Origin of the sequence: Mycobacterium sp. SMC-13 (assembly GCF_045311035.1) — a bacterium.
GTDB lineage: Bacteria > Actinomycetota > Actinomycetes > Mycobacteriales > Mycobacteriaceae > Mycobacterium.
Map to the genome: position 1 here is coordinate 1 of NZ_JBJIAI010000008.1, position 109,879 is coordinate 109,879.

A 109,879-nucleotide genomic window follows, 5' to 3' on the forward strand; every position below is an offset into this window, starting at 1 on the left:
TCAGATCATCCTCGGGAAGGTGCGCCCTTTCCTACGCCGCCTCGCCGAGGCTCATCCACAGGTTCTGATCATTGCTCCCCGAAAGGCCCCATCCATCGATTCCGAAGCGATTGCTGCTTCCCTGACCGGTGACACATTCGATGCCGAGGCCGTCCGCCACTACACGGAGGTGTGCGAGAAGCTCGGCTTCGTGGGATATGCGTTTCGGCGGCGTGGTAACCGGTGGCACATCGCCGGACATCATCGGCGGCAACTGTCGACTACGAGGAAAATAACCTTTAGCCAGACAGCGGTGATGTTCATAGACATTCACCCACATGGACCAGGAAGCAGTCCGGACACCTCTGCTCTGGTTTGTCGGTTTGTTGCGCATTCTTGGGGCCGAGATATCCCTCAGCCAGGGGTGTGAGTTTGACCTTGGGGTCCAGTTTCTGGAGCTGACTCAGTCGGGTCTTGATGTGCTGATCGAGGTTCTGAGATCGCTTGTGGTTGAGCAATTCCCGGTAGAGGCCGGCTTGATCCTCGGCATCGGACGGCGCTGGGACGAGTTTGTCGTCAAGCGTGAGACGCACGATCCTACGCACGTTTGCGACACTCTCAGCGTTGCAAGGCTGTCCGGCAGCGTCAAACTCCGCTGACATTTCGTTGTCGGTAAGTCCGCGCTTCATCCCGCTGAGAACTTTGGCATTGCGGGTGCGTTGGTGGGCAAGCAGAATCTGCTCGATCTCCGACCGTAACGAGTCATTCATGTCTAACCCCTCGCTAGCTCGCTAGTTGGAGAACGACACCTGTACTAAGGCATCGAGCTTTGCTGCGGTCAAATTCAGGAATAACCGTAGTAGTTGACGCCGACAACGCAGTTTGGTTTCGGGCGGGACAGTTTTGAAAATTGACACCTGCACTCAACGAAGGTCAGTGCGGGACCGCAACAGCCGCGCTGCCTCGGGGACGATTCACTCGATGAGCACAGCCGCGGGCTCGATCGAGTGGATGAGCCCAGCGACTTCGCTGAACACGAACCCGGCGTTGTCGGGATCGCCGTCGGCGAATGCGGCGCCGTGGCGCGGACCCCCGATATCGGCGTTGGTCGCCAGCGTCTTCTCGTCGTCGTGCCAGCGGTCGGTAAAAGCGTTGCGCCGCATGCGCATCGTGAATCCAGTCGGCCAGTCGATTCCGCGGACGGCGTCGCCCGCCGTCGTCCGATTTGTGCTGTCCCCGTTGGATTCGGCGACCTCTGGGACGAGGCTCAGCGTCACGCGCAAGGAACCGCGGCCAATGCCATGGGCGCCGAGACGATCGGATGCTGAATCCCGAGGCGCTCGGTCAGGCGGGTGGTGATCATTCTACCGATTATCGGCATCGCAGGTGCCATCGAGCGTGGGGGTTTACGCGGAAAATCGCCGAGAATCCCACGTCAACCCCCACGCTCGATGCGGGGGTGGTGACTGATCTGACATTGCCACCCGGGTTGCTCTGTGAGAACTTGGTAACAGAGCCTTAACGCAGGCTTCCGGACGATGGGTGCCGTACCCGGTGTGCGACAAGACGGCCCGGGAGAAACATCATGTCGTGGCTCGTTCTGGTCCTGTCCGGCGTCCTCGAAGCGGTGTGGGCCACCGCGATGGGCAAGTCCGAGGGGTTCAGCAAGCTCTCGCCCAGCATCGTGTTCGCGGTCGCGCTCATTGCCAGCATGGGCGGGCTGGCCTACGCCATGCGTGACCTGCCGGTCGGCACCGCGTACGCCGTCTGGGTCGGTATCGGCGCGGTCCTCACCGTGGTCTATGCGATGGCCACCGGGGATGAGCCGACGTCGGTTCTCAAGGTGGTGTTCTTGACGCTGATCATCGGCGGCGTGGTCGGGCTCAAGCTCGTGCACTGACGAAAGGCGTTGGAGTCGCTCGAGTCTCCACAGCATCGTCGATCTGAAGCTGTCGCACATGGCGACATTGTCAAAAAACCGGACATTGTCAGCCGATGCTGACAGCTTCAGATCGCAAGTGCCGCAGGGAGAGCCGACACGCCGAAGGGGCCGCTCGACGGTTCACAGCGGCCGCAGCGACTTGATCGTCTTCATCGGGAACCGCGACGAGACGCGGTGGATGCCCGGGATCGCGAGGACCTTGCTCGTCAGGAACTGCTCGTACGCGGGCAGGTCCGCGACGGCGACGCGGACGAGATAGTCCGGGGAACCGAACAGGCGATGGAGTTCGAGCACCTGCGGGTAGCCGGCCATCGTGGCCTCGAAGGTCTCGATGCTCTTCATGTCGAAGTCGGTGATCTCGACGTCGAGCAGCACCTCGAAACTCTGGTTCGCGGCGGCGGGTGAGATCAGGGCCTGGTAGCCGACGATGACGCCGTCGGCCTCGAGCCGCTGCACCCGCCGCAGGCACGGCCCCGGCGTGAGCCCGACTCTTTCGGCGAGGGCGACGTTCGCGATCCGGCCGTCTTCACGCAAGACGTCGATTATTGCTGTGTCGAGACTATCCATGACCAATTATTGCTCGCCGCAGCCGCGGAGCGCAGTAAGTGGCAACCAAATTCCACTGCTGACCTGGGATCATTGTTGTCATGGACGCTGCGGTGGTGACTTCTCGGAAAGCGGAGGTCGCCGCAGGCGTGCGGGCCTCCCTGGCCGCGGGTCTCGGCATGTACCCGATCGGCGTCGCCTTCGGGCTGCTGGTCGTCCAGGCGGGCCTGCCCTGGTGGGTCGCCCCCGCGCTGTCCATCGCCTGCTTCGCCGGCTCGTTGGAGCTGTTGCTGATCGGCATGATCGTCGCGGTCACTCCGCTGGCGACCATCGCGCTGACGGCGTTCCTGGTGAACTTCCGCCACATCTTCTACGCGTTCACCTTCCCGCTGCACGTCGTGCGGAACCGGTTCGCCCGGGCCTATTCCGTCTACACCCTTGTGGACGAGGCGTACGCCGTGACCGCCGCCGACCCGCGCGGCTGGACGTCATGGCGACTGGTCACGATGCAGGCCGCATTCCAGTGCTACTGGGTGGGCGGCGGTCTGACGGGCGTCCTGCTCGGTTCGATGTTGCCGGCGCGCATCGAAGGGCTCGAATTCGCTTTGTGCGCACTGTTCGTCACGTTGACGCTCGACGCCTGCCGCTCTCGCGACGGTGTGCCGTCGCTGCTGCTTGCCGCTCTCAGCTTCTCGATAGCAGTGATGGTCGCCCCGCATGCGGCATTGTTCGTCGGGCTCCTGCTGTTCATTGCCACGCTCGTGGCGCGCTATCTGCTGGTGCGGCGGCAGGTGGCCGTCGATGCTTGACCTGAAGTACCTCGCGGCCGTACTGGCCACCGTCTTCGTCATCAATCTGGCCCTGCGCGCCGTGCCCTTCGCGATCCTGCAGCCGCTGCGCAAGTCCCGCTTCGTCAACACGATGGCCACCTGGATGCCGGTCGGCATCGTCATGATTCTCGCTGCCAGCACTTTCCGTTCGGTCTCCGGCGACGAAAAACACCTGGCGTATGCGGCGATCGGCGTGGCCATCACCGTCGCGGCACACCTGCTCGGTGGCAGGCGGACACTGCTCAGCGTCGGCGCCGGAACCCTCGCCTATGTGCTGCTCGTGAACACGCTGTAAGACTGCGCGGGGTTAGAGTTGAGCCGTGGTCGGTGACGGACGGACCGGTGCTGCGGGCGACTTGGATCGGCGCTCCGCCGATTTGTCCCGCCGCGAGAACGCGATGGCCTTGCGGGAAGCCGAACAGTCGAGACGCGAATGGGTCGCCGATGAACGCGACCGCATCGCCGACCAGCGGGACCGCATCGCCGACGAGCGGGATGAGATGGCGGACGAGCGGGAGCGGCGCGCCGACATCCGCGAAGGCGCCACCGAACAGCGCGAGCGTGAACGCCAGCAGCGCATCAGCGAACGGGTGGAACGGCAGAACGCCGAAGTTCGGCGCGACGACGCGGAAATCAGGCGCGCCGTGGCAGAGACCCGGCGGCGCCTCGACGACCAATCTGATCTGCATGACGGGCACGGGCCCTAACGGCCGATTCAGGTTGTCGCGCTTGGTGTTTCGAAGTACTGGACAAGGCAGAACTCGTGACCTTCGGGGTCGAACATGACGAGAACGACGCCCTCGTCGTAGTTGTGCCGAGTACCTGACCACCGCCCGCCGAGATCCTCGACATGCCGGCGACCCTCATCGATGTCCGCAACTTCCACGTCCAGATGGATGCGTACCTTCGTCGCCTTGGCCTCCGGTACCCGCTGAAAAGTGAGCCGCGGCATCGGACCTTCCCGGGAACCGAGAGTCGCCCAACCCGGGATCGTCGCCGTGCTCGTATGAGGGCTCGATGCCGAGAAGGTGTCCCCAGAACGTCGACATCCGGACCGGGTCGACACAGTCGATCGTCACACCCGACCATTGGTTCGGCACCGCGGCACGCCCCTCCCTCTTTGGATCAATCATGCGCCTGGCGGGCGACCGCGGGAAGCGCTCGACGAGGCGAGCTTGTCGGTGGTCGCCGATATCGTGCGCGTCATGAAGCTTGTTTCCACCCGCATCATCACCGCCGACGTCCCGAGCCTGGTCGGCTTCTATGAATTGGTGACAGGGGCCGAGGCCGTCTGGGCCAATGAGCTGTTCGCGGAAATCCCCACGCCGGTGGGCACTTTGGCGATCGGTAGCGACAAGACCGTGCCCTTGTTCGGGGCGGGCTCCGCCGAGCCGGCGGCCAACCGGAGCGCCATCATCGAGTTCATCGTGGCTGACGTCGACGCGGAGTACGAACGGCTGCGAAGCCGGTTGGATGAGGTCGTCACCGAGCCCACCACGATGCCGTGGGGTAACCGGTCGCTGTTGTTCCGCGATCCCGACGGCAACCTCGTCAACCTCTTCACGCCGGTGAGAGACGATGCCAAGGCCAAATTCGGGGCGTAGCCGCTGGTACGCGGCATAGCATCTGCTGGTGAGCTTCGTCGTCTCGCCGGACGCGTACGGCCGCTACATGGGCCGATACGCCGAGCCGCTCGCGGAGGTCTTCGCCGCCTTCGCCGGGATCACCGCCGGAGCCAAGGTGCTCGACGTCGGCTGCGGACCCGGCGCGCTGACCGCACGGCTGCTGGCGATGGGCGCCGAGGTCGCGGCCATCGATCCGTCACCGCCGTTCGTCGATGCGATCCAGAAGCGGTTTCCGGCGCTCGACGCCCGCCTCGGAACAGCAGAGGAATTGCCCTACGCCACCGCGACTTTCGATGCGGCGCTCGCCCAACTGGTGGTGCATTTCATGTCCGATCCCGTTGCCGGCGTCGGGCAGATGGCGCGGGTGACCCGGCCCGGCGGTGTCGTCGCGGCATGCGTGTGGGACGGGCCGACGGGTGCGCTGGCGCCGTTCTGGGATGCCGTCCACGTGATCGACCCAGACGCGCAGGACGAGGCGCTGCTGTCCGGCGCGCACAAGGGGCACCTGACCGAGATTTTCGACGCCGCCGGGCTACGCGATGTGGCGGAGGACGCCATCACCATCGACGTGTTGCACCCGAGCTTCGAGGAATGGTGGGAGCCGTACACGTTCGGCGTCGGCCCGGCCGGGGACTACGTGCAGCGCCTCGATGATGCGGGGCGCGGCAGGCTGGAAACCGTTGCGCGCGAACGCCTTGGCGACGGCCCGTTAACCGTGACGGCCACGGCGTGGGCGGCGCGCGGAACCGTCTGATCCGGTCACGAAATCCCGAGTGCCGCGGCGACCAGATGCCAGAGCCGTTCGGCGGCCAGATCGGGATCGGCACGCGGCGTGGCTCTGAGCTGTTGCGCGATGCTGTGCCGCAGGCCGCCGATGACAAACGCGCCGGCGCTGTCCGCGTCGATGTCGCCGGGCAAGTCACCGTCCTGCTGGCCGCGGCGGATGTTGTCGGCTGCTGCCTCGCTCATCGTCTGCAGATGAACCGCTTCGAGTTCGGCGAGTTCGGGGTCCAGCGTCGCGCGGCCGAGCAGGATCGGCGCCAGCTCGTCGTCGAAGTGGTAGACGACGAAACGGCGGGTTCGCTCCCGCTCCCGGACTCCCCAGTCGGCGTCCACGGGTAGGTGCGCGTCGGCGATGGCATGGCGCAGTCCGTGGTAGAAGTCGTCGTAAACCGCTGCGAGAAGCCCACTTTTGGAACCGAAGTGGTGATAGAGGGCGCCGGTGCTGAGCTGCGCCCGGCGGGTCAGCGCGCTCAGTTCGAGCACGCCGTTGCCGCGCACCAGTTCGTCGCGCGCGGCGGTCAGAAGTTGTTGACGTCCGATCGGGGCACGTGCCATAGTCCAAAACATAACAGAACTCGGTTATGTTTCGGCGGGAGTGGAGCAATGAGCACTGAAGTGTCTTCGCTGGCGGACTTGAGCGGCGACCTGGCCGGCACCTATCGCCGAACCGAGAGCGGCGGCGCGGCCGTCGACCCCGCGATCGTCGATGCCGATCTCGCCACGATGGCGCGCGACGGCTACGTGATCCTGCCCGATCTGCTCAGTGCGGCCCAGCTGGACGAGATTCGCGCGGCCGTGACGCCGATGCTGGATCGGCACGGCCGCAACGGTTTTGAGGGACGGTCCACCCAGCGCATCTACAGCGTGCTCAACAAGACCGCGGCGTGCGACGTCATCGCCGACCACCCGCGCGTGCTCGCGCTGCTGGACCGGATGTTCCTGCCGAACTATCTGCTGTCGATGCTCCAGGTGATCAACATCCTGCCGGGGGAGCAGGCACAGATGCTGCACACCGACGACGGTTTCTACCCGCTGCCGCGGCCCCGCGCCGCGCTGGGTGCGGCGACCATCTGGGCCATCGACGATTTCACCGCCGACAACGGCGCCACCGATGTGGTGCTCGGCAGCCAATTGTGGGGTGACCGGCTTCCCGGCGACGACGTCGAGCGCAAGCCCGTCGTGATGAGCGCCGGGTCGTGCGTGTTCTTTCCCGGCACGCTGTGGCACGGCGGCGGCGCCAACCGCACCGACCGTCCGCGGCTGGCCGTCACTGCCCAATACTGCGAGCCATGGCTGCGGCCGCAGGAGGCCTTCACGCTGTCGATGACCCGCGACACCGTCCGCCGGGTGTCAGAAGACATTCGCCGCATGCTCGGCTACAGCATCCACCCGCCGTTCATCGGTCAGGTCGACGGCATGCACCCGAAGCGGCTGCTGGAGATCGCCGGCGATCAGTCCGTCTGATCGTCGACGATCAGGCGGATCAGTACGGCACGTCAGTGGCGCCGGCGGACGTGTCCTTTTCGTCGTGATTCGACTCGTGAAACCCGAAGTCGTACGGGTTCGGGCCCTGCTGCGGCAGGTCGAATTCGTCGCCGCCGTAAGGCACATCGGGGTCCGGGTCGGCGCCGGCTGTCGGGGCAAGGCTTATCGCGCCGCCGATCGCGGCAGCGGCAATCCACGGTGCTACGAGCGCAATTTTCATTCGCATGACGTCTCCTGCCGGCCTGCCGGTTACTGGGAATTTGCGCACAAATGCTAGTCCGGCCTTGACTGCGCTGACGGCGATTGAAATTATTCGCGGTTTTCTGGCCGCAGGTCAGGCGAGGATTTCGATCTCGGCGCCCAGGTGATATCCCGGCGTCAATGACAACGAATCGCCGCTCCAGAACGAGCCCGGGTCGAAATAGTTCTCGCGTTTCTCGGTGACCAGCAGCCCCATTTCCTCGTAGGTGATCGCCACCGTCTCGGCGCAGTACGCGGTCTCGAGCCCGGCTGTTCGCCGGCGGTTCTTGTCCCGCTCGGCGGATTCGCGAACCTTGCGATGTACCAACGGAATTCCGCGCGTGTAGTCGCTGATCACCGGCGCCCGCCCGCGGAACCACCGGCCCGTCAACCGCGCCGTGGTGGGGAACGCGGTGCCGTCCATGCGGGCCACCACCTTCAGCGCCAGGTCCTCCTGCTCGCGGGTGGCGAACGGCGTCAGTTGCCGCAGCCAGCACCGCTGCCCGTACACGTACACCCACCGTTCGACGGCGGCGCGAAGATCGTTGAGCTGCACGCCGCGGTGATGGCTGCCGCTCCACAGACATTCGAGTTTGTCGCCGAGTTCGGCGTGCCAGATCAGCGGCGGCAGGTCGTCGATGGCGACCGTCATGCCGACGTGGTTCACAGGGGCGTTGGTGAGCGTCTGGATGGCGCGGTCGGGCTTGGAAGCCCCACGGAACAACCAGATGTCGCCGGTCCGGGTTTCGGCCAGCGCCCGCTCCAAAGTCACCGCGTTACCAGTCATCTGGGCAGCTTAGACATTCCCCGGCGCTTCGCCCGGTCATAATCACTGCATGCGTGGCGTGTGGAAGTGGGTTGGCCTGGCCGGTGTCGCGGGCGTGGTCGCCGGTGGCGTGTTGGTCGCGCGTGATCAGCGCAAGCGCGAGTCATACACGGCCGACGATATTCGCGCCCGGCTGCATCAGCGGCTGGCCGAATCCGGCGGGAGCCAGCCCACGGCATAGAGCCGGTGGTCGCCGGCGAAGCCCTTCAGCTCCGCCACCCGGCCGCCGTCGAACGTGATGTCGGCGCAGGAAGCCGAGGCGGACAAGGCATCTCGCACGGCCTTGCTCACGAGCACCTCGCCGCCGTCGGCCTGACTCGCCACCCGCGCGGCCATGGCGACGTTGCGGCCGAACAGATCGTCGCCGCGTCGCACCGACTTTCCGGTGTGAATCCCGATGCGGACCCGGACGCCGCCCGGCGCCTTCGCCAATTGCTGCTGCATGTCGATGCTGCAGCGCACGGCCTGCTCGGGCTCGGCGAAGGCGATCATGAAACCGTCGCCCTGACTCTTCACGACGAGCCCCGACTGCTTCTTGACGCACCGGCCGACCAACTTGTCGTGGTGGTCGATCAGCCGCACCCAGGCCCGGTCACCCATGCGCTCGTTGAGGGCCGTGGATCCTTCGATGTCCGAGAACATGATCGCGACGCGGCCGGTCGGCGCCAACTTGGCCAGGTCCGGCCGCTCCACCTCGGCCCAGCCGGCGAGCTCCTCGATGGACGACCACATCGCACCGCCGAAGCCCTCTTTGTTGATGAGGTTGGCGGTCTGCCACATCGTCTTCACCGCGGCGCGGCCGCCGGCCAGCAGCAGATTGGTGCGGGGTTCGGACGGCGCGCGCAGTTCCTCGATCTCCCGCCGCGCGGCCCGCAGCCGGGACCGCGTCACCCGCAACACGATGGTCTCGACGACAACCACCACGGCGAGCACACAGATGGCGACCAGCGAGATCGTCGAAACCGTCACCGCTCAAGTATCGAGGCGGCGAGCCGCGATCGGGTCATTGACGGACGAACTGCACCACCGCGTCGGTGAACGCGTCGTTGTCGTCGCCGGCAGCGGTGTGCCCGGCGTCGGACAGCTCGACGAACTGCGCACCCGGCACCTTCTGCAGGAAGTCCTGTACGCCTTCGGTGCTCACCACGTCGGACAGCTTGCCGCGGATCAGCAGGATCGGGATCTCGAGGCTGATCGCCGCATGCTCGAGCATCTCGGCGCGCTCGAACGGGTCGTCGCCGGGCGCGGTGAGGAAGGCCGGGTCCCAGTGCCAGAACCACTTGCCGTCGCGCAGGCGCAGGTTCTTCTTGAGGCCTTCCACGCTGCGTGGCCGCGTGCGGTGCGGCAGGTAGGTGGCGACGGCGTCGGCGGCCTCTTCGAGTGAGGCGAACCCGTCGATGCCGCTGAACATGAAGTCGCGGATTCGGGCGCTGCCGCTCTTCTCGAAGCGCGGCACGACGTCCACCAGGACCAGTTTGGTGACCAGCTCCGGTCCGGCTTCATGCGCGACCGGCAGGCTGGTCAGCCCGCCCATGCTGGCGCCGATCAGCGCCACCGGCCGGCCGATCTGATAGATCACCTGCAGGGTGTCGCCGGTCAGGGTCTCGAGTGAGTAGTTCGCAGTGGGCGAGCGGTCGCTGTCGCCGTGCCCGCGGCTGTCGAGCGCGATGACGTGGAAGCCGGCGTTCGCGAGGATCTGGCCGGTGTTCTTCCAGGAGTGCCGGTTCTGCCCGCCACCGTGCAGCATCAGGATCGTGGGCTTGTCCGCGGCGGCTTCCGCGTCGCGGTTCCACTCGTCGGCGACCAGGGTCAGTTCGTCGATACCGCGGAATCGCACCGTTTGTGGATTGCTGCCGCCATCGGCCGGGGAAGTGCGTTCGTCGGTGCTCACTGGAATCCTCTCGTCACTTCTCCTGCACGTTACCGAGCTGTGCTAACTGAACCGAACATGACCCTGGTCACCCGGCGGTCTCTAGACTCGGCCGAGGTGTCGCCGTCCGGCCGGGCGTGCGGCGAGAGGAAGGCATATGGCTGACGAGCACGGGCGGCACAGGAATCCCGACGAGGTCGACGACGACGATGCGAGCGCCCCGGACGAGACCCCGGATGCCGACGACGACAAACCGGCCATCTCCGACGAGGAAGCCCTCGCGTTCCTGAAACACCCTGCGCCCCAACGGGGTAAGCAGGTGATTGCGGCTCTGGTCGTGGGCGTGCTGGTGGTGGGTGCACTGGGCGCGCTGGTGGCCTGGCTCGGTCAGCGTGAGCTGCAGCTGCGTCGCGACGACGCCCTGCACGAGATATACCTGACCGCCGGCAAGCAGGTCGCGGTGAACCTCACGACCATCGACTACCGGCACGTCGACGACGACATCAAGCGGGCGCTGGACACCTCGACCGGCGCCTATTTCGACGACTTCAAGCAACGTTCGACGGCGGTCGTGGACTCGGTGAAACAGCAGCAGTCGGCATCGGTCGGCACCGTCACCGAGGCCGGCGTGGAGTCGGCGAACGACACCAGTGGCGTGGTCCTCGTCGCGGTGAAGGTGCACACCGAGGTCGGCAACGGGCCGCCGCAACGCGACCGCTACTGGCGCGTGCGGCTGACGATGCAGAAGGTGGGCGACAGTGCCAAGGTCTCGAAGGTGGAGCCGATCCAATGAGCAAGCACGGGGTGGATGAACCCGACGAGCCGGACGCGGCTGAACTCGAGGCGACCGAGCCGGAGCAGGATGCGGCCGAGTCGGTCGAGGCTGAGCCGGCGCCCAATGATGTTGTGCCACACGAGAAGCCGCGCAAGACCGGCGGCATCGAGTGGGCACGGGTGACGGCGTATCGGGTCCTGCCGGCGCTGGCACTGTTGCTCGCGGCCGCCGCGGGCGGGCTGTGGTACCTGACGGCGCGGCACGGCAATGAGGCTGACCAGGCGGCCGTGATCAAGGTGGCCACCGATGGCACCGTCGCCCTGCTGTCGTACGAGCCGGACACGGTCCGTCAACAACTGGCCGACGCGCGCAAGCTGCTCACCACACCGTTCCTCGATGAGTACACGACGCTGACCAAGTCGGTGATCCCCGGCGCCGAGCAGCGGCGCATCTCGGCGGCGACGTCGGTGCCGGCCGCGGCCGCGGTATCGGTCGAGGAGAACCACGCCGTGGTGCTGGTGTTCGTCAATCAGGTAGTCCGGGTCGGTGACCAGCCGCCGACCAGCACCCCGACCAGCGCGCGGGTGACCCTGGAACGACTGGGGGGCCAGTGGCTGATCGCCAAGTTCGAACCGGTGTGACCGCCGTGATTTGTGCACGATTTTCCGCGGCCGGCGCGGATTTTCGTGCACAAATCCCGGGGTGGCGGACGTGAAGCGGATGGCGGCCGCCGACGCCCAGAGTTTCTGGATGTCGGCGAAAATCCCGAACGACATGTTTCTGGTGTGCGGGTTCGACGGCGTGCCCGCCGAGCTGGACGCCGCGCTGACGGCGGTGCGGCGCAACGTGTCGGCGTGCCCAGAGTTGTTGGTGCGCATCGACGATTCGCATTCCTGGCGCTATCCGTCCTGGGTGCGGTGTGATGCCATGCCGATCGTCGTGCACGAACCCGGGGACCCCACCTGGTCCGGGTGCCTGAACGCCGTGTGTGCCCTGGCCGCGAGTGACCAGCTCGACGCGACCGTGCAGGCGTGGCGACTGCACGTCTTCGCCGGCGTCACCGGGATACCGGAGACGACGGGACCGGGCACCGTCGTCGTGGTGCAGATGTCGCACGCCCTCGCCGACGGGCAGCGCGCGACGGCTCTCATGGGGCGGATCTTCGGCCGGGACCAGCCGGTGCCGGCGGTGGTCGAGTCGCGGCTGGGGACGTGGGCGCTGCCGTACCTGGCGTGGCGCGCCAGTGCCGCCCACCGGCAACTCGTGCGGGACACCGAGTCGGGTGCTGTTGCGCCACCGGCGGATTCGTGGCCGGTGCAGCCGACCAACAACGCGCCGGCGGGCCCCGACACATTGCGGACGGTGGTGCGTCACCGTACGCATCTGCCCGGGCCGACGGTGACGGTCGGCGTGCTGGCGGCCATCTCGGAGGCGCTGGCGGCCGAGCTGGGCGGTGTCACCGCGCTCGGGGCCGAGGTGCCCATGGCCAAGACCGGCACCCGCCGGGCCTACAACCACTACGGCAACGTCGGCGTGGCATTGCACCCGGAATTGCCCTTTCACGAGCGGGCGGCCCGCATCGAGTCGGAACTCGCCATGCGGCGGCAGCGGTTCGAGCATCCCGCGGCCGCGGCGAGCGGTGCCGCCACCGCGGCGGTGCCGGCCCGGCTGCTGCGTTGGGGCACTGAGCAATTCGATCCGCACGCGCGGTCGACGACGGCCACCGGCAACACCGTGGTCTCGAGCGTCAACCGCGGCGCGGCCGATCTGACGTTCGGCGAGTGCCCGGTGGTGTTGACCACCGCGTGCCCGGCGTTGTCGCCGATGATGGGCTTGACGCACGGCGTGCACGGCATCGGGGACACCGTCACGATCAGCGTGCACGCGTCCCCGTCGGCCTTACCGGATGTCGATTCGTATGTGGAACGGTTGTCTGCGGTGCTGGACGCCGGGGGCTAAATTCATCGCGTGACTGCTTACGCGTTCTCGATCCTGCTGCTGCGGGTGGTGCTCGGTCTGACGATGGCTGCGCACGGGTACAACAAGTTCTTCGGTGGCGGCCGCATCCCCGGTACTGCCGCCTGGTTCGACAGCATCGGTATGAAGCCCGGCATGCTGCACGCCCGGCTGGCTGCCGGCACCGAAATCCTGGCCGGCCTGGGCCTGGCTGCCGGCTTCCTGACGCCGATCCCCGCCGCGGGGTTCGTGGCGCTGATGGTGGTGGCCGCATGGACCGTGCACCGCGAAAACGGCTTCTTCATCGTGAAATCCGGCTGGGAGTACAACCTGGTGCTGGGCGTCGCGGCCGTGGCGATCGCGGGCACGGGTGCGGGCCACTACAGCCTGGACTGCCTGCTGTTCCACAACAGCGGCTTCTACCACCTGCTGCACGGCTGGTGTGGGTTGCTGATCGCCGTCGGGCTCGGCCTCGCCGGTGGTATCGGGCAGCTGCTGATCTTCTTCCGGCCGCCCGCGAAGGCCTGAACCCGTCGGTGTCCGGGGCGCTGGTTCTCGAACGTCTGCGCCCTGGCCACGGGATCAACTATGGGGATCTGATTCCGTCAGACTAGAACACGTTCTAGTCTGACGGGTATGGGCTTTCTCACGCAGGACACTCCTGTCATCGACTTCGAGGAGTGGAACAAGGGCACCCGCGCGCAGAAGATCGTCCCCATGGCCCGGCACTGGGCCGAGACGGGCTTCGGCACCCCGGTGGCACTGCACCTGTTCTACGTCGTCAAGATCTGCCTGTACATCCTGGGCGGCTGGCTGATCGCGTTGTCCACCAAGGGGATCGACGGATTCACGAACGTCGCGGCGTGGTGGACCGAGCCGATCGTGTTCGAGAAGGTCGTGCTCTACACGATGCTGTTCGAGGTGATCGGCCTCGGCTGCGGGTTCGGCCCACTGAACAACCGCTTCTTCCCGCCGATGGGCTCGATCCTGTACTGGCTGCGGCCGAAGACCATTCGTCTGCCACCGTGGCCCGGCCGCATCCCGCTGACGCGTGGCGATGCCCGGACCTCCGTTGATGTGCTGCTCTACGGCGCGCTGCTGGCCCTGCTCGTCGTCGCGCTGTGCTCTGACGGCACCGGCCCGGTCTTGCCCGGCGCGACTGTCGGCGTACTCCCGATGTGGCAGATCTGGGCGATCCTGGGCGTCCTCGCCCTGGCCGGTCTGCGCGACAAGGTGATCTTCCTGGCCGCCCGCGGCGAGGTCTACGGCTCGTTCACCGTCGCCTTCCTGTTCGCCGGCTACGGCGTCGACCTGATCATCGCCGCCAAGCTCGTGTGCATGGTCATCTGGCTGGGCGCCGCGACGTCGAAGCTCAACCATCACTTCCCGTTCGTCATCTCCACGATGATGAGCAACAACCCGGTGCTGCGGCCGAAGTTCATCAAGCGCGCGTTCTTCGAACACTTCCCGGACGACCTGCGCCCCGGCCGCCCATCGCGCTTCATGGCGCACTTCAGCACCTTCATCGAGGGCGCGGTACCGCTGGTGCTCTTCTTCAGTCACGGCGGCTGGCCGACGTACATCGCCGCGTTCGTCATGCTGTGCTTCCACTTCGGGATCCTGTCGGCGATCCCGATGGGCGTGCCGCTGGAGTGGAACGTCTTCATGATGTTCTGTGTCGTGACGCTTTTCGTCGGGCACGCGGACATCGGCATCGCCGATCTGACGTCGCCGTGGCCGCTGGTGCTGTTCGCGGTCGTCGCGGGCACCGTCGTCATCGGAAACCTGTTCCCGCGCAAGGTGTCTTTCCTGCCCGGCATGCGCTACTACGCCGGCAACTGGGACACGTCGCTGTGGTGCATCAAGCCGTCGGCTTCGGAGAAGATCGAGAAGAACATCGTCGCGATCGCCAGCATGCCCGCGACCCAGATGGAGCGGTACTACGGCAGCCCGGAGAACGCGCAGATGTACCTGTACATGGGCTACGCGTTCCGCGCCTTCAACACGCACGGCCGCGCGCTGTTCACGCTCGCGCACCGCGCGATGGCCGGGCACAACGAGGCCGACTACACGCTGACCGACGGTGAGCGGATCGTCTCGACCGCCATCGGCTGGAACTTCGGCGACGGCCACATGTCGAACGAACAACTCGTCGCGGCGCTGCAGAAGCGCTGCCACTTCGAGCCCGGTGAGGTGCGGATCGTCATGCTCGACGCGCAGCCCATCCACCGGCAGACACAGCAGTACCGCCTGGTCGACGCCGCCACCGGTGAGTTCGAGCGCGGTTACGTGAAGGTGCGCGACATGGTGACCCGCCAGCCGTGGGCCGACGATGTCCCCGTGTACGGCGTCACTAACGCATGACGTCGCGGACCTTGACGTCCTCCATGCCCGCGAACAGCAGGCCGTTGGCGACGTCGAGGTGCTTGCGCCAATGCGCTTCGGCCGCAGCGGCGTTGCCGGAGCGCATGAGCGTCATCAGCCGCCGGTAGGACCGCATCAGGATGTCGTAGTCCGACTTCGACATCGGCCGGTTCTCCCGCATCGCGAAAGCGATGTGGCGAACCGTGATCTCGTGCAGCATGCCGGCGACGATGGCCAGCGTCGCGTTGCCGGACAACTCGACCATGCGCTGGTGGAAGTCACCGGTGGTCTCGGCCATGCGGCCGGTCTCGTAGCCGGACGGGACGTACTCGGCCAGCATGGTGTCGAGCTCGTCGAACGCCTCGGTGTTGCCCTGCTCGGTCAGCAGCCGTACGACGGTGGGTTCGATGCCGGCGCGGGCGGTGGTCACGTCGGAGATGGTCGCGCCAGAGAGCTCCAGCAGCAGGCCCGCCGGGCGCGCGACGATCTCGGGTCCGGGCACGCGAACGCGGGCGCCGGTGCGCGACCCGCGTCGCACCTCCACCAGGCGCTCGGACTCCAGAACGCGCACGGCCTCGCGCAGGGTCGGGCGGCTGACCCCGAAGTGGGCCATCAGCTCGGCCTCGTTGGGGAGGAAGTCGCCTTCCTTGAGCTGGCCGTCGACAACCATGCGGCGCAGGGTGCCGGCCACCAGTTCCGCGGTTTTGGGGGAGCGGATGGGGCCGCTGGCCGAGGATGGCACAGTACGTGGGTCGATCATCGGCGACAACGGCGGAGTCTGCGCCATCTGGGCCCTCCTTGAACCGATTGTCTTGGCCTCCTGTTAGGCAACTCAGTAAACCATGTGAACGGGCGGCGGCCTGGTATTCAGCCGGCATTCGCGGAAATGGCGTTTGCCTACCAACTAGTAGGTTGACCTAGTAAACCTTCTGTTCTATGTTCGCAGATGTGGGCGCCTTTACAGGTGTCAATCCCGGGTCGATATTCAACGTTGAAGGAGAAGTCCGTGGCTGAAGCAGTCATCGTCGAGGCGGTCCGCTCGCCCATCGGGAAGCGCAACGGCGCCCTGTCGGGTGTCCATCCGGCGGAGCTCTCGGCTCAGGTGCTGAACGCCCTGGTGCAGCGCGCCGGCGTCGACCCGGCGCTGGTCGACGACGTGATCTGGGGCTGCGTCATGCAGGCCGGAGAGCAGGCGCTCGACATCGCCCGCACCGCGGTCCTGACCGCCGGCTGGCCCGAGACCGTTCCCGGTGTCACCGTCGACCGCCAGTGCGGCTCCAGCCAGCAGTCGGTGCACTTCGCCGCCGCCGGTGTGGTCGCCGGCCACTACGACGTCGTCGTCGCCGGCGGTGTCGAATCGATGTCGCGCACGCCGATGGGCTCGTCGCTCGCCAACGGCGGACACCCGTACCCGGAGGCGTTCCGCGCCCGCTACGACGGCCAGTCACCCAACCAGGGCACGGGCGCCGAGATGATGGCCGCGAAGTGGGGCCTGTCGCGCACCCAGCTCGACGAGTTCTCGCTGCGGTCGCACGAAAAGGCCGCTGCCGCACAGGATGCCGGCGCCTTCAAGGACCAGATCGTGGCGATCAAGGACCAGGATGGCAACATCGTCACCGAAGACGGCGGCATCCGCCGCGGCGGCACCGTCGAGTCCATGGCCGCCATCAAGCCGGCGTTCAAGGAAGACGGCGTCATCCACGCCGGCAACTCCTCTCAGATCTCCGACGGCTCGGCCGCGCTGCTGATCATGTCGGCCGAGAAGGCAAAAGAGCTGGGGCTCAAGCCTCTTGCCCGTCTGCACACCGGTGTCCTGGCTGGCGCCGACCCGGTGATGATGCTGAGCGCCCCGATCCCCGCCACGCAGAAGGCGCTGGCGAAGTCCGGCCTGAGCGTCAACGACATCGGGGTGTTCGAGGTCAACGAGGCCTTCGCCCCCGTTCCGATGGCCTGGCTCAAGGACATCGGCGCCGACGAGAACCGCCTGAACCCGAACGGTGGCGCCATCGCCCTCGGCCACCCGCTCGGCGGCTCCGGCGCCCGCATCATGACGACCCTGCTGCACCACATGCGGGACAACGGAATTCAGTATGGTTTCCAGACCATGTGTGAAGGTGGCGGCCAGGCCAACGCGACCATCCTGGAACTGCTGTGACCGCGGTGTCCGCCGAACCCGGAGCCCTCTCCGAACGGCGGGGCAACGTTCTGCTGATCACCATCAACCGGCCCGACGCCCGCAACGCGGTGAACCAGGCCGTGAGCATCGGTGTCGGCGACGCCCTGCAGGCCGCGCAGGACGATCCCGAGATCCGGGCTGTCGTCATCACCGGCTCCGGCGACAAATCCTTCTGTGCCGGTGCGGATCTCAAGGCGCTCTCGCGCGGCGAGAACCTCTTCCACCCCGACCACACGGACTGGGGCTTCGCCGGCTACGTCAGCCACTTCATCGACAAACCCACCATCGCGGCCGTCAACGGCACCGCGCTGGGCGGCGGCTCGGAACTGGCGCTGGCGAGCGACCTCGTGGTCGCCGAGGAGAGCGCGAAATTCGGCCTGCCGGAAGTGAAGCGGGGACTGATCGCCGGTGCCGGCGGCGTGTTCCGGATCGTCGATCAGCTGCCGCGCAAGGTGGCACTGGAGCTGCTGTTCACCGGTGAGCCCATGACATCGGCCGATGCCCTGCGCTGGGGCCTGATCAACCAGGTGGTCCCGGACGGCACCGTCGTCGACGCGGCTTTGGCTCTGGCGGAACGGATCACGTCCAATGCACCATTGGCGGTGCAGGCGAGCAAGCGCGTGGCGTACGGCGCCGACGACGGCGTGGTGACCGCCGAGAAGGACGGCTGGCGGCGCACCAACCGGGAGTTCGTGACCCTGCTGCAGTCCGAGGACGCGAAGGAAGGCCCGCTGGCGTTCGCGCAGAAACGTCAGCCTGTATGGAAAGCCAAGTGACGGAGAAGAAATCGTGAAGCGGACAGTATTCGAAGAGGAGCACGAGGCGCTCCGGGAATCCACCAGGCAGTACATCGAGCGTGAGCTCGTCCCCAATGCCGAGAAGTGGGAACAGGAACGCATGGTCGACCGGTCGGCGTACGTCGCCGCCGGAAAGTACGGCCTGATCGGGTTCAACATGCCCGAGGAGTTCGGCGGCGGCGGGTCGGACGACTTCCGGTTCAACGCCGTCATCGACGAGGAGATCGCCCGCTACGGCGGCCCCGCGCCGGCGCTGAGCCTCCAGAACGACGTCGTCGCACCGTATTTCAAGCACCTCGCCAATGACGAACAGAAGGCGCGGTGGATGCCGGGCATCGCCAGCGGTGAGCTGATCCTCGCCGTCGCGATGACCGAGCCCGGTGCCGGCAGTGACCTGGCGGGCATTCGCACGTCCGCCGTCCGCGACGGCGACGACTGGATCATCAACGGCTCCAAGACCTTCATCTCGGCGGGCATCAACAGCGATCTCGTCGTGACGGTCTGTCGTACCGATCCCGAGGCCGGCCACAAGGGCTTCACGTTGTTCGTCGTCGAACGCGGGATGGAGGGCTTCACCCGCGGCCGCAAACTGGACAAGATGGGCCTGCACTCGCAGGACACCTCGGAACTGCATTTCGAGAACGTGCGGGTCCCCTCGGCCAACATCCTCGGTCAGGAAGGCCGCGGCTTCTACCACCTGATGCAGAACCTGCCGTCGGAGCGGCTCGGCATCGCGATCTCCGCGATCGCCGGTGCGCGCGAATCCTGGCGCCAGACACTGCAATACGCCAAGGACCGCAAGGCCTTCGGCCAGCCGATCGGCAGCTTCCAGCACAACCGTTTCCTGCTGGCGGAGATGGACACCGAACTCGACGTCTGCGAGCGCTACATCGACCGGTGCCTGGAGGGCGTGCTCGACGGCGACCTGTCCGCGGTCGAGGCGGCCAAGGCAAAGTGGTTCTGCACCGAGACCGCCAAGAAGGTCATCGACGGCTGCGTGCAGCTGCACGGTGGCTACGGCTACATGATGGAGTACCGCGTCGCCCGCGACTACTGCGATGCGCGCATCCAGACGATCTTCGGTGGCACCACCGAGATCATGAAGGACATCATCGGCCGCGACCTGGGTCTGTAGTCGGCTCGGCCGACGCGGCCTGTAAGTCCCACAAAGCCAATCGGCGCCCCTGCACAACGTGGTGCAGGGGCGCCGATTTCGTTTGAATCTGTTGGCTACCGCGCGGCCGACGTGGTGGTCGGGGTCGCCGAGGTCGACTCGGCGGCGCTCGGCGCTGCGGAGGTCGACGTCGTGGTGGTGGCCGAGGTCGAGGTGGAGGTCTCGCTACCCGCGGCGGTCACCGGGGCCGGGGCCTCAGCCAGGTCCAGCACGGTGTCGATCACGTAGATGCGGGCGTTGCTCGCCTCGATCGCGCCACACACCAGCTTGGCGGTGTCGTTGACCTTGATGTCGCCACCGTCGCCGGTCACCTTGATCTGGGTGCCCTGCTGCGTCGGACGCTGGCCCTTGACGGTGTCATTGCCCAGCACGCCCAGGAACACGTGGTAGTAGTCCAGGCTCGTCAGCGCGGCCGGGTCGGCCTTCAGGGCCTCCAGCTTGGCCGGGTCCAGCGCCGCGAAGGCTTCGTTGGTCGGCGCGAACACGACGTACGGGCCGTTGTCCAGCACGCTCGTGATGTTCACGGCGGGGTTCAGGCCGCCGGAGATCGCCGAGTTGAAGGTGCTGATCGCCGGAATGGCGGCCAGCGCCTGGCTCACCGGCTTGTTGACCAACGTCTTCAGGTCGGGCATGCCGGCCTTGACCTTGTCGCAGCCGGGGCCCTGGGGGTCCACCGTCTTGTTGGTCGGCGGCGGCAGCGGCGGCGGGTCCGCGTAGGCGGACACTGCCAGCGGCAGCGATGCGGTCAGGGCGGCGACGGCCGCGGTTACGCCCAGAAATCTGCTGGTGCGAGTCTTCATGGTTCGGCTCCTCAGCTGTTCATGACGCGCACCCCGCCCGACCGGGGAGACCCCATCCGGGGCGTGGCGCCCGTCGAATGGTAATGGCTGGCGCTGGGAAACAGCAAAATCAGCTACCGGCGGTCCGGTTTCGTCAGGCGGGGCTGACCTGCACTTTTCGGACGCTGAAGCACAGCAGCGCGGCGACCGCGCACAAGCCTGCCGCGAGTTGAAAGGCCAGGTCATAGTTACCTTGCAGATCGCGGAGCCAGCCGGCGGCGGCCGCGGCGATCGCGGCGCCGACCTGATGCGCGGCAAACACCCAGCCGAACACCACCGGGGACCGATCACCGAAGTAGTCGCGGCACAGCGCGATCGTGGGCGGCACCGTGGCAACCCAGTCCAGGCCGTAGAAGACGATGAACACCCAGGTGCCCGGGTCGGCGTGCGCGGAAAGCAGCGAAGGCAGCAGCATCAGCGAAATCCCGCGTCCGACGTAATACACAGTGAGCAGGAGCCGCGGATCGACCCGGTCGGTGAGCCAGCCCGAACAGACCGTGCCCGCCACGTCGAGAACGCCGATCGTGGCCAGCAGCCCCGCGGCGACCGTCGTCGGCATGCCGTGGTCGCCTGCGGCAGGGATGAAGTGGGTGCCGATCAATCCGTTGGTGGTCATACCGCAGATCGCGAAGCTGCCCGCGAGGAGCCAGAACACGGGCACCCGCGCGCCGACGACGAGCCCGTCGAGCGCGGACCGGAAGCCGTTGGTCGGCGCCGCCGTCGGCGCAGGAGGATGGTGGCGCATGACGATGAGGACGGGTGCGACGACCGCGAACGCGGCCGCGGCGACGATGAGGCAGGCCCAGCGCCAGCCGTGACGGGTCGCGACCTCGGCGACCAGGGGCAGGAAGATGAGTTGCCCGGTGGCGCTGGCTGCGGTCAGCACGCCGGTCACCAGGCCGCGGCGTTCGTCGAACCAGCGGGTGGCGAGGGTCGCCACGAAGCCCATCGAGATGCAGCCGGTACCGATACCGACCAATACGCCCCAGCACGCCACCAGCTGCCAACCGGACGTCACCCGCACCGACAGCGCCGAACCTGCGGTGATCAGCCCCAGAGCCACCGACAGCACCGGCCGGACGCCGAATCGGTCCATCAGCGCAGCCGCGAACGGAGCGGTGACCCCGAACAGCGTCATGTTGACCGACATCGCGAGGCCGACCGTGGCGTGCGACCAACCGAACTCATGGTGCAGCGGGGTCATCAGCACGCCGGGGACCGCCCGGAAGCCGGCGGCGGCCAGGATCGCCAGGAAACTGACGGCGGCCACCGCCCATGCGGCGCGAGTCGGCGCAGTCGTCGAGGTGAGCGTCACCGCCCCACTCTGGCCGGTGCGCCACGGCCAGGCCAGTGGCAGAACCGACACGAATCGCACAGATTGCGCCACGCTCCGGGCCGCGGTGGCGCGCGACCTAAACTCTGCCGCATGTCAGGACCGTTGATTCTTCCCATCCAGGGCCACGCCCCGCAGCTGCACGACGAGTCGTGGGTCGCGCCGACCGCATCGGTGCTCGGCCAGGTGACGCTCGCCGCGCGGGCCAGCATCTGGTACGGCACCACGCTGCGCGCCGAGTTCGAGCCCATCGAGATCGGTGAGGGCTCCAACATCCAGGACGGCTGCACGGTGCACGTCGACCCGGGCTTCCCGGTGAAGGTCGGCGCCGGCGTCAGCGTCGGGCACAACGCGGTCCTGCACGGCTGCACGGTGGAGGACGGCGCCCTGGTGGGCATGGGGGCCATCGTCCTCAACGGCGCGGTGATCGGCGCCGGCTCCCTGGTCGCGGCCGGAACCGTTGTGCCGCAAGGTTTCGTGGTGCCGCCGGGGACCATGATCGCCGGTGTGCCGGGCAAGATCCGCCGCGAGCTGACCGAAGACGAGATCAACCACAACCGCATCAACGGCCAGGTTTACGAGCACCTGCTCACGCTGCACCGCGGCTAGTTCGACCAGGGATTTGTGCACGATTTTCCGCGCCCGGCGCGGAAAATCGTGCACAAATCACAGGGGGTGGGCCAGTTCGTCGGCGCGCATCCTGGCCACGCCCCAGGCGATGGCCGTCAGCACCAACGGCACCACGCCGGATACCACGAAAATCCATTGCATCGGAGCGATTTTCGACAGCGGGCCGACGATCGCGTAGGACACCGGCAGGAACACGAGCGAGACGAAGAAGTCCAGGCTCGAGACCCGGCCCAGCATCTCGGTCGGTACCCGCATCTGCAGCAGCGTTCCCCAGATCACCATGCTGGCGCCCTCGCCGATGCCGACGAGGAACGTCGCGGCGAGCATGACCGGGAACGACCACGTGCTGCCGACGACGACGAGTGGCAGCGCGCCGAGGCCCCAGATCACCATCATCGCGGTCAGGTAGTGCCGCGGCATCCGCGCGGCGGAAACCGCAAGTGCGCCAACGGCGCTGCCGATACCGAACCCGGCCATGATGAACCCGTAGGCGCGCGGGCCGTCTTCGAAGCGTCGTTCGGCGATGAACGGCACCAGCACCTCGATGGGTCCCAGCACCACCAGCACGTAGACGCTGGCGACCAGCAGGGTCCACAGCAGCCACGGGGTGCGGGTCATGAACCGGAAACCGTCACGCAGATCGTGCAGGACGTGCTTGTGCTCGACCGGTTCCGCGTCGGCCCGGACGGTGCTCGGCCGGGTGGCCACCAGCAGCACCAGGCCCACGGCGAACAACACCGCGACCGTGGTCGCACCGATACTCGGGAACGTCAGCCCGACCAGGACGCCGGCGGCGGCCGGGCCGATCGCCTGCTGCAGCACCGGGCGCACCACGCCCTCAATGCCGTTGGCCGCCAACAGTTGTTCGGCAGGCAGGATGCGGGGGAGCAGCGCGCTGTAGGCCGGGAAGAAGAAGGCCGCGGCGATGCCGAGGCAGGTCGCCGCCACCGCCATGTGCCAAATGCGCAGCGCCCCAGTTGAACTGAGGACAGCGACGGCCGTCACCGCGGCGAGGTTGACGGTCTCGACGGTGATGATGATGTTTCGTCGGTTCAGCCGGTCGGCCGCGATGCCACCGACCAACACGAAGCACACCAGGCCGGTACCCAGGCAGGTCGCCACCAGAGACAGCGCGGCCGGATCGTTGTCCAACGCGATGACCTGCAGCGCGGCCACGACCGTCCACATGCCCTCGGCGAAGATGGACAGCGAGACGGCCGCGATGAGCAGGCGGTATTCGCGGAAACGTAAGGGCGCGAACACCCGCCAGCGGTCAGTGGTCCGCGGTTCTGGCGTTTCGACGTCGAACTGGGAACTCACCAGTCCATCGTCCCGCGCCCGTCAAGCGATTTAGGCCGTACGTCGGTATGAGCCATTGCCGCGAATGTGCAACCAGATCACCGGATCCGCGAAATCGACGCCCTGGTTGCACACTCGCGAACCCGCCGAAACGCATGACTCCGCGACTGTGCAACCAGAGCGCGTCAACCGCGGATCTGGTGATCTGTGCGCACGCTCGTGGTGTGGACCCGTTCGCTACACGTCGGTGTAAACCGGCTGCCGGCGCTGCTGGAAGGACGCCACGCCCTCGCGGAAGTCGGCGGCGTGCAAAAGCTGGATCTGCCCGGCGGTTTCGCGGGCGAAGGTGTTGTTGAGCTCGGTCAGGGTGGCGTCGTTGACGGCCTGCTTGGTCTTGCGCAGGGCCACGGCCGGGCCGGACTTGAGCGCCACCAGCACGCGGTCGACCTCGGCGTCGAGTTCTTCGGCGGCGTGGACGGAACTCACCAGCCCAGCGGCAAGCGCCTCGGACGCGGGCAGCTTCTCGGCCAACAGCGCCATCCGCATCGCCCGGGCCCGGCCGATCGACGCGGCGACCAGAGCCGAGGCGCCGCCGTCGGGCATCAGGCCGATCTTGGTGAACGCCAACAGGAACGACGACTTCTCCGACGCCAGGACGATGTCGCACCCGAGGGCCAGCGACACCCCGACGCCGGCGGCGACGCCGTGCACCACCGCGACCGCGGGCTTGGGCAGGTTCACCAGCGCCGCGACCGCACGGTTGGCGGCGTTCAAGACGGCGGCGGCATCGAATTTCTTGGCGTCCTGGTCCTCGGCACTCAGGCCCGCGCCCGAGCAGAAGCCCCGGCCCGCACCGCCCAGCCGGACCACCTTGACGTCGGGATCGGTCGCGGCCTGGAGCACCGCGTCGCCGAGAAGTTCGAGCATTCCCAGTGACAGCGAGTTCAACGTGTCCGGCCGGTTGAGCGTCACGGACAACACGCCGTCATCCAGTGAGACGGTCAGATCGTCGGATCCGGTGTAAGTCATTCAGTACCCCAGTTTCATGGGCGGGCCAGATGCCCGCACTAGACAGACTTCGTTATACAAGTAAGCTATGTCGCGGTCAATAGAACTGGGCTCTAACCGATCGACCAAGAGGTGCATTTAGATGGCTGGACCACTGCAGGGACTGCGCGTTGTCGAGTTGGCCGGCATCGGCCCCGGGCCGCACGCGGCGATGATCCTCGGTGACCTGGGCGCCGACGTGGTGCGCGTGGAACGCCCGAGCAAGTCCGGCAAGCCCAGCGGCGACTCGATGCTGCGCAACCGCCGGTCCGTCACCGCCGACCTGAAGAGCGACGAAGGCCGCGAGCTGGTCCTGAGCCTGATCAAGAAGGCCGACGTTCTCATCGAAGGCTTCCGCCCCGGTGTCACCGAGCGGCTGGGCCTGGGCCCCGAAGACTGTGCCGCGGTCAACGAGCGCCTGATCTACGGCCGCATGACCGGCTGGGGCCAGACGGGCCCGCGCGCCCTGCAGGCCGGCCACGACATCAACTACATCTCGCTCAACGGCCTGCTGCACGCCGTCGGCCGCAAGGGCGAGCGCCCGGTGCCGCCGCTGAACCTGGCCGGAGATTTCGGTGGCGGGTCGATGTTCCTGCTGGTCGGCATTCTGTCCGCGCTGTTCGAGCGGCAGACCTCGGGCAAGGGCCAGGTGGTCGACGCCGCGATGGTCGACGGCTCCAGCGTGCTCATGCAGATGATGTGGGGCTTCCGCCGGCAGGGCATGTGGAGCGACGAGCGCGGCACCAACATGCTCGACACCGGCGCCCCGTACTACGACACATATGAGACCGCCGACGGCAAGTACATGGCCGTCGGGTCCATCGAGCCGCAGTTCTACGCCGAGCTGCTGGCCAAGCTGGAACTCGACCCGGCCACCCTGCCCGGCCAGAACGACGTCGCCCGCTGGCCCGAGCTGCGCGAGATCTTCACCAACGCCTTCAAGGCGCAGACCCGCGACCACTGGGCCAAGGTGTTCACCGGCTCGGACGCCTGCGTCAGCCCCGTCCTGAGCTTCGCCGAGGTCGAGACCGAGCCGCACATCACCGAGCGCGACACGTTCTTCCGGTTCTCGCCCGAGGACGGCGACAACCTCGAGCCGATGCCCGCGCCGCGGTTCTCACGCAGCGTGCCCAGCATCCCGACGCCACCTCGCGTGCCCGGTGCCGACACCGAGTCGGTCCTGCGCGACTGGGCCTGAGGCGCCCCACAGATTTCCGTAACAAGAAGGGAATTGCATCAATGCAGATCAAAGATTCCGTAGCCGTCGTGACCGGTGGTGCGTCGGGCCTGGGCCTGGCGACCACCAAGCGCCTGCTCGATGCCGGCGGCAGCGTCGTCGTCATCGACCTCAAGGGTGAGGACGTCGTCGCCGAGCTGGGGCCGCGCGCCAAGTTCGTCGCCACCGATGTCACCGACGAGGCCGGCGTCGCGGCGGCGCTGGACGCGGCCGAGGAGATGGGCCCGGTCCGCATCAATGTCAACTGTGCGGGCATCGGCAACGCCATCAAGACGCTGAGCAAGAACGGTGCGTTCCCGCTCGACGGTTTTCGCAAGGTGGTCGAGGTCAACCTGATCGGCACCTTCAACGTGATCCGCCTCGCCGCCGAGCGCATCGCCAAGACCGAGCCCGTCGGCGAGGAGCGCGGCGTCATCATCAACACCGCCTCGGTCGCCGCGTTCGACGGCCAGATCGGTCAGGCCGCGTACTCGGCGTCCAAGGGTGGCGTCGTCGGCATGACCCTGCCGATCGCGCGCGACCTGTCGCGTGAGCTGATCCGCGTCTGCACCATCGCCCCGGGTCTGTTCAAGACCCCGCTGCTGGGCTCGCTGCCGGAAGAGGCGCAGAAGTCCCTCGGCCAGCAGGTGCCGCACCCCGCGCGCCTCGGTGACCCCGATGAGTACGGCGCCCTGGCACAGCACATCATCGAGAACCCGATGCTCAATGGTGAGGTCATCCGTCTGGATGGCGCGATCCGGATGGCGCCGCGCTGATGGGAATCCGGACGAAGTTCACCGAGGCCTTCGGTGTCGAGCACCCGATCGCCCAGGGCGGCATGCAGTGGGTCGGTCGCGCGGAACTGGTTGCCGCCGTTGCCAATGCGGGCGGCCTGGGTTTCATCACCGCGCTGACACAGCCGACGCCGGCGGATCTGGCCAACGAGATCGCCAAGACCCGCGACCTGACGGACAAGCCGTTCGGCGTGAACCTGACGATCCTGCCGTCGATCAACCCGCCGCCGTACGACGAGTACCGCAAGGTGATCGTCGACGCCGGCATCAAGATCGTGGAGACGGCCGGTTCCAACCCGGGACCGCACCTGCCGATGTTCCATGACGCCGGCATCAAGGTGCTGCACAAGTGCACCTCGGTGCGCCACGCCGTCAAGGCCCAGAGCCTCGGCGTCGACGGCATCAGCATCGACGGTTTCGAGTGCGCCGGTCACCCCGGTGAGGACGACGTGCCAGGCCTGGTGCTCATCCCGGCCGCGGCCAAGGAGATCGAGATCCCAATGATCGCCTCGGGCGGCTTCGGTGACGCCCGCGGCCTGGTGGCCGCACTGGCGCTCGGCGCGGACGGCATCAACATGGGCACGCGCTTCATGTGCACCGTCGAGTCGTGCATCCACCAGAACGTCAAGGAAGCCATCGTGGCGACCGACGAGCGCGGCACCGAGCTGATCTTCCGCAGCCTGCGCAACACCGCGCGCGTGGCGTCCAACGCCGTCTCGCGTGAGGTGGTGGAAATCCTCAAGGGCGGCGGCCAGTTCGAGGACGTCAAGGATCTGGTGGCCGGTGTGCGGGGCCGCAAGGTGTTCGAGAACGGCGACCTCGACGCCGGCATCTGGACCGCGGGCACCGTCATGGGCCTGATCCACGACATCCCGACGTGCGACGAGCTGATTCACCGCATCGTCGGGGAAGCCGAGGAGATCATCACCGGCCGGCTGGCCCGGATGGTCGGCGCGGGCGAAGCCGAACTCGCCGGCGTCTAGCCGCAATTCATGCGCCGAGGGCCGTGACTCCCACCGGGTCACGGCCCTCACTGCGTTCGGTGGCGGCCGGCGGGGTAGCTTTTGGCCAAAGGCGACCCGCGTTAAGGACTTTGATATGCAGCGCAGCTTGTTCGAGGTAGATCACGACGACTTCCGTGCCTCGGTGCGCGAATTCGTCTCTCGACACATCGAGCCAAATGAAGACAAGTTCATCGAGCAGCGCTACATCGACCGTGAGGTGTGGCTGGAGGCCGGCCGCAACGGGTATCTGGGGCTGGAGGTGCCCGAAGAGTACGGCGGTAGCGCCGCGGGCGATTACCGCTTCAACACCGTTCTGTGCGAAGAGCTTTCGCGGTCCAGTGCCGCCGCGGCGTCGGCGTTCACCATCCATTACGACTGCGCCGCACCATATCTGGTCACGCTGACCACCGAGGAACAGAAGCGGCGGTGGCTGCCGAAGTTCTGCACCGGCGAGATGATCACCGCTATCGGGATGACCGAGCCCTCCGGTGGATCGGACCTGGCCGCGTTGAAGACCACCGCGGTCAAGGACGGGTCCAGTTACATCATCAACGGCTCGAAGACGTTCATCACCAACGGGACCCAGGCCGACATGGTGATCGTCGCCTCGAGAACCGCACCCGAAAAGGGCTCCAAGGGCATCACGCTGTTCGCCGTCGAAACGGGCATGCCGGGGTTCACGCGCGGGCGCAAGCTGGACAAGGTGGGCCAGCCCGAAGCGGACACCGCGGAGCTGTTCTTCGAAGACGTCCGGGTCGACGAGTCGGCGATCATCGGTGAGGTCGACCGGGGCTTCATCCACATGATGACGTTGCTGCCCCAGGAGCGGATCAGCGTCGCGGTGGCCAACCTCGCCCACGTCCGGCGGATTCTGGAAGACACCGTCGAATACGCCAAGGAGCGCAAGGCGTTCGGCCAGGCCATCGGCTCCCTGCAGTGGAACAAGTTCCTGCTCGCTGACATGGTCACCAAACTCGATGTGGCGCAGGCCTATGTCGACAACTGTGTGATGGCGCACCTGAGCGGCCAGTTGACCGCCGTCGACGCGGCGAAAGCCAAGTACTGGAGTTCGGTGGTGCAGAACGAAATCCTGGACAACTGCGTCCAGATCCACGGCGGCTACGGCTTCATGAACGAGTACCGGGTCGCGCGGGCTTGGAAGGACGCCCGCGTCACCAAGATCTGGGCGGGCTCGAACGAGATCATGCGCGAGGTCATCGGTCGCGACCTGGGGCTGTAGATGGCTGTCGGGTGAGCCGGGACCCGAGCCCGGACACACAAAAAGCCACCGACCGTATTGGTCGGTGGCTTTGACGCTGGTGATCACCCCAGCGAGTCCCTGCGTGCACGCGATTTCAGTGCACGGGCGTCGCGCCTCGGCGCGGCGTCAGACTCGCGGGTGAACCCGCGGAATCAGACAGCCTCGGCGAGGTCGGGGAACTGCTCGGACGTGTCACCCTCGATCAGGACGTCCCCGTGGTACAGGGCATCGAAATCTACTTTGATGACATCTGCGTTGGTGTCGTCGATCCACATGTCTATGAGGCTATGGGTCGCTATTAAGAAATCATTGAGTCACGATTCGGAAAACGTTGGCAATTCTTACCGCTGGGTAGGTTGGCCTACTCCGACCCCCAAGTGACCCGTGGGTAGCTCACATTCCGCAAGGTCGCAGGTGATCTTGATGTGCGGACAGCGGTCCTGGTCGCGGCTTAGTTCACTGGCCAGTAGCAAACATGATGACGGTCACCGCGGTAACGCCTGGTGGGCGGTGTGAACCAGACGTCAATAAATCTCGTGACCAGGGGTGAGTGAGCATTGACAGGTCTGAGTTATCGACGATAACTTAGCGGTGTTAGCAGAAGGGGACTGCATGCTGAACCGCATCGCGCTGCTGGCCATCGCCGCGCCGAAGAGAATTCTGGCCGTCGCGGGGCTGGTCCTGATCGCCGCGGCGATCTTCGGTGTCCCGGTCGTCAAGACCCTGCCCGCGGGCGGCTTCCAAGATCCGAAGTCCGAGTCGGCACAAGCCAGCCGGCTGCTGGCCACCAAGTTCCACCAGGGCGACATGCCGATGCTGGTTACCGTCACGGCGCCTGACGGGGTCCACGGCCCGGCGGCTTCCGCGGCCGCCCGCGAGATCGTCGACCATCTGAAGGCTTCGCCGCACGTCGCCTACGTGTCTTCGGCCTGGACGGTGCCGCCGGCCGCGGCCGGGGAATTGATCAGCAAGGACGGCAAGTCCGGGCTGATCGTGGCCGGCATGAACGGCGGCGAGAACAACGCGCAGAAGTACGCCCAGGAACTCGCCGACCAGGTCGTCCACGACCGGCCCGGCGTCACCGTCAAGGCCGGTGGCGGGGCGATCATCTACTCCCAGATCAACACCCAGACAGAACATGATCTGCTGCTGATGGAGTCCATCGCGATACCGCTCAGCTTCCTGGTGCTGGTGTGGGTGTTCGGGGGACTGGTCGCCGCGGCGTTGCCGATCCTGGTGGGCGGATTGGCGATGACCGGCACCCTGGCGGTGCTGCGGACCATCACGTTCTTCACCGACGTGTCCGTCTTCGCGCTGAACGTCGCCACCGCGCTCGGGCTCGCCCTCGCCATCGACTACACATTGCTGATCATCAGTCGCTACCGCGACGAGGTGGCCGAGGGCCAGCCGCGGGACCAGGCGCTGATCCGCACCATGGTCACCGCGGGCCGCACCGTGTTGTTCTCGGCGACGACGGTCGGCCTGTCGATGGCCGCGATGCTGATGTTCCCGATGTACTTCCTCACCTCCATCGCGTACGCCGGCATCGCGACGGTCGCATTCGCCGCCGCGGCCGCGGTGATCGTCACGCCGGCCGCCATCTGGCTCCTCGGCGACCGGCTCGATTCCCTCAGCCTGCCGCACCTGTTCCGGCGCGACACCACGCCCAAACCCGTGCAGGAATTGTTCTGGTACCGCGCCGCCAAAGCCGTGATGCGCCGCTCGGTCTCGGCGAGCCTCGCCGTCGTCGCACTGCTGTTGGTCCTGGGCGCGCCCTTCCTCGGCGCGAAGTGGGGATTCCCCGACGAGCGGGTACTACCGACCACGGCGTCGGCACACCAGTTGGGGGACCAGCTGCGCAACGACTTCGCCAACAACTCCGCCACCGACATCACCGCCGTCATTCCCGACGCCGCCGGGCTGAGCCCGGCCGCTTTCGATACGTACGCCGCCGATGTCTCGCGCGTCGCCGCGGTCACCGAAGTCTCCTCGCCCACTGGCACTTTCGTCGGCGGCCGGAAAGTGGGCCCGGCCGGTCCCGGCGCGGCGATCGTCGACGGCAGCGCCTTCCTGACGATCGGCAGCAGCGCGCCGCTGTTCTCGGACGCGTCTCAGGCGCAGCTCGATGCGGTGCACGCCGTTCGCGGACCGGACGGGCGGCTGGTGCAGTTGGCGGGCGTCGCCCAGATCAGTCACGACAGCGTGCAGGCCGTCACCGACCGGCTGCCGTGGGTGCTGGCCGTCATCGCTGTCATCACACTCGGGCTGCTTTTCCTGCTCACCGGCAGCGTGGTCCTTCCGGTGAAAGCCGTTGTCCTCAATGTCCTTTCACTCACCGCGGCATTCGGTGCGCTGGTCTGGATCTTCCAGGACGGTCACCTCGGCGCGCTCGGTACCACGGCGACGGGGACGCTGGCATCCAACATGCCGGTGCTGCTGTTCTGCATCGCGTTCGGGCTGTCGATGGACTACGAGGTGTTCCTGGTCGCCCGCATCCGGGAGTTCTGGCTCGTCGAACAGGACAACGACGAGAGCGTCGCGCTCGGCCTGGCCCACACCGGACGGGTCATCACCGCGGCGGCGCTCGTGATGTCGATTTCGTTCGGCGCGCTGATCGCCGCGGAAGTGTCGTTCATGCGGATGTTCGGGCTCGGCCTGACCATCGCCGTCCTCGTGGATGCCACCCTGGTACGGACGGTGCTGGTGCCGGCGTTCATGCACCTGATGGGGCGGTGGAACTGGTGGGCGCCGGCGCCGCTGGCCCGGCTGCACAAACGCATCGGCATCAGTGAAACGGCGCCCGAGCCGTCGGCATGCGGCGCGCGATGACGGCGGCCAAACGGCGTCGTGCGCCGCGCGGGTCCGGCGACCAGCTGCGCGACGAAATCCTGGACGCGGCAACCGAAATTCTCCTGGAATCGAACCAGGAGAAGGCGGTGTCCATCCGGTCCGTCGCGCAGCGGGTGGGCGTCACCCCGCCATCGATCTACCTGCATTTCGCTGACAAGGACACCTTGTTGGACGCGGTGTGCGGCCGGTACTTCGAGCAACTGGACGACGTGATGCAGCACGTGGCCGCCGAACAGCCGACGACGATCGACCGGTTGCGGGCACAAGGGCTGGCATACGTCCGCTTCGCCCGCCAGAACCCCGAGCTCTACCGGATCGCCATGATGTCCGAGGGACATCCCGGCAGCGACGTGGACCAGGCCCTGAACACCGCGGCATTCATGCATATGCGGGATTCGGTGCAGGCCCTGATGGACGAGGGCGGCTATCCCGTCGGCGACGTCACGGCGACGGCGCTCGGGTTGTGGACGGTGGCGCACGGGCTTGCGGCGTTGTTCATCTCGCGGCCGTATCTGCCGTTCGGCGATCCCGAGGAGTTCGCCGACCGGGTGCTCAGCGCCGCGTGTCTCGGTGGCATGGTGAGAGGACTGGGCGGACCGGATACGACGCCGCAACAGCTGGTCGAGCGACTGAAAGGTTCCTGACGATGACCGATACCTCGGTGGACAATCCGTTCTTCGCCCGTATGTGGATCGCGATGTCGTCACGCGAGCGCAAGTTCATGACCAGGCTGCGGCAGGAGAATCTGGCGGGGCTCGGCGGCCGGGTGCTGGAAATCGGCGCCGGAACCGGCACCAACTTCGCGTTCTACCCGGACACCGTGACCGAGGTGGTGGCCGTCGAGCCGGAGGTCCGGCTGGCGCCGCTGGCCCGGAAGGCGGCGCTGACCGCGCCGGTGCCGGTGACGGTCCGCACCGAGACTGTCGAGAACTTCGACGGTGACGATCTTTTCGACGCCGTGGTGTGCTCCCTGGTGCTGTGTTCGGTCGACGAACCGGAAAGTGTGCTGCGGCAGGTGTATTCACGGCTCAAGCCGGGTGGCGAGCTGCGCTACTTCGAGCACGTCGCCAGCGGCGGGGTGCGTGGCCGGGTGCAGCGATTCCTGGATTCGACGTTCTGGCCGAAGATTTCGGGCAACTGTCACGCGCATCGGGAGACCGAGCAGAGCATCGTCGGCGCAGGTTTCGAGGTTTCGGATGCCCGTCGCGTGCTGATGCTGCCGGGCTGGGTGCCGCTGGCGGAGGTGGCGTTGGGGCGGGCCGTCAGGCCTGCTTGATCGTCGACAGCAGTTCCGGCAGGCGCTGCAACAGGGTCGGCAGCGCGTTGGCCGCCGTCTCGCGCAGGGACACCGTGGCCAGATCGGAGAACGGTGTCGGCTTCGGATTCACCTCGATCACCGGGATGCCCTGCTGCACAGCGGCTTCCGGTAGGGACGCCGCCGGGTATACCACCGACGACGTGCCGACGGTGATCACCAGGTCGGCCCCGCTGACCGCTGCGACCGAGTTGTTCCAGGCGTCGGAGGGCAGGTTCTCGCCGAACCACACGACATTGGGCCGCACCAGGCCGCCGCAGTAGCACTCCGGCGGTTCTACGGCGATTTCGGGCTCAGGCATCGGCGGCAGTGTGCCTTCGAAGTTGGCTTTGCAACTGTCGCAATGGAACTGGAACAGGCTGCCGTGCAGGTGGTGCACCCGTGTGCTGCCGGCGCGCTCGTGCAGGTTGTCGATGTTCTGGGTGACGATGTCGACCTCGGTGTAGTCCTGCCACGCGGCCACGGCCCGGTGCCCGTCGTTCGGGGTCACGCTGCCCATCATGTGGTGGCGCCACAGATACCAGGCGAACACCCGCTCGGGGTGGCGGCGCCAGGCGTCCGAACTCGAGATCTCGTAGGGGTCGGTGTTGGCCCACAGTCCGGTCTCGGCGTCCCGGAAGGTCGGCACGCCACTGTCGGCGGACATCCCCGCACCGCTGAACACCGTCACCCGCATTGGACCACGTTATCGGGTCTTGGGTGATCTGGGCCACCTCGTCATCGGTCATACTCGGCTGGTGACCGATTTCGGTGAGTGGGTCCGCCTCGACCCGCACGCGGGGCCGTTGTTCGACCAGCTGCGGCTGCAGATCATCGACGCCATTCGCGATGGCCGGCTGCCTGCCGGGACCCGGCTGCCCACCGTCCGTGACCTGGCCGGCACGCTGGGAATGGCGGCCAATACCGTCGCCCGGGCCTACCGTGAGCTCGAGACCGCCGGCGTTCTCGAAACCCGGGGGAGGTCTGGGACTTTCGTGGCTGCTGCCGACCCGGCTGCCGCAGCGATGGTGGACGCGGCCAATGCCTTCGCCGACACCGCCCGGGCATTGGGCGTGCTGAAAGCCGACGCGCTGCGGTACCTGGACGCGGCGTTCGAGTAGGGCGGGGTGCTTCGCGAGTGTGCGAGCAGAGCGCCCGTTTCGCGGATCCGGCGAGCTGTGTGCACATTCGCGCGCCAGTTCCTAGCCGCTGCGGGGCTTCCCGTGGGTGCGCGCTACCTGCGCATCCGCGCCCCTGGAGAGATTCGAACTCCCAGCCATCTGCGTCGAAAGCAGGTGCTCTTCCGTTGAGCTACAGGGGCATTTGGCGGAGGCGGCGGGAGTCGAACCCACAACCGCTGGACAGCGGCCACGGCTTAGCAAGCCGCTGCATTACCGTTCTGCCACGCCTCCGTGGTTGTCCGGGATGGGCTTGAACCACCTGCCTCCGCCGTATCAGGGCGACGCTCTCACCAGATGAGCTACCGGACCTTGGGTTAGCGCCGCGGATTGCAGTCAGTGGGTGACTGCAATCCGCGGCGTTGTCGAAGTTGGGGTGTGCGACGGGACTCGAACCCGCTTCGCCCAAGCTCACAACCTGGGGCCTCGACCGCTTCGGCATCGCACACAGCGGAAGACAGAGGAGTCGAACCCCAGGGCTTCACCCCGCGCCCGTTTTCGAAACGGGATGCGCCACCACGGCGCGCTGTCTTCCTGAAGTTGACCCGCCAGGATTCGAACCTGAACCAGCTGAACCAAAATCAGCAGTGCTACCGGTTACACCACGGGTCATCGGTGCGTGCGGAGGGATTCGAACCCCCTGTGCCTGAAGGCCTCTGGTTTACAGCCAGGTGCGACACTCCCGCGTCGCCGCGCACGCTTGGCTACCCCGGCAGGAGTCGGACCTGCAACCTACTCCGTAACAGGGAGCTGCTCTGCCAGTTGAGCTACGGGGCAACGTGTTTCGTCGTGGCGGGGCGAGAGGCGACGGACCTCCCGCCCCGCCCGACGGGTTTCAAACCAATTCGGGGACCCGGTAGCGATCCCGATCGCGGGGTTCGTAGGGCTCCCAGAGCAATCGCATCCCGGCTTCCTCCGGCGTGCGGTCACTCTTGCGGCCGTTGCACGGCGCGCAGGCGGTGATGAGGTTCAGCCAGGTGTCCTGGCCACCTCGCGACACCGGCTCGATGTGATCCACCGTGTCGCCATGGCCACCGCAATAGCCGCAGGTGTAGCCGTCGCGAGCCAGGACCCCGTCACGGGTGACCCGGTTGTGCGGCCGGTACGGCACGTGGACGTACTGATGCAGCGCGACGGATGCGGGCAGCTCGATGACAGTCGACGGGCTGTGTATGTGCACGGCCGGACTGTGGCGTTCGATCACGTAGACCGAACCCCGCAGCAGCAACCGGACCGCCTCCTGCCAGCTCACGTGGGTCAGCACGCGGTAGTCGGCGTTGTACACCGCCACGGCCCGGTGACTGGCCTGGTGTTGTCGAAAATGCGTCATACCGCGTGCCTCCCTTCTGATCAGTTACACCTCACCGGCAGTGATGAATGTGCTGTGCGCCGTGAGGGTTTCGATCCCCCGTCTCCAGATTAAGAGTCTGGTGCTATCCCAGCTCAGCTAACGGCGCCTGTGCCCCGCGAGGGAGTCGAACCCCCAACACCTGGAACCTAAATCCAGTGCCTCTTCCAGTTGGGCCAGCGGGGCATGAGTGCGCTCGGCAGGATTTGAACCTGCACGCCGGGGCTACCGGCACCCGGGTTTGAGCCGGGCGCGTCTGCCGTAGTTTTCGCCACGAGCGCAGATGCCAACACTATGAAGTTCTCAAAGGTCCTACCGCGCAGTCTGATTCGTACCGCACTGCATGTCCGGATCGATCCGGCGTGTGATCAATGATGCGCATCGACGCGGGAGTTGTCGAGCGAATATGTACACGAAATATGTTGCTGTGCAACGCAATTGGGTGCAAGGAACTACAGGAACGTCAGGCGACGTTCCTGCCAGGGAAAACTGCAATGCTGTGGAATTTGTGAGAGTTGTCTTCTGGCCCGAGCTTCCGGCCGCCGCGCACGCCGGCATGCGCGGCGGAAGTACGGCGGGACGACGGGAAGCGCATGGGCTGCCAGAAAACGCTGCTCTGCTCACTCGATTCGTGCCGGGCTATGGAGCCGGCGGTGTCTGCGTACGACAAAGCCGCCGTCGGCGTCGAAGACACCTCGGCGAGCTGGTCGTCATGCAGAAAAGCCACGGAATCAACGGTAACAGCGCCGGGCGACAAAACCGAGTGGTTATTTCCGGCGGTGAAACCTCAACCGCGCCAGTGCAACACGTCGAGCGCGACGCCGACTTCGACGCTGTTGTCGGCGAGGGGGCGCGGCAGCAGTTCGTCGGCACGGGCCAGCCGGCGCAGCAAGGTGTTGCGATGCGTGAAGAGCTTGGCCGCGGCACGGGACACGTTGCACTGCTCATGGACGAACGCGCGCACCGCGGACCGCAATTCCGGGCTCGCGGCTTCCAGTTCGCCGAGAACCCGTTTGACGAATACCGCCGCACGGTCGGCGTCCGCGGTGAGCAGCGCCACGAGTTCGATATCGGTGTATTCGGCGATCTGCTGCGGTGAGTGCAGGCGCGCCATCATCTGCTGGGTGGTGATGGCGTCGAAGTGGCTGCGCCGGAACCCGTCGACCCCGGTGCCGGTGGAACCGATCGCGACGCGCACTTCGGCTCCGGCGGCTGAGGCCACCGCGTCGACGTCGACCGCGCCGGGTGCCCACACCCACCGGGTGGCGCTACTGGCCAGCACCGTGAGCGGGCGGCTACCGGCGGCACGCCCGAAAGTTTCAGCGGCACGGTCCAATTGAGACAGGTCACCATCCGGGTTGTCGGTCCAGATGACGGCCGCGGTATGGGTGCCGCCGAGGCCGTATCCGAGGCGGCTTTCGGCGCGCGGACGGGGGATCGGGGCGCCCTCCAGGAGCAGTGCCACGGTGGCGCGCCGCTCGGCGTGGCTGCCGCGCGTGAGTTCGTCGCGCTCGAGTTCGATCTGGGCGGCGATGGCTGCCAGGGTGGCCTCGATGAAATCGCTGATCGACTGTGAGCAGACGTCGAGCAGCGCATGCAGGTCCGCGAGGTCGGAGGTCAGCTCGAAGGCGATGTCCATCAAGCGCCGCCACGCCACGCCCTCACCGACCCGGTAAGCGTCCAAGGTGTACGAGTCGACGCCGCGCCGGACCATTTCCCGGGCGACGCTCATGGGTTCGGTGCCGGCGTTGGCTGGTACCGGTGCGCCGGGATCGCGCACGTTGGCCGCACCCCAGAACAACAGGTTCGAACGGTTGCTCCGGCTGACGGCGGCGGCCAGTTCGGGGTCGGAGGCGATGGCCGGGTTGGCGCCCAGCACGGCGCGGTCGAGTTCCTCGAGCCATTCCGCGGGGGCGTTGACGACGACCTGCGCGCACTGCCGGATCAGGTCGCGTACCTGCGGTGATGGCTGGGCGCCGTCCATGGGGTGAGCGTATCGCGTGTGGTGCATTTTGCACCGCAAGCAGCCAAAGTTGAGACGTTTTGACCTTCAGCCGGGGGCTCGTCGCGCGCCACCATTATGGCCAACCCCATCACCGCCAACAGGGAGTTCGCAATGGAGCACACCGCCAACACAACCCAGGTCGACGTCCTGATCGTCGGCGCCGGCATCTCCGGCATCGGTGCCGCCTACTACCTGCAACAGGAGCATCCCGGACGGTCGTACGCGATCCTGGAATCCCGCGGCGCGACCGGCGGCACCTGGGATTTGTTCCGGTACCCCGGCATTCGATCCGACTCCGACCTGCACACCTTCGGATACGAGTTCAAGCCGTGGCGCGACGAGGACGCCATCGCCTCCGCCGACAAGATCCTCGCCTACCTACGAGAGACGGTGCGCGAGAACAACATCGACCGCAACATCCGGTTCCACCACAAGGTGCTCGGGGCTGCGTGGGACAGCGGCACCGCCCGGTGGCTGGTCGACGTCGAGCGGACCGACACCGACGAACTGGTGCAAATCTCCGCCAACTGGCTCTTCTGTGCCGGCGGCTACTACCGCTACGACCAGGGCTTCACCCCGCAGTTCCCGGGCCGCGACCGCTTCGGCGGCCAGGTCGTGCACCCGCAGCACTGGCCCGAGGACCTCGACTACACCGGCAAGAAGGTCGTCATCATCGGCAGCGGGGCGACCGCGGTGACGCTGGTGCCGTCGATGGCGGCCAAGGCCGCGCACGTCACCATGCTGCAGCGGTCGCCGACGTACATCCTTCCGGTGCCGTCCAAAGACGCGTTCGCCAACGTGGCCGGTCGCGTACTCGGCGCCGACCGCGGCTACGCGCTGGCCCGGCGCAAGAACGTCATCCGGCAGCGCGCCGTCTACACCTTCTGCCAGAAGTACCCGGCCGCCGCCCGGCGGTTGATTCGCTGGACCAACGCCCGCGAGCTGCCCGCGGGCTATCCCGTCGACACCCATTTCAGCCCCGACTACAAGCCGTGGGACCAGCGCCTGTGCACGGTGCCCGACGCCGACCTGTTCAAGGCGATCGGCAGCAGCAAGGCCGCGGTGGTCACCGACCGGATCGCGACCTTCACCGAGACCGGCATCGAACTGGAATCCGGGCAGCACCTGGATGCCGACATCATCGTCACCGCAACCGGTTTGAACGTCCAGCTGTTCGGCGGGATGACGCTGACCGTCGACGGTCAGGCGGTGGACCTCTCGGAAACCGTCGCCTACAAGGGCATCATGCTGTCGGGTGTGCCGAACTTCGCCTTCGCTTTCGGCTACACCAACTCGTCGTGGACGCTCAAGGTCGGCTTGCTGTGCGAGCACTTCTGCCGACTGCTGAGCCACATGGACGAACGCGGATTCGACAGCGTCCGGCCGGAGTTCGACGATGCGGGCATGGAAACCAAGCCGCTGCTGGACTTCGCGGCGGGATACGTGCAGCGGGTCGCGGACACGCTGCCGCGGCAGGGCGCCGCTGGCCCCTGGGTGATGTCGATGAACTACAACTTCGACCGCGAGGTGCTGCGGCACGGCGCGGTCACGGATCCGAACCTGCGGTTCGCCGCCGCCCGTCGCGCAGAAGTTCAAGCGTTCGCGCCGGTTTCCTGATCTGCTCTCAGGGCGGCCGTTTACACTGGCGTGAATGGAGAGCTTCTCGCCAGCGGTGCCGCCCGAGATTCCCGGTGTCCCTTCAGCTGTCGGTGTCGAGTTGCCGCCCGGGCCAGTGCCCGGGCGGCCTTATTCGTTGCCGCTGGACTTGCTCACCGAGCAGTACGGCCCACTGTTCTACGCCGACCTCGGGCCCGGCCGCCGCCTCTATGCCTGCTCGCTGGCACTGGTCGACGAACTCTGCGATGAGAGCCGGTTCAGCAAAGCACTCACGGGCCGGTTGGCCAGGTTCCGCCCGGTGGTCGGCAACGGGCTGTTCACCGCGTACCCCGGCGAGGAGGGCTGGCAGGAAGCTCACGACGTCCTGATCCCCGGCTTCAGCTTCAGCGGGCTGCGCAGCTATCACCCCGCCATGCTCGACATCAACCGGCAACTGATCGCACAGTGGGACGCGGCGGTCGGCACGCGGACGGTGGACGTGGCCGGTGATCTGGCGAAGCTGGCCATGGACACCGTCGGTCTGGCTGGTTTCGGGGCCCGGTTCGACTCCTATCAGCACGACGGACTCGCCGACATCCCAGCGAGTTTCGCAGCCACCCTGAACCAGATACTGCTCGGACCGGGCGCCGACCAGGCGGTGTTCGAGACCGAGCGCGGGAAGCTGTTCAGCTTCATCGCGGACCTGATCGCGCAGCACCGCGCGGGCGAAGTGGATCTCGACGATCTCTTGGCCCTGATGCTGCAGCCCGGTCCCGACGGGACACCGATCCTCGACGACGACAGCATTCGCAATCAGATCGCCACGTTCCTGGTTGCCGGCCAGGACACGACGTCGATACTGATGCCGACGGCCTTGTACAGCATCGTCAAGAACCCGGCGGTGCTGCACCGCGCGCAGGCCGAGGCGGACGCGGTGTTCGGCCCCGACGACGACCACGTGCCGGCGTTCGACGAGATCGGCAAGCTCACCTACATCCGCCAGATCATCGACGAGGCGCTGCGCCTGTCCCCGCCGGTGCGGGAATTCGATCGAATGGCCTTGTCGGACACCGTCATCGGTGGCAAGTACCCGGTGCGCCAGGGTGAAGCCGTGACGGTGCTAACGTCGTCACTGCATCGGCAACCGGAGTGGGGCGACAACGTCGAGATCTTCGATCCGGACCGGTTCGCGCCAGACCGGGCGGGGCAGCGGCCGGTCAACCTGTTCAAGCCGTTCGGCACCGGTGCGCGGTCGTGCATCGGCCGCCAGTTCGCGCTGCACGAAGCGACCATGGCGATCGCCACTCTGGTGCACCGCTACCGGTTCGTCGACGTCGGGCACTACACGCTGCGTACCCACAGTGATGTGTTGCGCAAGCCGGAGGGGTTCTACGTCGAACTCATCCGCCGCACCCCGGAGGAGCGCCGCCAAGCTCCGGCGGCCGTCGCTGCCGCGCCGGTGACACAATCCCGCGTGACCGTGCCGCCGGGCACGAAACTGCTTGTGCTGCATGGTTCGAACCTCGGAAACTGCCGGTCGTTGGCGCAGCAACTCGGTGACGAGGCCGTCGACCTCGGCTACGAAACGACCGTCGCCGCACTGGATTCCGCAACCGCGGCACTGCCGGACCAGGGGGCGGTGGTGATCGTCGCCGCGTCGTACAACGGGATGCCGACCGACGATGCCCGGACGTTCGTGGACTGGCTGGACGGGTCGGCGGATCAAGTACCGGCAGTGCCGTACGCGGTACTCGGTGTCGGAGACCGGAACTGGGCCGAGACATACCTGGCGATACCGCGGCGCATCGACGCCCGGCTCGTGGAACTCGGTGCCACACAACTGCTTCCGATGGCCGAAGCCGACACCTCGGGCGACTTCGCTGGTGTGGTCGAGGATTTCTCGGTGGCACTGTGGAATGCGCTCGGCGGTGTCTTCGGCGCCGTCGCCGCCGATGAGCCCGTGGCCGATGAGCCGCTCTACGATCTGCGCGCCATCGACGGGCCGGTTACCGCCGCGATCGATGCCCGCCATCAAGTGCAACCGGCGACGGTGTTGGACAACATTCCGTTGGTGGACACGGGCTCCGAGTTCGGGCAGGACAAGCGGCTCATCCGGATCGCGCTGCCCGACGGCGTCGACTATCAGACCGGCGACCACCTGACCGTATTGCCGGACAACAGCCCCGCCCTGGTCGACGAGGTCGGTGAACTGCTGGACCTGCGCCTCGACCGTCGCATCTCGATCAATCCACGGCGCAGTACCCGGCGGGCCATCCCGATCGACCGGGAAGTCACTGTGCGCCAACTGCTTACGCACTTCCTGGAACTGCGCAAGCCGGCGACCCGCAGTCAGCTGCTACGGCTCGCGGCCGCCAACCCGTGTCCGCCGGAACGGGCCGCGCTGACCGCCCTGGCCGACGACCCCGAGGCCCGCGCACTGAGCATCACCGACTGCCTGGCGGAGTTCCCGGCCACCAAGCTGAGCCGCCAAGAGTTGTTGGAGCTCTTCGAACCGATGTCCCCGCGGCACTATTCGATCGCCACCTCGTCGCGCCGCCGCGTCCGGGAAGTCGAACTGGTCGTGGGGGTGCTGGAAGGGCCGGCCCGGTCCGGCTCCGGTGTCTTCCGCGGCGTCTCATCCAGCTACCTCGCGGATGCTGTGCCGGGACAGCAGATTCGGATGCGGGTCGACCCGGCTCGGCAGGCCTTCCGGGCGGGCGCCGATCCGACCCGCAACGTCATCCTGGTCAGCGCCGGGACGGGTGTGGCCCCGTTCCGGGGCTTCATCGGAGACCGGCTGGGCGCATTGGAAGCAGGGGAGCCGTTCACCGCCGCGCTGTGTTTCTTCGGCGTGCGGCACCCCGACGTGGACTACCTGTTCCGCCACGAGGCCGAGGACGCCGAACGTCTCGGCGTCGTGCGGATGCGTCCGGCGTTCTCGCGGGCCGGTGATGAGGTCAAGTACGTGCAGGACCGGATCGCCGCGGACGCCGACGAAGTCTGGGACATGCTCGGAAACCCGGACAACGACACCCACGTCTACGTGTGCGGCGACGGTGCCCGGATGGCGCCCGCCGTGCGCGCCGCGTTCCAGGACATCTACCGCAGCAAGACCGGCGCCGACGACGAGGCAGCCCGCGCCTGGCTCGCCGGACTGGTCAGCACCGACCGCTACGTCGAGGACGTCTGGGCCGGCTGACTGGTCGTGCCGCGCAGGGCGGTCAGCCCGCGCATGCCGTGGTAGATCACCAGCGCCGCAACGGAACCGAGCGCGATGCCGGTGAACGTCAACGGTCCGGCCTGCCAGGTGAAGTCGGCGATGCCGATGATCAGCGGGATGGCGGCGGTCATCTGGTTGATCGGCTGCGAGAAATCCACGTGGTTGGTCAGCCAGATCCGCACCCCGAGGATGCCGACCAGACCGTAGAGCACGATCGTCGCCCCGCCCAGCACGCCCGGCGGAATGGCCGAGATGGCCGCACCGACCTTGGGACACAACGACAGTGCGACGGCCACGGCAGCAGCGACCCAATACGCGGCCGTCGAATAGATGCGGGTCGCCGCCATCACGCCGATGTTCTCGGCGTACGTGGTGGTGGCCGAACCGCCGCCCGCACCGGCCAGCACGGTGGCCACGCCGTCGGCCGCCAACGCCCGGCCCATCAGTGGATCCAGATCCTTCCCGGTCATCTGGCCCACTGATTTCACGTGCCCGATGTTCTCGGCGATCAGCGCGATCACCGCCGGCAAGAACATCGGCAGGACCGCCAGGCTGAACGACGGCCCGTGGAATTCGGGCAGCCCGATCCACGGGGCGGCGGCGATGGCCGCGGTGTTCACCTCGCCGAGAGCCAGTGCCAGCAGGTAGCCGACCACCACGGCCAGGAAGATCGCCAGCCGGCCGATGATGCCACGGAAGAACGCCAGGGTCGCGACCAACAGCACCAGCGTCACCAGCCCGACCAGCGGCCCCTTCTCAAAGTTGTTCTTCGCCGCCGGTGCCAGGTTGAAACCGATCAGGGCGACGATCGCACCGGTCACGACCGGCGGCAGCGTCACATCGAGCCAGTGCGTGCCGACCAGATGCACCACCCCGCCGACCAGGATCAGCAGCAGGCCCACGGCGATCAGGCCGCCCAGCGCGCTGCCGGTTCCGTGCGCGGCGACCGCGGCGGTGACCGGTGCGATTACCGAGAAGCTCGACCCGAGATAGCTCGGCAGCCGATTTCCGGTGATGAGCAGGAACGCGATCGTGCCGACGCCGGAGAACAACAGCGTCGTGGCCGGCGGGAAACCGGTCAGCACCGGCACCAGGAACGTGGCGCCGAACATCGCCACCACGTGCTGGGCACCGATACCGATGGTGCGGGGCCAGCTGAGCCGTTCATCGGGGCCGACGACGGCGGCGTCCGGTCCGACCGGCGTCCAGGAGAGCGGAATCATCCGGTCATAGTGCCGGACCCGGTTCACTTTCGCCGTCTGTCAGCACGTTTGGCCGGGTTGAGCTATTCGCCCGCAGCCAGGACCTTCTCGACCGTCCGCAGGTTTCGCGTGGTGGTCGACGACTTGTAGCGCTTCTTGCCCATGGTCTTGCTGATCGCGCTGCTCAGGGTGTCGCCGCGAGCCACCTGCCAGTACAGGACGCCGTGACCGCGGCTGATCGATTCGTCGCCCACCGGTTCGAGCGCCGCGAGTTCGTCGAGCACGTCCGGATCGCTGACGAACGTGATGTACGAATGGCGCCCTTCGACCTCACGCTCGAATGGGTAGTCCGCCGAGATGGTCCGGAGCTCCGTGATGGGGTACACCAGCACCCAGGCGTCGTACCCGAACGATTCCCGCAGCGCCGCTTCGGCTTTCGTACGTACCGTCGCAGCCTTGGCCGAGCTGGACAGCACCACGTTGCCACTGGCGAGCAGCGTCTTGACGTCATCGAAGCCGGCCTCGCGGAAGGCGGCGGCGACCTCGGCCATCTTCAGGTTCACGCCGCCCACGTTGACGCCGCGCAGAAACACCGCGTAGCGCGTCATCCCAACTCCGTCATGACACCCAATGGTAGGCAGTTGCCCCGTACGCTGGGAGCCATGACCCGTCAGGTCTTCGAAGACAAGCTGCTCGCGCTGATCAGTGACAATTCGCTGGGCGTGCTGGCCACCATCAAGCGCGACGGTCGCCCGCAGTTGTCCAACGTGTCCTATTACTTCGATCCACGGGCCGTCACCATCGGGGTGTCGGTCACCGAGCCCCGGGCCAAGACGCGCAATCTGCGGCGCGACGCCCGGGCCTCGATCTACGTCCGCTCCGACGACGGGTGGGCGTACGCGGTGGCCGAGGGGAACGCGGTGCTGAGTCCGCCTGCCGCGGCACCCGATGACGACACGGTAGAAGGTCTGATTGCCTTGTACCGCAACATCTCCGGCGAGCACCCGGACTGGGACGACTATCGCCGGGCGATGGTGGCCGACCGCCGGGTCCTGCTCACCATGCCCATCACTCACTTGTACGGGCTGCCTCCGGGCGTGCGCTGAACGCGCTAGTCTGCGTGCATGGCCGAGAACTCCGCCGAAGGTTCAGCATCGTCCGACGAGACCAAGCGCAAGTTCCGCGAGGCGCTCGAGCGTAAGAAGGCCGGCTCTGCCGGCGGCACTGCCCACCAGGACGGCGGGGCCAAGCAATCCAAGTCGCACGGCGCGGTCGGCGGTGGCCGCCGCGAATTCCGCCGCAAGAGCGGTTAATCCCGCGCCAACGCGCGGGCCCCGATGAGGGTCACGAGCATCACCGAAACACACTGCAGGCCGGTGTCTTTCAGGCCCCAGCCGACTGACGCCAGGGTGGCGGCGCCGGCGACGACCAACAGGGTGCCGACGATCGCGCTGCGCCAACCCGGTGCCGCGACCCGGCCGCCGTCCCACAGCGGCAACGGGTTGTTCTCCAGCGGGCGCAGGAGCAGGAACAGCCCGGCGACCAGCGCCGTCATGATCGTCATCTGGTAGACGCTCAGGACCAGGAAATGCGGCTGGCCGGGGTAGCGGGGCAGGCCCGCGAAGTCGAAGGCCAGGTGCATGCCGAGCAGGGCGGGCATGTGCCACAGGTACAGCGTCATGGCGCCGGTGTTGCCGATCACCGCGAGCCGCCACACCTGCGGCCGGGCAGCCCAGCGGCTGATGGCGGGGGCGGCCGCAATCGCGAACGCACACATCATGATTGCGTGACCGGCGAGCAGTAGCGACGGCGGCGTCATGTTCTTGATGTGCTGCGTCTCGATGCCGACGAGGCTCAGCTCATACGGGCCGATCCAGACCAGCGCCACGTTGACCGCGAGCATCCCGATGCCGACGCGCAGGGCGGCCGTGGTGGTCAGCAGCCCGCGGCGATACGCCACCCCGAGCATGCCGGGGATGAGCCACACCACGAAGTTCAGATAGCCCAACGCAGCCCAGGAGTGGTCGTTGATGCGGATGGTGTCGACGAGCGCGACGAGGGCGTAGGTGCCCGCCACGGAAGCGATGAGCCCGCCGGACGTCGTGATGCGCGCCAGCAGCGGCACCGCGGCCAGCACCAGCACATAGGCGCCCAGGAACCACAACAGCTGCGTGCTGATGCCGGCGACGGGTTCGTAGACGTGGATCGGCAGCAGTGGCTTGAGGATCAGCAACGCCGCGGCCCAGAAGGCCAGGTAGTAGAACACCGGTCGGTACAGCCGGGTGCAGCGCTTGAGCAGCCATCCACCCCAGCTCGTCCCGCTCCCGTACGAGCCGACCGAGGCCGCGACGCCGGCGAAGAAGAACAGCGGCATGATTTGGAACACCCAGGTCAGCGCCTGGAACACCACGGACGTGGTCAGCAGGTTGCCCCAGCGGAAGACCGCGTCGTCGATGATGCTGGTCGCCATGATCGTGTGCCCGGCGACGACGCCGACCAGCGACACGATGCGGATGACGTCGATGGCGCGGTCACGGTCGGCGGGGGTGCGCTGCGCGATCTCGGCCGCAGAAGGGAAGACGCGGGTGGTCATGCCTTCGAACGTAAGGGCGCGACCCCTAGGTATTGCTACTCAAATCAGGCTGACCTGCGGCGTTCCTGCCAGAGAACGGCAGCCAGACAGACAGCCGCCAGGACCGCGATGATGACGGCGAAGCTGACCCCGGCCGCCTGCAGACCCCACCGCTGCGCGGCGAAACCGAGGCTGACGACCGGCAACGAGATGGCCACATAGGCCACCACGAAGTACGTCGAGCTGACTTCGGCGCGACGCTCGGTCGCGGTGCCTTCCACGACGGCTGCCAAGCCGCGGCTGAAGCTGATGCCCTGCCCGATGCCGGCCACGACAGCGGCGACCAGCAGACCCGCCAGCGATGAAAATTGCAGGGCCACAGCCAGAATCGCCATCCCTGCCACGAGGATCGCGCAGCCCAGCGCGACGGCCCGCGGCGGATGCAGGCGGCGGCCGGCCAATTGCGCGGCGGCGGAGGCGGCGAAGATCGATGCCGCGACGGCACCGCCGACGGCGTGGTTGTCGATGCCGATGACGCTGCTGACGAACGACGGCGCCACCGCCGTGAACAGGCCCATCACGGCGAATCCGGCGAAGGCGGCGGTGGCAGCGAGGACGAACGTGGCGCGGACCTCGGCGGGGACCGACAGTCGCTGGAAACCGATCCGGCCGGCCCGGCTCGAGGTCTCGGGGACCAGCCACACCGCGGCGATGGCCAGAACGGCCAGCACGATGTGGACGACGAACGGCAGCTGCAACGGGTGCGGTGCGTACTGCACCAGCAGGCCGGCCACGACGGGTCCGGCGCCCAGTCCGCCGATGTTGGCGATGGTGGCGCCGGCCGCGGCCTGCTCGCGCCGCTCCTCCGGCACGGACTCGACGACGGCGGCCGTCGCGGTACCGGTGAAGATGCCCGCCGACAACCCCGACAGCAGGCGTCCCACCAGCAGCAACGGCACGCTGTCGGCATAGAGGAAGACGACGGCGCTCGCGATGGCGGCGACCGCACCCGCGATCAGCACCGGCCGCCGGCCGACGGCGTCGGACCAGCGGCCGAACAACAGCAGCGCCGCGAGCACGCCGATGGCGTAGGCCGAGAAGATGACCGTCGTCGTCAGGACCGCGAAGTGCAGTTCGTGGGCGTACAGCGCGTAGATCGGCGTCGGCAGCGTGGTGCCCAACATGATGGCGGCGAAGGCGTAGGCGAGCAGCGGGAAGCCGAGGCGCGAGGTCACGGTTCGAGTCTGGAGCACGGGTAGGGCAACACGCGCGGGACCCGCTGGCATTCCGCGGCGCTCATCGGACCGTGCGCGGCGGCGCGGGCGATGTCACGACGATCACCTCGGCGGTATCGTCGCCGACCTGACGGAGCTTGTGCTGCGTAGCGGCGTCGAAATAGGCACAGTCGCCCGCGGACAGTTCCACGAGGCGGCCGTCGTAGTTGAGTTCGATGGTTCCGGAGTGGACGAACACGAACTCCTGGCCGGGATGCGTCGGGTGGGCATGGGCGGCGAACTGGCGGCCCGGGCGCACGACGAACGGCGACATGGCCTTGCCGAGCATGCCCGCGGCGATCGCGTGATTGCGGGCGGTGCCGCGGTCGGCGGCGCGCTCGACGGCGAAGGTGCTGACTTCCGGGTCGTCGGAAAACAGTTGCGCCACATCGACATCGAGGGTCCGCGAGATTTTCAGTGCGGCGGCGATGGACGGCACGCTCTGGCCGCGCTCGACCTTGGACAGGTAGCTCTTGGTCAGCCCGGTACCGGCTGCCAGTTCCTCCAGCGTCATCCCGCGTTGCTGGCGCACCGCTCGCAACAAGCCACTCACGGCACCGAGGATACCGCATTGACTGCATGACACTTTGTGTCCTACAGTCGGCAATGTGTCATCCAGGTGCGGCCACGCACCGAGGCTGAGGGAGGTTCCGATGACCGACACCATGCACGACTCCAAGAGCGAACTGATGCAGCGCGCCGAAGACGGGCTGAACCGTCATATCGCGGAGTCCGACCTGACCGTCCGCGAGAAGCTGGCCCTGACCTGCCGGGCACTGTTCGACGCGGGGCACGATTCGGGCCTGGCCGGGCAGATCACCGCCCGCGCCGAGGAGCCCGGCACGTACTACACGCAGCGGCTCGGGCTCGGCTTCGACGAGATCACCGCCGGCAACCTGCTGCTCGTCGACGAAGACCTCAATGTCCTCGACGGCGGCGGAATGGCCAACCCCGCCAACCGCTTTCACTCCTGGATCTACCGCGCCCGGCCGGATGTGAACTGCATCGTGCACACGCACCCGTTCCACGTCGCGGCGCTGTCGATGCTCGAAGTCCCGCTGGCCGTGTCGCAGATGGACATCGCACCGCTGTACGACGACTGCGCCTTCCTGAAGGACTGGCCGGGCGTGCCCGTCGGAAACGAAGAAGGCGAGATCATCTCCGGCGCGCTGGGGGACAAGAAGGCGATCCTGCTGGCCCACCACGGCCAGGTCGTCGCCGGGGCCAGCGTCGAGGAAGCCTGCTCGCTGGCCATGCTCATCGAGCGCGGCGCCAAGCTCCAACTGGCCGCCATGGCTGCCGGCACCATTGCTCCGCTGCCCGACCGACTGGCCCGCGAGGCCCACGACTGGACGCTGACGCCCAAACGCAGTGTCGCCAACTTCGCCTACTACGCGCGGCGCGCCCTGGTGCGCCACCCCGACGCCCTCGACCACTGACCAACCCCGGAAAGGACCTGACCCATGACCGAGACACCCAGGATTCACGGCATCATCGCCTACCCGATCACCCCGTTCACCGCTGACGGCGACAATGTCGACACCGAGACGCTGGCCGCCGTCGTCGCGCAACTCGTCAGCACCGGCGCGCACGCCATCGCTCCGCTGGGCAGCACCGGCGAATCGGCGTACCTCACCGAGGACGAGTTCGACGCCGTCGTCGACACCACGGTCGCCGCGGTCGCCGGCCGCGTCCCCGTCATCGTCGGCGCCTCAGATCTGACCACTGCCAACACCATTCGCCGCGCGCGGTACGCGCAGCAGGCCGGCGCCGATGCCGTCATGGTGCTGCCGATCTCGTACTGGAAGTTGAACGAGCGCGAGATTTTCCAGCACTACGCCAATATTTCGGCCGCCGTCGACCTGCCGATCATGGTCTACAACAACCCCGCCACCAGTGGCATCGACATGGCTCCGGAACTGCTGGTGCGGATGTTCAACGACATCGAGAACGTGCGCATGGTCAAGGAATCCACCGGTGACCTCACCCGGATGCTGCGCATCAAGGAGCTCTCCGAAGGAGCGCTGCCGTTCTACAACGGAAGCAACCCACTGGTGCTCGACGCGCTGCTCGCCGGCGCGTCCGGATGGTGCACGGCCGCACCGAATCTGCGCCCGCAGCCTTGCGTCGAGCTGTATGACGCGGTGCGACGTGGCGACCGGGACCGGGCGCAGGAAATCTACGACGATCTCGCGCCGCTGCTGCGCTTCATCGTCGCCGGTGGTCTGCCGACGACCGTCAAAGCCGGGCTGGATCTGCTGGGGCGCAATGCCGGTGACCCGCGCCCGCCGCTGTTGCCTCTCGACGAGGACGGCCGCGCCGAACTCAAAGGCCTGCTGGCCAACGTCTGAGTACGCCTACTGAACCGGGCAGGCGTACTTGCGGGCCACGTCCATCACGCGCTGCTGCGCACCGGGCCCGATGACGCCCTGTGCGGCCAGTTCCAGATTGATGTAACCGGGGATGCCGCCGATGCACGCCTGGTGCGCCACGCGCCAGGCGGTATCGGGGTTCAGGTTGTAGCCGTTGCGCTCCAGGCCCTGCAGGTATTGGTCGAATTCCGGCGTGCCCTGGTCCGGTATGGCGCTGGCCGCGCCGGCCAGCGCCACCGCGGCCGCGATGGCCGCGAAAAGTGCCGCGACTGTACGTCTCATGTCCGTCCCCCTACAGGCATGTCCACCGGATATCGGCTTACACGTTCGCATATTGCGCGCAGGCAGAAACTAGAACCGTCGTAATCGAAGTCCGCGCGGGGGCGTCCTAAACTGACGTGATGTCGAAGCTGCAGCTGGTTCAGGAGCCGTCCGCCGACGCACTGCTCGAGTCCAACCCGTTCGCACTGCTGGTCGGGATGCTCCTGGATCAGCAGATTCCGATGGAAGTGGCGTTCGCCGGACCGAAGAAGCTCGAGGACCGGATGGGCTCGCTCGACGCGCGCGAGATCGCCGAGTACAACCCCGACAAGTTCGCCGAGCTGTTCGCGCAAACCCCTGCGGTACACCGGTTTCCGGGTTCCATGGCCAAGCGCGTGCAGGCGCTGTCGCAGGTGATCGTCGACGAGTACGACGGCAACGCCGCGGCCCTGTGGACCACCGGCAACCCCGACGGTAAAGAGGTGCTGCGCCGGCTCAAGGCACTGCCCGGCTTCGGCGAGCAGAAGGCCAAGATCTTCCTGGCGCTGCTCGGCAAGCAGTACGGCGTCACACCCGAGGGCTGGCGCGCCGCGGCGGGCGACTACGGCAAGCAGGGCACGCACATGTCCGTCGCCGACGTCGTCGACAAGGGCTCACTGGATCAGGTTCGCGCCTACAAGAAGCAGATGAAAGCAGCGGCGAAGGCCGCCAAGGCCTGAGTGTTGATTCAAGCGTGGGGGATGACGAGGAGATTGTCGCGATTCCCCTCGTCAAGCCCCACGCTCGACGCGGTCAGAGCGGCGGACCGTCGAACCGCTCGCGGGTGGTGAACTCCGAAACCGGACGCCGGGTCAGCTTCGTCACCTGCTTGACGGGCTTGCCCAGGGGCAGCATGCACGCGACGGCGTAGTTGTCCGGGATGCCGAGCAGCTCGCGCACCTTGGGCTCCTGCGCGACCACCATGGTCGTCAGCACGCCGCCGTAGCCTTCGTTGCGGGCGGCCAGCAGGATGTTCCAGACGAACGGGTAGATCGACGCGCCGCTGATCACACCGATGCGATCCAGGTGCTGATCGAACGCCGCTGCCACGCCGAGGTCCAGGCACACCACGAGCACGACTTCGGCGCCCAGCAGCGTCCCGGTGACCATGCCATCGGGTACCGGGGTCGCCTCCACGACCGCGGGATCAACCCCGCAGGGCTGCAACGGGTTCCACGGTCCTTCGCCGGCGGCGATCTGCGCGATGTACTGCCGGGCGCCGGGCTTGGACAGCTCGCCCAGCTTCTTGCGGGTTTCGACGTCACGGACCGCGATCACCCGCGCGCCCTGCCGGTTGCCGCCACTCGGGGCGAAGCGCGCGTTGTCGAGGATGCGTTCGAGCACATCGTCGGGCAGGGGCTCGCCGCTGAACTTGCGGACAGCGCCGGTCGTGCGCATGACGTCGTAAATCTCCATACCGACCATCATGCGTATGGGAAGGTGATGTGTATGGCTAAGACACACTTGAATTGCCCCTGCGGCGAGGCGATTTCCGGCAGTGACGAGGACGATCTGGTCGAGAAGGCCCAGGCCCACCTCGCCGAGCAACACCCCGGTCGGGAGTACGACCGCGAGATGATTCTCTTCATGGCCTACTGAGCCATCAACAAGGCGGGCGTGGCTGCCGTTGGGGGGGGCCACGCTCGCTGTTGCGTAGTCGGGTCGTGTCCGGCCGTCATACTGGCGACCGTGACGCCGAGAAAGGCAGGGGAGCCGACTCCCGAGCGGGGCTGGCTGACGCCGAAGCAGCAGCGAGCCTGGGTGGCCTACATGCGGGTACAGCTTCGGATGAACTACGAGATGAACCGGCAGCTGCAAGCCGACTCGGGGCTCTCGCTCGCTGACTACGACGTGCTGGTCGCGCTCAGCGGCGACAACGGCGGCGGCCTGCGTGTCAGTGACCTGGCCGCGCAGATCGGCTGGGAACGCAGCCGGCTCTCGCACCAATTGCGTCGCATGGAAGAACGCGGCTTGACCGAGCGCCGACCGAGCACCGCGGACGGCCGCACCACCAATGTCGTGCTGACCGCCGACGGCCGGCGGACGATCGCCGAGGCCGCACCCGGGCACGTCGACCTCGTGCGCAGTCTGTTCTTCGACCCGCTGCCGGAGAACCTGCTCGGACCGTTCACCGCGGCACTGGAGCACATTCACGTCAACCTCGATCACCACAGCTCGCTCCCGCCCGCGCCGGGCTAGAATTAGGTGATAAATCACCTATATGGAGCGTCATGAGTGAAGTCATCACCCGCTTGATGGAAGCCAATCTGCTCGCCGTGTTCGATGAACGCGATCCACGGCTCCGTGTCGCCGCGATCGCGGAGACCTACTCGGACGATGTCACGTGGGTCGATGATGACGGCGTGACCGTCGGCCGCGACCAGTTGAATGCCAAGGCGGCTGAGCTGCAGGAAAAGCTGGCAGGCTTGCATTTCGTGAAGGTCGGCCCGGTGCGCCAGACCCGTGGCCTGGGCTTCCTGGCGTGGGAGGTGCGTACTCCGGACGACGCCACGGTGGCGTCGGGTTTCGACGTCGCGGAGATCGTCGACGAGCGCATCGTTCGGCTGTGGACTGTGCTGAATGCCGCGGAATAGGTGATACATCACCTATGTTGTGACTGCCGAACGGCACACAACAGTGAGGACAACGATCATGGGACAGCTCGACGGCAAGACAGCACTGGTCACCGGGGGAACGTCGGGCATCGGCCTGGCGACCGCGAAGCGCCTCGCGGACGAGGGCGCGTACGTGTTCATCACCGGACGTGATCGCACGCGGCTCGATGAGGCGGCCGCAGCCATCGGCGCGCACGGTGTCCAGAGCGACATCAGCAAGCCCGAGGAGCTCGACGTCCTCGCCGCCGCGATCGCCGAGCACGGCGCAGGCCTCGACGTCGTCTTCGCAAATGCCGGCGGCGGCGACTTCGCCACCCTCGCCGATGTGACACCCCAGCACTACCGCGACAACTTCGACCGCAATGTGGCCGGCACGGTGTTCACCGTGCAGAAGACGCTGCCGCTGCTGAACGACGGCGCGTCGATCATCCTCGCCGGCTCCACCGCCGCGTCCGAAGGCGTTCCGGCGTTCGGGCTCTACGCCGCGTCCAAAGCTGCCATCCGGTCGCTCGGTCGCACGTGGGCAGCGGAGCTCGCCGACCGCAAGATCCGGGTCAACACCGTCGTCCCGGGACCGATCGAAACCCCTGGACTGACCGGCTTGGCACCGGCCGAGCAGAAGCAGGATCTCCTCGACGGCATGGCGGCGCAGGTGCCGCTGAAGCGGTTGGGACGCCCCGAGGAGATCGCGGCCGCGGTGCTGTTCCTGGCCTCGGACCAGAGCAGCTTCATGACCGGTGCCGAATTGGCCGTCGACGGCGGCCAGATCCAGCTCTGACCGCCACGTCGAGACGATGCCGTCGGCTGGTTGACCTCGGCATCGTCTCGACACCACGGCTGGTTTGATCGCCCGAGCCCGCGGCTATGCCCCTGGGTATGCACCAGGTTCTGGAACGCGAAGGCAAGTGGGACGTCGATGACCGGTTTCGATTGCCCGATCTGCGCGGCATCGTCGCCGACGCCGACATCGAGCACGACACCGTCGACCTCACCAGCGACTACTACGACACCAGCGACCGCGACCTGCTGGCGCACCGCGTCCAGCTGCGCCGTCGCTCCGGCGACGCTGACACGGGGTGGCAGCTGAAGGTGCCGGCCGCCGATGGGCGCGTCGAACTGCACTGGGCGCTGACGGAGAAGTTGCCCGATGCGGCCGCTGAGCTCCTCGGCGGCATCAGCCTCGGCAAGCAACTGGCGAGCGTCGCCACGATCCACACCGTCCGGGACCGGTACCGGCTCGCCGAGCCCGGGTCCGGCGAACTCTATGCCGAGATTGCCGACGATTCGGTGCGGGCGTCGGCGAACGAGCGGCTGCTGGCCTGGCGCGAGGTCGAGGTTGAACTCGGGCCGCACACCCCGTCGATTCCGAAGCGCCTCATCCGCCGTCTGAAAGCCGCGGGCGCCCGGCCTTCGCGCTTTCCGTCGAAGCTCGCCCACGTCCTGCCGCAGATTCGGTCCGTCGAGCGCGTGTCGCCCGCGGCGCGTGCGTTGCTCGGGTACCTCAACGCCCAGATCGACCAGATCGTGTTGGGCGACATCGAATTACGGCGGGGACAGGACCCCATCCACGACACGCGGGTGGCGATCCGGCGGCTGCGGAGCACGCTGCGGGTGTTCGGCAAGCTGCTGGATCAGGCCTCCGTGGAAGAGCTCGACGAGGACCTGCGGTGGTTCGCGGGGCTGCTCGGGGAGGTCCGTGATTGTCAGGTGCAGCAGTTCAGATTCACCGAAGCGCTCGAAGAGTTGCCGGAAGAATTGATCCTGGGTCCGGTCCGGGCCCGCATCCGCAATGACCTGCAGGCCGTCGAGCTGCCCGCGCGGGCGCGCATCACCGAGGCCATGGACTCGCCGCGTTACCGGGCGATGATGACGGTGCTGCGGTCATGGCGCACCGCGCCACCGGTCGATCTCGAGACGAGCACCGCCGCACTGGTCAAGCGGGCACGTAAGGCCCAGCGGAAAGCTGACCGACGGCTCGTCGCAGCGCTCGGTGGTGATGACGTCGACGCCGCGCTGTTGCACCGGGCCCGCAAGGCCGCCAAGCGTGCCCGGTACGCGGCGGAGCTATGCCGCGATGTCGAGGGCTCGAAACGAACGGTCAAGCATTACAAGCGATTTCAGTCGATCCTGGGCGATCACCAGGACACCGTGGTCGCATCTGACATCTTGCGCCGCCTGGCGCTGGCGAGTGGCACGACGGCCGGCGAGAACGGCTTCACCTTCGGCCTGCTGTACGGCCGCGAACAGCGGATAGCCGACGCGTGCCGACAGCAGGCCCGAGAGATGTTGTGATTACGGCACCACCGACGAACCGATGGTGGGCATGAACTGGCACTGCTTCTCGGTCGTGGTCACCTGACCGAAGATGGTCGACATGATGCTGCCCGAGCCGGTGTCGACGATGGCGGTCAGCGTCGTCGGGCCCTGCGGGTTGATGTCGGCCTGCGGCTTGAGGGTCGCGCTGCCCGACTTGCCGGTCGTCAGGTTGACCCAGGTGACGTTCAGCGGCAGCTTCTGCTCGGCGGCCGGGCCGGGCGTGCCGACCGCGGTGAACACGTAGGCGGTCTGGCCGGGGCCGGGACCTGGGGTCGGAATCTTCGCGGGGCCCGCCACGCTGATGGCCGTCGCCAGCACGTTGCCGCCGTCGGCACCGCAGCCGTTGCTGATCGACGGGTACATGAAGTCCTGCGTGATCGGCGTGCCCGGGCCGAACGCGCCGGCCGGCGCGGGGGCCGGCGCAGCGGCCGGGGCGGCATCGGGAGCCGGGACCGTCGCCGCGGCCTGGGCGACCGGGGCAGCGGCCGGGGCGGCCTCAGGAGCCGGCGCCGGCGCAGGTGCCGGGGCAGGGGCGGCTGCCGGAGCCGGAGCTGCGGCGGGTGCGGGTGCGGCCTCGGGGGCCGGAGCCGGGGCAGCCTCAGGGGCCGGTGCCGGAGCGGCCTCGGCCACCGGGCCGACGGCGTGCACCGGGTCGACGCCGGCCGGCAGGTGGGCCTCGGCACCAGGAACGGCGCCCGGGGCGGGCACGTGGTTCGCGGCCGGGTCGGCGGCGAACTGGTTCACGGCGTTGGCCAGATTCTTCGAATCCGACGGTGCCGCCTTGTTCCCGGCGAACGCCCGGGCTGCTGCCATGAGCAGCTCCGCGGCGCCCGCCGGGTCAGCGGCGGCCTGCTGGATCACCGGGGCGAGAGTCTGCATGGCCGGCAGACCAGGAGCCTGCAGGCCATCGATGGGCAGCGGCAACGGCAGTGGCGACGCCGGATCAGCGTGGGCGACGGTGGCCGCGCCGATCGTGAGTGCGACGGATGCGCCGAGTGCGACGAACAGCTTCCTCGATTGCATGACTCTCTCCCCGGTTTCGTATCGGTTATCTGGTTACGGCGCGGATCACGGCAAGCCGGAGGTGATGACCGGCGCAAGGCTGGTCAGGCTCATGATCCCCGGGACGACGCCCGGGATGGCCTGTGCAGCCGGCGCGGCAGCCGCCACGGCGGCGGGTGCGGTGGCCAGCGGCGACGCCGCCGCAGCCGGAGCGGCGAGCGGTGCCGTGGCGGCGGCCAGCGGGGCGGCAGCGGCCGGAGCAGCGGCAGCCAGCGGTGCGGCCAGTGGTGCGGTCGCGGCGGCGAGCGGGGCAGTCAGCGGCGAGGTCGCAGCGGTTGCGGCGGTCGCAGCGGGCGCGGCAGCAGCAGCGGGCTGCGGCAGCAGGTTCGCCAGCGGGGTGCCGGCCGGCAGCAGCGAGGTCAGGTCACCGGGGAAGGCGACCTGCTTCGGCAGCGGGACGGGCGAGCCCGGAATCTGCGGCAGGTTGATGTTGGCCGACGGGATCAGGCCCTGGGCCGGGGCCGGCGCAGCAGCGGCGGCCGGGGCAGCGGCCGCCGGAGCGGTGGCGCCGGGGACCAGGTTCTGCGGCAGGGTCACCGATGCAGTGGCGGCCGGAGCGGCCGGAGCGGCGGCCGGCGCGCCCGAGGTCAGGGCCTGGGTGACACCCGACAGCGCCTGGACCGGAGCCTGGGCGAGTTCGTTGACCAGCGGCGTGCCGGGCACGACGGGGGCCGGGGCCGCGGGGGCCGGGTCGGCGGCGGCGACCGCGCTCAGGGCGATCGCCACCGGGACTGCGCCGGCGGCGGCAATCATGCTGGTGGCCAACAATTTTCCAGTGGTGCGTGTGCGCATTTTGGGGGTCCTCCCGGTCCAGTCGTGGCGCGTCATCACCGAAGCTATTCAGTTACTGGTGTTACTCAAGTGACACGTGTGGCATTTATGGATCCGTTACTGATCGGAAGGCGAAGGGTGACCGACCGTTACAGTCATGCGATAAACACCGCCACGCGATCAGTTCTCCGATGGGCGCCGCTGATGCTGGCGCTCAGCGTCGCCGCGCGCTTCGCGTGGACCTACCTGGTCCCCAACGGGGCCAACTTCGTCGACCTCCACGTCTACTTCGGCGGCGCGGCGACCCTCGGCAGTGGTCGCCCGCTGTACGACTACGTCTACGCCGACCAGACCCCGGACTTCCCGCTGCCGTTCACCTATCCGCCGTTCGCGGCAGTGCTGTTCTATCCGCTGCACTTCGTGCCGTTCGGTTTGCTGGCGTTCTGCTGGCAGGTCGGGATCATCGGTGCGCTCTACGGCGTGGTGTGGATCAGCTTGCGGCTCATCGGGTTTCGGGGCGAGCGAAGCGACGGGAAATGTCCAGTCGATCCCTCGCACCGGCTGGCCATGGCCTGGACGGCCGTCGGCATCTGGACCGAGCCGCTGCGCAGCACGTTCGACTACGGGCAGATCAACGTCGTCCTCGTACTGGCCGTTCTCTACGCCGTCTACAGCACCCGCTGGTGGTGGTCCGGTCTGCTGGTGGGTCTGGCCGCCGGGGTGAAGCTGACGCCCGCGGTCACGGGGCTGTACTTCCTCGGCGTCCGCCGGTGGGGCGCTGCGGTGTTCGCGGCCGTCACCTTCGCCGGCACCGTGCTGGTGTCGTGGCTGGTGCTGCGCGACCAGGCGCTCTACTACTTCACGGACCTGCTCGGCGACGCCCACCGGATCGGTCCCGTCGCGACGTCGTTCAACCAGTCCTGGCGCGGCGCGATCTCGCGGATCGTCGGCCACGACGCCGGTTTCGAGCCCGCGGTGCTGATCGCGGTGGTGCTGACGGCCGTGCTGGCGGTGTTCGCCTGGCGCGCCGTCTACGGTCCCGGCCGGCCGGATCGACTGGGCGCGCTGCTCGTCGTGCAGTTGTTCGGCCTGCTGTTCTCGCCGATCTCGTGGACCCACCACTGGGTGTGGCTGATCCCGCTGATGATGTGGTTGTGGCACGGGCCGTTCGCGGAGCTCGCTTCCGCGCGCGTCTTGCGTTGGATCTGGCTGGTGCTGCTGCTGGTCGGCGTGCCGTGGCTGCTGAGTTTCGCGCAGCCGACGATCTGGGTGATCAGCCGTCCGTGGTACCTGTCCTGGGCGGGGTTGATCTACCCGGTGATGACGGTGGTGACGCTGGCGTGGATGGCCCTGCGAACCAGGACTAGACGACCAGTCCGTTGATGTCCGTGGCCATCTCCACGTCCTTGTCGGTGATACCACCCTCGGAATGTGTGACCAGGGTGAAAGTAACTGTCCGCCAACGGATGTCGATGTCCGGATGATTATCCTTGGCTTCCGCGTGGATCGCCACTCGGCGGACGGCATCGATACCGTCGAGGAACGCCGGGAACTTCACGGACCTGCGTAGCGCGCCGTCGGCGCGTTCCCAGCCTTCGGGCAGTGCGGCGTCTACTTGTTCATCGGTGAGGACGGCCATGACCCCATTGTTGCGGCGAGAGTGGGGGATTACGAGGAATCGTTTGCGATTTTCCGCGTAAACCCCCACGCTCGACGGCCTGACCTGTGGATAACCGGGTCGCTGGGCGTCAGATTTGTCGCCCGTCCCGTCGAGGGTGACGTCATGGACCAACTCATCCTCGGGTCGCAGGCGCTGCGGACAGGACGCCTGACGGAGCATCAGTTGCGTACCCGGTATCGCATGGTTTATCGCAACGTGTACCTGGCCAAGGGCGTCGAGATGACGGCCGAGTTGAAGGCGCGCGCCGGTTGGCTGTTCGCAGGGCCGGATGCGGTGATTGCCGGGGTGTCTGCGGCTGCGGTGCACGGTACGAAGTGGCTCGACCCCGATGCGCCCGCGGTGGTGGTCCGGCCAGATCGCCATAGCCCACGAGGGCTGACGACTCATTCGTATGCCCTTGCTCCGCAAGACATTTGTGTGCGGCGCGGTATGCGTGTCACAACTGCCGCCCGCACGGCCTTCGACCTCGCGCGACTGCTGCCGCAGCACCGGGCCGTGCCGATAGTGGATGCGCTGATGAACGCAACCGATCTGAAACTCGTCGACATCGAACCGTTGATCGCGGCGAATCCAGGTACCCGCGGTGTGCATCGGGCGCAGTCTGCTCTGACGTTGGTGGACGGTGGTGCTGAATCGCCGCAGGAATCGCGGCTGCGGCTGGGGCTGGTCGCCGGCGGCCTTCCGTTTCCCGAGACGCAGATCCGCTTCTTCGACGATTACGGCGAGGCGTTCATCCGCGTCGACATGGGGTGGCGTCAGTGGAAGGTGGCAGTCGAGTACGACGGTGTCCAGCACTGGAACGACAGTCGGCAGCGGGCCTGGGATATCGAACGTCTCGCGATCCTGGAAGCCATGGGGTGGGTGGTCATCCGGGTCAGTGCGGCGATGTTGCGCGAGCCCGAAAAGCTGGTCGCGAGAGTGCGCGCGAAGCTGCGAGCCGCCGGATGCCCGGTCTGACGCCGAGCGTGGGGGTTTACGAGGTACTTCGGCCGAATATTCGCGTAAACCCCCACGTTCGACGAGCCAGTAGCCTGGCCGACGTGATCGTCGTCGCCGGAGCCCTTATCGCCGACGCCAGACTGCTGGTCGCTCAGCGCAATCGGCCGCCGGAACTCGCGGGCCTCTGGGAGCTGCCGGGTGGGAAGGTCGCGCCGGGGGAGACCGACGCGCAGGCGCTGGCCCGGGAACTCCACGAGGAACTTGGCGTCATCGTGACCGTCGGGGAAAAGGTGGGCGAGGACGTGCCGTTGTCCGACACCGTCACGTTGCGGGCGTACCGGGTGTCGACCGACGACGCGCCCCACGCCCACGATCACCATGCCGTGCGCTGGGTGGGTGCGGCCGAACTCGACGACCTGCCCTGGGTGCCGGCGGACCGCGCCTGGCTCGCGGAGTTGAAGGACGCGCTGACTCAGTAGTGCAGCTTGTCGCCGACGACGCGCGCCGACGCCATCGCCGTGCCGTGCTGCGCGGTGTACAGCGGGTGCAGCAGCGCGGGGTACTTGCAATGCGGGCAGTCGGTCTTCGGCTTGTTCACCGTGGAGAACGCCAAATGGTGACACGCAGCACACCGCACCACGAAGAATCCGCCGGCCCAATTGGCCAATCCGGCGAATATCGCGGCCGTTGCGCCGAGCGCCAGCACGAACCCGATGACTCCGGTCAACACTTCGTAGATGGTCATGATGGCGACCTCCTCGCGCTGGTTTCCCCGAACTGACGAGACGTTTCCACGGTACTCGCGAAACAGGCATAGAGGCAGGTCAATGCGTATATATCAGGCCTTGCGGGCGCGCTTGAAAACCTTCTCGAGGTCCTTGCCGTGGACCCCGTGGTGCGCCGCCTTCTGGACCTTGTGCAGCACCAGCGGACACCGCTTGCACCGGGGCTTGCTGCGGCAGCACTTCTTCTTCGGTTTCGCCCCGGCGAGCTTGCTGGCCTTCATCGATTAGCAGTTTTGCCAGGCCGTTCGCGGTTTCGCAAACCGACCCCCTCGCTGCGACAATCTTGGGCGTGAGTGAGCAGGCCAGTGCCGGATTCAGAAATGTCGCCATCGTCGCACACGTCGACCACGGCAAGACGACCCTCGTCGATGCCATGCTGCGGCAGTCCGGAGCCCTGGACCGGGGTGACGACTCCACCGAACGCATCATGGACTCGGGTGACCTGGAGAAGGAAAAGGGCATCACGATCCTGGCCAAGAACACCGCGGTGCACCGGCACAACGCCGACGGCACCGTGACGGTCATCAACGTGATCGACACCCCCGGCCACGCCGACTTCGGTGGCGAGGTCGAGCGCGGCCTCTCCATGGTCGACGGCGTCGTGCTGCTGGTCGACGCCTCTGAGGGCCCGCTGCCGCAGACCCGCTTCGTGCTGCGCAAGGCCCTGGCCGCGCACCTGCCCGTCATCCTCGTGGTCAACAAGACCGACCGGCCCGACGCCCGTATCGCCGAGGTCGTCGAGGAGAGCCACGACCTGCTGCTCGACGTCGCCTCCGACCTCGACGAAGAAGCCCAGGCCGCGGCCGAGAAGGCCCTGGACCTGCCGACCCTGTACGCCTCGGGCCGCGCCGGCGTCGCCTCGACCGTTCAGCCCGCCAACGGCGAGGTGCCCGACAGCGAGAACCTCGACCCGCTGTTCGACGTGCTGCTCGAGCACATCCCGGCGCCCAAGGGCAACCCCGACGCCCCGCTGCAGGCCCTGGTCACCAACCTCGACGCGTCGGCCTTCCTCGGCCGTCTGGCGCTCGTCCGGATCTACAACGGCAAGCTCAAGAAGGGCCAGCAGGTGGCCTGGATGCGTGAGGTCGACGGCGCGCCCGTCATCACCACCGGCAAGATCACCGAGCTGCTCGTCACCGTCGGTGTCGAGCGCACCCCGACCACCGAGGCCGTCGCCGGCGACATCGTCGCTGTCGCGGGTATGCCGGAGATCATGATCGGCGACACCCTCGCCGACCCCGATCACGCGCATGCCCTGCCGCGCATCACCGTCGACGAGCCCGCCATCTCGGTGACCATCGGCACCAACAGCTCGCCGCTGGCCGGCAAGGTCTCCGGTCATAAGCTGACGGCGCGAATGGTCAAGTCCCGCTTGGATTCCGAGCTCATCGGTAACGTCTCGATCCGCGTCGTCGACATCGGCCGTCCGGACGCCTGGGAGGTCCAGGGCCGTGGTGAGCTGGCGCTGGCCGTGCTCGTCGAGCAGATGCGCCGCGAAGGCTTCGAGATGACCGTCGGCAAGCCGCAGGTGGTCACCCGGCAGATCGACGGCAAGCTGCACGAGCCGTTCGAAGCCATGACCATCGACTGTCCCGACGAGTTCGTCGGCGCCATCACCCAGCTGATGGCCGCCCGCAAGGGCCGCATGGAAGAGATGACGAACCACGCCGCCGGCTGGGTCCGCATGGACTTCATCGTGCCGTCGCGTGGCCTGATCGGCTTCCGCACCGACTTCCTGACCCTGACGCGCGGCACCGGCATCGCCAACGCCGTGTTCGACGGCTACCGCCCGTGGGCCGGCGAGATCCGCGCCCGGCACACCGGTTCGCTGGTCTCGGACCGCAGCGGCACCGTGACGCCGTTCGCCATGATCCAGCTGGCCGACCGCGGTCAGTTCTTCGTCGAGCCGGGCCAGGACACCTACGAGGGCCAGGTCGTGGGCATCAACCCGCGCGCCGAGGACCTCGACATCAACGTCACCCGCGAGAAGAAGCTGACGAACATGCGCAGCTCCACCGCCGACGTCATGGAGACGCTGGCGCGGCCGCTGGAGCTCGGTCTGGAGCAGGCCATGGAGTTCTGCGCCGAGGACGAGTGCGTCGAGGTCACGCCCGAGGTCGTGCGCGTGCGCAAGGTCGAGCTGACCGCGAGCCTGCGCGCTCGCGCCAAGGCCCGCGAGAAGGCCCGCAACTAACTCTCACCGAACCGAAAGGCCGGTCGGCACAAGCGTTTTCGCGGAGTGCTAACCGGCCTTCTGGTTCTGGTCCAGCCAGGCGACACCCTCGTCGGCCGCCTTGATCAGCGCCCCGCGCTCACCGAAGTACGTCGACACCGCGCCGACCCACGGCAGCGCGCTCAAACGCTGCCACCACTTGTTCGGCTGCGGCCGCTTGGCGATCTCGTCGAACGTCGCGCGCAAGATGCCGGCCAGCTGCCAGATGCTCTTGACGACGACGACCGGCAGCGACGACGTGATGGCCTCCAGGGGCTTCCAGCCGTCCGGCGGGGTGTCGGGAAGCGGCTCCGGCTCCGGGGGCTGCGGCACATCGAAGTCCGCGGGCAGCTGCCGTCCGCACAACACCGCGGCCAGCAGTCGCACCTGCTCGCGCCGATCGGTGACGCCGTATTCGCGGGCCACCGCGCACAACACGATGGCGTGGTTGACGAACCCGGCCAGCTCACTCACCGGCAGCACCCGGGCCAGCACACCGAATGCGCCCGGCGTGGCCACCAGCACGGTGTTCAACGCGCCGACGCGGTGCACCCACCAGTGGATGCGCTCGTCTCGGCTCATCCGCTCCCAGGCGGCGGTGCCGGGCAGGTCGGCGGCGTTCATCAGCTGCGCGCCGGCGTTCATGGCCAGGTCCGCGGCGTTGGGGCTACGGCCGGCCTGAACGCGCCGGAGCCGCAGGCGCAGCCGCCGGACCCGGTCGGTCAGCCCGCGGGGCGGACTCAGCAGACGATGGGAGCGCTTACGCAGCCCGATCGGATCGGCTTGCGACAGCACGTTGAGCAATGGGTTGATGACAGCGACGGCGCGGCTCAGCGCGTCGGCGACGTCGGCATCGGACAGCGGGGTGTACGGCTTAGGCAGTAGTCCCATACCGGAGATTGTGGACCACATCAGGGGCGAGCGGAGCGACGGGGATTTGCATCGGTGGCCTCGGATGGTGGTTCGGGCTCACCGTGCCGATACCCTGACTGTCGTGCCGACCGCCCGCCGCCGATTGATGACGACCGGGGCACTGGTGTCGGTTCTGGCGCTTGCGGGCTGCACCGTGAGCCCGCCGCCGGCGCCGCGCAGCACCGAGACGACGAAGACCGTCGTCCCACCGCCACCGAAGATGAGCCAGATCATCATGGCCATCGACTGGATCGGCCCCGGCTTCAATCCGCATCTGCAGTCCGACCAGTCGCCGGTCAACGCGGCCATCTCGGCGCTCGTCTTGCCGAGCTCGTTCCGGCCCATCGCCGACCCGGCCGCACCGTCGGGTTCGCGCTGGGAACTGGACCCGTCGTTGCTGTTGTCGGCCGACGTGACCAACCAGAACCCGTTCACCGTCACGTACAAGATTCGCCCCGAGGCGCAGTGGACCGACAACGCGCCGATCGCCGCCGACGACTACTGGTACCAGTGGCGCCAGATGGTCAGTCAGCCCGGCGTCGTCGATCCGGCCGGCTACGACCTGGTGACCGGTGTCCAGTCGGTCGACGGCGGTAAGACGGCCGTGGTGACGTTCGCCAAGCCCTACCCGGCGTGGCGGGAGCTGTTCAACAACATCCTGCCGGCGCACATCGTCAAGGACGTGCCGGGCGGGTTCGGCGCCGGGCTGGCGCGGGCCATGCCGGTGACCGGCGGCCAGTTCCGTGTCGAGAGCATCGACCCGCAGCGTGACGAAATCCTGCTGGCGCGCAACGACCGGTACTGGAGTGTGCCGTCGGTGCCCGACCAGGTGCTGTTCCGGCGCGGGGGATCGCCTGCGGCGCTTGCAGATTCGATCCGTAACCGGGACACCCAGGTGGCCCAGGTGCACGGTGGGCAGGCGACTTTCGCGCAACTCGCGGCCATCCCGGGCGTGCGGACCGCGCGGATCGTCACGCCGCGGGTCATGCAGCTGACGCTGCGTGCGCAGCGGCCCGCACTGACCGACGTCCAGGTCCGCAAGGCACTGCTGGGTCTCCTCGACGTCGGCCTGCTGGCCGCCGTCGGCGCGGGCAGCGACAACACCGTGACGCTGGCGCAGGCGCAGATCCGGACGCCGTCGGACCCCGGCTACGTGCCGACGGCGCCGCCGGCGCTGGACCGCAACGCCGCGATGGACCTGTTGGTGCGCGCCGGGTACAACATCGAGCCGGACGTCGCGCCACCGTCGCCGCCCGGCGTGCCACCACCGCCGGGCCACGATCGGCTGGTCAAAGACGGCAAGCCGCTGGGGCTGGCCATCGGCGTCGCCGCCAACGACCCGACGTCGGTCGCGGTGGCGAACACGGCCGCCGACCAACTGCGCAGCGTCGGCATCGAGGCCACCGTGCTGGCCATGGATCCGGTGGCGCTGTACGCCGAGGGTCTGGAGCGGGTCGACGCCATCGTCGGCTGGCGTCATGCCGGCGGCGACCTGGCGACGGTGCTGGCATCGCGCTACGGCTGCCCGGGATTGGACGCGACGGCCGTCTCCACCGCGACGCCCCCGGTGCCGCCCCAGCAGCCGACGTCGACGTCGACGTCGAAAACCGCTGTGCCGCAGCCATCGACGCCGACGGTGACGTCGACGGCGCCGACCCTCCCGCTGCCCAAGCCGCTCGGCGGGGACCAGCTGGTGCAGGCGCCCAGTAACTTGACCGGCATCTGCGACCACGCGATTCAGCCGAAGATCGATGCGGCGCTGGCCGGCACCGAGAAGATCGCCGACGTGCTCAACGAATTGGAGCCCAAGCTCTGGGCGATGGAGACGGTGCTGCCGATCCTGCAGGACACCACGATCGTCGCCGCGGGGCCGACGGTGCAGAACGTCAGCCTCACCGGCGCCGTCCCGGTCGGGATCGTCGGCGACGCCGGCAAGTGGGTCAAGGTTCCCTGAGCGGCGGCCAGGCGATACGCAAGCGCAAATAAAGTGAAAGCGCTGCAGAATGCGAATGCTGTTCTGCGGCTTACTCGGTACCTTCGCGCGGTCAGTTCAGGCTGACACCCCTCACCTGAATCCGAAGGAGAACGAGTTGATCCTCGCTCTACGTCCGTATCTGACGGCCGGTGTCGCGGTTGTCGGCGCCGGCGTCATCGCCGTGTCGCCCTCCGTGGCGCCACCGACATTCGTTCAACACCTGGACGTTCGACTCTCGGCCACCGCGCAGAACCTTTCGCCACGACCCGTCGTCGAGCAGTTCGTCCATACCGCAGCGGTGAGTGAAATGCCCAGCGGCGCAGTGGAAAATCCCTTGATGGCAGGGATGCCGGCAAGCTTGGCGGGCACTCCGGCTTTCCCGAATCTGCTCGGACAGTGGGCTGGGATCGTCAGCGATGCGGTATCCAATCTGGGCCTCCTGGGACAGCTGATCGCCGGCGATCCGGCGCCGATCCTGAAACAGCTGATTGCAAACCAGCTCGAGTACGGGAAGCTGTATCTCACGGCACTGGAAACCGTCGGCAGGAACGCGATCAACCTACTCAACCCCAGTACGCCTTACGGTTTCGTGGCCAGTTTGCAGAAGGTGGTGCAGCAGTTCACGGCCGGGAACATCCAGGGTGCGGTCGGCACTGTTCAGACCGCATTGACAATGGCGCTGGTCCAACTTGGCCTTCCCATGCTGTCGACTCTGCAGATACCCGTGCGGATGGCGGAGAACTTCTCGAACGTCGTTGCCCTACTGCCGGGTTTCGCAACGACGATGGGGTTCGGCGCGTTGAGCCTGGTCAACACGACGCTCGCGTCGATCGGAGAATCGGGGCAGGCCGTTGCCGACGCGGTCAAAGCGCGCGATCCGTTGGCGGCTCTCGGCGCGATCCTCAGCGCGCCGGGCAACGTCGTCGGGACGTTCGTCAATGGATGGCACGGATTCGGTGGTGGCATCATCGGCCCGAATGGGCTGCTGACAAAGTTACTGAATTTCCGGGACACCATCGCCAACGCGCTCAAAGCCGGCAGTGCCGCGTCGACACCTGCTGCAACACAGACCGCAGATGAAAATCGACCGTCGGCTGCGGTCTCCAGCGGTGCCGCGGGCCTGACTGCGGAATCGAATGCCGGCAAGGCGGCCGAACCGGACACGGCGATTTCGCCGGCCCGTGGCATCGCGACGACTTCGACGCTGACGAGGGGGTCGAACACCGGTGAAGCAGCAATGACCGCCGCCTCGAATGACGCGCCGGTGCCGACCACCAAGACCGCTGGCGTAGAACCGGCTTCGGCCACGTCACCCAGCGGCACAGATGCGCCGGGCTCGTCCGTCTCGTCGAGTGCGGCCAGCTCGTCGGGCGCTTCGACCAAGGAAACCGGCGAATCCACGGGTACCGACTCGACGAAGCCCGCTGGAACTTTGTCCGGTGCAAGCCAGTCCGGTACGGACCACGCCACGGACGGTTCGGCAAAGGGGGTTGAGAACTCGACCGGTGGCGCGAAGGTCGGCAAGGCGGGTTCGTCAAAGGCCGGAAACGCCAAGGCTGATGATTCGGGCGCTGCGGCGCCGTCGAAGCCGAAGGCAGTTGAAGCCGGCAAGTCCGGCAAGACCGCTCACTCGAAGACCGGTTCCAGGTCCAGCGGTGGTCACACACAACCAACCAATTGACCGAACTGTGGCCCTCTACCGAAAGGTGGAGGGCCACAGCCGTTTCGGTTGGCCGGCCGCCCGGGCCGCCGACTGCTCCCGCAGCAGCCGGATCCCGTGCGACGAGTACGCGGCCACCGCGAAAACCAGCAGCAGCCAGATCGGCGGATGTGCCAGCTCCCAGACGAACAATGCCGCGAATGCCGGCGCCCGCTGCGTGATGGCGAGGACGCCCGCCGCACATGTCAATGCCACCGCGGGTACGTGCAGGTGCGTACCGGCCAGACCGTTGAGGGTGAACGTCGCGACGGTGCCCGCGGCCGCGCCGGTGGCGAGCGCCGGCGTGATGAGGCCGCCGACCGCGCCGACCCGCAGATACAGCGCGGTGAGCAATGGCTTGAGTATCAGGAGAACCGCCGCGGCGGCGAGACTCAGTTGCGCGTCGACGCTGACGATCAGCACGCTGCGGCCGTTGCCGGGCAGCTCGGGCCGGTAGATCGAGCAGATGCCGGTCACCAGCCCGGCCAGCGCGACACCCGGGATGAGCACCCAGGACGTCAGCTGCGGCTTGGGTCCCGCGACCGCCATCAGCTTGTTGAAGACGAGGCCGATCACCACCGCGAGGGGTGCGATGGCCAACGCCAGCATCGTGAACTGGTACGACAGTGCCGGATCCGGCCAGATCAGATCGCGCTCGAAATGCGTGACCGGATGCGACACCGCGACCGCCAGGCTCGACGTGATGAGCGCCGTGCCGACGACCTTGGGATGCCAGGTGCCCATCATGACGCGGGCGGCGAAGAACGCCCCACCCAGCGGCACGCTGTACACCGCGCCCAGGCCGGCGCCCGCGGCGCAGGACAGCAGAATCTCGCGGTCGCGGGCCGTCAGCGTCCCGAGCGTCGATGACGTGAGCCGCCCGAGCCACGTCGTCCCGTAACTGCTGAGCACCGCGGCCAATTGGCGCGGCGCCGTCTCGCGGCCGAGCGACGCACCGCTGCCGACGGCCACGGCCTGCAGCGCCGCGTCGGCCGCCATCGGCAGGTGCTGCATCGGCTTCTTCCCGGCGATGGTCGCCGACAGTGACGGAGTCCCGCTGCGGCGACGCAGGATCCACCAGCCGAGCCCCGCCAGCGCTCCGCCGATCGCCGGTGCCAGCGCGCGCCGAACCGGCGAACTGGCGCCGATGCCGTCGAGCAGCAGCCCGTACGAATAGTGGTAGGCGAGATGTTCGACGGCGTGCAGCAACGAGACCGTCAGTGCCCCGGCGACCCCGGCGAGCAGGCCGGTGAGCAGCACCGCACTGCCGAACTCCAGCGCACGTCGCGTCACCCGGTGAATGTATGCCAGCCTGGGGGATATGGAGACCCCACGGCTGCTGTTCGTCCATGCCCATCCGGATGACGAGACACTGACTACCGGAGCGACCATCGCGCACTACGCGGCCCGCGGCGCCGACGTGCGGGTGCTCACCTGCACCCTGGGCGAAGAGGGCGAGGTCATCGGTTCGCAGTGGGCACAGCTGGCGGTCGACGGAGCTGACCAGCTGGGCGGCTACCGGATCGGTGAATTGACCTCGGCGCTACGGGCATTGGGCGTCGACAGGCCGCGGTATCTGGGCGGGGCCGGGCATTGGCGGGACTCCGGTATGGAAGGCAGCCCGGCGCGGCACCGTCAGCGGTTCGCGGACGCCGACATGGACGAGGCCGTCGCCGAACTGGTGGCGGTGCTGCGGGACTTCCGCCCGCACGTCGTCGTCACCTACGACCCCAACGGCGGCTACGGGCACCCCGACCACATCCAGGCGCATCGGGTGACGACGGCTGCGGTCGCCGCGTCGGCGGGCGACGGCCATCCCGGTGAGCCGTGGCAGGTCCCGAAGTTCTACTGGACCGTGATGGACGGTGAGTCGATGGCCGAGGCCCTGGAGTCGATCAATGGGATCGAGCTGCCCGAGAGTTGGGTGCGGATCCCGGCCACGGCGCTGCCGTTCGATCTCGGCCACCGCATCGACGCCGTCATCGACGCGCAGGACAGCCTGCCGGCCAAGGTCGCCGCCATGCGGGCCCACCAGACGCAGGTGACGGTGGAGCCGAGCGGCCGGGTCTTTGCGCTGTCCAACAACATTGCACTGCCGATCAGTGCCGTCGAGCACTACGTGTTGGTCGACGGCACGGCCGGCGAACGCGACGCCCGTGGTGTGGAAACTGACCTACTCAGCGGGATAAACCTCGCGTGAGACCGGGAAGCGGGGGAGTAGGGTAGCCGCCATGGACTCGGATCTGGACCCCAACTTGCAGCACCTGCAGGGCCTCGGCGACAACTATCAGTGGGTCGTCGGCTCCCTCGTCGGTCTGCTCGACAGCATCCCGACCTGACGTCTGCCCCGGTGCGCGCCGACTCCGGTCGGGCGCGCGCATTGATGCTCGGTGTGCTGGCGTTCGATGGCGCCTTGTCGGCCATCGCCGGCGCACTGTTCCTGCCGCTCTACCTCGGCCCCGTGCCGTTCCCGATCAGTGGCCTGCTCAGTGGTCTCGTCAATGCGGCGCTGGTCTGGGCCGGCCTCCAGTGGACGTCCCATCCCCGCCTGGCCGCGCTGCCGATGTGGGCCTGGTTGACGACCGTCGTGCTCCTGCTGCTCGGTGGGCCAGGCGATGACATCGTGTTCGGCGGCGCCGGAATCATGCAGGCCTCACCGTTGATCTTCTTGCTGCTCGGGGCGACGCCGCCCGGCGTGGTGCTGTGGCGAAATGCCCAGCGGCGCGCGGCAGCGCCGGACTAGCGTCCGGTCTCCGGCATTTCCGCATCGACTCCGCACTGAGGGCGACAACTATCGAGTAGATGCCGCTGTGGCCGCAGGGTCGATCGCGGTGCCTGGTTGGTCCTGCGGTTGTGGCGGGAAAGGTCGAGTGCCTGACGCCGCTGACGCAGAGCCAACGACGGTGTCGGTGATTCTGCGGTCAGGGCGCGGCGATCGACGTGTGACAAGAGCAGGCGAACCTGGGCGCCTGGCTCAGCTATTGGCTGTGTGACTTCCCGAACCGGCCTTCTGGCCGCCGGCAGCGCCCTGCGACTGGCCGGCGCCCTTGTCGCCCTTGGCCTTGCCGCTTCCGGCTTTGTCGCCCTTGCCGGGCTTCGTCGCTCCGGTCGTGCCGGTCGGGTGATCCGTGCCGGCGTTGTTGTTGGTGGCCTCGGTCTTATCCCCGGCCTTCTTGCCGGGTTTCTTGACGGGCTTCGGTGCCTTGACCTCGTCCTGCTGCTTGGCCGGACCCTCGGCCTCGCCGGTCGCAGTGCCGGTCTTGGGTTCGGTCTTCGGATCGGCCTTGGGTTCGGTCTTCGGGTCGGTGGCTTTGGGGTCCGTCTTGGGCTGCTCCGCCTTGGGGTCCGTCTTGGGCTCGGCCTGCGGGTCGGTCGGCTGCTGGCCGGCCTCGGTGCCCGCGGGCTGCGTGCCCTTGTCGTCGGACTTGCCCTTGTCGTCCGCCTTCGCCGGCGTCACCGCTGGCGTCTCGGCAGGCTTCTCGGCCGGCTTGTCTGCCGGCTTGTCCGCCGGGGACTGCGCGGCGGTCGGCGCGAGCTTGCTCGCCGGGTCGGCGTCCGCGGCGGCGGCCTTCTCGGCGGCCTTGGCGGGGACCAGACCGGCGGCCAGGCTGGTCAGTGTGGTCTGCACCGTCTTGGCGATCGACTCGAGGGTGGTCTGCGTGGCGGCCAACGACCCGATGGGCGGCAGCGGCGGAATCGGCGGGATGATCCAACCGAAGAAGTAGTTGAACTCCGCGATGCCGAAGTTGATGACGTCATTGACCGAATAGCGGATCGCATTGCCGATGCCGTTGACCCACACGCCCAGGTTGAGCGGATCGTTCACGATCGGGACGACCGCCTGGTAGAAGATGTCGTCCGAGACGGGCCGGATCAGCGTCCAGTAGAAGATGTCGGTCTGGGCGGCGATCGTGCCGGTGAATGGCACGAACCAGTTCAGCCAATACAGAACGTCGGTGGCGTAGTCGACGCCCCAGTCGACCCATGCCTGAATGCCGGTGTACGCGTTGGTGAGCCAGTCACTGGCCGCGTTCTGTGGGGTGACGACGGGCCCGGTCACCGTGGGTGCGGCCGCCAGCGGGTTCGGCCCGACCTTGGGGACGACGCCCGCGGCGGGCAGCTTGGGCGGCACCGGCGGCGTCATGTTGCTTGCCGCGGCCAGCAGCTTGACCATGGCCTCGGTCAGGTGCGGTTGGGCTGTGGTCGAGTGCGCGGGGACCGCGACGTCGGCGGGAACCACCTGGATGGGGGTCAATGCGACAGCTGTGGCGGTCGCAGCGGCGGCGCCCGCCATGACATACGAGCGGACTGAAACGGACACCGTGGCTCCTCGAAATGATCGCGTCCCGACCCTCTGAACTTACGCGGTCGTCACCAAATTCGGCGAATAGTCTGCGCGTTTGCTGTGTGTGTCCGGGTATGGGGCCCGCGCCGCGCCGGCGAGCTGGCGCTACTGTGGCCGGTATGCCAGGCGCAGTGGTTTCAGAATGTGAGACGCGTGGATGAACGTCGACTTCAGCGGGGTTACACGGAAGTGGCTCTGAACCCCCAGAACGGCGCAGACCTGCCTCTTCCCGTGGTCCCACCGCTCGCCGCCCCCGCATCGTCGTCCGCCTTACGTCGCGTGCTGCGCCGCGCCCGTGATGGTGTGGCGCTGAATGTGGATGAGGCCGCGATCGCGATGACGGCCCGCGGCGACGACCTGGCCGACCTTTGTGCGAGCGCTGCCCGGGTGCGGGACGCCGGGCTGGAGGCCGCGGGACGGCGGGGTGCGACCGGTCGGTTGCCGGTGTCGTATTCGCGCAAGGTGTTCATCCCGGTCACGCATCTGTGCCGCGACACCTGCCATTACTGCACGTTCGTGACGGTGCCGGGCAAGCTGCGCGCGCAGGGTATGGGCATGTACATGGAGCCCGACGAGATTCTCGACGTGGCTCGTCGCGGTGCCGAGTTGGGTTGCCAGGAGGCGCTTTTCACCCTGGGTGACCGGCCGGAGGACCGTTGGGACGAGGCCAAGCAGTGGCTCGACGAGCGGGGCTATGACTCCACCCTCGACTATGTGCGGGCGATGGCGATCCGGGTGCTGGAGGAGACCGGTCTGCTGCCGCACCTGAATCCGGGTGTGATGAGCTGGTCGGAGCTGTCGCGGCTCAAGCCGGTGGCGCCGTCGATGGGCATGATGCTGGAGACGACGTCGCGGCGGCTGTTCGAGACCAAGGGCCTGGCGCATTACGGCAGCCCCGACAAGGATCCGGCGGTGCGGTTGCGCACGCTGGATGACGCGGGCCGGTTGTCGATCCCGTTCACCACGGGCCTGCTGGTCGGTATCGGTGAGAATCTCACCGAGCGGGCCGAGACCATGCATGCCATCCGCAAGTCGCACAAGGAATTCGGGCACGTGCAGGAAGTCATCGTGCAGAACTTCCGGGCCAAGGACCACACGGCCATGGCCGCGACTCCCGATGCCGGGATCGACGATTTCCTGGCCACCATCGCGGTGACCCGCCTGGTGCTGGGCCCGAAGATGCGGATTCAGGCGCCGCCGAATCTGGTGTCCCGTGAGGAATGCCTGGCGCTGATCGGCGCCGGCGTGGACGACTGGGGCGGGGTGTCCCCGCTGACCCCCGACCACGTCAACCCCGAACGGCCGTGGCCGGCGCTGGACGATCTGGCTGCGGTGACGGCCGAGGCGGGTTATGACCTGGTGCAGCGGTTGACGGCGCAGCCGTCGTACGTGCAGGCCGGGGCGGCGTGGATCGACCCGCGGGTGCGGGGCCACGTGGATGCGCTGGCCGACCCGGAGACCGGTTGGGCACGCGAGGTCAACCCTGTCGGCCTGCCGTGGCAGGAACCCGATGAGGCGTCAGAGTCGTTGGGCCGCACCGATCTGCACTCTGCGATCGACACCGAGGGCCGGCTGACCGAGACGCGCAGCGATCTGGGTAGTGCGTTCGGGGACTGGGAGTCCATCCGGGAGAAGGTTTCCGAGCTGGCGGCCCGGGCCCCCGAGCGCATCGACACCGACGTGCTGGCCGCGCTGCGGTCGGCCGAACGCAACCCGGGCGGCTGCTCCGACGACGAGTATCTGGCCCTGGCCACCGCTGACGGTCCGGCGCTGGATGCTGTTGCCGCGCTGGCTGATTCGCTACGGCGGGATGTCGTCGGTGATGACGTGACGTTCGTGGTGAACCGGAACATCAACTTCACCAACATCTGCTACACCGGTTGCCGGTTCTGCGCGTTCGCGCAGCGCAAGGGTGACGCTGATGCCTACTCGCTGTCGGTCGACGAGGTCGCCGACCGGGCGTGGGAGGCGCATGTCGCCGGGGCGACCGAGGTCTGCATGCAGGGCGGTATCGATCCGGAGTTGCCGGTGACGGGGTATGCCGATCTGGTGCGGGCGGTGAAGAATCGGGTGCCGTCGATGCACGTGCATGCCTTCTCGCCGATGGAGATCGCCAACGGCGTGACGCGCAGTGGGTTGTCGGTGCGCGAGTGGCTGACCTCGCTGCGGGAGGCCGGCCTGGACACGATCCCGGGCACCGCGGCCGAGATTCTCGATGACGAGGTCCGCTGGGTGCTGACCAAGGGCAAGTTGCCGACCGCCGAGTGGATCAATGTGGTGACCACGGCGCACGAGGTGGGTCTGCGGTCGTCGTCGACGATGATGTACGGGCACGTGGACACCCCGAAGCATTGGGTGGGGCACCTGAACGTGCTGCGCGGAATCCAGGACCGCACAGGTGGTTTCACCGAGTTCGTGCCGTTGCCGTTCGTGCATCAGTCCTCGCCGCTGTATCTGGCCGGTGGGGCACGCCCGGGGCCGACGCACCGCGACAACCGCGCGGTGCACGCGCTGGCGCGGATCATGCTGCACGGCCGGATTCCGAGCATCCAGACCTCGTGGGTCAAGCTCGGCGTCGAGCGCACGCAGGTGATGCTGCAGGGCGGTGCCAACGATCTCGGTGGCACGTTGATGGAGGAGACCATCTCGCGCATGGCCGGTTCGGAGAACGGCTCGGCCAAGACCGTCGCCGAGCTGGTCGCCATCGCCGAAGGCATCGGCCGCCCCGCCCGCCAACGCAGCACCGACTACTCGCCCCTGGCCGCCTAGCCCCATCTCCCGCGAGCCGGGGCGCACCACCACCTCCCGCGAGCCGGCCTGGGGGCACCACCCGCTTGCGGGGGAGTTTGTACGGGCTTTCGCGGTGTGTCGCGTGCATTTTGCGCACGCTCGTCGGCGGCGAGTGTCACGCTGTGATGCGTGAACACGATCGGTGACCTGCCCGCCCACCCATTGCTGGTGCACGCGATCATCGTCCTGACGCCGCTGACGGCGGTCCTGACGATCATGTGCGCCGTATGGACGGCCGCCCGGGAGCGGCTCGTGTGGCTGACGCTGGCGCTGTCCGTGGCGACGGTCATTCTGACACCGTTCGCCATCGAGGCCGGCGAGGCGCTGATCAAGCAGCTCCCCGACAACCCGGTGCTGCGTGAGCACGCCGAACTCGGCGATACCGCAGTCTTTTTCGTCATCGGTCTGCTCGTGGTGTCGCTGGCCGTGGCTTTCCTGCACCGCTGGGGTGCACGACTGGGGGACAAGGAGACGCTGGCCCGCGTCATAGTGGCGGTGCTGGCTGTGGTCGTCGGCGTGGCCACGATCTACCAGATCGTGCGGATCGGGCACACCGGGGCCCGAGCCGTCTGGGGCGGCTTCAGTCTGTAGCCCGAACCCGACAAGGCGGCCGTCCTACGCCGAGCGTGGCGCTTGGTGGTGACGACACGCCGCACGGAGCGCGGCAACGCCCACGCTCGACGTAGGGCCGTGGCCGGGACAGCGGCCGACTAGAGCTTGGCCGCCAACTCGGTGCCCTGGCGGATGGCGCGCTTGGCGTCGAGCTCGGCGGCCACCGCTGCACCGCCGATGACGTGTGGGGTGATCCCGTTGCGCCGCAGGCCTTCCTCGAGGTCACGCACCGACTCCTGGCCGGCGCAGATCACCACGTTGTCGACCTCGAGGATGCGGGCATCGGACCGGTCGGGGCCGAAGCTGATGTGCAGGCCGGCGTCATCGATCTTCTCGTAGTTCACGCCGGAAAGCTGCTGGACGCCTTTGGCTTTGACCGATGCCCGGTGCACCCAGCCCGTAGTTTTGCCGAGCCCGCGTCCCTGGGCGCCCTTGGTGCGCTGCAGCAGGTACACCTCGCGGGCCGGTGGCAGCGGGATCGGCGTGGCCAACCCGCCGCGGGAGTCGCCGCCGTCGGCGATGCCCCACTCGGCGCGCCATTCCTTGAGGTTCAAGGTGGGCGATTCGTCGACGGTGAGGAACTCGCTGACGTCGAAACCGATTCCGCCGGCGCCGATCACCGCCACGCGCTTGCCGACCGCTGCGCCCGTGAGGGCCTCCGCGTACGACAGCACCATCGGATGATCGATGCCCGGGATCGCAGGCATGCGCGGCGCGACGCCGGTGGCGAGCACGACGTCGTCGTAGCCGGACAGTTCGTCGGCCGACGCCCGGGTGTTCAGCCGGACATCCACGCGGTGCTTGGCCAGCATCGTGGTGTAGTAGCGGAGGGTCTCGTTGAACTCCTCTTTGCCGGGAATCCTTCGGGCCAAATCGAATTGGCCGCCGATGTGGTCGCCGGCCTCGAACAGTGTCACATCGTGGCCGCGCTCGGCGGCGGTGACGGCGGCGGCCAGGCCGGCGGGGCCGGCGCCGACGACTGCGACGCGCTTCGTCACCCGAGTCTTGCCCAGTACCAACGTGGTTTCGTGCCCGGCCCGCGGATTCAGCAGGCATGACACGGTCTTGTGCACGAACGCGTGGTCCAGGCAGGCCTGGTTGCAGGCGATGCAGGTGTTGATCTCGTCGGCGGCATCGCGCTGTGCCTTGCGGACCCAATCCGGGTCGCTCAGCAGCGGTCGCGCCATCGAGATCAGTTGCACCGCACCGTCGGCCAGGATCTGTTCGGCGGACTGGGGCATGTTGATCCGGTTGGACGCGACCACCGGGATGGTGACGTGTTGCGCCACCGCGTTGCTGATGTCCGCGAACGCGCTGTTGGGGACCGACGTGACGATGGTGGGTACGCGCGCTTCGTGCCAACCGATGCCGGTGTTGATGATCGTCGCCCCAGCGGCTTCGATTTCCGTTGCCAGCGTGAGGATTTCCTCCCACGTCTGGCCGTCCTCGACGTAGTCGGCCATCGACAGCCGGTAGCAGATGATGAAGTCGTGGCCGACGGCCTCGCGCGTGCGGCGGACGATCTCGACCGGGAAGCGGCGGCGCTTCTCGGGTGTGCCGCCCCAGGCGTCGGTGCGCTTGTTGGTGCGCGGCGCCAGGAACTGGTTCAGCAGATAGCCTTCGCTGCCCATGATCTCGACGCCGTCGTACCCGGCTTCGCGGGCCAGCAGCGCGCACCGCACGAAGTCATTGATGGTGCCCTCGACATCGCGCAGGGCCCGCGGCCGGAATGGGTTGATGGGGGCCTTGATCGACGACGCGCTGACCGAAAGCGGGTGGTACGCATAGCGTCCCGCGTGCAGTACCTGCAGCAGAATCTTGCCGCCTTCGGCGTGCACCGCGCCTGTGATCCGGCGGTGCCGGCGGGCGTCGCTCGACGACAGCATCTCGGCGGCGAACGGCAGCAGCCAGCCGGTGCGGTTGGGGGCGTAGCCGCCGGTGATGATCAGGCCGACACGGCCGCGGGCCCGCTCGGCGAAGTACTCGGCCAGCTTTCCGGTGTCGCGGGCGCGGTCTTCGAGGCCGGTGTGCATCGAGCCCATGATCACTCGATTGCGCAGCGTGGTGAAGCCAAGGTCCAACGGCGACAACAGGTTCGGATAGGGGTTGGTCATGGTGTTCCTTCTAGGGCGAACAGGATTTCGTCCAACCAGTCCACCGATCCCTGCTCGGCGCGGATACCGCCGCGCAGCACCAGGTATTGGTGCAGCGCGCTGGCGGTCAGTGCGGAGGGATCGGGGAACTGACGTTTTTCGTAGCCGCGATAGGTGTCGAGCAGCGCGGCGCGTTCGGCGCGCAGCGCGCGAATCTGCTCGCGCAGGGCGGCGGTGCTGTTCGCGGAGCCGTACGTCGCGCCGCGCAGCTTAACCGCGAGTTCGCGGGTGCGAGCGTCGGTCACGGAACTACCACGGCCGGTGAGCGGTTCGGCGATCCAGCGTTCGAGTTCGGCCCGGCCGGCGTCGGTCACCGAATAGACCTTCTTGTCCGGACGGCCGTGCTGCGCGACGACCTCGACACTGACCCAGCCTTCGGTGTCCATGGTGCGCAGCGTCTTGTAGATCTGCTGGTGAGTGGCGGCCCAGAAGTAGCCGATCGATCGGTCGAACCGGCTGGCCAGTTCGTAACCGGAACCGGCTTGTTCGCACAACGCCACGAGGATGGCGTGGGGGAGGGCCACGGCATGAGCGTAGGTGCTACCGACGGTCCTATGCAACAAATTGCAAAGCCAAAAATGACACGCGTAAAAAGCTGTGGTGGGAACTAGTCGGACGGTATGTGCAACGTCTAGTATCAGTAACCACGCGCCACCCTTCCCGGGCGGCGCGTAAAGTTAGGTAACACTGAGCCAGACGCTTCGGTACGGGCGCACCATACTGACGTCTGCTCGTTGTAATCCTGACGAGCCAGCAGCCCACTGGAACAGGAGAACTACCGGTGACGTACGTCATTGCCGAACCCTGCGTCGACGTCAAAGACAAGGCATGTATCGAAGAATGCCCGGTCGATTGCATCTACGAGGGTGCACGCATGCTGTACATCCACCCCGATGAGTGCGTGGACTGCGGCGCGTGCGAGCCCGTCTGCCCCGTCGAGGCCATCTACTACGAGGACGACGTCCCCGATCAGTGGAGCGGGTACACCCAGAACAATGCCGACTTCTTCGCCGAGCTCGGCTCGCCGGGTGGTGCGTCGAAGGTCGGCCAGACCGACAACGACCCGCAGGCGGTCAAGGATCTCGCGCCGCAGGGCGAGTGACCCTGTCCGCTAGAGCCAAGGTCTCGGCCGCATTGCCGGTGTTCCCCTGGGACACCCTGGCGGAGGCGACCGCGACCGCTCGTGCCCACCCGGACGGCATCGTCGATCTGTCCGTCGGCACGCCGGTGGATCCGGTCGCCGATGTCATCCGGGACGCGCTGGCCGCTGCCAGTGCCTCACCGGGTTACCCGACGACGGCCGGTACGCCGGCCGTGCGCGCGTCGGCGGTGGCTGCCCTGCAGCGCCGTTACGGCATCACCGGCCTGCCGGAGCAGGCGGTACTGCCCGTCATCGGCACCAAAGAGGTCATCGCCTGGCTGCCGACGCTGCTCGGTTTGGGAGCCGCCGACACCGTCGTGGTGCCCGAGCTGGCCTACCCGACGTACGACGTCGGCGCGCGGCTGGCCGGCGCACAGGTACTGCGGGCCGATTCGCTGACCCAGGTCGGGCCCCAGGTGCCCGCGCTGGTGTACCTCAACTCGCCCAGCAACCCGACCGGCAGGGTGCTGGGTGTCGACCACCTGCGCAAGGTTGTCGGCTGGGCGCGTGAGCGCGGCGTCGTCGTCGCGTCCGACGAGTGCTACCTCGGCCTGTCGTGGGATGCCCAGCCGTTGTCGGTGCTGCATCCCGACGTCTGCGACGGCGACCACACCGGTCTGCTGGCCGTGCACTCGCTGTCCAAGACCTCCTCGCTGGCCGGCTACCGCGCCGGTTTCGTCGCCGGCGACCCGGAACTTGTCGCGGAACTGCTGGCGGTGCGCAAGCACGCCGGGATGATCGTCCCGACGCCCGTGCAGTCCGCGATGGTCGCGGCCCTCGACGACGACGAACACGAACGCGTCCAGCGCGACCGGTACGCCAAGCGCCGCGACGCGCTGCTGGCGGCGGTCCGGGGCGCCGGCTTCACCGTCGAGCACTCCGAGGCCGGCCTCTACCTGTGGGCCACCCGCGGTGAGTCCGGACGCGCAACGGTCGCGTGGCTGGCCGAACGCGGCATCCTCGTCGCCCCCGGCGAGTTCTACGGCCCCGCGGGCGAGCAGTTCGTACGCATCGCACTCACCGCGACCGACGAGCGCATCGCCGCCGCGGTCGCGCGTCTCGCCTGATTTCGCGAGCAGACGTAAAACTGTCGTTTTCACCAGGAAAGCGACAGTTTTACGTCTGCTCGCGAAAGATTCAGTACTGGCGGTAGCGCCGCTGGACGTGCTCCTGCCGGATTCTGATCTGCTCGCGACGTTCGTCGGCGCTGACGGTGCGGGTGGATTCGGGCAGATGCTTGCGCACCTCGTCGCGGCTGATCACCGTCACTGTCGCCGTCGGCAACTCCGCGGGCGGCGCGCTGTACGTCCACCGCACCGTGAGGAAGCCCTGCGAATGTCCCGCGGTGTCAAGCCAATTCGGCACCTGGGGATCGACACCGGTGATGACGTAGCGCAGCCGGCCGTCCAGGTCGGGTTCGGTCTGAAATCCGTTGAGGCTGCTGACGTGATTGGCGTAGTCGAGTGACTCACCCCAGAGGTTCGACAGGTGAAAACCCAGATATGCCGGTGGCACAGGGACATTGAGCTCGACCAGCAGTGCGTCGTCGGGTCCCAGATCGTAGGTACCGCCCGAGTAGACGTTGGTGCACTGGCCGCCGCCCGTCGCGAGGTTGGCGGGCATGGGTGCGTTGAGTGCGTTGCGGGGCATGAAGGTGATGCCGTCGCCGTTCTTGTCGCCGTGTGCTTCGAGGACGACGTCGTAGAACTCATTCCAGAACTTCATCTGATTCTCGACGAGTTCACCGGTGCGCCGTAGCCGGGCCGCCGTGGACGACGGTGTCAGCGCTGCCGGATGCGTGCCCTCGGCGCCGATCTGCGCGATGTGCAGATCGGGGCAGGTTTCGTGCTCCCAGTCATGAAAGAGCATGCGCGCGATGACATATCCGGCGGTGTTCCCGTCGGACGCCGTGGCGATGAAATTGCCGGTGTGGCCGGCCGGCCGCTCCGGGGCCAGCAGGATTTCGAACCGGCCGCCGTCGTCGACGAGAAGCGTTGCAGAGTCCAGCATCCCGGTGACGACGCGCCCACCCGGCCCCAGCTCGGCCAACGTGCCGGTATCGCCCGCATACACCGTGTGCGTCTCAAAGATGAGGTAGTGCGGTGCATTTGGTCCCAATGATCCGCGGATCAGGTAATTGTGGGCGCCGTCGATCGCCGCCGACAGGTACAGCGCGTCGGCGTTGTCGATGGTGGCTTTGTCGACGGGCTGGATGGTGCGGCGGAAATAGGGGAACGCGGGGTCTTCGTGGAAGGCGCGTTCGATGGCGCTGAACGCGAAACCCATGAGGTACCGGTAGCCTTCGGCGACCCCGAGGGCTGTCACGGGTGGTGCGTGCAGGTCGGGGGAGTCGACGGCATCGCGGGCGCGGTTCAGCGCGGCCATCATGTCGGTCCACGCCGCGCGCATCGTTTCGAGTTCAGCTGACATGAGCGTCCTTTTCTTCGTTGTCCCAGTGGTATTCGTCAAACAGGCCGGCCAGTCGCCGGTGAATGTCATTCGGATCGAGCCCGAACTCGGCCAGGCTGTACCGGTGCGTCGTCTCGTGGCCGGGCCGGCGTTCGGCGGCGGTGAAGGCCTGCTCGGCTTCTGCGCCGACGTCGAGGTCGAGGTCGGCATAGACGCGGCGCATGGTCGCGGACGGCGCGCCGACGAGTTCGCGGTAGTCGACGACGCTCGCCCGCACCTCGGGATGGCGCGCCAGCACTTCGAGCGGATGCAGGTAGGTGTCGACCGATTGGTCGGCGAGTACGCGCAGCGAGCCGGCGACGAGCTGGTCATCGCGCCCGCGAAGCGACCATTCGGTCTGCATCAGTTTCAGCAGGCTCGGAATGGTCTCGTACGGATTGCGCATCGGCACAATGATTCTCGCGTCGGGGAAGGTCTCGATCAGGGTCTCCACGCGGCCGCAGAAGGTCGGGTTCTTGCTCAGGTGGGTGCCGCCGCCGTTCAGGGCGATCTGGCGCCGCACGCATTCCTTGTAGAACGCCATCATGCGGCGCCGCTTCGCCGCGGGCCAGCGGTCGACGTGATAGAAGTCCAACTCGCCCATGTAGGGGAACGCCACGATCCAGAATCCGGAACTCAGCGACCACGTCAGGAACGCGTCGTCCTCTTCGGGCACGAAGAAACCGGTCTTGTGGATGTCCTCGGTCGGCGCGAAAGCCCGCTCCTCGATCTCGTCGAGCCGGCGACGCAACCTCCCGCCGGTCGCCGCGTCGACACGAAACAACAAGCGCAGCAGCTTCTTTTCCAGTAGCGACGGGAAGAACAGCTCATACATCAGGGCGTAGCTGAACTGCTGGTCCTGTGCCATCAAGCGGTGCAGGTACGTCGTGCCGCTGCGCGCGTGCCCGATACAGAACGTGGGGGCGCGAACCTCGGTGCGGCGCAATGACGGAAACAGGAGCGGGTCGAGTGCGAAGCACAGCGCATGCAGGCCGGCCATCAGTGGTACCCCGGCGGCGAATCGCACGAAGGGCGCCCACCGGCGCTGTGAACGGGCGTCACGGCGCAGCAGACGCAGCATCGTGAAGTAGTTGGACCAGTCGAAGTAGAAACGCGACACAGGTGTTCCTCGAGCGTGGAGTCGGAATGGGAGCGGCCACAACGTAAGTAGCTTTAGTTGACATTGTCAATCAATTGACAATGTCAACCAAGCTGGCTAGCGTCCTGGCGTATGCAGGTATTCGCCGCCATGTCGCCTGAGCTGCCGCTGACCCAGGTGCCGGCCTACGCACGCCGGATCGAGCGACTTGGCTTCGACGGCCTGCACATCGCCGAGACGACGCATGACTCGCTAGCCGTGGCACTACTGGCCGCCGAACACACCGAGCGGCTGACCATCCGCACGGCCGTCACCCTGGCTTTCGTCCGCAGCCCCATGCTCACCGCCTACGCGGCCTGGGACCTGCAGACCTTCTCGGGTGGGCGCTTCGAATTGGGCCTGGGCACCCAGATCCGCCAGAACATCGAAGACCGCTTCGGCATGCCCTGGAGCGAACCGCGGGCCCGGATGGCCGAATACGTCGGTGCCCTCAAGGCGATCTTCGAAGCGTTCCGCACTGGCGAGCCCGTCCGGCACGAGGGCGACGCCTACCGCATCACCCGGCTCCAGCCGTACTTCAACCCGGGGCCGAATGACCTCGCGCCACCACGCATCTGGCTGGGCGCAGTCAACGGACGCATGTGTGAACTGGCCGGCGGGGTGGCGGACGGCGTCGTCACCCATTCCACCAATTCCGACCCGGACTACCTCAGAGACGTTGTCCGCCCGGCACTTCAGCGTGGGGCCGCGGCGGCGGGTCGCGCGGAACTGCCGGCGCTCGTGGCATCGACCGCGGTCGCCACCGGCAGCACCGACCTGCTGGTCGCGCAGGACCGCGAGCGCCAACGCCGGATGCTGGCCTTCCTGCTCTCGACCCCCGCCTACGCGGCGACACTGAAACGAAAAGGCTGGCACGCCTTGGCCGACGACCTTCGCGCCCTCATCAAACAGCAACGGTGGGAAGACCTGCCCGCCGTCCTCGACGACGCCGTACTCGATCAGCTCGTGACCGCCGGGCGATACGATCAGCTACCGGATCTGCTGCGTGCCAAGTACGACGGCATCGCGGACGGGGTGGTACTACCGCCGGTCCGTGCGGACGAGAACGAGGATCAACCCGTGCGGGCCTGCGTCCGGGACCTGCAGAACGGAGCGCGCCATGGTCTCGATTAGGGCGTCGAAACGCAAGATGGAGTCGGTGGATTCGATCAGCGCCGCCCTCGCCCAGGTGGTGCGGTTGAGCTTGAGCCGTGCGGCCTTCAAGCGGCAGGCCGCCAGTGCCGACACCGAACTGTCGCAGCCGTCGTACGCGCTGCTGCGGGTGCTGATCGATGACGGGCCGCAGCCCGTCGGGCAGTTGGCGACCACCGCGCACATGGACGTCGGCATGACCACGCGGCGGGTGCAGGCCCTGGTCGACGCCGGGCACGTGACCCGGCACGCCGACGGCAATGACGGTCGCGTGTCCATCGTGCAGGTCACCGCGGCGGGGCAGCGGGCGGCCGACGCACTGCAGGAAGTGCGCCGCGAACACCTGGCGCGTGCGCTCGCGGACTGGAGCGCCGACGATCTGCGTCAGCTCGACGTGCTGCTGAACAGGTTCGTCAACGACACCAAGGAAACCCCGATTTAGGGCGTTCAGTCGACATCGAGCTGCGCGGGCACGGCCGAAGCCAGTGCGGCCCGGCACGCCACGATGGCCGGCGTCTTGCTGATGGCGGTCCGCGTCGCCGTGAACACCACGCGCCGACGCGGATCGACGTCGATGACGCGGACATCGGGACGGCGCCGGACGCGCATCAGGTCGGGCAGGATGGCGACGGCGTTGCCGTTCTCGATCAGGGCGATCTGGGCTTCGAGATCGTCGGTCTCGAAGCGGACGTCGGGCTCGAAACCTGCTTTCCGGCAGAGCTGTTCGGCCCAGTGCCGGGAAGCGGTGCCTTCGGGCTCCATCGTCCACGGCAGGTCGGCGGCATCCTCGACCGACGAGATGCGGTCCCAGGGGTCTCCGCTCGGTGGGACGGCCAGCCGCAGCAGGTCGGTGGTCAGCGGTGCCCGGTGCAGATCGGGATACGCGCGCGCGGCGTGCCCCGGATACTCCTCGGCGATCACGAGATCGAACTCGCGCAGCCAGGTCTCGTAGAGCGCCTGCTCCGGTTCGCGCTGCGACATGGTCACGCGCAGCCGCGGATGGCGGGTCGCCAGCTCCGTCAACATCTGCGGCATGAAGGCCGAGGCCGCCGATTGGAAGACGGCCAGCCGAACGGTGCCGGACGCCTCGTCGCTCTGCACCGCGACATCGGAGGCGGCCTGCTCGAGCCGCGCCAAGATGACCGCGGTGTGTTCGACGAGCACCTCGGCGGCGGGCGTGAGCCGCAGCCGGCGCCCGACCTTTTCGAGCAGCGGCACGCCGACTTCGCGTTCGAGCTGGCTCAGCGCCTGCGATATCGACGACGGGCTTTGGTGCAGTGCCTCGGCGACCTCGGACAACGTGCCACGCAGGCTCAGCTCGTGCAGCAGACGCAGCCGTCGGGTGTCGAGCAGATCAGCGCGCTGATGTTTCATTTCTGCTTAATCTTTTCTGTCAGAAATCATCGCTTTATTTTAAGTGTCTGACGAGCTCATGATGGGCAGATGACCCAGCTAGGCAGTGACGAAGATCTGCTGACCGATGTCGTGAGTCAGGTCCGGTCCTGGCTCGACGACGCCGCCCGCCTGCCTGTCGCCCCGGCCGGCAGACGGTTGGCCGACGTCCTGCGCGATCCGCACGGCCTGGATTTCACCGTCGGCTTCGTCGACCGGGTGATCCGGCCCGAAGACCATCGCGTCGCGGCGGCCAACCTCCGGGCCCTCGCGCGCAACGCGCCTGCCTTCCTGCCGCTGCACGAACGGCTGTTGATCAAGCTCGGCGCCCTGGTGTCGGTGATCGCGCCCGGCCTGGTCATCCCAGTCGCCCGGAAGGCGTTGCGCCAGATGGTCGGTCACCTTCTCGTCGACGCAACCGATGCCCGTCTCGGACGATCCATCGCACGGATCCGCAGCCGTGGTGTCGGACTCAACATCAACCTGCTCGGTGAGGCCGTGCTCGGCCAGGCCGAGGCGGCCCGACGGCTGCAGGGCACCGAACGGCTGCTCGCCCGCCCCGACGTCGACTACGTGTCGATCAAGGTCTCGGCCACCGTGCCACCGCACTCGCCGTGGGCGTTCGATGAAGCCGTCGACCACATCGCGCAGAACCTGCTGCCGTTGTTCACGCAGGCGGCGACCGCGCCGACGAAGAAGTTCATCAACCTCGACATGGAGGAGTACCGCGACCTGGAGTTGACGATCGCGGTGTTCACCAAGCTGCTCGACCGGGCCGATCTGCTGGACCTCGAAGCCGGGATCGTGCTGCAGGCCTACCTGCCCGATGCGCTGAGCGCGATGATGCGCCTGCAGGACTGGGCTCGCGCGCGCCGCGAGCGGGGCGGCGCGGGCATCAAGGTCCGGTTGGTCAAGGGCGCCAACCTGCCCATGGAACACGTGGAGGCCTCGCTGCACGGCTGGCCCGTGGCGACCCTGCCGACCAAACGGGACACGGACACCAATTACAAACGGGTGCTGGATTACGCGCTGCGGCCCGAACACACGGCGAACGTGCGGATCGGTGTCGCCGGGCACAACCTCTTCGACATCGCGTACGCGTGGACGCTCGCGGGGCGTCGCGGCGTCCGGGACCGGGTGGAGTTCGAGATGCTGCTGGGGATGGCGGAGGCCCAGGCCGAAGCCGTCCGGCGCACCGTCGGCGGTCTATTGCTGTACGTACCGGTGGTGCACCCCAAGGACTTTGACGTCGCGATCGCCTACCTCGTGCGGCGGTTGGAGGAAGGTGCCAGCCAGGACAACTTCATGTCGGCGGTGTTCGAGCTGCACGACGACCAGTCGCTGTTCCAGCGCGAGAAGGACCGGTTCATCGCGTCGCTCGCGGATCTCGTGGGGGAGACTGTCATTCCGGTGCCCAACCGTCGTCAGGATCGCCGTACCGACGATCCGCGCGCGGCAATGTGCCCGGCCGGCCGGTTCGCGAATGTCGCCGACACCGATCCGGCGCTGCCCGGAAATCGGTTGTGGGGGCGGGCGATCACCGAGCGGATCGCCGCGTCGTCGACCGGTGTGGAGCTGGTGGCCGAGCACACCGTGACGAGCACGGCCGCGCTCGACGGAATCATCGCCGAGGCCGTCACCGCGGGTGCGGTGTGGGCGAAGCGGACCGGTGCTGAGCGGGCGGCGGTCCTGCGGCGCGCGGCGGCCTCGTTGCAGGCAGCGCGGGCGGTGTTGCTGGAGGTGATGGCGTCCGAGTGCGGCAAGACGCTGGATCAAGGCGATCCGGAGGTCTCCGAGGCCATCGATTTCGCGAATTATTATGCGGCACAGGCGGAAAAACTCGATGCTGTGGACGGCGCCGTCGCGGTGCCTGCGGGATTGGTGGTGGTGACGCCGCCATGGAACTTCCCGGTGGCGATCCCCGCCGGGTCGGTGCTGGCCGCGCTGGCCGCGGGCAGTCCCGTCATCATCAAACCCGCCACGCAGGCCAGGCGGTGTGGATCCGTCATGGTGCAAGCACTTTGGGACGCCGGCGTGCCGCGCGACGTGCTGCGGTTGGTGCATCTCGACGAGGGCGATCTCGGCACCCGGTTGGTATCGGACCCGCGCGTCGCCCGGCTGATCCTCACCGGCGCGTTCGAGACCGCCGAACTGTTCCGCGGCTTCCGGCCCGACCTGCCGCTGCTGGCCGAGACCAGCGGCAAGAACTCCATCATCGTCACTCCCCATGCCGATCTCGATCTCGCGGTGAAAGACCTGGTGTACTCGGCCTTCGGGCATGCCGGACAGAAGTGTTCGGCAGCGTCGCTGGGCATTCTGGTGGGCTCGGTCGCGCGGTCCGCGCGGTTCCGCGACCAGCTGGTCGATGCCGTCACGTCGCTGAAGGTCGGCTACCCGTCGGACCCGACCGTTCAGGTGGGGCCCGTCATCGAACCCGCGCACGGCAAACTGCTGAAGGCGCTCACGCAGCTCGGACCGGGGGAGCAGTGGCTGGTGGAGCCCCGCCAACTCGATGACACCGGCCGGCTCTGGTCGCCGGGAGTGAAGACCGGGGTTCGGCGCGGCTCGGAGTTCCACCTCACCGAATACTTCGGACCGGTTCTGGGCCTCATCGCCGCCGCCGATCTCGATGAGGCGATCGCCATCCAGAATCAGGTCGACTATGGACTGACGGCAGGCCTCTTCAGTCTGGACCGCGAGGAGATCGAACACTGGCTCGACCGGGTCGAGGCGGGCAACGCCTATGTGAACCGCTCGACCGTCGGCGCGATCGTGCAGCGTCAGCCCTTCGGCGGGTGGAAGAAATCGGCGGTCGGTGCGGGCACGAAGGCGGGCGGCCCGAACTACCTTGTCGGGCTGAGTGACTGGCGTTCCGCGCCGGCGACCCAGACTGCTCCGGTTTCGCCGGCCGTACAAGCGATCCTCGACGCCGCACAGACTTTCGCGCTGGATTCCGCGGAAATCGATTTCCTCGAACGGTCCTTCGGAGCCGACGCACATGCCTGGGCGACGGAGTTCGGCGTCGCGCGCGATGTCTCCGGTCTGATGGCGGAGAAGAACGTCTTCCGGTACCTGCCCGTCCCGGTCACGGTGCGCGCCGAGAATGCCGATCCGGCAGCCTTGTTGCGCGTGGTCGGCGCGGGCATCCTGGCCGGCTCCCGCGTGACCGTCTCCACCCCGGTTCCGCTCGCTCCGGCGATCGCCGGCACGCTGGCCACCGCCGGCGTCGTCTACCGGGTGGAGGATGCGGTGTCGTGGCGGAACACCCTGCGCGGCAACGCACCTGGACGGGTTCGCCTGCTCGGCGGCAGCCGCGAACAGTTCGCGCGCGACAGTGCCGGCGCTGTCGGCACCGCGCTCTACGCGGGGCCGGTTGTCGAAGCCGGGCGCGTCGAGCTGCTGACATTCCTGCACGAGCAGGCGATCGCCGTGACGGCGCACCGATTCGGTTCTCCGACGCCGTTGTCCGAGAACCTGTTCGGTGACGCGGTAACTCAGAGCGCGTAGGCGAGCTTGAACTTGTCGAGCAGATAGGGCCCCGACACCACCGGTGCGTAGCGCGGCGGATTGTCGGCCGTCGTGCACGTGGGGATGCACTCGATGACGGCGTCGAAGTTGGGCTGGTGGAAGAACGGCAGGCTGAACCGCTCTCCGCCCGCGCCGTTGCTCACTACACGGTGCACGGTGCTGACCCAGCGGTCGTTGGTCCACCGGGCCAGCAGGTCGCCGATGTTGATGACGAATGATCCGGGGACGATGGGCACATCGATCCATTCGCCTTGGTCACCCCGAACCTGTAGCCCGCGCTGAGATTCGTCCTGCAACAGGATCGTGAGATTGCCCCAGTCGCTGTGCTGGCTCAGCCGGACTTCGCCGGCCGGCCGATTGTCGGCCGGGTAGTAGTTGGCCATCAGGTTGGAGTTGTGGCGGTCGATCGACGCGTCGAACCAGTCCTCGCGCAGGCCGAGGGCAAGCGCGAACAGCCGCGACAATTCGGTCGCCAGTAATTCCATTTCGGCGTAGTAGCGCTCGTAGGCCGCGCGGAATCCCGGGAGGTCGGGCCAGCGGTCGGCGACGGCCACCCGCTCGTCGGTCCAGCCGTCGCCGCCCAGACCCTCCGGGTTGCCCAGCGGGAAGTGGACGAACTTCTCGACCCGGTCCGGCGCTTGGTGTTCGGCCGCGACGTCCGCGCCATCGTTGGTGGCCGCGAGCTTGCCCGCGCTGCTGAATCCACGGGCCAGCGGGTCGCCCGGAAGTGCTCGGACGCTGTCCTTTTCGGCCTGCGGTAGCGCGAAGAATTCGCGCAGGGCGCGGTTGACGTCGTTGATGGCCTTGTACGGCACGCCGTGCCCGACCAGGATCAGGAAGCCGCTCGTCTCGCAGCACCGGCCGATCGCATCGGCCACCGCCTGGCGGTGCGTCGGGTCGCCGGTGCGGGCGCTGCTGATGTCTATCACTGGGACGAAGCCGTCCTGCAGGACGACGCGGTCGACGATCACTTCTGGTTGGGTCATGCTGTCGACGCTAGAACCTCAACCTAAGTTGAGATCAAGTGTGAAAATTCTTCTCGCGCAACACAGTCGGTCTGTGACGCCGACTACTGGCTCTGGTGCACCGTGGTGTCGACCCGTGGCGCCTGCGCGTGCGGCTGGATGTCCTGGAGCCACTGCAGCTGATCGATGCCGTGGTTGTTGTGCGATGCCACAACGGTTTCCGGCAGCGCCTTCTGCGTGTCCTCGGCGAACGACCACACGATCGGGGACACCAGGACTCCGACTCCGAGTGCGCCTGCGAGAACGTAACGGCCCAGTGCCTGCCGTGTACTACTGCTCATCGTTTTCATGCCGTTGCCTCCTGCTGGGTGCCTGGGTGCGATGCCCAGATCAACAGGCGCCCGAAACGGCGTCATCCCAGGTGGCGCGATGTTTATCGGAGTTGGCAGGATCGCTTATCGGCCCGTGTGCAACCGCAACAACGTCCACGCCGCCAACGATTGCGCATCGGTGATGTCGCCGCGGCGGATCATGTCCTCGATCTGATCGGCGGTGAACCACTCGCTGTGCATGTCCTGCTCCTCATGCTCACGTTCGTGTTCGCCCTCGGTGATGCCGGTCGCGAGGTAGGCCCAGCCGCGTTGGCTGCACATCCCGGGTGCGACGTCCAACTGGCCCAACACCTCCCACGTCTCGGCACGCAGCCCGGTCTCCTCGCGGAGTTCCTGCGCCGCCAGATCGCCGGGCGCAGGCTCGTCGCCGTCCAAGGTGCCCGGCGCGGTGCCCTGCACAAACTCCCAGCGCCGCAACCCGATCGGGTAGCGGAACTGCTCCACCATCCGGTAGCGGTCGCCGTCGCGGGCGATCACCAGGGCATAGGTGGGCTTGTCCACCACGCCGTAGATGCCGGTGGTGCCGTCGGGACGACGGATGTCGTCTTCGCGCACAGACATCCAGGCGTTGCGGTAGACCTCACGGGAGCCGACGCGTTCGATCACAGCTCCAGTATCGCGGAGTGCCGCTATTCGACCGGGTATGGGCCGTCGGAGAAGACCTGCGAGTGATATCCCTTCGAGCCGACCGACAGCGCCAGGGAACTGCGGAACTCGCGACCCTGCGCGAGTGCTCCGATCAGCTCGGCGAAGGTGTGCCGCGGGTGCCAACCCAGTTCGGTCCTGGCGCGGTCGTTGACGTAGACCCGGTCGATCGACGGGAACATGGTCCAGCCGCGGCGCCGGTATTCGTCCACGTACCCGGGCACGCAGCGTGCCACGACCGCCGGTGCGTCCAGCCGCAACTGCGGCAGATCCGCGACGGTGAACGGCGACGTCGCGCTGATGATGTAGCGCCCGAACCCGATAACAGGTGCGCGCTCGATGGCCCGCAGGTGGGCTTCGACGACATCTTCGAGATCGACACGGCGGTAGAGGAATTCGTTGACCTTTGCGTTGGCATCGTCGTAGCTGTCCCGAATGTCCTTGCTGTCATCGGATTCCGGAAAGAACCGCGAGGTCCGCAACACCACGCAGGGGAGTCCGCGCCGGCGCGCAAACAGTTCACACAGGTCTTCGGCGGCTGCTTTGGTGACGCCGTAGATGTTCTTGGGCCTGTCCGCGACGTCCTCGGTGATCCACGCGGCGGGTTCGTGCGCAGCAGGAACCAGTGCGTCCCCGAATGCGCTCGTCGTGCTGGTGTAGACGAATCGGGTCACCCCGGCCGCGACCGCGTGCTCGAGAAGGTTGAGCGTGCCGGTGATGTTCGTATCGACGAATTCCCGCCGGGTGTGGGTCGCGACGTGCGGCTTGTGCAGCGTCGCGGTGTGCACAACAGCATCGACCCCGCGTATCGCTTCGGCGACGGCCACCGGGTCGGTGACCGATGCCTGGTGGCGGGTGAAGACCGACGCCGTCGTATCGAGGCCGACGACCTCGTGGTTCGTCTGCTGCAAGCGCAGCATCAGTGCCTCACCCAGGTGACCCGAACTGCCGGTCACGAGAATCTTCATTGTCGCTGGTCCCCGGTTGCCCTGCCGAACGGACGATGTCCCGCCCTCACGGCTTCGAACCTATTGGCGCCGACGGCCGAGCGCGAGTCATTTTTGACGCGGGTCCTTCGCTGGAATCGGATAGGCGAGTAGCCTCGCGATGTGCTGCTGACCTCTCTGAACCCCGCCGTTGTCGCTGCCGGACACGACCTCGAAGACGCGGTGCGGATCGACGGCGCGGTGCTGTCACGCAGCGATCTGGTCGGGGCTGCGACATCGGTCGCCGAGCGGGTCGCGGGGGCGTCGCTGGTCGCCGTCCTGGCACGGCCTACCGCCAAGACGGTGCTGGCGATCGCCGGCTGCCTCATCGCGGGGGTGCCGGTGGTTCCGGTGCCGGCCGATGTCGGTGCGGCCGAACGCCGACACATGATCACCGATTCCGGCGCGCAGGCCTGGCTGGGGGAGGCGCCCGAGGAGACTGAAGGACTACCGGTTGTTCCGGTCCGGTTGCACGCCCGGTCCTGGCACCGCTACGCCGAGCCCTCGCCGGATTCGACGGCGCTGATCATGTACACCTCGGGCACCACGGGTCTGCCGAAAGGCGTGCTGATCAGCCGTCGCGCCATCGCGGCCGACATCGATGCGCTGGCCAAAGCCTGGGCCTGGACCCCGGCCGACACGCTGGTGCACGGCCTGCCGTTGTTCCACGTGCACGGCCTGATCCTCGGCCTGCTGGGCTCGCTGCGCATCGGAAATCGCTTCGTGCACACCGGGAAACCCACACCGGCCGCGTATGCGGAGGCGGGCGGCTCGTTGTACTTCGGCGTGCCGACCGTGTGGTCCCGCGTCGTGGCCGATGCCGCCGCCGCCGAGGCGTTGCGGGGCGCCCGGCTGCTGGTGTCCGGCAGTGCGGCGCTGCCCGTACCGGTGTTCGACGACCTGGTGCGGCTCACCGGGCACGCACCCGTCGAGCGCTACGGCAGCACCGAATCGCTGATCACCCTGTCGACCCGGGTCGACGGTGAACGCCGGCCCGGCTGGGTCGGCTTGCCGCTCGACGGCGTGCAGACCCGGCTGGTCGCCGAGGACGGGTCGCCGGTGCCGCACGACGGGGAAACCATTGGCCGCCTGGAGGTTTCCACGCCGACGTTGTTCAGCGGGTACCTCAACCGGCCCGAGGCGACGGCGGAGGTGCTCGGTGACGACGGCTGGTACCGCACCGGCGACGTGGCCGTCGTCGACGCCGAGGGCATGCATCGCATCGTCGGCCGTGAGTCGGTGGACCTGATCAAGTCCGGTGGTTTTCGGGTCGGTGCCGGCGAGATCGAGACCGTCCTGCTGGGGCACCCGGGTGTATCGGAGGCCGCGGTGGTCGGCGTGCCCGACGACGACCTGGGCCAGCGCATCGTCGCGTTCGTGGTCGGCTCCGCATCGGCGCAGGAACTCATCGACTTTGTGGCGCAACAGCTTTCGGTGCACAAACGGCCGCGCGAGGTGCGCCTCGTCGACAGCCTGCCGCGTAACGCCATGGGCAAGGTGCAGAAGAAGCTCCTCGTCTAGGGCAGACGACTGGCCGGCCCACCCTCGATCTCCGGCTGGATCAACCGGAAGTGAGATTCGCTGCGCTGCATGTGCCGTCGCTGGTAGTCGCCTTCGATGTGCTTGCCGTCGACCGTGCCGGTCAACGTCAGCCGGTCGGGACCGTCGAGGCGAAAGTGCAGCACAGTGGGCGGATCCGCTTCGTGCCTCTTGATCTCGAGCCGGTCGCCGCGGATCTCGAACAGGTACACGGTCACGTAACCCGCCGGGACCTGAGTGACGAAGCTCGTGTAGTCGCCGGGCCGGTCCGCGATCGCGACATTCGTCCACGGCGCCGGCGAGGTCTGCTTCAGCGTCGCCTGTTCGCCTTCCACGGTGAATGACGTTGCGCGCCAGACTCCGTCGATGTCCGATTCCCGGTGCCGAATCTGCTGGTAGGTCACGACGCTGAACGTCGTGACCAGCACGACGACGACGCCTGCGATGGCGAACTTCGCCACGATGCCGGTCCGGCGCAACCACCGCCTGCCGGAACCCAGCGCCGGCCACAGCGCGACCGGTTCGGGAGCGCCAAGCTGGAATACCGTTTGAGCCAGGCTTTTCCAGTACGGCGTGGTGATCGCGACGGCAATGAACAACAGCTGGCCGGACACCAGCTTCACCGGGACGTCGTAGAAGAGGTTGAGCAGGAACACCTGGGCCATGGCCACGATCGCGATCAGCGCGCCCAGCAGCCACGTGCGCCGCCACAGCAATAGGGCACCGGCGGCGAATTCGACCAGACCGGTGGCCACCGAGTAGGGGTCCGAGGCGCCCATGAAACCCCACAGCGTGTTCATCATGCTGACGTCGCCGACCATCTGGATCTGGTAGCCGGGCAGCATCATGTAGGCCATCTGCGTGGGAATGAGCTTGGCCAGACCGTAGAGCAGCATCGAGACGGCCAGACCGAACCGCGCGAACACCAGCAGCAGCGCGGCAAGGCTGCGGTAGTTCGGCCGATGCTGGTCCAGGGCGGTCCACACCGCGGTGATCACCAGAGCCACCAGGATCCAGCCGAGGTGCAGGCACCACTCCGCCAGGGAATCAGCGCCGCCGTCGATGTTCAGGTACGCGCCCTCGCCGCGGGTCACGAAACTGCCCAGGTTTGCGAGCCCCTGCAGAAGCGGGGCCATCAAGACGCTCAGGCCCAGATTGCCGTAAACCGAAAGGATCAGGATTCCGCCGCCGATGGTGAAGAACAGCCGGAACGCCAGCTTCTGCGCGCCGGTCCACTCGGGCGCCGAAATCTTGTCGGGTTCGGTAGGTGTCAAGGTGTCCGCGTCGCCGGTCGTCGTGCTCACCGGATTGACGCTAGCGATGAATGTGCGCCGATGTCCCTGGGGGAAAACCTCCAACTTCCCGGCGGCGACGAGCTGGGCGGATCCACGCGCACAAGCTCTTTCCCGGCGGGAATGCCACACGCCGCCGCAGCCTTGTAGATCCCATGCAACTCACAGACGAAGCCCGCGCCCTGATCGGGGACGGGGCCAACGCAACGCTGGTGACTCTGAATGCCGATGGCAGCCCGCAGGTTTCGGTGGTGTGGGTCGAACTGCAGGGCGACGAACTGGTCAGCGCGCACCTCGGCGACTACAAGAAGCTGCGCAACATGCGCCGCGACCCGCGTGTGGCGGTCACCATCATCGGCACCGACCGGGGCGCCGCATCGGTGAATCCGTACCTCGCGATCAGCGGTACCGCCCGCATCGTCGAGGGTGGGGCGCCGGAAGTGCTGACCCGACTGACCAACGTGATGGCGCCCGAGTTCAACGGCCAGTTCCCACCGGCCGGCGCGCCGCCGGGATACCTCACCCGCATCACCATCGACAAGGTGACGGGCGTCGGCCCCTGGGCCTGAACGACGAAAGTGAGCTCGTGTGCGAGCTTTCGATGAAACCACGCACACAAGCTCACTTTCGGTGAGCAGACGCTAGTTGGCGTGCAGCGCCTCGTTGAGCGTGATGCCGGTGCCGTCGCGCTTGACGACCTCGACCGCGCCACTGACCGAGTTCCGGCGGAACAGCAGGTTGTTCGAGCCGGACAGTTCCTTGGCCTTGACGGTCTGGCCGTCGGCGGTGGTCACCTTGGTGCCGCCGGTGACGTACAGGCCGGCCTCGATGACGCAGTCGTCGCCCAGCGAGATGCCCAGACCGGCGTTGGCGCCCAGCAGGCAGCGCTTGCCCACCGAGATGACTTCCTTGCCGCCGCCCGACAGCGTGCCCATGATCGACGCGCCGCCGCCGACGTCGGAGCCGTCATCGACGACGACGCCCGCCGAGATACGACCCTCGACCATCGAGGTGCCCAGCGTGCCGGCGTTGAAGTTGACGAAGCCCTCGTGCATGACGGTGGTGCCCGACGCCAGGTGCGCGCCCAGTCGGACGCGGTCGGCGTCGGCGATGCGCACGCCGCTCGGCAGCACGTAGTCGACCATGCGCGGGAACTTGTCGACGCCGAACACGGTGACCGTGCCGCGACGACGCAGCTTGGCGCGGACGGTCTCGAAGCCCTCGACCGCGCAGGGGCCGAAGTTGGTCCACACCACGTTCGTCAGCAGGCCGAAGATGCCGTCCAAGTTGGCGCCGTGCGGCGCGATCAGGCGGTGCGACAGCAGGTGCAGGCGTAGCCAGACATCGTGCGTGTCGGCGGGCTTGTCGTCGAGCGAGGCGATGGTGGTGCGCACGATCTCGGTGCGCACGCCGCGGTCCTCGTCGGTGCCGACGAGGGCTTCCAGCTCAGCGGGGACCGGGCCGGCCGCGGCGTCGGCGTTGAGTTCGGGTGCCGGGAACCAGGTGTCGAGGACGGTTCCGTCGGAGGTGATGGTGGCGATGCCGATGCCGGATGCACCAGAAGAAGAAGTCACGTTGCTAAAGGCTACTGAACCAGCGCTGAACTGGGGGCACCACCCACGAGCGGGCGGTGCCCCCGGTCCGGCGAGGGAACCCTCACTGCAGGTGATGGACCTCCTGCAGCCCGTACACCGGCGTCGGGATGCCCTCGTACCGGGCCTTGAGCTGCAGCGCCAGATACAGCGAGTAGTGCCGTGACTGGTGCAGGTTGCCGCCGTGGAACCACAGGTTCTCCTGCTGCGTCGGCTTCCACATGTTGCGCTGTTCGCCCTCCCACGGGCCGGGGTCCTTGGCGGTCCCGCTGCCCAGGCCCCACACCTTGCCGACGCGGTCGGCGATCTCCTGGCCCATGAGGTCGGCGGCCCAGCCGTTCATCGAGCCGTAGCCAGTCGCGTAGACGACGACGTCGGCGGGCAGTTCGGTGCCGTCGGCCAGCACCACCGCGTTCTCGGTCAGGTGCGACACCTGGCCGTGCGCCAGCTTGATGGAACCGTTGGCCACCAGCTCGCACGCACCGACGTCGATGTAGTAGCCCGAGCCGCGGCGCAGGTACTTCATGAACAGGCCGGAGTCGTCGTCGCCGAAGTCCAGCTCGAAGCCGGCCGCCTCCAACCGGTCGTAGAAGTCCTTGTCCCGCACCCGGATCGCGTCGTAGATCGGTCGCTGGAAATCGGCCATGATCGCGTACGGCAGCGACGCGAACGTCAGGTCGGCCTTCTCGGTCGTCATGCCGGCGGCCACTGCACGCTCCGAGTACAGGTCGCCGAGGCCGAGCTCCATCAGCGAGTCGGACTTCACGACGTGCGTCGACGAGCGCTGCAGCATCGTCACGTCGACGCCGTTCTCGTACAGCGCTTTACAGATGTCGTGCGCGGAGTTGTTCGACCCCACCACGACGACCTTCTTGCCGACGTACCGGTCCGGGCCCGGGTGCTGACTCGAGTGGTGCTGTTCCCCGGCAAAGATGTCCTGACCCGGAAGTGTTGGGATGCTTGGCTTTCCGGACATACCGGTCGCCAGCACCAGCTGGGTCGGGTGCAGCGTCATGCGCTCGCCGTCGCGGTTCACCTCGACGCTCCACCGGCCGGCCTCGGAATCGTAAGTGGCCGAGAGGCATTCGGTGCGCGACCAGTACGGCACCTCCATGACCTTGGTGTAGAACTCCAGCCAGTCGCCGACCTTGTCCTTGGGCGCGAAGACCGGCCAGTTGGCCGGGAACGGCAGGTAGGGCAGGTGGTCGTACCAGACGGGGTCGTGCAGGCACAGCGACTTGTACCGCTTGCGCCACTGGTCGCCGGGCCGCTCGTGCTTGTCGACGACGATCGACGGCACTCCGAGTTGCCGCAGCCGCGCACCCAACGCGATACCGCCCTGACCACCGCCGATCACCAGCACATAGGGCTGCTTCTCGCGTCCCAGCGTCGCCTCTTCCTCGGCGCGCTTCTCGGCCCACGAGCGCGGGTCGGGGTCGGACCCGTGCACCGCGCCGAGTACCCGCGTCGCACCCTTGCGCTCCTCATGGCCCTTGAGTTCCTGCAGCGTGGTCAGCAGCGTCCAACCTTCGTCGCCGCGCAGCCGCAGGTGGCCCGAGCCGCGCCCGGTGGCCGTCTCGAACTCGATGAACGCCGACGTCACGTCGCCGTCGGCGGTGGCGGGTTCACGGGTCCGGAACCCGGACGGGGTGGTGTCGGCCAGCCGCGCGCGCAGCATGCCGGCGATCTGGTCGCGGCCTTCCACGGTCTTGATGTTCCAGGTGAAGGCGACGAGGTCACGCCAGAAGCTGTCGACGGCGAACATCCCGACGACGCCGTCGATGTCCTGTGCGGCCAGTGCCGCCTCGAAGTTGGCGAGCCAGTTCTCGACGCGCTGCTGCGGCGACATGGCGGTGGTGGGTTCCAGTGTTGCGGTCATGTGACTCAGAACACAGCCAGGGCGCAACTCCCGACAAGAGTTGCAGCACGTTGCAGCGTTGCAACCTCCTGCAACTCTGTCGGTGTGTGGCCGCGGTCACATACAACTGGTCGCATGAGAGCTGCTGTCTACTACGGACCCAACAAACTCGCTGTCGAGGACGTCGCCATCCCGACTCCCGGGCCGGGCCAGGTGCAACTGCAGGTCGGCTTCAACGGCATCTGCGGCACCGACCTGCACGAGTACTACGCCGGCCCCATCTTCGTCCCCACACAGCCGCACCCCCTGACGCATCAAGAGCTGCCGCTCACGCTGGGCCACGAGTTCTCCGGCACCATCACGGCCGTCGGCGCCGGTGTCACCGAGTGGCGCGAGGGCGACCGGGTGGCCGTCGAGCCGATCTACAAATGCGGCCACTGCGGCCCCTGCGCGGCAGGCAACTACAACGTCTGTCAGCAGATCGGTTTCCATGGCCTGATGTCCGACGGCGGCATGGCCGAGTACACCGTGGTGCCGACGAACATGCTGCACCGGCTGCCCGACAACGTCTCGCTGGAACTCGGCGCGCTCGTCGAACCGATGTCGGTGGCCTACCACGCGGCAACCCTCGGCGACGTCAAACCCGGTGACACCGCTATGGTGTTCGGCGCCGGTCCCATCGGCATCGGATTGTGGTTCGCCTTGCGCGGCAAGGGACTTCAGGAAGTGTTCGTCGTCGAGCCGTCGCCGACACGGCGCGCGGCCATCGAAGCGCTCGGCGCCGTCACGCTCGACCCGACGGTCATCGATGTGCCCGGCTTCATCGCCGACCACACCTACGGCGCCGGCGCCGACGCGGTGTACGACGCCGCCGGTGTCACGCCCGCTGTGGAGACCGCACTGGCCTGCGTCGGATCCCGCAAGCCGATGGTTAGCGTCGCGATCTACGAAAAGCCGCTGCAGACACCGCTTTTGAACCTGGTGATGAACGAGTCCCGCATCCAGGGCTCGCTGTGCTACACGGGCGCCGACTTCGAGGCCGTCATCGCGTTGATGGCGCAGGGCGCCTATGACACCACCGGATGGGTGGCCCAGATCCCGATCGGTGACGTGGTTTCCGAAGGATTCGAGGCCCTGCATGCGGGGAACAAGATGAAAGTTCTGGTCGACCCGACGCGATGAGCGGAGAAACAGCAATGACATTGGCAGGACAGGTAGCCCTGGTCACCGGGGCCGGGCGTGGCATCGGTCGCGGTATCGCCCTACGGCTGGCGCGTGACGGCGCCGACGTCGCGCTCGTCGACGTCGAAGCCGATCCCTTGGCGGAGGTGGCCGCCGAGATATCCGAAATCGGTTCCAAATTCACCACTTTCGTCGCCGATGTCAGTGCTCGGGACCAGGTGTTCGCCGCCGTCGACTATGTGGCAACCGAACTCGGCGGGCTCGACATCATGGTCAACAATGCCGGTGTCGCACTGGTCGGCCCGCTCGCCGACGTCACGCCCGATGACCTGCAGCGGTTGTGGTCGATCAACGTCGACGGCGTGCTGTGGGGCATCCAGGCCGCGGTCGCGAAATTCAAGGAACTCGGCAACCAGGCGCACGGCAAGGTCAGCAAGATCATCAACGCCTCATCGATCGCCGGGCATGACGGCTTCGCCATGCTGGGGCCGTACAGCGCCACCAAATTCGCCGTGCGCGCCCTGACCCAGGCCGCCGCGAAGGAGCACGCCGCCGACGGCATCACCGTCAACGCCTACTGCCCCGGCGTGGTGGGGACCGACATGTGGGTGGAGATCGACAAGCGGTTCGCCGAACTCACCGGCGCCCCGGTCGGCGAGACGTACGCGAAGTTCGTCGGCGGCATCGCGCTGGGCCGTGCGGAAACCCCGGATGACGTCGCCGGGTTCGTGTCGTACCTGGCCGGGCCCGACGCCGACTACATGACCGGGCAGGCCGGTCTCATCGACGGCGGCCTGGTTTATCGCTGACATGCGGAGCACAATCGGCGTTGATGCAGAGCCCGGCCGTGCCTGAACCAGCGGTAGCTGTTGGCGAGGACCCGCGCAGTTACGCGCGGTTGATGTCGGCTGTCTACGACGCGACCATGTCCGGCGGCCGCGCGCCGGCTCGGCCCCGCGACGTCATCGGCGAGTCGTGGCAGCGGATGCTGGCCCGCGGCGTCAACCCCGACACCCACATCCCGCCGGTCATCGAATCGTCCGGTCTGGATGCGCTGCGCAAGTCGTCGGGGCTGCTCGCCGTGCTCGACGACGTGTCACGCGGGCTGGAATCCATTGTCGCCGAAGGGGACAACATCCTCGTGCTGGCGGATGCGCGGGGTCGTGTGCTGTGGCGGTCCGGGTCCGCGGCCGTGCTGGGCAAGGCCGACCGGCTCGGGTTCGTCGAAGGCGCCAACTGGGGTGAGGGCGCCGTCGGCACCAACGCCATCGGGACCGCGCTGGCGTCCAACCGGGCCGTGCAGGTGTTCTCCGCCGAGCATTTCCTGCGCAGCCACCACGCCTGGACCTGCGCGGGCGCTCCGGTCCGTGACCCGCGCACCGGCCAGGTCATCGGCGTCGTCGACGTCTCCGGCCCGGCCGCGACGGTGCATCCCACCACCGTCGCGCTCGTCGACGCGGTCGCCCGGCTGGCCGAAGCGCACCTGCGCGAGCAGCACGAGGGCACGCTGAACCGGCTGCGGATGGTCGCCGCGCCCATCCTGGCCCGCATCGGCAGTCCGGCGCTGGCGGTCGACGCCGACGGCTGGGTGGCCGCCGTCGACCAGATGCCACTGCACAATCGGATTCTGCTGCCCGACGAACTGGCCCCGGGGCGGGCGTGGATCCCGACCCTCGGACGATGCGACGTCGAGATGCTGCCCGGCGGGTGGCTGGTCCGGCCGTCGACCGCCGCGGCCGACGATGACGCGACCGCCACCCGCGTCGTCCTGGACCTGCGCGCCGCCCCGGTCCTCGAGATGGCCGGGCAGTTCGGTGGCTGGCGCCATGACATCTCGCTGCGGCACGCCGAAATCCTGCTGGTGCTCGCGATCCACCGGAACGGGCGCTCGGCGTCGGAGCTCGCCGACGACCTCTACGGCGACCGGAGCCGGGTGGTCACGGTGCGGGCCGAGCTGTCCCGGATGCGAAAGCAGTTGGCGGGCTTGATTCTCGGCAAGCCCTACCGGTTCGGCGACGATGCCGTCATCGACGTGCGCTACCCGGCCGACCGCTCGACGCTGCTCGGCGCCTCGACGGCGCCTGCCATCCGGGCCCTGCGCGCCGTCGCCTGAACCTCGTGAGCTGGGGCACTCTCCCCTCGCGAGCAGACGTAAAACTGTCGTTTTCGGCCGTGAAAACGACAGTTTTGCGTCTGCTCGCGGGTGAAAGGTGACCAGCTAATCTGGCTGAATGCTCGATCTCACCGCCGACCCGATCGCTCTGACCGCCGCCCTGGTCGACATCCCCAGCGAATCGCGGCACGAGCAGCTCATCGCCGACGAGATCGAGGCCGCAATCAAGGCCCAGGCTCCGCACTTCGAGGTGATCCGCAACGGCGACGCGGTGCTGGCCCGGACCAATCTGGGCCGGCCGTCGCGCGTGCTGCTGGCCGGGCACACCGACACCGTCCCGGCGGCCGACAACCTCCCCAGTCGGCTCGTCGGCGGCGAGCTCTGGGGCTGCGGTACCTCCGACATGAAGGCCGGCGACGCGGTGTTCCTGCACCTGGCGGCCACCATCGCCGAGCCGACGCACGACATCACCCTCGTCATGTACGACTGCGAGGAGATCGAATCCAGCGCCAACGGTCTCGGCCGCATCGAGCGTGAACTGCCCGACTGGCTCAAAGCCGACGTCGCGATCCTCGGCGAGCCGTCGGGTGGTCTCATCGAAGCCGGGTGCCAGGGCACCCTGCGCGTCATCATCCACGCCACCGGTACCCGCGCGCATTCGGCGCGATCGTGGCTGGGCGACAACGCGATTCACAAGCTCGGTGCCGTCCTCGACCGGCTCACCGCCTACCAGGCGCGCTCGGTCGACATCGACGGCTGCGTCTACCGCGAGGGACTGTCCGCGGTCCGGATCGACGGCGGCATCGCCGGCAACGTCATCCCCGACGCCGCGTCGGTCACCGTCAACTTCCGGTTCGCGCCGGACCGCAGCGTTGAGCAGGCCCTCGCGCACGTCCACGAGGTGTTCGCCGGTCTCGACGTCCGCATCGAGCTCACCGACTCGGCTGCCGGCGCGCTGCCCGGTCTGACGCAGCCGGCCGCCGCCGCGCTGGTGGCCGCGGCCGGGGACCAGGTGCGAGCCAAGTACGGCTGGACCGACGTGGCACGCTTTGCCGCCCTGGGCATTCCGGCCGTCAACTACGGACCGGGCGACCCGAACCTGGCGCACAAGGTCGACGAGCGCGTGACGACGGCGGACATCACCGCCGTCACCGAGATGCTGCGGCGGTATCTGACAAGTTGAGTAGCGTCCGCGTCGACAGCTGGATTTTCGCCGTCCGGATCACCAAGACCCGGTCTTTGGCGGCCGCCGCCTGCCGGGCCGGCCACGTCCGCGTCAATGGCGTCACCGTCAAACCGGCGCAGCTGGTCAGCCCGGGCGACGAGGTCCGGGTCCGGCTCGATGGCCGCGAGCGCATCGTCGAGGTCATCCGCCCGATCGCCAAGCGGGTCGGCGCGGCCGTCGTGCCGGAATGCCTGATCGACCGCAGCCCGCCGCCACCGGCCAAAGAGACGATGCCGGCAGTGCCCGTCCGGGATCGCGGAGCCGGCCGGCCCACCAAACGTGAACGGCGACAGCTGGATCAGTTGCGCGGGTACTGAGCGGCAATAAATCAGTTGCGCCCGTGAGTACTGTGGGCTTTGCAACTGCTGCCAACCGAGGTGGGCCGAAACATGCTGGGAGAAGACATCTCCGGATAACCGGAGTACGCCCTCGCCCTGTCACTCTCACGAGAGCTCTTGCATGTCTTCTATCTCCTGTTCCCATTTGTCGTTTTCCTGGCCCGATGGCACCGAAGTGTTCTCGGATCTGTCGTTCACGGTCGGTGCCGGTCACACCGGACTGGTCGCTCCCAACGGCGCCGGGAAGAGCACGCTGCTCAAACTCATTGCCGGAGAACTGCAGCCGACTGGCGGCAATGTGACCGTCGACGGCACGCTCGGCTACCTGCCGCAGACACTGCCGTTCGCCACCGATCTGACCGTCGCCGAAATGCTCGGCGTGGCACCCGTTTTGGCGGCTTTGGCGGCACTCGCCGAGGGTGACGCCTCCGAGGCCGTGTTCGCCACCATCGGTGACGACTGGGACATCGAGGAACGCAGCACGGCGCAGCTGGCCCGGCTCGGTCTCGACGTCCCGCTCGATCGGGTGCTCGGCACGCTGTCGGGCGGTGAGGTCGTCACCCTCGGCCTGGCCGCGCAACTGCTGCGGCGTCCCGATGTCCTGCTGCTCGACGAACCGACCAACAACCTGGATTCTGCTGCACGGCAACGGCTCTACGACGAGCTGGACCGCTACCCAGGCGTTCTACTGCTGATCAGTCACGACCGCGCACTACTGGACCGCATGGACCGCATCGCCGAACTACGTGACGGTGACGTCCAGTTCTACGGCGGCAACTTCACGGCGTACCAGGATGCGATCGCTGAATTGCAGCGAGCGGCTGTCGATGAGATGCGTAACGCCGAGTCGCAACTGAAGCTGCAGAAGCGGCAGATGCAGCAGGCCCGCGAGCGCGCCGCCCGCCGGGCCGGCACTGCTGCCCGCAACGTCAAGGACGCCGGGCTGCCGAAAATCATTGCCGGAAAGCTCAAGCGCAATGCCCAGGAGTCGGCAGGCCGCGCCGACGAGGTCCACTCCCAGCGCGTCGACGATGCCCGGGCGCGCCTCGACGCCGCCGAGCGTGCGGTGCGCGACGACGACGTCATCGCCCTCGACCTGCCGGACACGGAAGTGCCCGCAGGCCGGACGGTGCTGAGCGCGGCCGGCCTGAACATCCAGCGCGGCGGCCGGACGTTGTTCGCCGGCAACGGAATCGACCTCGACATCCGTGGACCCGAGCGGATCGCCCTGACCGGCCGGAACGGTGCGGGCAAGTCGACGCTGCTCAAGATGATCAACGGCGACCTCGAACCCGACGCCGGAACCCTGATCCGAGGCGACGGCCGCATCGCCTACCTGTCGCAGCGCCTCGACCTGCTCGATGAGGAGCGCAGTGTCCTGGAGAACCTGATGGCCTGGGCGCCGACCCTCAGCATCACCCGCAGGCGGCATCTGCTGGCGCAGTTCCTGTTCCAGGACAACAGGATCGACCTACCGGTGTCGGTGCTGTCCGGCGGCGAGCGGCTGCGCGCCACACTGGCGTGCGTGCTGTACGCCGAACCGGCGCCGCACCTGCTGCTGCTCGACGAACCGACCAACAACCTGGACCTGGTCAGCGTCGCGCAGCTGGAGTCGGCGCTCAACGCCTACCGCGGCGCCTTCATCGTGGTCAGTCACGACGAGCGCTTCCTCGATGCGATCGGCATCGAGCGGCGGATGACGTTGCCGGAGCGCGACGCGGGGTGAATTGCTCGTTTTACCGGTAGCCCGCGATTGCCCCTCGGTCTCTACCCCTGTTTCGGACGGCTCCAGATCGAACATGCCATACAGAGAGGTGCGGTTGTGGCACCAGCTGTGGCGAATCGCGCTAGATGTCCTGCGGCCGGGTCTGGGCCGGACGCCGCGGCGGGGGAGCGGCGACGCCCGACGGACCGGCCTCCGAATCTCCGCTCCCGTCGCCGGTGCCGCTCGCCGGACCACGGTGCTCGACCGACAGGATCCGCTTGTCGTCCTCGCCTTTTTCGTGGCGCTCCGGGTCCCGGCGCTCCCGCTCCCGATCGTCGGCATCCGACTTGTCGTGTTCGCCGACGGAATCGACGTCACTCAGCCCGCCGAGTCCAGTCCCGGCCGCATGCCCGGCACCGACACCTTCGATGCCACCCAGGCCGCTGGCGATCCCGCCCAGCACCCCGGTGAGGCCTTGTGCGATCTGTCCCGGAATCTGGCCCAACGTCTGCGCCACGCCTTGGGCGATCTGGCCGGCCTGCTGGCCCACCTGCCCGAGCGTCTGCGCCACGTCGCCACCGCCGGCGGCGGGGCTGCCGGGGACGGCCGCGCCGAGCCCACCCGGCGTGCCGGCACTGACACCGCTTCCGGCGCCGCCTCCGGGAATGCCCTCGGCGGCCGAAGACAGCCCACGCGCGCCCTGCTCGTCACCGGCCCGGTATGCCTCTGCGGCGCGGTGCAACTGCTCGGACAGCTGCTGGCCGGCCGCACCCGTCGACTGCAGGATGCTGTCGCGCCGCGCCATCACCCCGCCGAGCGCCGAATTCATGCCGTGGGCGATCAGCCCGTGCGTCGTCGCCGGACCGGCCGGGCCGACCGACTGACCGAGACCCGCGCCGTTCTGGAGCTGGCCGAGCCCGGCCGCGACCGCGTCGTGCACCCGGGCCATGCCCAGCACACCCTCGGTATTGACGTACAGCGGATCGCCCATGATCTGCCCCCTCGAAGACATGTTGCGGTCAATCCTATGGCGGTGTCGGCGACGTGCCCTGCGGCAAATGGTCAGGCGCGATCGCCGGCGACCTCCGCCGCCACGGCGCGAGCCTGCCTGCCGAACGCACAGTCGACGCCGACGCGGTCGAAACAGTCCGCGGCCCGGACATCGCCCAGCAACGCCGCGTCGTGCAGGACGCGCAGCGCCACCGCGGACTGGCCGCCCCGCTCGGCCGCGCGGAGCGCCTCACGGGCGGCGGCGATCGCGCCGTGCCGGTCCCGCCGAGCGGCGTTGGTCCAGGCGCGGGCCAGGGCCAATTCGGGCGCGAATAACATCGACTTCAAGCCGTGCCGGGCTTCGGCACGGGCCAGAGCCCGGCCTGCCTCGGCGGTTGCCCCACGCTGTCCGAGCGCCCGCGCCAGCAACATCCAGGCCAGCGGGCCCCACGAATATCCGGTGCGCGCCAGCACTTTCGCCGCGTTCTCGAGTAGTTCGATCGCCGCGTCGAGTTCGCCCCGTGAGATCAACACATCGGCCAACAGCACCTCGCCGATGGCCCGCCCGGGTTGTTGGGACTGCGTGAAGTCGATCAGCTGCTGAGCCAGCTGCTGAGCCTTGTCCGGCTCCCCGGCCAACAGCAGGACCGTGGTCTGCCCGAACCCGCTGGTGAACCGCAACAGACCCGGCTGCCCGGCGGCCAGGGCGCGCTCGGCGAAGCCGTCCACCTCGGTCAACCGGCCCGTGCGAGCACAGCTCAGCGCCGCCGCCGACGCCGCCCAGCCGACGGCGGTGTCGCTCGGTTCTGCACTGGCCAATACCGAGTCGGCGAGCTGCATGGCCCGGTTCAGATTGCCGGCGTTCATCGCGAACGTCGCCGACAAGGCGTCCAGAGTGACCTGCGCCGTCGGCGTCTGGACGCGGCTTCTGACGGTGCGCAGGAAGGCCGTCGCGCGCTCGGGCTCTGACAGCATCCAGAACTGGTTGGCCGCGCGGGGCAGCGCCCACATCATCAACGCGGGTTCGGTCAGTGCGGCCGCGTCGACCTCGGCCAGTACGGCGTCGGCGTCCAGGCCGCGGCCCTGCCAGGCCAGGGCATAGCTCAATGTGATCCGGGCGGCCAGGCCGCCGGCCGGCAGTGCGGCCCGCCCCAGCCGCTCCGCCAGCTCCAGATCGCCCAGGCGCAGGGCATCCTCGGCGGCGGCAGCGAGTTCGGCGACGGGTCGTGCGTCGCCGCCGTCGAGTGCCCGCACCGCACGCCGCAGCCGGCCGACGACGCCGTCGCCGTCCGCTGGCGGCGGCTCAGAATCGTGCGACACCACGGCCCGGACCGGCTCGTCAGCAGTCACCGGAACCACCAACCGGTCCCGAACCAGCGACGAAAGGCCCTCGGGCAGAGACTGATTCGATTCCGCCGTGACGATGACCCGGGCCGCTCCCGACACCGCGAGCTGATATACCAACGACGCCGACAGCCGGTCGAGCAGATGCCCGTCGTCGACGACCAACAGCAGTCCGGTCCCGAGCGCCTCCCGCGCCGCGCGCAGCACCTGGATCGTCCGGCCCGTCTCGGGCACCGTGAACAGCGGCTCGAAGGCACCGAACGGCACCCGCGAATCGGCGGCGGTGCCGGTGATCCAGGCTGCTCGTTCGAAGCCGGGCGCCAACTCGTCGAAAGCCACGCGCGCCGATGTGGTCTTGCCAGACCCGCGGGCACCCGTCAGCAGCGCACCGGCCCGGGTTTCGACGCCCGCTTTCAGCTGGCTGAGCACCACGGTCCGATCCTATGGCTGCGCGGCGGACGGCATCGCTCGATTAGCGTTGTGCTGTGCTGGCCGACAACACCCCCGAGAATCCCTACGCCGTCTGTGTCTACTGCGCCGCCGGTCCCCGTCATCCCGAATTGCTCACCCTCGCCGGCGATGTGGGCCGGGCCATCGCCGCGAAAGGCTGGACCCTGGTGTCCGGCGGCGGCAACGTCTCGGCGATGGGCGCCGTCGCCGACGGAGCCCGGGAGAACGGCGGCCGCACCATCGGCGTCATTCCCAAGAAGCTGGTGCACCGCGAGCTGGCCGACGTGAACGCCAGCGAACTGATCGTCACCGACACCATGCGCGAGCGGAAGCAGATCATGGAGGACCGGTCCGACGCCTTCATCGCGCTGCCCGGCGGTATCGGCACCCTCGAGGAGTTCTTCGAGGCCTGGACGGCCGGCTACCTCAACATGCACGACAAGCCGCTGGTGATGCTCGATCCGCACGGCCACTACGACGGCCTGCTGGCCTGGCTGCACACGCTGGTCGACTCCGGTTACGTCCAGCGGGCCGCGCTCGACCGCCTCATCGTCGTCAAGGACGTCGACGCGGCCATGGCTGCTTGTGCGCCGCGTGACATCGCTCACTAGGCTCACCGGGCATGAGTGACGAGACATCACGCACCGGCGTCGGGCTGCTCGATATTGCTAAGCAACTGCCCGGTTTCCTGTCCGACGCCCCGGTGATCCTTCGCGGCCTGATCACCGGCTTCGGTGCCAGCCCGACGGCGAAGACGTCGATCGGCAAGGTGTTCCAGGAACGCGCGGAAGCCAACAAAGACAAGGTCTTCATCAAGTTCGAGGACCAGCGCATCACCTACGGCCAGGCCAACGCGACGGTCAACCGCTACGCGTCGGTGCTCGCGGCCAAGGGCGTCGGCCCGGGCTCGGTGGTCGGCATCATGCTGCGCAACTCGCCCGACGCGGTGCTGCTGATGCTGGCGACGGTCAAGTGCGGCGCGGTCGCCGGAATGATCAACTACAACCAGCGCGGCAATGTCCTGGCACACAGCCTGGGTCTGCTCGGCGCCAAGGTGCTTGTCACAGAATCGGACTTCCACGAGCCCGTCATCGAGTGCGGTGCCGCTGCGGAGCTGACGACGGGTCTCATGTCGGTCGAGGAGCTACGCGAGCTGGCCGTCGGCCAGTCGACCGCCAACCCGGTGGGCACCAGCCAGATCCTGGCCAAGGAGAAGGCGTTCTACATCTTCACCTCGGGCACCACCGGGATGCCCAAGGCCAGTGTCATGACGCACTACCGCTGGCTGCGCGCGCTCGGCGGATTCGGCGGGCTGGGGCTGCGCCTGAACAGCAGCGACACCCTGTACTGCTGCCTGCCGCTGTACCACAACAACGCGCTGACGGTCGCGACGTCGTCGGCCCTCAACGCCGGTGCGGCGCTCGCGCTGGGCAAGTCGTTCTCCGCCTCGCGGTTCTGGGACGAGGTCATCAAGTACGACGCCACCGCGTTCATCTACATCGGCGAGATCTGCGGCTACCTGCTGAACCAGCCGCCCAAGCCCACCGATCGGGCACACAAGGTCCGGGTCATCGCCGGCAACGGGCTGCGCCCCGCCATCTGGGACGAGTTCACCTCGCGCTTCGGCATCAAGCGGGTGTGCGAGTTCTACGCCGCCAGCGAGGGCAACACCGGCTTCGTCAACGTCTTCAACATCGACAAGACGACGGGCATCTGCCCGTCGCCCGTCGTCTACGTGGAATACGACCTGGAGACCGGCGAGCCGGCCCGCGGACCCGACGGCCGGCTGCGCAAGGTCAAGCGCGGCCAGCCGGGCCTGCTGCTCAGCAAGGTCAACAACCTGCAGCCGTTCGACGGCTACACCGACAAGGCCGCCAGCGAGAAGAAGTTGGTGTGCAACGCATTCAAGGACGGCGACGTCTGGTTCAACACCGGTGACCTGATGCGGTCGCAGGGCTTCGCGCATGCCGCGTTCGCCGACCGTCTCGGCGACACCTTCCGGTGGAAGGGCGAGAACGTCGCCACCACCGAGGTCGAGGCCGCGCTCGGCGCCGACGACCAGGTGGAGGAGTGCACGGTGTACGGCGTCGAGGTGCCGGGCTGCGGCGGCCGCGCCGGCATGGCGTCGGTGCAGTTGCGCGAGGGCGCCGAGTTCGACGGTGCCCGCCTGGCCAAGGCCGGCTTCGAGCACCTGCCGGCCTACGCGGTACCGCTGTTCATCCGGGTCGTGCCCGCCCTGGCTCACACCTCGACGTTCAAGAGCCAGAAGGTCGACCTGCGCAAGCAGGGCTACGGCGACGAGGTGAAGGACCCGATCTACGTGCTGGCCGGCCGCGACGAGGGCTACGTGCCGTTCTACCCCGAGTACCCCGCCGAGGTGAAGGACGGCAAGAAGCCGCGTTAGCCAGGGATTTGTGCACGATTTTCCGCGCTTGCCGCGGAAAATCGTGCACAAATCACATGGTGGCGAGCCGAATTCGGTCAGCTGATCACCACGTCACCGACGTCTCGACGTGGCCGAGTTCGGCTTTCTGCCTGCCGCTGGCGTCCTTGCATGACAGCACCACGTTGTAGGTGCTCAATGTTGGTGCGCCACTGAAGGATTCGGTGTGGCTGCCGTTGGCGGGAACGTTGAACTGCCGCGTCGTCTTCTTCGGGACCAGCGGGTTGATCGAATCCGCCGTCGCGGTGTAGTTGCACGTAGCCGCGATGTTGGAGGTGTTGGTGACGTTGAACGCGATGCTGGAGACGCCGGGTGCGCCGAACGACGCCTGAATCGCGTTGGTGACGTCAGGGATCGGGGCGCAGGTCTGGCCGGCCGGCACCGTCGGGGTGGGGGAGCCCGCGGGGCACTGCACCGGGGGCTTCTCCGCCGGTGGCGGGGTCACGACGGGCGGTGCCTGTGGTGTGGGTTTCGCGTTCCCGGGCATGGTGAACGTCGTGTTCGACCACGGACCGCACCAGTCGCCCTCGAGATCCTTCTTGCGGCACGCCTGCACCGCGATGTTCCAGTGGGCACCCGGACCGCCGCCGAGGGTGAATCGGGTGGTCGCGCCGTTGATGCACTTGAAGCCCTCTTCTTGCTGCTCGCCGCCGTCGATCTTCCAGTGCACCGCGTCGACGACATAGTCGCCGTGCACCCGGGGGCAGCCGCTGATGACGCAGATCGCGGTGGTGATCTCGCCGGGTTCCTGATTGCAGTTCACGTCGAGACCGTTGGGTAGGGCCCCGGCGGGCGCCGGTGCCAACACGGGGAAGCTCGTCATCGCGGCAACGACGGCGACGCGCGTCAAATACAGTGCTCGCTTGCTCATCTGCGGCCTCCTGGGAGTTTGCTCTCGATCCGATTGGACGTGAATCGAACCTATTGACCGCGGCACCTCCTCGAATCAGGGAATTCCCTACACTTCGCGGCATTTGCCACAGCGGTGGCCGCGGAATGAGCGGATTTGCGGCAGCCCGATAGCCTGGGAGTCGTGCAGTCCTCCGCAAGGGGCCAGTTCCTGGGTCGCCAGGTGGCCGGCGATCGCGCGCTGATCATGGCGATCGTCAACCGCACCCCGGATTCCTTCTATGACCGGGGGGCGACCTTCAG

113 protein-coding genes, 10 tRNA genes and 1 riboswitch (1 of these 124 cut by a window edge) are annotated in these 109,879 nt (G+C 67.6%); of the genes, 64 read left to right on the forward strand and 59 right to left on the reverse strand.

Going from position 1 to position 109,879, the window contains the following annotated elements; translation table 11 throughout:
* Nucleotides 1–31: 31 nt before the first annotated feature.
* The gene (locus ACJH6I_RS13380; protein WP_406784192.1) at nt 32–319 is read right to left on the reverse strand and encodes a hypothetical protein; all 288 of its coding nucleotides are present in this window, start codon (nt 317–319) and stop codon (nt 32–34) included.
* Here ACJH6I_RS13380 and ACJH6I_RS13385 point away from each other — a divergent pair.
* Nucleotides 318–638: a hypothetical protein gene (locus ACJH6I_RS13385; protein WP_406784193.1), complete on the forward strand. Its 321-nt coding sequence runs from the start codon at nt 318–320 to the stop codon at nt 636–638. The two genes, ACJH6I_RS13380 and ACJH6I_RS13385, sit on opposite strands and share 2 nt — an antisense overlap.
* A 315-nt stretch (nt 639–953) precedes the next feature.
* On the opposite strand, the gene ACJH6I_RS13390 is transcribed toward ACJH6I_RS13385, so the two are convergent.
* Nucleotides 954–1,256 (reverse strand): hypothetical protein, encoded by a 303-nt coding sequence (locus tag ACJH6I_RS13390; protein ID WP_406784194.1) that lies wholly within the window; start codon nt 1,254–1,256, stop codon nt 954–956.
* 233 nt (nt 1,257–1,489) lie between these two features.
* Nucleotides 1,490–1,555, forward strand: a riboswitch (guanidine-III (ykkC-III) riboswitch).
* Between the two features lie 9 nt (nt 1,556–1,564).
* Here ACJH6I_RS13390 and ACJH6I_RS13395 point away from each other — a divergent pair.
* Nucleotides 1,565–1,879 (forward strand): multidrug efflux SMR transporter, encoded by a 315-nt coding sequence (locus ACJH6I_RS13395; RefSeq protein WP_064980249.1) that lies wholly within the window; start codon nt 1,565–1,567, stop codon nt 1,877–1,879.
* A 162-nt stretch (nt 1,880–2,041) separates the two neighbouring features.
* Here the strand turns inward: ACJH6I_RS13395 and ACJH6I_RS13400 are convergent, their stop codons facing one another.
* Nucleotides 2,042–2,488, reverse strand: coding sequence for an Lrp/AsnC family transcriptional regulator (locus ACJH6I_RS13400; RefSeq protein WP_406784195.1), 447 nt, complete (start codon nt 2,486–2,488; stop codon nt 2,042–2,044).
* 80 nt (nt 2,489–2,568) lie between these two features.
* Here ACJH6I_RS13400 and ACJH6I_RS13405 point away from each other — a divergent pair, with 80 nt between their 5' ends.
* The 3 genes from ACJH6I_RS13405 to ACJH6I_RS13415 are packed head-to-tail and all read left to right on the forward strand — an operon-like array spanning nt 2,569 to nt 4,004.
* Entirely contained in the window at nt 2,569–3,276 is a 708-nt protein-coding gene (locus tag ACJH6I_RS13405) for an AzlC family ABC transporter permease (RefSeq protein ID WP_406784196.1), read from the forward strand.
* Nucleotides 3,269–3,592, forward strand: a complete 324-nt coding sequence (locus ACJH6I_RS13410; RefSeq protein WP_212812696.1) for a branched-chain amino acid transporter permease — start codon at nt 3,269–3,271, stop codon at nt 3,590–3,592. Before ACJH6I_RS13405 ends, ACJH6I_RS13410 begins: the two co-directional genes overlap by 8 nt.
* Before the next feature lie 25 nt (nt 3,593–3,617).
* Nucleotides 3,618–4,004 carry a hypothetical protein gene (locus ACJH6I_RS13415; protein ID WP_406784197.1) on the forward strand — a complete coding sequence of 129 codons (387 nt, stop codon included), beginning with the start codon at nt 3,618–3,620 and terminating at the stop codon, nt 4,002–4,004.
* A gap of 8 nt (nt 4,005–4,012) precedes the next feature.
* Here ACJH6I_RS13415 and ACJH6I_RS13420 read toward each other — a convergent pair whose 3' ends face one another.
* Nucleotides 4,013–4,249 (reverse strand): VOC family protein, encoded by a 237-nt coding sequence (locus tag ACJH6I_RS13420; RefSeq protein WP_406784198.1) that lies wholly within the window; start codon nt 4,247–4,249, stop codon nt 4,013–4,015.
* Nucleotides 4,250–4,502: 253 nt separating this feature from the next.
* Between ACJH6I_RS13420 and ACJH6I_RS13425 the strand changes: the two genes are divergently transcribed.
* On the forward strand, nt 4,503–4,901 hold the full coding sequence (locus ACJH6I_RS13425; protein ID WP_212812690.1) for a VOC family protein: 399 nt from the start codon (nt 4,503–4,505) through the stop codon (nt 4,899–4,901).
* A 28-nt stretch (nt 4,902–4,929) separates the two neighbouring features.
* On the forward strand, nt 4,930–5,676 hold the full coding sequence (locus ACJH6I_RS13430) for a class I SAM-dependent methyltransferase (protein WP_406784199.1): 747 nt from the start codon (nt 4,930–4,932) through the stop codon (nt 5,674–5,676).
* Nucleotides 5,677–5,681: 5 nt separating this feature from the next.
* Here the strand turns inward: ACJH6I_RS13430 and ACJH6I_RS13435 are convergent, their stop codons facing one another.
* Complete coding sequence (locus ACJH6I_RS13435; RefSeq protein WP_406784200.1) at nt 5,682–6,260, reverse strand: TetR/AcrR family transcriptional regulator; 579 nt, start codon at nt 6,258–6,260, stop codon at nt 5,682–5,684.
* A 48-nt stretch (nt 6,261–6,308) separates the two neighbouring features.
* On the opposite strand from ACJH6I_RS13435, the gene ACJH6I_RS13440 reads away from it, so the two are divergent.
* On the forward strand, nt 6,309–7,169 hold the full coding sequence (locus ACJH6I_RS13440) for a phytanoyl-CoA dioxygenase family protein (RefSeq protein WP_406784201.1): 861 nt from the start codon (nt 6,309–6,311) through the stop codon (nt 7,167–7,169).
* A gap of 19 nt (nt 7,170–7,188) precedes the next feature.
* Here ACJH6I_RS13440 and ACJH6I_RS13445 read toward each other — a convergent pair whose 3' ends face one another.
* Complete coding sequence (locus tag ACJH6I_RS13445) at nt 7,189–7,416, reverse strand: hypothetical protein (RefSeq protein ID WP_346415181.1); 228 nt, start codon at nt 7,414–7,416, stop codon at nt 7,189–7,191.
* A gap of 108 nt (nt 7,417–7,524) precedes the next feature.
* Nucleotides 7,525–8,217 (reverse strand): guanylate cyclase, encoded by a 693-nt coding sequence (locus tag ACJH6I_RS13450; protein WP_318986265.1) that lies wholly within the window; start codon nt 8,215–8,217, stop codon nt 7,525–7,527.
* Nucleotides 8,218–8,266: 49 nt separating this feature from the next.
* Here ACJH6I_RS13450 and ACJH6I_RS13455 point away from each other — a divergent pair, with 49 nt between their 5' ends.
* Nucleotides 8,267–8,437, forward strand: coding sequence for a hypothetical protein (locus tag ACJH6I_RS13455; protein ID WP_090562611.1), 171 nt, complete (start codon nt 8,267–8,269; stop codon nt 8,435–8,437).
* On the opposite strand, the gene ACJH6I_RS13460 is transcribed toward ACJH6I_RS13455, so the two are convergent.
* The gene (locus ACJH6I_RS13460; RefSeq protein ID WP_318986264.1) at nt 8,395–9,225 is read right to left on the reverse strand and encodes an adenylate/guanylate cyclase domain-containing protein; all 831 of its coding nucleotides are present in this window, start codon (nt 9,223–9,225) and stop codon (nt 8,395–8,397) included. The two genes, ACJH6I_RS13455 and ACJH6I_RS13460, sit on opposite strands and share 43 nt — an antisense overlap.
* 34 nt (nt 9,226–9,259) lie before the next feature.
* The gene (locus ACJH6I_RS13465; RefSeq protein WP_406784202.1) at nt 9,260–10,147 is read right to left on the reverse strand and encodes an alpha/beta fold hydrolase; all 888 of its coding nucleotides are present in this window, start codon (nt 10,145–10,147) and stop codon (nt 9,260–9,262) included.
* 136 nt (nt 10,148–10,283) lie between these two features.
* Between ACJH6I_RS13465 and ACJH6I_RS13470 the strand changes: the two genes are divergently transcribed.
* The 5 genes from ACJH6I_RS13470 to ACJH6I_RS13490 all read left to right on the forward strand — a co-directional run bounded on the left by ACJH6I_RS13470 (nt 10,284) and on the right by ACJH6I_RS13490 (nt 15,221).
* Nucleotides 10,284–10,919: an Mce protein gene (locus tag ACJH6I_RS13470; RefSeq protein ID WP_406784203.1), complete on the forward strand. Its 636-nt coding sequence runs from the start codon at nt 10,284–10,286 to the stop codon at nt 10,917–10,919.
* Nucleotides 10,916–11,542 carry a hypothetical protein gene (locus ACJH6I_RS13475; RefSeq protein WP_406784204.1) on the forward strand — a complete coding sequence of 209 codons (627 nt, stop codon included), beginning with the start codon at nt 10,916–10,918 and terminating at the stop codon, nt 11,540–11,542. Before ACJH6I_RS13470 ends, ACJH6I_RS13475 begins: the two co-directional genes overlap by 4 nt.
* Before the next feature lie 79 nt (nt 11,543–11,621).
* Nucleotides 11,622–12,860, forward strand: a complete 1,239-nt coding sequence (locus tag ACJH6I_RS13480) for a WS/DGAT domain-containing protein (protein ID WP_406784235.1) — start codon at nt 11,622–11,624, stop codon at nt 12,858–12,860.
* Between the two features lie 9 nt (nt 12,861–12,869).
* Nucleotides 12,870–13,385, forward strand: coding sequence for a DoxX family protein (locus ACJH6I_RS13485; protein WP_406784205.1), 516 nt, complete (start codon nt 12,870–12,872; stop codon nt 13,383–13,385).
* Between the two features lie 108 nt (nt 13,386–13,493).
* Nucleotides 13,494–15,221: a DUF3556 domain-containing protein gene (locus ACJH6I_RS13490; protein WP_406784206.1), complete on the forward strand. Its 1,728-nt coding sequence runs from the start codon at nt 13,494–13,496 to the stop codon at nt 15,219–15,221.
* Here ACJH6I_RS13490 and ACJH6I_RS13495 read toward each other — a convergent pair.
* Nucleotides 15,211–16,008: a GntR family transcriptional regulator gene (locus ACJH6I_RS13495; RefSeq protein ID WP_346415175.1), complete on the reverse strand. Its 798-nt coding sequence runs from the start codon at nt 16,006–16,008 to the stop codon at nt 15,211–15,213. The genes ACJH6I_RS13490 and ACJH6I_RS13495 overlap by 11 nt on opposite strands.
* Before the next feature lie 219 nt (nt 16,009–16,227).
* Between ACJH6I_RS13495 and ACJH6I_RS13500 the strand changes: the two genes are divergently transcribed.
* From ACJH6I_RS13500 to ACJH6I_RS13510, 3 genes are read left to right on the forward strand one after another with little or no spacing between them, the layout of a single operon-like run.
* Nucleotides 16,228–17,376, forward strand: a complete 1,149-nt coding sequence (locus ACJH6I_RS13500; protein ID WP_346415174.1) for an acetyl-CoA C-acyltransferase — start codon at nt 16,228–16,230, stop codon at nt 17,374–17,376.
* Complete coding sequence (locus ACJH6I_RS13505) at nt 17,373–18,173, forward strand: crotonase/enoyl-CoA hydratase family protein (protein ID WP_406784207.1); 801 nt, start codon at nt 17,373–17,375, stop codon at nt 18,171–18,173. The genes ACJH6I_RS13500 and ACJH6I_RS13505 overlap by 4 nt, the downstream gene beginning before the upstream one ends.
* Nucleotides 18,174–18,186: 13 nt before the next feature.
* Entirely contained in the window at nt 18,187–19,329 is a 1,143-nt protein-coding gene (locus ACJH6I_RS13510; protein ID WP_346415172.1) for an acyl-CoA dehydrogenase family protein, read from the forward strand.
* A 95-nt stretch (nt 19,330–19,424) separates the two neighbouring features.
* On the opposite strand, the gene ACJH6I_RS13515 is transcribed toward ACJH6I_RS13510, so the two are convergent.
* Together ACJH6I_RS13515 and ACJH6I_RS13520 are read right to left on the reverse strand one after the other, a co-directional pair.
* A complete protein-coding gene (locus tag ACJH6I_RS13515; RefSeq protein ID WP_406776030.1) occupies nt 19,425–20,168 on the reverse strand; it encodes a fasciclin domain-containing protein in 744 nt (247 codons plus the stop codon).
* Nucleotides 20,169–20,301: 133 nt separating this feature from the next.
* Nucleotides 20,302–21,522, reverse strand: coding sequence for an MFS transporter (locus ACJH6I_RS13520; RefSeq protein ID WP_406776038.1), 1,221 nt, complete (start codon nt 21,520–21,522; stop codon nt 20,302–20,304).
* A 111-nt stretch (nt 21,523–21,633) separates the two neighbouring features.
* Here ACJH6I_RS13520 and ACJH6I_RS13525 point away from each other — a divergent pair, with 111 nt between their 5' ends.
* The gene (locus ACJH6I_RS13525; protein WP_155902415.1) at nt 21,634–22,149 is read left to right on the forward strand and encodes a gamma carbonic anhydrase family protein; all 516 of its coding nucleotides are present in this window, start codon (nt 21,634–21,636) and stop codon (nt 22,147–22,149) included.
* Between the two features lie 57 nt (nt 22,150–22,206).
* Here the strand turns inward: ACJH6I_RS13525 and tet(V) are convergent, their stop codons facing one another.
* Together tet(V) and ACJH6I_RS13535 are read right to left on the reverse strand one after the other, a co-directional pair.
* On the reverse strand, nt 22,207–23,490 hold the full coding sequence (gene tet(V), locus ACJH6I_RS13530) for a tetracycline efflux MFS transporter Tet(V) (RefSeq protein WP_406776029.1): 1,284 nt from the start codon (nt 23,488–23,490) through the stop codon (nt 22,207–22,209).
* Nucleotides 23,491–23,706: 216 nt separating this feature from the next.
* Nucleotides 23,707–24,498 (reverse strand): enoyl-CoA hydratase, encoded by a 792-nt coding sequence (locus tag ACJH6I_RS13535; protein ID WP_406784208.1) that lies wholly within the window; start codon nt 24,496–24,498, stop codon nt 23,707–23,709.
* Nucleotides 24,499–24,619: 121 nt separating this feature from the next.
* Between ACJH6I_RS13535 and ACJH6I_RS13540 the strand changes: the two genes are divergently transcribed.
* The 4 genes from ACJH6I_RS13540 (at nt 24,620) to ACJH6I_RS13555 (ending at nt 28,770) form a co-directional block, all read left to right on the forward strand.
* Complete coding sequence (locus ACJH6I_RS13540; RefSeq protein ID WP_406784209.1) at nt 24,620–25,714, forward strand: CaiB/BaiF CoA transferase family protein; 1,095 nt, start codon at nt 24,620–24,622, stop codon at nt 25,712–25,714.
* A 41-nt stretch (nt 25,715–25,755) separates the two neighbouring features.
* Entirely contained in the window at nt 25,756–26,508 is a 753-nt protein-coding gene (locus ACJH6I_RS13545; protein WP_346415167.1) for a 3-hydroxyacyl-CoA dehydrogenase, read from the forward strand.
* On the forward strand, nt 26,508–27,509 hold the full coding sequence (locus tag ACJH6I_RS13550) for an NAD(P)H-dependent flavin oxidoreductase (RefSeq protein WP_406776026.1): 1,002 nt from the start codon (nt 26,508–26,510) through the stop codon (nt 27,507–27,509). Before ACJH6I_RS13545 ends, ACJH6I_RS13550 begins: the two co-directional genes overlap by 1 nt.
* 115 nt (nt 27,510–27,624) lie before the next feature.
* A complete protein-coding gene (locus ACJH6I_RS13555) occupies nt 27,625–28,770 on the forward strand; it encodes an acyl-CoA dehydrogenase family protein (protein ID WP_346415165.1) in 1,146 nt (381 codons plus the stop codon).
* Nucleotides 28,771–28,943: 173 nt separating this feature from the next.
* On the opposite strand, the gene ACJH6I_RS13560 is transcribed toward ACJH6I_RS13555, so the two are convergent.
* Entirely contained in the window at nt 28,944–29,066 is a 123-nt protein-coding gene (locus tag ACJH6I_RS13560; protein ID WP_020099274.1) for a hypothetical protein, read from the reverse strand.
* Nucleotides 29,067–29,403: 337 nt separating this feature from the next.
* Here ACJH6I_RS13560 and ACJH6I_RS13565 point away from each other — a divergent pair, with 337 nt between their 5' ends.
* From ACJH6I_RS13565 to ACJH6I_RS13575, 3 genes are read left to right on the forward strand one after another with little or no spacing between them, the layout of a single operon-like run.
* The gene (locus ACJH6I_RS13565; protein WP_406784210.1) at nt 29,404–31,620 is read left to right on the forward strand and encodes an MMPL family transporter; all 2,217 of its coding nucleotides are present in this window, start codon (nt 29,404–29,406) and stop codon (nt 31,618–31,620) included.
* On the forward strand, nt 31,605–32,285 hold the full coding sequence (locus ACJH6I_RS13570; RefSeq protein ID WP_406784211.1) for a TetR/AcrR family transcriptional regulator: 681 nt from the start codon (nt 31,605–31,607) through the stop codon (nt 32,283–32,285). Before ACJH6I_RS13565 ends, ACJH6I_RS13570 begins: the two co-directional genes overlap by 16 nt.
* Before the next feature lie 2 nt (nt 32,286–32,287).
* Complete coding sequence (locus ACJH6I_RS13575; RefSeq protein ID WP_406784212.1) at nt 32,288–32,917, forward strand: class I SAM-dependent methyltransferase; 630 nt, start codon at nt 32,288–32,290, stop codon at nt 32,915–32,917.
* Here the strand turns inward: ACJH6I_RS13575 and ACJH6I_RS13580 are convergent.
* Entirely contained in the window at nt 32,904–33,632 is a 729-nt protein-coding gene (locus tag ACJH6I_RS13580) for an NAD-dependent deacylase (RefSeq protein ID WP_406784213.1), read from the reverse strand. The genes ACJH6I_RS13575 and ACJH6I_RS13580 overlap by 14 nt on opposite strands.
* Nucleotides 33,633–33,693: 61 nt before the next feature.
* Here ACJH6I_RS13580 and ACJH6I_RS13585 point away from each other — a divergent pair, with 61 nt between their 5' ends.
* Entirely contained in the window at nt 33,694–34,056 is a 363-nt protein-coding gene (locus ACJH6I_RS13585) for a GntR family transcriptional regulator (RefSeq protein ID WP_029104729.1), read from the forward strand.
* Between the two features lie 128 nt (nt 34,057–34,184).
* Here ACJH6I_RS13585 and ACJH6I_RS13590 read toward each other — a convergent pair.
* From ACJH6I_RS13590 to ACJH6I_RS13650, 13 genes are all read right to left on the reverse strand, one after another.
* Nucleotides 34,185–34,256, reverse strand: a tRNA-Arg gene (locus ACJH6I_RS13590).
* 3 nt (nt 34,257–34,259) lie between these two features.
* Nucleotides 34,260–34,347: transfer RNA gene (locus ACJH6I_RS13595), tRNA-Ser, on the reverse strand.
* Between the two features lie 138 nt (nt 34,348–34,485).
* Nucleotides 34,486–34,562 (reverse strand) — tRNA-His (locus ACJH6I_RS13600).
* Between the two features lie 2 nt (nt 34,563–34,564).
* Nucleotides 34,565–34,648 (reverse strand) — tRNA-Ser (locus tag ACJH6I_RS13605).
* Nucleotides 34,649–34,653: 5 nt separating this feature from the next.
* Nucleotides 34,654–34,725, reverse strand: a tRNA-Gln gene (locus tag ACJH6I_RS13610).
* A gap of 4 nt (nt 34,726–34,729) precedes the next feature.
* A tRNA-Tyr gene (locus tag ACJH6I_RS13615) sits at nt 34,730–34,813 on the reverse strand.
* A gap of 1 nt (nt 34,814) precedes the next feature.
* Nucleotides 34,815–34,890, reverse strand: a tRNA-Asn gene (locus tag ACJH6I_RS13620).
* A gap of 58 nt (nt 34,891–34,948) precedes the next feature.
* Nucleotides 34,949–35,443, reverse strand: coding sequence for an HNH endonuclease (locus ACJH6I_RS13625; RefSeq protein WP_406784214.1), 495 nt, complete (start codon nt 35,441–35,443; stop codon nt 34,949–34,951).
* Between the two features lie 55 nt (nt 35,444–35,498).
* Nucleotides 35,499–35,570 (reverse strand) — tRNA-Lys (locus tag ACJH6I_RS13630).
* Nucleotides 35,571–35,573: 3 nt separating this feature from the next.
* Nucleotides 35,574–35,647, reverse strand: a tRNA-Leu gene (locus ACJH6I_RS13635).
* 5 nt (nt 35,648–35,652) lie between these two features.
* Nucleotides 35,653–35,742: transfer RNA gene (locus ACJH6I_RS13640), tRNA-Leu, on the reverse strand.
* A 182-nt stretch (nt 35,743–35,924) separates the two neighbouring features.
* Nucleotides 35,925–36,188, reverse strand: a complete 264-nt coding sequence (locus tag ACJH6I_RS13645) for a hypothetical protein (RefSeq protein ID WP_406776020.1) — start codon at nt 36,186–36,188, stop codon at nt 35,925–35,927.
* 60 nt (nt 36,189–36,248) lie between these two features.
* Nucleotides 36,249–37,445, reverse strand: a complete 1,197-nt coding sequence (locus ACJH6I_RS13650) for a PucR family transcriptional regulator (RefSeq protein WP_406784215.1) — start codon at nt 37,443–37,445, stop codon at nt 36,249–36,251.
* Between the two features lie 132 nt (nt 37,446–37,577).
* Between ACJH6I_RS13650 and ACJH6I_RS13655 the strand changes: the two genes are divergently transcribed.
* Nucleotides 37,578–39,083 carry a flavin-containing monooxygenase gene (locus tag ACJH6I_RS13655; RefSeq protein WP_406784216.1) on the forward strand — a complete coding sequence of 502 codons (1,506 nt, stop codon included), beginning with the start codon at nt 37,578–37,580 and terminating at the stop codon, nt 39,081–39,083.
* Nucleotides 39,084–39,117: 34 nt separating this feature from the next.
* Nucleotides 39,118–42,261 (forward strand): cytochrome P450, encoded by a 3,144-nt coding sequence (locus tag ACJH6I_RS13660; RefSeq protein WP_406784217.1) that lies wholly within the window; start codon nt 39,118–39,120, stop codon nt 42,259–42,261.
* On the opposite strand, the gene ACJH6I_RS13665 is transcribed toward ACJH6I_RS13660, so the two are convergent.
* Both ACJH6I_RS13665 and ACJH6I_RS13670 read right to left on the reverse strand, forming a co-directional pair.
* A complete protein-coding gene (locus ACJH6I_RS13665) occupies nt 42,234–43,505 on the reverse strand; it encodes a solute carrier family 23 protein (RefSeq protein WP_318986247.1) in 1,272 nt (423 codons plus the stop codon). The two genes, ACJH6I_RS13660 and ACJH6I_RS13665, sit on opposite strands and share 28 nt — an antisense overlap.
* A 62-nt stretch (nt 43,506–43,567) precedes the next feature.
* The gene (locus ACJH6I_RS13670) at nt 43,568–44,092 is read right to left on the reverse strand and encodes a DUF1697 domain-containing protein (protein ID WP_318986246.1); all 525 of its coding nucleotides are present in this window, start codon (nt 44,090–44,092) and stop codon (nt 43,568–43,570) included.
* Nucleotides 44,093–44,146: 54 nt separating this feature from the next.
* On the opposite strand from ACJH6I_RS13670, the gene ACJH6I_RS13675 reads away from it, so the two are divergent.
* Nucleotides 44,147–44,590 (forward strand): PPOX class F420-dependent oxidoreductase, encoded by a 444-nt coding sequence (locus tag ACJH6I_RS13675; RefSeq protein ID WP_318986245.1) that lies wholly within the window; start codon nt 44,147–44,149, stop codon nt 44,588–44,590.
* Between the two features lie 18 nt (nt 44,591–44,608).
* Nucleotides 44,609–44,797 (forward strand): DUF5302 domain-containing protein, encoded by a 189-nt coding sequence (locus ACJH6I_RS13680; protein ID WP_226520921.1) that lies wholly within the window; start codon nt 44,609–44,611, stop codon nt 44,795–44,797.
* Here the strand turns inward: ACJH6I_RS13680 and ACJH6I_RS13685 are convergent.
* Genes ACJH6I_RS13685 through ACJH6I_RS13695 form a run of 3 tightly spaced genes read right to left on the reverse strand, consistent with a single transcriptional unit; the run spans nt 44,794 to nt 47,883 of the window.
* Complete coding sequence (locus ACJH6I_RS13685; RefSeq protein ID WP_346415155.1) at nt 44,794–46,077, reverse strand: acyltransferase; 1,284 nt, start codon at nt 46,075–46,077, stop codon at nt 44,794–44,796. The two genes, ACJH6I_RS13680 and ACJH6I_RS13685, sit on opposite strands and share 4 nt — an antisense overlap.
* A gap of 44 nt (nt 46,078–46,121) precedes the next feature.
* Nucleotides 46,122–47,342, reverse strand: coding sequence for an MFS transporter (locus tag ACJH6I_RS13690; RefSeq protein WP_406784218.1), 1,221 nt, complete (start codon nt 47,340–47,342; stop codon nt 46,122–46,124).
* A gap of 10 nt (nt 47,343–47,352) precedes the next feature.
* Nucleotides 47,353–47,883 (reverse strand): XRE family transcriptional regulator, encoded by a 531-nt coding sequence (locus ACJH6I_RS13695; RefSeq protein ID WP_318986243.1) that lies wholly within the window; start codon nt 47,881–47,883, stop codon nt 47,353–47,355.
* A gap of 100 nt (nt 47,884–47,983) precedes the next feature.
* Between ACJH6I_RS13695 and ACJH6I_RS13700 the strand changes: the two genes are divergently transcribed.
* Nucleotides 47,984–48,769, forward strand: coding sequence for an aldolase (locus ACJH6I_RS13700; protein WP_318986242.1), 786 nt, complete (start codon nt 47,984–47,986; stop codon nt 48,767–48,769).
* 24 nt (nt 48,770–48,793) lie between these two features.
* Nucleotides 48,794–49,681: a dihydrodipicolinate synthase family protein gene (locus ACJH6I_RS13705; RefSeq protein ID WP_318986241.1), complete on the forward strand. Its 888-nt coding sequence runs from the start codon at nt 48,794–48,796 to the stop codon at nt 49,679–49,681.
* 6 nt (nt 49,682–49,687) lie between these two features.
* Here the strand turns inward: ACJH6I_RS13705 and ACJH6I_RS13710 are convergent, their stop codons facing one another.
* Nucleotides 49,688–49,984: a DUF732 domain-containing protein gene (locus ACJH6I_RS13710; RefSeq protein ID WP_318986240.1), complete on the reverse strand. Its 297-nt coding sequence runs from the start codon at nt 49,982–49,984 to the stop codon at nt 49,688–49,690.
* Nucleotides 49,985–50,103: 119 nt separating this feature from the next.
* Here ACJH6I_RS13710 and ACJH6I_RS13715 point away from each other — a divergent pair, with 119 nt between their 5' ends.
* Entirely contained in the window at nt 50,104–50,682 is a 579-nt protein-coding gene (locus ACJH6I_RS13715; protein ID WP_318986239.1) for an HhH-GPD-type base excision DNA repair protein, read from the forward strand.
* Between the two features lie 73 nt (nt 50,683–50,755).
* Here the strand turns inward: ACJH6I_RS13715 and ACJH6I_RS13720 are convergent, their stop codons facing one another.
* Nucleotides 50,756–51,418 (reverse strand): nitroreductase family protein, encoded by a 663-nt coding sequence (locus ACJH6I_RS13720; protein WP_318986238.1) that lies wholly within the window; start codon nt 51,416–51,418, stop codon nt 50,756–50,758.
* A 33-nt stretch (nt 51,419–51,451) separates the two neighbouring features.
* On the opposite strand from ACJH6I_RS13720, the gene ACJH6I_RS13725 reads away from it, so the two are divergent.
* The 5 genes from ACJH6I_RS13725 (at nt 51,452) to ACJH6I_RS13745 (ending at nt 54,909) form a co-directional block, all read left to right on the forward strand.
* Nucleotides 51,452–51,601, forward strand: a complete 150-nt coding sequence (locus ACJH6I_RS13725) for a DUF1059 domain-containing protein (protein ID WP_064859942.1) — start codon at nt 51,452–51,454, stop codon at nt 51,599–51,601.
* Between the two features lie 171 nt (nt 51,602–51,772).
* Complete coding sequence (locus ACJH6I_RS13730; protein ID WP_406784236.1) at nt 51,773–52,201, forward strand: MarR family winged helix-turn-helix transcriptional regulator; 429 nt, start codon at nt 51,773–51,775, stop codon at nt 52,199–52,201.
* Nucleotides 52,202–52,233: 32 nt separating this feature from the next.
* The gene (locus ACJH6I_RS13735; RefSeq protein ID WP_318986237.1) at nt 52,234–52,596 is read left to right on the forward strand and encodes a nuclear transport factor 2 family protein; all 363 of its coding nucleotides are present in this window, start codon (nt 52,234–52,236) and stop codon (nt 52,594–52,596) included.
* A 58-nt stretch (nt 52,597–52,654) separates the two neighbouring features.
* A complete protein-coding gene (locus tag ACJH6I_RS13740; protein ID WP_318986236.1) occupies nt 52,655–53,395 on the forward strand; it encodes an SDR family oxidoreductase in 741 nt (246 codons plus the stop codon).
* 98 nt (nt 53,396–53,493) lie between these two features.
* The gene (locus ACJH6I_RS13745) at nt 53,494–54,909 is read left to right on the forward strand and encodes a CYTH and CHAD domain-containing protein (protein WP_318986235.1); all 1,416 of its coding nucleotides are present in this window, start codon (nt 53,494–53,496) and stop codon (nt 54,907–54,909) included.
* On the opposite strand, the gene ACJH6I_RS13750 is transcribed toward ACJH6I_RS13745, so the two are convergent.
* Both ACJH6I_RS13750 and ACJH6I_RS13755 read right to left on the reverse strand, forming a co-directional pair.
* A complete protein-coding gene (locus tag ACJH6I_RS13750) occupies nt 54,910–55,956 on the reverse strand; it encodes a hypothetical protein (RefSeq protein ID WP_318986234.1) in 1,047 nt (348 codons plus the stop codon).
* Nucleotides 55,957–56,001: 45 nt separating this feature from the next.
* Nucleotides 56,002–56,787, reverse strand: coding sequence for a hypothetical protein (locus ACJH6I_RS13755; RefSeq protein ID WP_318986233.1), 786 nt, complete (start codon nt 56,785–56,787; stop codon nt 56,002–56,004).
* A gap of 183 nt (nt 56,788–56,970) precedes the next feature.
* On the opposite strand from ACJH6I_RS13755, the gene ACJH6I_RS13760 reads away from it, so the two are divergent.
* The gene (locus tag ACJH6I_RS13760) at nt 56,971–58,149 is read left to right on the forward strand and encodes a mannosyltransferase (protein ID WP_318986232.1); all 1,179 of its coding nucleotides are present in this window, start codon (nt 56,971–56,973) and stop codon (nt 58,147–58,149) included.
* Here ACJH6I_RS13760 and ACJH6I_RS13765 read toward each other — a convergent pair.
* Nucleotides 58,130–58,405, reverse strand: coding sequence for a 4a-hydroxytetrahydrobiopterin dehydratase (locus tag ACJH6I_RS13765; RefSeq protein ID WP_406784219.1), 276 nt, complete (start codon nt 58,403–58,405; stop codon nt 58,130–58,132). The genes ACJH6I_RS13760 and ACJH6I_RS13765 overlap by 20 nt on opposite strands.
* A gap of 144 nt (nt 58,406–58,549) precedes the next feature.
* On the opposite strand from ACJH6I_RS13765, the gene ACJH6I_RS13770 reads away from it, so the two are divergent.
* Nucleotides 58,550–59,404 (forward strand): DUF559 domain-containing protein, encoded by an 855-nt coding sequence (locus tag ACJH6I_RS13770; protein WP_318986231.1) that lies wholly within the window; start codon nt 58,550–58,552, stop codon nt 59,402–59,404.
* A gap of 74 nt (nt 59,405–59,478) precedes the next feature.
* On the forward strand, nt 59,479–59,865 hold the full coding sequence (locus ACJH6I_RS13775) for a (deoxy)nucleoside triphosphate pyrophosphohydrolase (protein WP_318986279.1): 387 nt from the start codon (nt 59,479–59,481) through the stop codon (nt 59,863–59,865).
* Here the strand turns inward: ACJH6I_RS13775 and ACJH6I_RS13780 are convergent.
* Together ACJH6I_RS13780 and ACJH6I_RS13785 are read right to left on the reverse strand one after the other, a co-directional pair.
* Complete coding sequence (locus ACJH6I_RS13780) at nt 59,859–60,131, reverse strand: hypothetical protein (RefSeq protein ID WP_073698499.1); 273 nt, start codon at nt 60,129–60,131, stop codon at nt 59,859–59,861. The genes ACJH6I_RS13775 and ACJH6I_RS13780 overlap by 7 nt on opposite strands.
* 93 nt (nt 60,132–60,224) lie before the next feature.
* Nucleotides 60,225–60,392 carry a hypothetical protein gene (locus tag ACJH6I_RS13785; protein WP_165605901.1) on the reverse strand — a complete coding sequence of 56 codons (168 nt, stop codon included), beginning with the start codon at nt 60,390–60,392 and terminating at the stop codon, nt 60,225–60,227.
* A 68-nt stretch (nt 60,393–60,460) separates the two neighbouring features.
* Here ACJH6I_RS13785 and typA point away from each other — a divergent pair, with 68 nt between their 5' ends.
* A complete protein-coding gene (gene typA, locus ACJH6I_RS13790; RefSeq protein WP_318986230.1) occupies nt 60,461–62,365 on the forward strand; it encodes a translational GTPase TypA in 1,905 nt (634 codons plus the stop codon).
* Between the two features lie 48 nt (nt 62,366–62,413).
* Here typA and ACJH6I_RS13795 read toward each other — a convergent pair whose 3' ends face one another.
* Complete coding sequence (locus tag ACJH6I_RS13795; protein ID WP_318986229.1) at nt 62,414–63,274, reverse strand: hypothetical protein; 861 nt, start codon at nt 63,272–63,274, stop codon at nt 62,414–62,416.
* A gap of 64 nt (nt 63,275–63,338) precedes the next feature.
* Between ACJH6I_RS13795 and ACJH6I_RS13800 the strand changes: the two genes are divergently transcribed.
* Nucleotides 63,339–65,249, forward strand: a complete 1,911-nt coding sequence (locus tag ACJH6I_RS13800; RefSeq protein WP_318986228.1) for an ABC transporter family substrate-binding protein — start codon at nt 63,339–63,341, stop codon at nt 65,247–65,249.
* Nucleotides 65,250–65,298: 49 nt separating this feature from the next.
* Entirely contained in the window at nt 65,299–66,951 is a 1,653-nt protein-coding gene (locus ACJH6I_RS13805) for a hypothetical protein (protein WP_318986227.1), read from the forward strand.
* 15 nt (nt 66,952–66,966) lie between these two features.
* Here the strand turns inward: ACJH6I_RS13805 and ACJH6I_RS13810 are convergent, their stop codons facing one another.
* Nucleotides 66,967–68,262: a chloride channel protein gene (locus tag ACJH6I_RS13810; RefSeq protein WP_406784220.1), complete on the reverse strand. Its 1,296-nt coding sequence runs from the start codon at nt 68,260–68,262 to the stop codon at nt 66,967–66,969.
* A gap of 28 nt (nt 68,263–68,290) precedes the next feature.
* On the opposite strand from ACJH6I_RS13810, the gene mshB reads away from it, so the two are divergent.
* Nucleotides 68,291–69,169, forward strand: a complete 879-nt coding sequence (mshB, locus tag ACJH6I_RS13815) for an N-acetyl-1-D-myo-inositol-2-amino-2-deoxy-alpha-D-glucopyranoside deacetylase (RefSeq protein WP_133425568.1) — start codon at nt 68,291–68,293, stop codon at nt 69,167–69,169.
* Between the two features lie 90 nt (nt 69,170–69,259).
* Nucleotides 69,260–69,712 carry a hypothetical protein gene (locus tag ACJH6I_RS13820; protein ID WP_406775583.1) on the forward strand — a complete coding sequence of 151 codons (453 nt, stop codon included), beginning with the start codon at nt 69,260–69,262 and terminating at the stop codon, nt 69,710–69,712.
* A 231-nt stretch (nt 69,713–69,943) separates the two neighbouring features.
* Here the strand turns inward: ACJH6I_RS13820 and ACJH6I_RS13825 are convergent, their stop codons facing one another.
* On the reverse strand, nt 69,944–71,290 hold the full coding sequence (locus ACJH6I_RS13825) for a hypothetical protein (protein ID WP_406775584.1): 1,347 nt from the start codon (nt 71,288–71,290) through the stop codon (nt 69,944–69,946).
* 213 nt (nt 71,291–71,503) lie between these two features.
* Here ACJH6I_RS13825 and ACJH6I_RS13830 point away from each other — a divergent pair, with 213 nt between their 5' ends.
* Together ACJH6I_RS13830 and ACJH6I_RS13835 are read left to right on the forward strand one after the other, a co-directional pair.
* Nucleotides 71,504–74,083 carry a bifunctional FO biosynthesis protein CofGH gene (locus ACJH6I_RS13830; protein ID WP_318986224.1) on the forward strand — a complete coding sequence of 860 codons (2,580 nt, stop codon included), beginning with the start codon at nt 71,504–71,506 and terminating at the stop codon, nt 74,081–74,083.
* A gap of 150 nt (nt 74,084–74,233) precedes the next feature.
* Nucleotides 74,234–74,695, forward strand: coding sequence for a DUF2231 domain-containing protein (locus ACJH6I_RS13835; protein ID WP_406775585.1), 462 nt, complete (start codon nt 74,234–74,236; stop codon nt 74,693–74,695).
* Between the two features lie 119 nt (nt 74,696–74,814).
* Here the strand turns inward: ACJH6I_RS13835 and ACJH6I_RS13840 are convergent, their stop codons facing one another.
* Together ACJH6I_RS13840 and ACJH6I_RS13845 are read right to left on the reverse strand one after the other, a co-directional pair.
* Nucleotides 74,815–76,830, reverse strand: a complete 2,016-nt coding sequence (locus ACJH6I_RS13840) for an FAD-dependent oxidoreductase (RefSeq protein ID WP_406775586.1) — start codon at nt 76,828–76,830, stop codon at nt 74,815–74,817.
* Nucleotides 76,827–77,393: a PadR family transcriptional regulator gene (locus ACJH6I_RS13845; protein WP_406775587.1), complete on the reverse strand. Its 567-nt coding sequence runs from the start codon at nt 77,391–77,393 to the stop codon at nt 76,827–76,829. The genes ACJH6I_RS13840 and ACJH6I_RS13845 overlap by 4 nt, the downstream gene beginning before the upstream one ends.
* 257 nt (nt 77,394–77,650) lie before the next feature.
* On the opposite strand from ACJH6I_RS13845, the gene fdxA reads away from it, so the two are divergent.
* Nucleotides 77,651–77,971 carry a ferredoxin gene (gene fdxA / locus ACJH6I_RS13850; RefSeq protein ID WP_029121628.1) on the forward strand — a complete coding sequence of 107 codons (321 nt, stop codon included), beginning with the start codon at nt 77,651–77,653 and terminating at the stop codon, nt 77,969–77,971.
* Nucleotides 77,972–77,973: 2 nt separating this feature from the next.
* Nucleotides 77,974–79,077, forward strand: a complete 1,104-nt coding sequence (dapC, locus tag ACJH6I_RS13855; RefSeq protein ID WP_406784237.1) for a succinyldiaminopimelate transaminase — start codon at nt 77,974–77,976, stop codon at nt 79,075–79,077.
* A gap of 70 nt (nt 79,078–79,147) precedes the next feature.
* Here the strand turns inward: dapC and ACJH6I_RS13860 are convergent, their stop codons facing one another.
* Both ACJH6I_RS13860 and ACJH6I_RS13865 read right to left on the reverse strand, forming a co-directional pair.
* Nucleotides 79,148–80,440: a hypothetical protein gene (locus ACJH6I_RS13860; protein WP_318986221.1), complete on the reverse strand. Its 1,293-nt coding sequence runs from the start codon at nt 80,438–80,440 to the stop codon at nt 79,148–79,150.
* Nucleotides 80,430–81,539, reverse strand: a complete 1,110-nt coding sequence (locus ACJH6I_RS13865) for a sulfotransferase (RefSeq protein ID WP_318986277.1) — start codon at nt 81,537–81,539, stop codon at nt 80,430–80,432. The genes ACJH6I_RS13860 and ACJH6I_RS13865 overlap by 11 nt, the downstream gene beginning before the upstream one ends.
* A gap of 150 nt (nt 81,540–81,689) precedes the next feature.
* On the opposite strand from ACJH6I_RS13865, the gene ACJH6I_RS13870 reads away from it, so the two are divergent.
* Both ACJH6I_RS13870 and ACJH6I_RS13875 read left to right on the forward strand, forming a co-directional pair.
* Nucleotides 81,690–82,730 carry a TIGR03617 family F420-dependent LLM class oxidoreductase gene (locus ACJH6I_RS13870; protein ID WP_318986220.1) on the forward strand — a complete coding sequence of 347 codons (1,041 nt, stop codon included), beginning with the start codon at nt 81,690–81,692 and terminating at the stop codon, nt 82,728–82,730.
* Nucleotides 82,717–83,190, forward strand: coding sequence for a MarR family winged helix-turn-helix transcriptional regulator (locus tag ACJH6I_RS13875; protein WP_318986219.1), 474 nt, complete (start codon nt 82,717–82,719; stop codon nt 83,188–83,190). Before ACJH6I_RS13870 ends, ACJH6I_RS13875 begins: the two co-directional genes overlap by 14 nt.
* A gap of 5 nt (nt 83,191–83,195) precedes the next feature.
* Here ACJH6I_RS13875 and ACJH6I_RS13880 read toward each other — a convergent pair whose 3' ends face one another.
* Nucleotides 83,196–84,122: a LysR family transcriptional regulator gene (locus ACJH6I_RS13880; protein WP_318986218.1), complete on the reverse strand. Its 927-nt coding sequence runs from the start codon at nt 84,120–84,122 to the stop codon at nt 83,196–83,198.
* Nucleotides 84,123–84,191: 69 nt separating this feature from the next.
* On the opposite strand from ACJH6I_RS13880, the gene ACJH6I_RS13885 reads away from it, so the two are divergent.
* Entirely contained in the window at nt 84,192–87,647 is a 3,456-nt protein-coding gene (locus ACJH6I_RS13885) for a proline dehydrogenase family protein (RefSeq protein ID WP_406784221.1), read from the forward strand.
* Here the strand turns inward: ACJH6I_RS13885 and ACJH6I_RS13890 are convergent.
* The 4 genes from ACJH6I_RS13890 to ACJH6I_RS13905 form a co-directional block, all read right to left on the reverse strand.
* Complete coding sequence (locus ACJH6I_RS13890; protein WP_406784222.1) at nt 87,635–88,654, reverse strand: isopenicillin N synthase family dioxygenase; 1,020 nt, start codon at nt 88,652–88,654, stop codon at nt 87,635–87,637. The genes ACJH6I_RS13885 and ACJH6I_RS13890 overlap by 13 nt on opposite strands.
* 83 nt (nt 88,655–88,737) lie before the next feature.
* Nucleotides 88,738–88,974: a hypothetical protein gene (locus tag ACJH6I_RS13895; RefSeq protein ID WP_318986215.1), complete on the reverse strand. Its 237-nt coding sequence runs from the start codon at nt 88,972–88,974 to the stop codon at nt 88,738–88,740.
* 114 nt (nt 88,975–89,088) lie between these two features.
* Entirely contained in the window at nt 89,089–89,586 is a 498-nt protein-coding gene (locus ACJH6I_RS13900; RefSeq protein WP_318986276.1) for an NUDIX hydrolase, read from the reverse strand.
* A 68-nt stretch (nt 89,587–89,654) separates the two neighbouring features.
* Entirely contained in the window at nt 89,655–90,638 is a 984-nt protein-coding gene (locus ACJH6I_RS13905) for an NAD-dependent epimerase/dehydratase family protein (RefSeq protein ID WP_406784223.1), read from the reverse strand.
* Between the two features lie 141 nt (nt 90,639–90,779).
* Between ACJH6I_RS13905 and ACJH6I_RS13910 the strand changes: the two genes are divergently transcribed.
* Nucleotides 90,780–92,177: an acyl-CoA synthetase gene (locus ACJH6I_RS13910; protein ID WP_406784224.1), complete on the forward strand. Its 1,398-nt coding sequence runs from the start codon at nt 90,780–90,782 to the stop codon at nt 92,175–92,177.
* Here ACJH6I_RS13910 and ACJH6I_RS13915 read toward each other — a convergent pair.
* The gene (locus tag ACJH6I_RS13915; RefSeq protein ID WP_318986212.1) at nt 92,174–93,499 is read right to left on the reverse strand and encodes a hypothetical protein; all 1,326 of its coding nucleotides are present in this window, start codon (nt 93,497–93,499) and stop codon (nt 92,174–92,176) included. The two genes, ACJH6I_RS13910 and ACJH6I_RS13915, sit on opposite strands and share 4 nt — an antisense overlap.
* 143 nt (nt 93,500–93,642) lie before the next feature.
* On the opposite strand from ACJH6I_RS13915, the gene ACJH6I_RS13920 reads away from it, so the two are divergent.
* On the forward strand, nt 93,643–94,056 hold the full coding sequence (locus ACJH6I_RS13920) for a PPOX class F420-dependent oxidoreductase (RefSeq protein WP_318986211.1): 414 nt from the start codon (nt 93,643–93,645) through the stop codon (nt 94,054–94,056).
* Between the two features lie 72 nt (nt 94,057–94,128).
* Here ACJH6I_RS13920 and dapD read toward each other — a convergent pair whose 3' ends face one another.
* Entirely contained in the window at nt 94,129–95,061 is a 933-nt protein-coding gene (gene dapD, locus ACJH6I_RS13925) for a 2,3,4,5-tetrahydropyridine-2,6-dicarboxylate N-succinyltransferase (RefSeq protein WP_318986210.1), read from the reverse strand.
* Between the two features lie 82 nt (nt 95,062–95,143).
* Entirely contained in the window at nt 95,144–96,958 is a 1,815-nt protein-coding gene (locus tag ACJH6I_RS13930) for an NAD(P)/FAD-dependent oxidoreductase (protein ID WP_318986209.1), read from the reverse strand.
* A 114-nt stretch (nt 96,959–97,072) separates the two neighbouring features.
* Between ACJH6I_RS13930 and ACJH6I_RS13935 the strand changes: the two genes are divergently transcribed.
* The 6 genes from ACJH6I_RS13935 to abc-f all read left to right on the forward strand — a co-directional run bounded on the left by ACJH6I_RS13935 (nt 97,073) and on the right by abc-f (nt 103,521).
* A complete protein-coding gene (locus tag ACJH6I_RS13935; protein WP_318986208.1) occupies nt 97,073–98,119 on the forward strand; it encodes a 2,3-butanediol dehydrogenase in 1,047 nt (348 codons plus the stop codon).
* Between the two features lie 14 nt (nt 98,120–98,133).
* Nucleotides 98,134–98,928, forward strand: coding sequence for an acetoin reductase (locus tag ACJH6I_RS13940; RefSeq protein WP_318986207.1), 795 nt, complete (start codon nt 98,134–98,136; stop codon nt 98,926–98,928).
* Between the two features lie 23 nt (nt 98,929–98,951).
* Nucleotides 98,952–100,232: a GAF domain-containing protein gene (locus ACJH6I_RS13945; RefSeq protein ID WP_406784225.1), complete on the forward strand. Its 1,281-nt coding sequence runs from the start codon at nt 98,952–98,954 to the stop codon at nt 100,230–100,232.
* Between the two features lie 118 nt (nt 100,233–100,350).
* A complete protein-coding gene (gene dapE, locus ACJH6I_RS13950; RefSeq protein WP_406784226.1) occupies nt 100,351–101,415 on the forward strand; it encodes a succinyl-diaminopimelate desuccinylase in 1,065 nt (354 codons plus the stop codon).
* Nucleotides 101,412–101,774 (forward strand): RNA-binding S4 domain-containing protein, encoded by a 363-nt coding sequence (locus ACJH6I_RS13955; protein ID WP_073697652.1) that lies wholly within the window; start codon nt 101,412–101,414, stop codon nt 101,772–101,774. The genes dapE and ACJH6I_RS13955 overlap by 4 nt, the downstream gene beginning before the upstream one ends.
* A 142-nt stretch (nt 101,775–101,916) precedes the next feature.
* Complete coding sequence (gene abc-f, locus ACJH6I_RS13960; RefSeq protein ID WP_406784227.1) at nt 101,917–103,521, forward strand: ribosomal protection-like ABC-F family protein; 1,605 nt, start codon at nt 101,917–101,919, stop codon at nt 103,519–103,521.
* A gap of 121 nt (nt 103,522–103,642) precedes the next feature.
* On the opposite strand, the gene ACJH6I_RS13965 is transcribed toward abc-f, so the two are convergent.
* Both ACJH6I_RS13965 and ACJH6I_RS13970 read right to left on the reverse strand, forming a co-directional pair.
* Complete coding sequence (locus ACJH6I_RS13965) at nt 103,643–104,512, reverse strand: type VII secretion target (RefSeq protein WP_406784228.1); 870 nt, start codon at nt 104,510–104,512, stop codon at nt 103,643–103,645.
* A 50-nt stretch (nt 104,513–104,562) separates the two neighbouring features.
* Nucleotides 104,563–106,218 carry an AAA family ATPase gene (locus tag ACJH6I_RS13970; protein WP_406784238.1) on the reverse strand — a complete coding sequence of 552 codons (1,656 nt, stop codon included), beginning with the start codon at nt 106,216–106,218 and terminating at the stop codon, nt 104,563–104,565.
* Nucleotides 106,219–106,319: 101 nt separating this feature from the next.
* On the opposite strand from ACJH6I_RS13970, the gene ACJH6I_RS13975 reads away from it, so the two are divergent.
* Nucleotides 106,320–106,895: a TIGR00730 family Rossman fold protein gene (locus ACJH6I_RS13975; protein ID WP_318986202.1), complete on the forward strand. Its 576-nt coding sequence runs from the start codon at nt 106,320–106,322 to the stop codon at nt 106,893–106,895.
* A gap of 11 nt (nt 106,896–106,906) precedes the next feature.
* Nucleotides 106,907–108,688 carry a long-chain-acyl-CoA synthetase FadD6 gene (fadD6, locus tag ACJH6I_RS13980; RefSeq protein WP_318986201.1) on the forward strand — a complete coding sequence of 594 codons (1,782 nt, stop codon included), beginning with the start codon at nt 106,907–106,909 and terminating at the stop codon, nt 108,686–108,688.
* An 85-nt stretch (nt 108,689–108,773) separates the two neighbouring features.
* Here fadD6 and ACJH6I_RS13985 read toward each other — a convergent pair whose 3' ends face one another.
* Nucleotides 108,774–109,598: a hypothetical protein gene (locus ACJH6I_RS13985; protein ID WP_212812641.1), complete on the reverse strand. Its 825-nt coding sequence runs from the start codon at nt 109,596–109,598 to the stop codon at nt 108,774–108,776.
* Nucleotides 109,599–109,823: 225 nt separating this feature from the next.
* Here ACJH6I_RS13985 and folP point away from each other — a divergent pair, with 225 nt between their 5' ends.
* On the forward strand, nt 109,824–109,879 hold the 5' portion of the coding sequence (gene folP / locus ACJH6I_RS13990; RefSeq protein ID WP_212814939.1) for a dihydropteroate synthase. Its footprint extends 769 nt past the window's final position; 56 of the gene's 825 nt are visible here — the first part of the coding sequence; its start codon is at nt 109,824–109,826; the stop codon falls past the right edge of the window.

Bases quoted from the DNA above. Each gene is read 5' to 3' on its own strand.
- ACJH6I_RS13385 (WP_406784193.1), top strand. From the start codon at position 318: ATGGACCAGGAAGCAGTCCGGACACCTCTGCTCTGGTTTGTCGGTTTG.
- ACJH6I_RS13380 (WP_406784192.1), bottom strand. From the start codon at position 319: ATGTGGGTGAATGTCTATGAACATCACCGCTGTCTGGCTAAAGGTTAT.
- ACJH6I_RS13395 (WP_064980249.1), top strand. From the start codon at position 1,565: ATGTCGTGGCTCGTTCTGGTCCTGTCCGGCGTCCTCGAAGCGGTGTGG.
- ACJH6I_RS13400 (WP_406784195.1), bottom strand. From the start codon at position 2,488: ATGGATAGTCTCGACACAGCAATAATCGACGTCTTGCGTGAAGACGGC.
- ACJH6I_RS13405 (WP_406784196.1), top strand. From the start codon at position 2,569: ATGGACGCTGCGGTGGTGACTTCTCGGAAAGCGGAGGTCGCCGCAGGC.
- ACJH6I_RS13410 (WP_212812696.1), top strand. From the start codon at position 3,269: ATGCTTGACCTGAAGTACCTCGCGGCCGTACTGGCCACCGTCTTCGTC.
- ACJH6I_RS13420 (WP_406784198.1), bottom strand. From the start codon at position 4,249: ATGCCGCGGCTCACTTTTCAGCGGGTACCGGAGGCCAAGGCGACGAAG.
- ACJH6I_RS13425 (WP_212812690.1), top strand. From the start codon at position 4,503: ATGAAGCTTGTTTCCACCCGCATCATCACCGCCGACGTCCCGAGCCTG.
- ACJH6I_RS13435 (WP_406784200.1), bottom strand. From the start codon at position 6,260: ATGGCACGTGCCCCGATCGGACGTCAACAACTTCTGACCGCCGCGCGC.
- ACJH6I_RS13440 (WP_406784201.1), top strand. From the start codon at position 6,309: ATGAGCACTGAAGTGTCTTCGCTGGCGGACTTGAGCGGCGACCTGGCC.
- ACJH6I_RS13445 (WP_346415181.1), bottom strand. From the start codon at position 7,416: ATGCGAATGAAAATTGCGCTCGTAGCACCGTGGATTGCCGCTGCCGCG.
- ACJH6I_RS13450 (WP_318986265.1), bottom strand. From the start codon at position 8,217: ATGACTGGTAACGCGGTGACTTTGGAGCGGGCGCTGGCCGAAACCCGG.
- ACJH6I_RS13455 (WP_090562611.1), top strand. From the start codon at position 8,267: ATGCGTGGCGTGTGGAAGTGGGTTGGCCTGGCCGGTGTCGCGGGCGTG.
- ACJH6I_RS13470 (WP_406784203.1), top strand. From the start codon at position 10,284: ATGGCTGACGAGCACGGGCGGCACAGGAATCCCGACGAGGTCGACGAC.
- ACJH6I_RS13475 (WP_406784204.1), top strand. From the start codon at position 10,916: ATGAGCAAGCACGGGGTGGATGAACCCGACGAGCCGGACGCGGCTGAA.
- ACJH6I_RS13480 (WP_406784235.1), top strand. From the start codon at position 11,622: ATGGCGGCCGCCGACGCCCAGAGTTTCTGGATGTCGGCGAAAATCCCG.
- ACJH6I_RS13490 (WP_406784206.1), top strand. From the start codon at position 13,494: ATGGGCTTTCTCACGCAGGACACTCCTGTCATCGACTTCGAGGAGTGG.
- ACJH6I_RS13495 (WP_346415175.1), bottom strand. From the start codon at position 16,008: ATGGCGCAGACTCCGCCGTTGTCGCCGATGATCGACCCACGTACTGTG.
- ACJH6I_RS13515 (WP_406776030.1), bottom strand. From the start codon at position 20,168: ATGAAGACTCGCACCAGCAGATTTCTGGGCGTAACCGCGGCCGTCGCC.
- ACJH6I_RS13525 (WP_155902415.1), top strand. From the start codon at position 21,634: ATGTCAGGACCGTTGATTCTTCCCATCCAGGGCCACGCCCCGCAGCTG.
- ACJH6I_RS13535 (WP_406784208.1), bottom strand. From the start codon at position 24,498: ATGACTTACACCGGATCCGACGATCTGACCGTCTCACTGGATGACGGC.
- ACJH6I_RS13540 (WP_406784209.1), top strand. From the start codon at position 24,620: ATGGCTGGACCACTGCAGGGACTGCGCGTTGTCGAGTTGGCCGGCATC.
- ACJH6I_RS13545 (WP_346415167.1), top strand. From the start codon at position 25,756: ATGCAGATCAAAGATTCCGTAGCCGTCGTGACCGGTGGTGCGTCGGGC.
- ACJH6I_RS13550 (WP_406776026.1), top strand. From the start codon at position 26,508: ATGGGAATCCGGACGAAGTTCACCGAGGCCTTCGGTGTCGAGCACCCG.
- ACJH6I_RS13555 (WP_346415165.1), top strand. From the start codon at position 27,625: ATGCAGCGCAGCTTGTTCGAGGTAGATCACGACGACTTCCGTGCCTCG.
- ACJH6I_RS13560 (WP_020099274.1), bottom strand. From the start codon at position 29,066: ATGTGGATCGACGACACCAACGCAGATGTCATCAAAGTAGATTTCGAT.
- ACJH6I_RS13565 (WP_406784210.1), top strand. From the start codon at position 29,404: ATGCTGAACCGCATCGCGCTGCTGGCCATCGCCGCGCCGAAGAGAATT.
- ACJH6I_RS13570 (WP_406784211.1), top strand. From the start codon at position 31,605: ATGCGGCGCGCGATGACGGCGGCCAAACGGCGTCGTGCGCCGCGCGGG.
- ACJH6I_RS13575 (WP_406784212.1), top strand. From the start codon at position 32,288: ATGACCGATACCTCGGTGGACAATCCGTTCTTCGCCCGTATGTGGATC.
- ACJH6I_RS13580 (WP_406784213.1), bottom strand. From the start codon at position 33,632: ATGCGGGTGACGGTGTTCAGCGGTGCGGGGATGTCCGCCGACAGTGGC.
- ACJH6I_RS13625 (WP_406784214.1), bottom strand. From the start codon at position 35,443: ATGACGCATTTTCGACAACACCAGGCCAGTCACCGGGCCGTGGCGGTG.
- ACJH6I_RS13650 (WP_406784215.1), bottom strand. From the start codon at position 37,445: ATGGACGGCGCCCAGCCATCACCGCAGGTACGCGACCTGATCCGGCAG.
- ACJH6I_RS13655 (WP_406784216.1), top strand. From the start codon at position 37,578: ATGGAGCACACCGCCAACACAACCCAGGTCGACGTCCTGATCGTCGGC.
- ACJH6I_RS13660 (WP_406784217.1), top strand. From the start codon at position 39,118: ATGGAGAGCTTCTCGCCAGCGGTGCCGCCCGAGATTCCCGGTGTCCCT.
- ACJH6I_RS13665 (WP_318986247.1), bottom strand. From the start codon at position 43,505: ATGATTCCGCTCTCCTGGACGCCGGTCGGACCGGACGCCGCCGTCGTC.
- ACJH6I_RS13670 (WP_318986246.1), bottom strand. From the start codon at position 44,092: ATGACGCGCTACGCGGTGTTTCTGCGCGGCGTCAACGTGGGCGGCGTG.
- ACJH6I_RS13675 (WP_318986245.1), top strand. From the start codon at position 44,147: ATGACCCGTCAGGTCTTCGAAGACAAGCTGCTCGCGCTGATCAGTGAC.
- ACJH6I_RS13680 (WP_226520921.1), top strand. From the start codon at position 44,609: ATGGCCGAGAACTCCGCCGAAGGTTCAGCATCGTCCGACGAGACCAAG.
- ACJH6I_RS13685 (WP_346415155.1), bottom strand. From the start codon at position 46,077: ATGACCACCCGCGTCTTCCCTTCTGCGGCCGAGATCGCGCAGCGCACC.
- ACJH6I_RS13690 (WP_406784218.1), bottom strand. From the start codon at position 47,342: ATGCCAGCGGGTCCCGCGCGTGTTGCCCTACCCGTGCTCCAGACTCGA.
- ACJH6I_RS13700 (WP_318986242.1), top strand. From the start codon at position 47,984: ATGACCGACACCATGCACGACTCCAAGAGCGAACTGATGCAGCGCGCC.
- ACJH6I_RS13705 (WP_318986241.1), top strand. From the start codon at position 48,794: ATGACCGAGACACCCAGGATTCACGGCATCATCGCCTACCCGATCACC.
- ACJH6I_RS13710 (WP_318986240.1), bottom strand. From the start codon at position 49,984: ATGAGACGTACAGTCGCGGCACTTTTCGCGGCCATCGCGGCCGCGGTG.
- ACJH6I_RS13715 (WP_318986239.1), top strand. From the start codon at position 50,104: ATGTCGAAGCTGCAGCTGGTTCAGGAGCCGTCCGCCGACGCACTGCTC.
- ACJH6I_RS13720 (WP_318986238.1), bottom strand. From the start codon at position 51,418: ATGGAGATTTACGACGTCATGCGCACGACCGGCGCTGTCCGCAAGTTC.
- ACJH6I_RS13725 (WP_064859942.1), top strand. From the start codon at position 51,452: ATGGCTAAGACACACTTGAATTGCCCCTGCGGCGAGGCGATTTCCGGC.
- ACJH6I_RS13730 (WP_406784236.1), top strand. From the start codon at position 51,773: ATGCGGGTACAGCTTCGGATGAACTACGAGATGAACCGGCAGCTGCAA.
- ACJH6I_RS13735 (WP_318986237.1), top strand. From the start codon at position 52,234: ATGAGTGAAGTCATCACCCGCTTGATGGAAGCCAATCTGCTCGCCGTG.
- ACJH6I_RS13740 (WP_318986236.1), top strand. From the start codon at position 52,655: ATGGGACAGCTCGACGGCAAGACAGCACTGGTCACCGGGGGAACGTCG.
- ACJH6I_RS13745 (WP_318986235.1), top strand. From the start codon at position 53,494: ATGCACCAGGTTCTGGAACGCGAAGGCAAGTGGGACGTCGATGACCGG.
- ACJH6I_RS13750 (WP_318986234.1), bottom strand. From the start codon at position 55,956: ATGCAATCGAGGAAGCTGTTCGTCGCACTCGGCGCATCCGTCGCACTC.
- ACJH6I_RS13755 (WP_318986233.1), bottom strand. From the start codon at position 56,787: ATGCGCACACGCACCACTGGAAAATTGTTGGCCACCAGCATGATTGCC.
- ACJH6I_RS13760 (WP_318986232.1), top strand. From the start codon at position 56,971: ATGCTGGCGCTCAGCGTCGCCGCGCGCTTCGCGTGGACCTACCTGGTC.
- ACJH6I_RS13765 (WP_406784219.1), bottom strand. From the start codon at position 58,405: ATGGCCGTCCTCACCGATGAACAAGTAGACGCCGCACTGCCCGAAGGC.
- ACJH6I_RS13770 (WP_318986231.1), top strand. From the start codon at position 58,550: ATGGACCAACTCATCCTCGGGTCGCAGGCGCTGCGGACAGGACGCCTG.
- ACJH6I_RS13780 (WP_073698499.1), bottom strand. From the start codon at position 60,131: ATGACCATCTACGAAGTGTTGACCGGAGTCATCGGGTTCGTGCTGGCG.
- ACJH6I_RS13785 (WP_165605901.1), bottom strand. From the start codon at position 60,392: ATGAAGGCCAGCAAGCTCGCCGGGGCGAAACCGAAGAAGAAGTGCTGC.
- ACJH6I_RS13795 (WP_318986229.1), bottom strand. From the start codon at position 63,274: ATGGGACTACTGCCTAAGCCGTACACCCCGCTGTCCGATGCCGACGTC.
- ACJH6I_RS13800 (WP_318986228.1), top strand. From the start codon at position 63,339: ATGGTGGTTCGGGCTCACCGTGCCGATACCCTGACTGTCGTGCCGACC.
- ACJH6I_RS13805 (WP_318986227.1), top strand. From the start codon at position 65,299: ATGCGAATGCTGTTCTGCGGCTTACTCGGTACCTTCGCGCGGTCAGTT.
- mshB (WP_133425568.1), top strand. From the start codon at position 68,291: ATGGAGACCCCACGGCTGCTGTTCGTCCATGCCCATCCGGATGACGAG.
- ACJH6I_RS13840 (WP_406775586.1), bottom strand. From the start codon at position 76,830: ATGACCAACCCCTATCCGAACCTGTTGTCGCCGTTGGACCTTGGCTTC.
- ACJH6I_RS13860 (WP_318986221.1), bottom strand. From the start codon at position 80,440: ATGTCAGCTGAACTCGAAACGATGCGCGCGGCGTGGACCGACATGATG.
- ACJH6I_RS13865 (WP_318986277.1), bottom strand. From the start codon at position 81,539: ATGCTGCGTCTGCTGCGCCGTGACGCCCGTTCACAGCGCCGGTGGGCG.
- ACJH6I_RS13870 (WP_318986220.1), top strand. From the start codon at position 81,690: ATGCAGGTATTCGCCGCCATGTCGCCTGAGCTGCCGCTGACCCAGGTG.
- ACJH6I_RS13875 (WP_318986219.1), top strand. From the start codon at position 82,717: ATGGTCTCGATTAGGGCGTCGAAACGCAAGATGGAGTCGGTGGATTCG.
- ACJH6I_RS13880 (WP_318986218.1), bottom strand. From the start codon at position 84,122: ATGAAACATCAGCGCGCTGATCTGCTCGACACCCGACGGCTGCGTCTG.
- ACJH6I_RS13885 (WP_406784221.1), top strand. From the start codon at position 84,192: ATGACCCAGCTAGGCAGTGACGAAGATCTGCTGACCGATGTCGTGAGT.
- ACJH6I_RS13890 (WP_406784222.1), bottom strand. From the start codon at position 88,654: ATGACCCAACCAGAAGTGATCGTCGACCGCGTCGTCCTGCAGGACGGC.
- ACJH6I_RS13895 (WP_318986215.1), bottom strand. From the start codon at position 88,974: ATGAGCAGTAGTACACGGCAGGCACTGGGCCGTTACGTTCTCGCAGGC.
- ACJH6I_RS13900 (WP_318986276.1), bottom strand. From the start codon at position 89,586: ATGTCTGTGCGCGAAGACGACATCCGTCGTCCCGACGGCACCACCGGC.
- ACJH6I_RS13905 (WP_406784223.1), bottom strand. From the start codon at position 90,638: ATGAAGATTCTCGTGACCGGCAGTTCGGGTCACCTGGGTGAGGCACTG.
- ACJH6I_RS13920 (WP_318986211.1), top strand. From the start codon at position 93,643: ATGCAACTCACAGACGAAGCCCGCGCCCTGATCGGGGACGGGGCCAAC.
- ACJH6I_RS13930 (WP_318986209.1), bottom strand. From the start codon at position 96,958: ATGACCGCAACACTGGAACCCACCACCGCCATGTCGCCGCAGCAGCGC.
- ACJH6I_RS13935 (WP_318986208.1), top strand. From the start codon at position 97,073: ATGAGAGCTGCTGTCTACTACGGACCCAACAAACTCGCTGTCGAGGAC.
- ACJH6I_RS13940 (WP_318986207.1), top strand. From the start codon at position 98,134: ATGACATTGGCAGGACAGGTAGCCCTGGTCACCGGGGCCGGGCGTGGC.
- ACJH6I_RS13945 (WP_406784225.1), top strand. From the start codon at position 98,952: ATGCAGAGCCCGGCCGTGCCTGAACCAGCGGTAGCTGTTGGCGAGGAC.
- dapE (WP_406784226.1), top strand. From the start codon at position 100,351: ATGCTCGATCTCACCGCCGACCCGATCGCTCTGACCGCCGCCCTGGTC.
- abc-f (WP_406784227.1), top strand. From the start codon at position 101,917: ATGTCTTCTATCTCCTGTTCCCATTTGTCGTTTTCCTGGCCCGATGGC.
- ACJH6I_RS13965 (WP_406784228.1), bottom strand. From the start codon at position 104,512: ATGTCTTCGAGGGGGCAGATCATGGGCGATCCGCTGTACGTCAATACC.
- fadD6 (WP_318986201.1), top strand. From the start codon at position 106,907: ATGAGTGACGAGACATCACGCACCGGCGTCGGGCTGCTCGATATTGCT.
- ACJH6I_RS13985 (WP_212812641.1), bottom strand. From the start codon at position 109,598: ATGAGCAAGCGAGCACTGTATTTGACGCGCGTCGCCGTCGTTGCCGCG.